Here is a 115,343-nt window from a genome sequence, read left to right as displayed (position 1 = left end):
GAAGGTCACGCAGATGAAATCTCTTGGTATGTAAATTACATAGCAGATAATGGCCTTATATATGTAATACGCAATGGTGGTAGTGATCACCAGATTGCACCTTCTAAGATTGTAAACGTGCATACTAAAAACGGAATTGTAAAAGGAGTTTTTGGCTGGCCAGCAATACATACTCGTAATAAAGCAAAAGAAGAGGCACCAAAACCTGACAATATCTTTATAGACATAGGAGCAAAAGATAAAGAGGAGGTAGAAAAAATGGGTGTACACGTAGGTTGTGTAATTACATATCCAGACACCTTCCATATTCTTAATGATGATAAATTTGTGTGTAGAGCGATAGATAACCGCGCTGGTGGTTTTATGATTGCAGAGGTAGCAAGACTTTTACGCGAGAATAAAAAGAAACTACCTTTTGGACTATACATCACAAACTCCGTACAAGAAGAGATAGGACTACGTGGAGCACAAATGATTGCAGAGCGTATAAAACCAGATGTTGCCATTGTCACAGATGTTACTCACGACACGACAACACCTATGATTGATATGAAAAAACAGGGACACGCAGAGATAGGCAAAGGCCCTGTAGTTGCATATGCTCCTGCTGTACAACAAAAACTACGTGACCGCATCACAGAAACGGCAGAGAAGAAAGAGATTCCTTTCCAGAGAGCTGCACTTTCTCGTGCTACGGGTACAGATACAGATGCTTTTGCTTATAGCGGTAGTGGTGTTGCCTCTGCTCTTATATCATTACCATTAAGATATATGCACACTACTGTAGAGATGGTACACCGTGAAGATGTAGAGAATGTAATAAAACTTATTTATGAAACGCTGCTTACTATAGAAGATGGTGAGACGTTTTCATATTTTGAATAGTTCGCTTTCGCGAAAAAACTAAAACTATACAGGCTAATTTCAATATTGAAATTAGCCTTTTTTTGTGTCTAATTATAAACCTTACTAATAGCAGATATCCGTGATATCAATATCCATAAACCTGCATTAAATAACAAAGAAAGACCTATACAAGTAGAATAATCACCACAACATTACTACATCATCACTTTGAAAATCTGAATTTCACGAAAAAACTCTAACTTTAATATCGTTAAAATTAAGACCCAAAACCTCTTTATTCTCAACAATACGGGTTAATTAAAGTGATATTCTTAATCATTACAACTATTTGCAGAGGAGTGTATAGTTTTTGTTTACTAAGAACTAACAAATAGTCTTCATCTTAACAATATCTTTACATAACGATTAACACAACAAAAATATATAGAGATTAAATTCTCCATTATTATTTTAAACCAAACATAAAACAATCGCTGTATGAAACATTATATGTTGAGCATATTTTTGATTTTGAACTCACTAGCTTTATTTGCACAAAGCACTACAGTTACCATAAATAATGATAGTGATGGACAAAAATTAATGGTTAATGGTGAGCCATTTATCATTAATGGTATGAACTGGGACTACATCCCAGTAGGCCAAACTGTCGCTACCACCTCATATCAATTCTGGAAACAGTCTGATGATGTAATAAAAGCCGCTTTAGACCCTGAAATGGAGTTGCTTAAAAATATGGGGGTAAATACAATAAGACAATACGTAGGTGTACCACCTCGATGGGTAACCTATATATATGACAACTATGGTATTTATACAATGATTAATCACCCCTTTGGCCGTTATGGACTTACCATAAACGGAACTTGGAAACCTAATACAGATTATAGTGATCCAGATGTAAGAGCAGTCTTATTAAAAGAAACAGCTCAAATGGCTAAAGACTTCAAAAATACAAGAGGCCTGCTATTATACTTGTTAGGTAATGAAAATAACTACGGTCTTTTTTGGGATGGTGCAGAAACAGAAGATATTCCTGAAGCAAATAGCCGAGTAAAGCCAAGGGCTCGAGCAATGTACAAGCTCTTTAATGAAGCTACGGTTGCTATGAAGGAAATTATAGAAGACAAGCCTATAGCACTTTGTAATGGCGATTTATTATTCTTAAATATTATTGCAGAAGAATGTCCTGATGTAGATATTTATGGAACAAATATGTATCGAGGTGTTTCTTTTGGAGATGCTTTTGAAAGAGTTAAGACTACGTACGGAAAGCCTTTACTCTTTACAGAATTTGGAGCAGACGCATTTAATGCAATCCAAAATCAAGAAGATCAAAAAGCTCAGGCTTACTATATGCTGGGTAACTGGAAAGAGATTTATGAAAATGCAGCTGGTCTAGATAAAGCGCAAAACTCAATAGGAGGTTTTACATTTCAGTTTAGTGATGGCTGGTGGAAGTACGGCCAAACTAAAAATCTAGATATACACGATAATAATGCCTCGTGGTCTAATGGAGGATACACTTATGATTTTATAGAAGGTGAAAACAATATGAATGAGGAGTGGTTTGGAATCTGTGCAAAAGGTCCTACAAACATTAACGGTCTTTACACCCTGTACCCAAGAGCCGCCTACTATTCTTTAAAAGAAGCTCATACTTTTAATCCATACGCTAGCAATAATGACAGTTCAAGTGTAGAAAATCACTTTGATGCAATACAAATAATGGATGCTGTACTAAGGGCTAGAGGTGACAAAGCAGCCTCTGGAACCGCAGGAGGTGAAAAAATTAAGATAAGCACATTAAGAGCTGAGTTTACAACATTTAATACTGGTGGTAAACGTATTACCACTCCAGAAAATGCAGACCAAAACAACCCTACTACTTTTCCAGACCAATTAGGTTTTGATAATATGGAGTCATATTATGTTGGTGTTGAAGCAAACCCTACTCCAGGCTTAAGAGCTAATGTGGAGGTGAATGTTTTAGGAAATGTAGCTGGCAATCCTATAGATGAAATCTTTTTTGAAAACAGAGGAAGGCCTACCGTTGTAAATTCTAACAATGGTGATGTAGTTCTTACAGATAATAATAGAGTGCAAATTTATCAAGCAGAATTTGACTGGAGTACCAAATATGCCGATATCAAAGGGTTTTATAGAACTGGACACTATCACTGGGGATATGAAGGTGATTTCTTTGGCCTATATCCTGAAGCAAACTATGGCCCTAACATTGACATATATAATGGCGTAGCTCCTTTTGGATTTGAATTTGAAGGTAAGAAGGATTTCAAAGGACTAAAAGCAGCATTCGGTCCAGAATTATGGTGGGGCGCAAACCCCGCAGTACTTTTAAAGTACCAAAAGCAAATAGGTAAGTACAATCTTGCTGCTATTTTTCACGAAGACATAGCAGATCCAGGAGTGGGTGTATCATCTGTAGCAATACCTCAACCTAGAACAAGAAGAGCAACTTTATATGGCCAAAGAAAATTTGGCAACTTTAGTGTTGAAGTAGGTGGTATATGGGGTGGATCCCCTCTTAATGGAAGAGACTATCAAATAGTAAAGACTGATGCAGATGGGAATACCGATGTATTTATAAACACGGTAGACGCTGGTGATAACTGGGGAGGAAAAGCAAAAGTAACCTATGCAGGAGGAAAATTTAACTGGTATGCTCAAGGGGCAGCACAAGGGCTTGTGGCATTTGGGGGTGCAGATTACACAAAGACATTTACAGGCTGGAGACTTAAAGACAGCGGAAGCGGTAATCAATATAACTTCTTAACAGGGTTTACATATCAAATAGGTAATTTTCAAATAGCACCTAACTTTTTATGGCAAGAGCCTCTTGTGGATCCAATCCCACTTGGAGCTCCAGCTCCTGCTCGCTCTAGAAACATTATAGAAGATCCATTTGTTGTGAGAGATAATAGAAAGACAACAGCCGGAGAGTTACTTTTAACCTTTGACCCAACTCCAGGAACGTGGTTTTACGAGTGGGATAATGACCGAGCAGAAGATGCGCCATTTGCAGCAAGTCTAGGCTTTGTATATCGTCACTTACCTACTACACAAGATGCAGCTATTGGATTCTTTGGCGATAGTCGTGTTCCTGTGGCGTTTGCATCTGCACCATCTGCACAAGATTTATGGGAGTTTAATGGTAGAATAGTTTCTAAAATAAGTCCAGATTTTGGAGTTATTGCAAACTTTTTTGGAGGTAATGGACAAGCAAGAGGTAGTGATGACAGAGTTATTTATCGATATGGAACAGACGTACGTGTTGTATATAACAAATTTAAATTAATGAGTGAGGTAAAAATAGACGACTGGGGTCCTTTTGATTTTCATAGAGACTTTAACCTCACTTACCCATTCCAATTTAAAGTAGACCTCTCTACTACCCTAGGGAAACCAGGATGGTTTATTTTACCTAATACTCGCTTAGGAGTACGTTACACCTGGCGATCACTAGATAATTTCTCTCCTAGATATGAGTTTATGAGCCCTATTGACTTGGGCTTGCCTAACGGTAATGAGTGGGAGATTAGAACATACTTACATATTAACATTGGTAAATAATTACAAGATGAAAAAGATACTTACTATAAAAAACATAAGTTATCTCCTCACTACATTTTTTGTAGTGCTTAACTATGGTTGCGCACCAGATGAAGATAATTTACAAGAGGCCACTTTCCCAAATAATGGAGACGTCTTTATAGATACCTTTAGTGCAGGATTAGAATATGCGGCTTTTGGAGACTCTAAAGTAACAGCTTTTGATGTCGATACAGATGTCGTCTTTGAAGGTAGTGCAGCAATGAGGTTTGATATTCCTAATACGACAGATCCAGAAGGAGGATATGCAGGTGGGATTTTTACCACAGCTATAGGTAGAGACTTAACAGACTATAATGTTCTTTCTTTTTATGCAAGAGCATCTAGAGGCGAGATTGTTGATCAAATAGGTTTTGGACTAACCTTTCAAGGAGAAGTTTATAGAACACAGGTAAATAACCTTGAGGTAGGTACAGGCTGGCAACAGTATTTCATCCCTATCCCAAATGCCGCAAAACTCACAGAAGAGAGCGGAATGTTTTGGTATGCCGAGGCCTCAAATAATGGAGAATCATACCAGTTATGGATAGACGAAGTAAAGTTTGAAAACTTAAATACTATTTTACCATTAAGTGCAGCAATTTTAGAAGGTCAAGACCAGGTTACCTCAGCCACTGTAGGCAATCAAGTAGCTATTACCGGCGGTTACAGCACCTTTAATATGCCTAATGGTATAGAACAGCGAGTTGAAAGTGCGTCTGCATATTTTGATTATAACTCTACAAACGAAACAGTTGCTACTGTAAATGACCTAGGCGTTGTAACAGTAAACGGTTCTAACGGTGTTGCCACTATCACTGCAACACTTAATGATATTAATGCTCAAGGCTCGTTAAGCATAGGTATGGAAGAACTTCCTCCTACTCCTAATGTAGACGACTCAGATGCTGCTCAAGTAACTTTTCCTGTTGGGTTTGAATCTACCTCACTGGTTTATGATATTATAGGTTTTGAGGGAGCAGCTTCTGCCGTAGAAGGAAATCCAAGTGCAACGGGCATTAACCCCACACAAACTGTTCTAAGAACTACAAAGACGGTAGGCGCTCAGTTTTTTGCAGGGACATTACTTAATCTTGACGCTCCCATAGATTTTTCAGCATCTGAGATTATAAGTATAAAAACGCTATCTCCTAAAGCAGATATCCCTGTAAGAATGGCTCTAGAAAACCAAGCTATAGGTGGCGACTCTCAAGTTGTACTAGATATTAACACCACTACTGTAAATGAATGGGAAGAGCTCCTATTTAACTTTACTGGTCAGCTAGACCCTAGTATTAATTACGATCGTATTATCTTATTTTTTGAATTTATTCCTGATTTACAAGGTGATGGATCTACATATTATTATGACGACCTTATTGTAGTAGGATCTGATCCGGTAAATGACGGTGGAGATACTGGTGGAAATGCTGGAGATAATCTCTTGTCTAATGGAGACTTTGAGAGTGGTATGGTAGATTGGTTTGGTAACGCATTTAACGTTCAAGAAGACGGTGGTAACAGCTTTAATTTTGCAAATGTGATGGTCGCTGGTAATGCCTTTGACGTAAACTTAAGTCAAGGCCTAGAGATAACACAAGGCGCAACATACACCCTAACTTTTGACGCTTCATCAGACGGTGACCGTACTTTAATTGCAGGTATAGGTCTTAATGAGGCTCCTTTTGAGGCTGTAATTGAGACAGTAAATCTCACAACTACTACACAAACATTTACACTTACCCTAGAGGCTAGCACTTTCGGGAGTTCAAACTCACGTGTGCTTTTTGATATGGGGGCAGAAACAGGTGTGGTGGTTATAGACAACGTTTCGCTTGTACTTAATTAATAGCTACTAGTGTATTTTAAAAAGAATTATACCGCTTTCGCGAAAGCGTAATAAAAAAAATAGCAATGAAAAATAATATAATAGTAATCACGGCAACCTTATGTGTGCTAGCCATCATACTCGCTTGCACAGATGATGAAGGTAGTAATGTAGGTTTATCAAATCTTACGCTTGTTTTTGAAGATGAGTTTAACGGTGAGGCAGGCGCTTCTATAAATACTGATAACTGGAATTTTGACATAGGTACTGGTAGTAATGGCTGGGGTAATAATGAGTTGCAATATTATACAGATAGACCAGAAAATGTCTCTCTAGATGGTGCTGGTAATATGATTATTACAGCGCGTAGAGAAACTTTTCAGGGTTCACCTTTTACCTCTGCACGTATTAATACAAAAGATAAAGTAGAGCAACAATATGGCCGTTTTGAAGCTCGTATTAAAATGCCTGGTGGTCGTGGTATCTGGCCTGCGTTCTGGATGCTAGGGAGTAATATTGAAACTCAAGCAGATGATGATCCAGCAACAGTGCAGTGGCCTTTTGTAGGAGAAATTGATATTACAGAAATGAGAGGGCAAGAACCTAAAATCACTTTAGGTAGCATACACGGGCCAGGGTATTCTGGTGGTAATGCAATATCTGGAAGCTACACACTGGAGGATGATAGATTTGACGCAGACTTTCACGAGTATGCTATAGAGTGGACACCTACTTATATAGATTATTTTATAGACGGTATACGTTTTAATAGAATTGCAAAGGAGGATATTCCGCAAGATGCAGACTGGGTTTTTGATGATCAGCCATTTTTTATGTTGCTTAACGTTGCTGTAGGCGGAAACTTTGTAGGTTTTCCAGTAGATACTACTCCCCTACCACAGCAAATGGTAGTAGACTATGTACGTATATACAGCACTAACGATTAAATCCTTTATAATAGGATAAATAACTAACACTTGTAGCAGCGCCACATATAAATATATGTAGTGTACTACCCACTTATAATATAATGTAAACAGCTCATATCAATCAGTTTACACAAAGTATAGATACTTAAAACGCATCCATATGACACATCAACCTATTTATATAGGAAGTACTCCTATTGCCTTTTCTCAAAAAGAAACAAAAGGAGAACTAGTAAATTTTGACAATGAAGTTTACTATAAAATCACTAATAGTGATGAGATGAGACCATTCTTTATAAGTCTGGTAAGTAACTCTAATCACTGGATGTTTATCGCTAGTAATGGAGGGCTAACGGCTGGAAGAAAAAATGCCGATAATGCATTATTTCCATATTATACAGATGACAAAATTACCGAGTCTATAGAGCATACGGGTAGTATCACAATTGTTAAGGTCATAATGAGCGATAAGACCTTGCTCTGGGAACCATTTTCAAACAAATACAAAGGGCTTTATCGTATAGAACGTAATCTATATAAAAATGAATATGGTAATAAACTCATCTTTGAAGAACACAACTTGGACCTTGAACTCTCCTATCGCTATGAGTGGAATACAAGTGACAAGTATGGATTTGTAAGAAAGTCTACTATATCTAATCAATCTCAAAAAAGCCAGGAAATATCAATTTTAGACGGCTTACAAAATATCATACCATACAGCGTAGGTGAAGAATTACAAAAAGCGAGTAGTAATCTCGTAGATGCTTATAAGCGCAATGAGTTAGTCCATAAATCTGGTATAGGAATTTATGCGCTAAGCGCTACTATAGTAGATAAGGCAGAACCTAGTGAAGCCTTAAGCAGTAATATTGTATGGTCACTGGGACTTAATAGCCCTACTTATCTAGTCTCTTCTAGACAACTAGATAATTTTAGAAATGGTGAAGATGTAGTGCTAGAAGAAGATGTAAAGGCAGAGCGTGGTGCGTATATAGCTATACAAACAGTAGCGCTAAAACCGGGCACTTCTCAAAACTGGATGATGATTGCAAATACAAACCAAAGTATAAGTAACATCACCGAGATAGAAAAGAGTATAGCATCATCTAGCAATCTCAAAGAGTTGGTTCAAGAAGATATTGACAAAGGAACAAAAGAACTTCTTAAACTAGCAAACTCTGCAGATGCTATGCAACTTACAGCAGATAAACTTAGAAACACACGTCATTTTTCTAATACGCTTTTTAATATAATGCGCGGTGGTATCGTAGATAACAACTATCAAGTAGAAAAATGGGATTTTATCTCTTACCTCTCTAAGGCAAACAAGGAAGTACATCTTAATGAGCAAAAATTACTATCTGAGTTACCAGAAACCTTTACAATATTTGAATTGCATAATCACATTGCAACTAGTAAAAACGTTCATTTACAAAGGCTATGCCTAGAGTACCTTCCACTCAAATTTAGCCGCAGGCACGGCGACCCAAGTAGGCCTTGGAACAAATTTTTAATTAACACAAAAAATGATCAAGACGGCTCTAAGGTTCTTGATTATGAAGGTAACTGGCGAGATATATTTCAAAACTGGGAAGCCCTTGCCCTATCATACCCTGCCTTTATAGAGAGTATGATCTATAAATTTTTAAATGCAACAACCTTTGATGGGTATAACCCATATAGAGTAACAAAAGGTGGTTTTGACTGGGAAACTATTGAAGAAGATGACCCTTGGTCATACATAGGTTACTGGGGAGATCATCAAATAATCTATCTTCAAAAATTTCTTGAGATCATAGAGCGCTATCAACCTGGAAAACTAGTCTCTCTTTTTAATAAAAACATCTTTGTTTATGCAAATGTGCCATATAAAATCAAAGACTATAATAGCATTCTTAAAAACCCAAAAGACACCATAGATTTTGATTTTAAATTAAACAATAAAATAACCGACAGGAAAAAACAACTAGGAGCAGATGGTTCTTTACTTCTTGATAATAGCGGTTCTATATACAACGTAAATTTTATTGAAAAAATACTTGCAACTGTTCTTGCAAAAGTAGCTAATCTTATTCCAGAGGCAGGTATCTGGCTTAATACACAACGACCAGAATGGAATGATGCAAATAATGCTCTTGTAGGTAATGGTGCATCTATGGTAACGCTTTATTATCTAAGGAGATTTCTTAGTTTTTTTAATAACGTTTTAAAAGATAGCCCAAGCACTGAGACATTAATTTCTGAAGAATTACATAAGTTCTTTATGGGCGTAACAAGTACGCTTGTAAATAATGAGAGCCTTCTTGTAGATTACTTAAGTGACCATAGCCGTAAAACCATATTAGATGGTTTAGGGAAAGCGGCGAGCATCTATAGAACACAGATTTACACGCAATCACACACAGGTATTAAAAAAGCATTAACGCTAGATGAAATAAAACACTTTATTAAAGTTACTCTCTCATACATAGATCACTCTATAGAGGCTAACGAGAGGGAAGATGGCTTATATCACGCTTATAATATTGTAGACGTAAGTCATACAGATCAAATCTCAATAAGCTATCTGGATGAAATGCTAGAAGGGCAAGTTGCTGTGTTAAGTTCTGGCTATTTACAACCTCAGCAAAGCCTTGCCGTTCTCGATAGTTTAAAGAAAAGTGCGCTATATAGAGAAGACCAGCAAAGTTATATTCTATATCCAAATAAGGAATTACCAAAGTTTTTAGCAAAAAATCATATACCCCAGCAAGATGTAAAAGAGTCTACTCTTTTACAGAAACTTCTAGATGATGGTAATCACGATATTATCGAAAAGGATCGTAATGGCAATTATCACTTTAACACCACATTTAATAATGCAAATGCACTAAGTAATGCCTTAGATAAGCTTACAACAGAGAAGTATAAAGATCTAATAGACTTAGAGCGTACACAAATATTAGCCATTTATGAAAGTGTCTTTAATCATAAAGCATTTACAGGTCGCTCAGGTACTTTCTTTGGGTATGAAGGTTTAGGCTCTATTTACTGGCATATGGTTTCAAAGCTTGCCCTTGCTAGTCAAGAGTGTGTACTTCAATCTATAAGTGCGGGCAAAGACCAAGATATCACAAGTAAACTCATTGCTCATTATTATGAGATTACAGAAGGTATAGGAGTACATAAAACACCACAACATTATGGTGCTTTCCCTACAGACCCCTACTCTCATACGCCAGGAGGAAAAGGTGCTCAACAACCTGGTATGACTGGACAGGTTAAAGAAGATATTATAAGCCGTTTTGGTGAGCTAGGAATTAATGTTACAGATGGAAAGCTGGGCTTTAATCCTGCTATTTTAAACAAAGAAGAGTTCTTAAAGCAAGAAGCCCTCTTTAACTATACAGACGTTCACGCTACTCCGCAAACTATTACTGTTTCAAATAACGAACTCTCTTTTACCTACTGTCAAGTGCCCATTATATATACCATTTCAAACGAGACACGCATTGAGGTTCATTATTCTAATGATAAAACACAAGAGTTTACATCTCTAGAGCTAGATAATAAAACAAGTACATCTATTTTTCATCGTACAGGTGAGATAGAATTTCTTAAGATATACCTACCTCAAGATGTGTTGCTATAAGAGGGATAATTACGCTTTCGCGAAAGCGTAAACCCGCCTACTAACATTAATACTAACTAACCGCTCTTTTTAAAAAGGGCTATTAAAACCATCATAAATGACTACATCAAATCAAGAAGTTTCCTTTGGTCAAAAAATAGCCTTTGGGATAGGAATGCTAGCAAACCAAATGTTTCCGGCGGCCTTAGCCATTTTTATGGTGGTACTAGTTCAAGACTTGGGTTTTCCGCCAGAATCTTGGGCGCTGCTCTTTTTCTTGCCACGCATTTTTGACGCATTTACAGATCCTATAATGGGTTTTATATCTGACAACACAAAATCAAAATGGGGCCGAAGAAGACAGTACGTATTTGCAGGGGCAATCCTTATGGGTATTTCTTTTATAATGATGTGGCAATTATATAGAGCAGATGGGCTGGACTATAATTTTACATACTTCTTAATGTGGTCACTAGCATTTTATTTGGGTCTCACGATATTTAGCGTTCCTTATGTTGCGATGGGCTATGAAATGAGTAAAGATTTTCACGAGCGCACAGATATTATGGCTACGGCCCAGTGGATAGGTCAATGGGCCTGGGTTATAGCGCCTTGGTTCTGGGTAATTATGTATGACCCGGCTTGGTTTGAATCTGCAGATGTGGCTGCTCGCGACCTGGCCATATGGGTAGGTATCGCTTGTGCTATATGTGCAATGGTTCCTGCTATTTTTATCAAAAGTAAGTCTACCCTAGATGATGACAGTTTAATCCCACTTAATATTAAAAATTTAGGTAAAAGCCTTGTAGGCCTAGCCAAAGGTTTTAAGGCTGCCTTTTCTTCAAAACCTTTTATAAAATTATGTGTGGCAACATTTTTTGTATTTAATGCTTTTAATACCGTTGCCGCTTTTTCTTTTTTTATAATAGTATATCATCTCTTTAGTGGTGATGCAGCGGCAGCAGGAATCTGGCCTACACTCTTTGGCTGTTTAGGGGCACTAGGTACTACTTTTATGGTAATTCCTATAGTAACAAAAATGTCAAAAAAACTAGGAAAGAAAAAAGCTTTCATAGTATCACAAACTATTTCTATAATAGGATATTTAATGCTGTGGTTTCTATTTGTACCAGGTAAACCGTATTTGTTTATAATAGCTCTACCGTTTTTCTCATTTGGTATAGGAGGTCTCTTTGTACTTATGATGTCTATGACGGCAGATGTTATAGATCTTGATGAGCTTAAAAATGGGATACGTAGAGAAGGTGTTTTTGGAGCAATCTACTGGTGGATGGTCAAGTTTGGCTTTGCCATTGCTGGTTTAGGTAGTGGTTACATTATGGCCTATGTAGGCTTTACCCCAGATGCTCCCACCCAGCCGGAAGGAGCAATAGAAGGTTTGCGCCTTTTCTTCTCAGGCATCCCCATTACCGGTACAATTATAGCTATCTTATTTATGTGGGGATATGATGTAGATGAGAATAAAGCGCGGGACGTAAGAGAAGCTCTCGAAAAAAGAAAACAAGATACCATAACTTAAAAACGTAGGTAATAAAAAAGACCCGTTCAAATACATTGTACGGGTCTTTTTTATTTATAACTATTATTACTTATTGTCTAAGGTAGCGACTGCCAGATTCTTGTTCTATGAGAACATCTTCACTTTCGATGATGAAAAACTGATCAACACCATCTATAAAAAACTCTGAAAATAGAACTCTTACCGTTTTGTCTTCAATAACATACCCTACGCTGTAAATAGCATCTCCAAAAGGTAAAATCCCTACTTCTTGAGAATCGAAAAACTCTATTGAAGCAAAACAAGAATTTGCTATTGGATCCTCATTCTCACAATCAAGAACACTATAAACATACCTGTTACCTATAAGCGTCGCATCAGATGTACTATTTTCATCATCACTATTGCACGAGACAAATATTAATAATGATAAAAAAAATACTAAAACTTTTTTCATAATAGTTACTTTTAATTTAAGATAGCCAAGTTTTAAAAAGGTTGCGTAAACTTATAGTTAAATAATTAAGGTATCCACTTCTTGTCAAAGTTAGGTGCTCTTTTTTCTAAAAATGCATTTCTACCCTCTACGGCCTCATCTGTCATATATGCTAGACGCGTTGCTTCACCAGCAAAAACTTGTTGGCCTACCATACCGTCGTCAGTAAGGTTCATCGCAAACTTGAGCATCTTTATAGAAATAGGTGATTTTGCAAGAATTTCTTGCGCCCACTCGTAAGCAGTATCTTCTAGCTCTGCGTGAGGTATCACGGCATTTACCATACCCATCTCATAAGCTTCTTGAGCAGAATAGTTTCTGCCTAAGAAGAAAATCTCTCTCGCTTTCTTTTGACCTACCATTTTTGCTAGATATGCACTTCCGTATCCACCGTCAAAAGAAGTTACATCGGCATCTGTTTGTTTAAAAATAGCGTGTTCCTTACTTGCAAGTGTTAGGTCACAAACTACGTGCAGGCTATGCCCACCTCCTACTGCCCACCCTGGGACAACAGCAATTACTGCCTTAGGCATAAAACGTATGAGACGTTGCACCTCAAGTATATTTAATCTATGATATCCATCTTCACCTACATACCCTTCTTTACCACGTGCTTTTTGATCTCCACCAGAGCAAAAACTATAGACACCATCTTTAGAAGATGGTCCTTCGGCAGAGAGTAGCACTACTCCTATAGATGTATCTTCATTTGCATCATAAAAGGCATCATATAATTCCTTTGTGGTATTAGGCCTAAACGCGTTGCGCACGTCTGGTCTATTAAATGCTATACGAGCAACACCGTTACTCTTTTTGTAAGTTATGTCTTTATATTCTTTGGCTGTTTGCCAGTTTGGCTTATCCATAATGTGCTATTTTTACGTAAAAATAATTCTTTATTACTAGATGATGAAAAAAGTACTACTAAGTATTGTGGTTGTTTTTGCTTTCGCGAAAGCGTATTACGCACAAGAAAACACTACGGGTTCCTACATTTTTACAGATACTAATGATTTACAGGCTACACCAGTCATAAGTCAAGGAGTAACAGGAACGTGCTGGAGTTTTAGTACATCTTCATTTTTAGAAAGCGAGATTGCTAGACTTACTGGTAAAAAGGTAGATCTTTCGGAAATGTACACAGTAAGGAATACTTACCCGGCAAAAGCTGAAAATTATGTAATGCGTCAAGGAAAGGCTCAATTTTCTGAAGGCGGACTCGCGCACGATGTCATTAATAGTGTTACGCGTTATGGACTAGTACCAAACAGTGCCTACACCGGCCTGACACATACAGATACCAAACATAACCACGCCGAAATGGTGGCCGTTATACATAGTATGCTAGACACTTATATAGATAATCCAGGAAGAAGTTTAAGCAAAAAGTGGAAAACCGCAGTAGATAAGGTGCTGGATGTTTATCTAGGTGAGAATATTACTAATTTTTCTTATGATGGAAAAACGTACACTCCTAAAGAGTTTGCGAAGGAAATGAAGATAGTGCCTAGCGATTATGTAACCTTAACTTCTTTTACTCACCAGCCATTTTACAAATCATTCATCCTTAATATTCCTGATAACTTTTCTAATGGAGCGATGTATAATCTTCCGCTAGATGAGTTTGTAAATAATATAGATCACGCATTAGATAATGGTTTTACAGTAACACTAGATTGTGATGTGAGTGAGTTATCTTTTTCTTCAAAACACGGTGTAGCTGTAATTCCAGATAATGAAAGTAATAAGAAACTCGCTGTACTAGGACCAGAGCAAGAAAAAATAATTACACAACAATACCGTCAAGATGAGTTTGAAAACTATAATACTACAGATGACCACTTGATGCATATCACAGGGAAAGCAACAGATCAAAATGGTGACGTGTATTACAAAGTAAAAAACTCGTGGGGTACAGACTCTGGAAGAACGAAGTATGATGGCTACATATATATGAGTGTGCCCTATATACGTCTCAAAGCTATCTCTGTGCTTATGCATAAAGAAGGGCTAGATAAAGCTACCTCAAAAAAAATGAGCAAAAACTAGTTATAGTTTTTGCTCATTTATATACAATAGGAAGAAAGGAATTAATCAATTATATGAATCCCATCTTCTTTTATTAAAATCTTACGATCTCTATATAGCGTCCCGATTGCTTTTTTAAAGCTCTTTTTACTAAGACCAAGTTGATTTTGAATATCTACTGGATCTGATTTATCGTGTAATGGCATAAAACCATCATTAGCCTGTAGCTCTTCATAGATATATTGCGCATTAGGCTCTATACTTTTATAACCTTCTTCTTGTAAGATAAGATCTATTTTACCGTCTGATCGCACTTTCTTAACCCAAGCGTCTAGTTTATCACCAGTTCTTATATCTTCAAAGATGTCTTCTTTATATATAAGGCCTTTGTGCTTTCCGTTTACTATGGCGTTTGCTCCTCTATCTGTAATATGTGAGATAATGATTTCTACCTTATCAAACTTCTTTACCTCTACATTATCATTAGAGAGGAACTTCATTGTTTTACTAGTCGCTGCAAGGCGATTTGTTTTCTCATCTAGATACATATAAACTATGTACCAGCTACCTACCTTCATAGGTCTTGCTTGTTGAGCAAAAGGAACAAAAAGTTCTTTTTCTAATCCCCAGTCTAAAAAGGCTCCTACATTATTTACCGCGGTACAACGTAAGTACCCAAAATTATTAAGCTCTATATAAGGCTTTAGTGTAGTTGCTACTGGTCGCTCCTCGTGATCTAAATAAACATATACATTAAGTTCATCCCAAATTTTATACTCTTCTGGCACGTACTTATTAGGTAACAAGACATCATCTCCTGCTTCATTAGAAAGAAAGAGCCCTGGCTCTGTCTCTCTGTCTATTCTCATTATGTGGTATTTTCCTATTTCTAACATATTCTTTTGTAAAATGCAAAAGTACAACTACTACAAAGAAAAAAGCGCCTTGACGTGAGTCAAAGCGCTTTCTACATACATTATAAAGTAGTCTATTTATAAACAGACTCTTTTTTGAAGTGCTTAGTAAGCATATAGTATACTACTGCACGGTATTTATTACGATTAGACTTTCCGTAAGTTTCAAGTACGCTGTCTATAGCTTTATCAAGATCTGCGCTATCTGCAAGACCTAATTTTTTAATCAAAAAGTTATTCTTTACAGTAGCAATTTCTGTTTCAGAACTTCCAGATACTGTTGATGAGTCTTTGTTATAAATTGATGGTCCACATCCTATTGTTACTTTAGTAAGGAGATCCATATCTGCGGTCATACCACATTTGTTTTTTAAATCATCTGCATATTTTGAGATGAGTTCTGCTCTTTTGCTCATAATTTTTTATAGTTACTTGTTGATTAAATTATTAATTCACTTTAAAGATAAGGAAAAAGTTAAACTCTCTTAAAAAAATTTATTTTATGAACTTAAAGTAGTCAAGAAGCACTTCATCGTTAATTTTGCGCGGTGTAAAGATTTCTAGCAGCGTAGGTTGAGATGAAGATGCATATAGCTGTTTTTTTGCTACAACACATTCCTCTTCGTTTGTTGCCTTGATATATCTAAAATTATACATCTCACAAAGCTTCTCTGCAGCTAATTGGTGTGTTGTTTCAAAAAACTCATCAAAGTTATTTGTGTTTTTATCCTCATTAGGTAAAATTCTAAAGATACCTCCACCACTATTATTAATAACTATAATTTTAAAGTCATTAGGAATATACTGATTCCATAATGCATTACTATCGTAAAAGAAACTAAGCTCTCCCGTTACTAAGGTTGTAATTTTATCACTTACCATCGCACCACCTATCGCTGTGCTCGTACTACCATCTATACCGCTCGTACCTCTATTACAATATACCTCTAGTGTTTTATTTACGTCAAAGAGTTGTGCATACCTTACCGTACTACTATTACCTAACTGCAATACAGAGTGATCTGGAATTATCTCTAATATGTGATCAAAGGCTTTAAAGTCACACCAATCCATTTGTGCAATGTACTCACTATGCAATCTATCTCTCTTTGCCCGTACAGCGAGCCAACTTTCTTGATAAGTACTTTCTTTAGGCTCGGTAAGTGCCTGCAGTTTTTCTAAAAAGAAAGAAGCACTTACCTCAAAATGCCTATTAAGACAGAAATATGTATCGTATGCTTTCTTAGTATCTACGTGCCAATGTTGCTCAGGTTGATAATTTCTTAAAAAGGCTTTTACCTTTTTTGATACCACCATCCCTCCAAAGGTGAGAAGGATCTCAGGTTGCAAGTCTTTAAATCCAGTATCGTCTAGACTCCCTATAATGTTATCTATACGTGTAAAAAAATTAGGATGTGCTACATTAGACGTAGTTTCTGTAAACACAACAACACTTGGGTCATTACCTAGTAAATCTAGCAATGCTGGAGACATTGTATCTGGATCTTGCACTCCTATAATAACAAGTTTACGAGTTGCCTTACTCCAGTCTTGAGCATAAGGCAGTAATTCTTTATTAGAAAGTTCTTTTTCTATAAGCTTAGGTGCAATTTCTATAGGTGTATCTATTACCCTCTCTGTCATCTCATATAATGGCTCATAAAATGGCACGTTAATATGTACTGGTCCAGACTGCTCTATGGCTACATTAAGCGCTTTATTGATTTCTTGATTATTATGACGCTGACTTTCCTTTATCTTTTGAGCCACCTTTGCATCTGTTACATCATCTGTAGGAACTAACTCAGAATACAAGTTTGCCGAATAAAGGATATGATTTTCAAACACATTTTTTTGTCGTATAGTCTGTCCATCTCCTATATCTATGCGCTCTATAGGTCTATCTGCACTTATTGCTATGAGCGGTATGTCACTATAAAAAGCCTCAGAGATTGCTGGATAGTAATTAAGCAAGGCGCTTCCAGATGTGCATACCAGCGCGACAGGTCTACCCGTTTGTTGAGCTATGCCCAAACCTACAAAAGCAGCACATCGCTCGTCTACTATACTATATGCCTTGATTTTAGGATTCTTTGTAAACTCTATCGTAAGTGGTGCATTACGTGAGCCCGGTGATATAATAACCGTATCAATACCTTTACTCAAGCAAAGGTGTACGATAGATTGTGCAACTGGAATTTTTGAATGAATCATTAATTACAAAAATACGACTTCTACACCGCAGTATACTAGTAGAAAAAATCAGTTTTATTGAAATTTCTATTAGAGTAGTAAACACATACAATGACTATAAAACAGTTGCAACTGTCTGCAATTTATTTACAGTTTCCTCCCACTCTAACGCCGGCTTACTGAAAGTAGTTATACCACCACCTACATATAATTGTGCGCCCTGAGCATCTACTTCCATACAGCGTAGATTCACAAATAGATGCGTATGCTTTTTTACAGCGCCGTAGGCTAGATTCTCAACATTACGACGTGTGCTTGCTCGTTTTTTTTCTGTCTTTATATTGAGCTCTCCTAAAAAACCAGTATAATATGATCTATTATAATTCTCATTTTGTAAGATAAAATCTCTGGCCTCAAGCTTAGGTAAACCACATACGGCTGGCGTAGGGTGCAGTGCTTGTATTATAGATGCAAGCTTAGTATCACTATCGTGTACTATAGCAGTAATATCTGTTTTAAGATGCAGTAATGTACCTGCCTGATGTGTGTGGGTTTCAGACACTTCTAAATTGTCTACTATATCTTTAAGATTATATACGATTGTATCTGTTACAAGCTGCTGCTCTTCTATTTCCTTTGCTCCCCAGCTTACCTCTAGAGTATCTTCTTTCTTCTGTGTGCCCGCTAGCGACATTGTATAAAGCTTTCTATTTTCGACCGAGAGAAGGGTTTCGGGTGTGGCGCCTAGCCATAATCCTACTTTAGGGTGATACCAGCAATACACAAAAGCTGTTGCGTAGCTGTCCAGCAATCTTTTAAAAATAGATATAGGTGACTCATAGTTGTGATTTATTTTTTGCTTTCGCGAAAGCACAACTTTCTTCAATCCAGTAGTTGCAATCTCATTTATACCTCTTTCTACAAGTGCAATATGTTGCTCTTTTGCTCCTTGAGCCACCTCAACCGAAGTTGCAACGATCTCCTCGTTAGATTGAGTAGTTACATACTCATCTAGACGCATCTCAAAAGACTGTGATTGCGGAATCAATATGGTTTCTGACGTAGTTGTGTCAAAAGGAGCAAACACAAATCCACTCTCACTAAAGTCTGAAACAGTATGTAACTCATCTTCTTCTTGAAGCAAAGCAGTGACCGTTTTTTCGTTTGGCTTTCTGTATACCACAAAGGGTAATGCTTCATCAAAATGATTTTGAACCTCTATAAAGAATGCGTCTTGATCCATTACTTTCTAGGCAGGGCTATCGTTGTAAGTTTACACTTTGAGATAAGGTTATCTTCTTCATCTACCACATCAATATTCCATAGCTGAGTGGTGCGACCTTTATGAATAAATGTTGCCTTTGCATACACCATTCCTTCACGTTTACTCTTTACGTGATTTGCAGAGATCTCAATACCTCTTATAGTATGTGCTTGGTCTAAAAACATAAAACTAGCCGCACTACCTACGCTCTCTGCCAGAGCAACCATTGCCCCTCCGTGTAAAACTCCATCTGGCTGGTGTACTTTAGGCGTAACAGGCATTTGTGCTACTAGAAAGTCTTCACCAAAGTCTATATACTTGATGTCTAAAGTTTCCATAAGCGTATTCTTGCAGCTCTCTGCTAGGCGAGCAAGCACTTCTTCCTTTGTATAATTCATAGAGAAATGTTAAATAAAGTTGTGAGCAGAACTATCTGTATTCAAATTTCGTTAATATTGCGGACAAATTCCCTTAATTATGATTAAAAAGACCATAGCAATTACCGTATTACTCATAACTTTTATAGCCTGTGATAAGCTAGATGAGTTAACAAAGTTTAATATAGACTACACAACAAATATTACAATACAGTCTACAAGTATACTAGACGCTCCATTTGATATTGTTACACCAGAAACTACTACAAACTCTCAACAAGAGTATGAAAATAATAATACAAATGCAGATCTTGTAGAGAGTGTGAAACTCACAAAACTCACATTAAACTTACAAACGCCAGAGTCTGGTGATTTTGATTTTCTTAATGACATAGCTATCTACATAAATGCAGATGGACTAGAAGAGCGCCTCATTGCCTCTAGTACAAGTATACCAGAAGATGGGTCTAGAACATTAGATCTAGACGTAGTAGATACAGAGCTCAAAGAATACATACAAGGTGAGACTTATACTTTGCGCACAGAGACTACTACAGATCAAACCATAGAGTCTGACCACGAGATTGAGATTTACACAAGATTTAGAGTAGATGCAAAGATTTTAGGACTATAATCTTATAACACCTATCACTTCTTAAAAATGTGTCGTACTTTTAAAGTGCGACACATTTTTTTATATATGAAAATTAAAACTCTCGAAAACAAGCGTGCAAAACTTCTCACCCTAGAGAGTTATCACTATCGTGATTTACTACCACTATCAAGTCAGGTAGACCTTAATGCATACGGAGGCTCAGATATTTCAACAGGTCCAAAGTTAAAGAAGTACATCAAAGATGCCATAACCAGACGTCAAGCAGGTACTGCGCTCCCATTTATCATTTTTGATAAGGAGCTATGTAAGTTTGCAGGCTCTACTCGTTTTGGAAATATAGATAAGGTTAACAAAGTCGTTCATATAGGGTGGACGTGGCTTGGAGAAGATTTTCGCGGAAGCGGTCTCAACCAGCATATTAAGTTTTTAATGCTGCGCTATGCTTTTGAAAAACTCTCGTATGAGCGTGTAGAGTTTCGTATAGATGAGCGTAACACACGATCAAGAAAAGCGGTCGAAAAGCTGGGCGCAACCCTAGAAGGAATTTTACGCAAAGACATTATTACAAAAAATGGCCGTAGGCGCAACTCCTGCTGCTACTCAATTTTAAGAGATGAGTGGGAAGATATTAAAAACACTCGCTTTGTAGAAGTGCTTAACCGCAGTGAAGAATAGGGTTATGAGTACGCTTTCGCGAAAGCGTAAAAACACTACGCCTCTACACCCACAAAGTCAAAACGCACCATACCATCATCATCTATACTGGTAAGTTGTACCTCGTGTAACTGGTTTACAAGTTCTGGGTTCCAAGGAGCCTTTACTTTTACATAGTTTTCTGTAAAGCCGTGTATATATCCCTCTTTATTTTCACTTTCAAAAAGTACCGTACGCTTGGTATCTAGCTGTGATTCATAAAAGGCTCGTCTCATTTTTGCCGAAAGGCCACGCAACATCTTACTGCGTTTGCTACGCACGTTTTTTGGCACCACACCATCCATTGTGGCTGCTGGCGTATTATCTCTTTCAGAATACGTGAATACGTGTAAGTATGATATATCTAGGCTGTTAAGAAAGTTATAGGTCTCAAGAAAATCTTCATCTGTCTCTCCCGGAAAACCTACAATCACATCTACACCTATACAGGCGTGAGGCATCACTTCTTTAATTTTTGCAACGCGATCTACGTACAGTTCTCGCTGGTAGCGACGTCGCATTAAACCTAATATTTTATTACTCCCGCTTTGTAGGGGTATATGGAAGTGAGGTACAAAGGTGCGTGAATTTGACACGACCTCGATGGTTTCATTTTTAAGAAGATTAGGCTCTATAGATGAGATGCGCAGTCGCTCTATACCGTCTACCCTATCAAGCTCTTGTACGAGTTCTAGAAAAGTGTGCTCGTGTTTTTTGTTACCAAATTCTCCTTTACCGTAATCACCTATATTAACACCTGTGAGTACAATCTCCTTGATATCTTGTGCAGCGATTTTAGCCGCATTGTCCAGTACATTCTGTAAAGTATCACTTCTAGAGATACCTCGTGCTAGTGGTATGGTACAATAGGTACATTTATAATCGCAACCATCTTGCACTTTTAAGAAAGCACGTGTACGATCACCTATAGAGTAAGAGCTTACATAAAAGTCTGCATCTTGTATCTCACAGGCGTGTACCTCTCCTCCATCACGGGCACGGTCTGGATTGTTAAGCAAGTCGTTTATGTAGCTTGTTACATTAAACTTCTCTGTAGCTCCTAGTACAAGATCTACTCCGTCTACCGCAGCAAGTTCTTCAGGTTTGAGTTGTGCATAGCACCCTACAGCTACTTTTACAGCATCTGGATTTGCTTTTTGAGCTTGCTTTACAATGTTTTTAAAACGCTTGTCTGCGTTTTCTGTAACACTACAGGTGTTTATCACATAAACATCTGCGGCTTCAGAAAAGTCTACCTTATCAAAACCTTCCTTGCCAAAACTGCGCGCGATGGTGCTGGTTTCAGAAAAATTAAGTTTACAACCTAAGGTATAAAAAGCGACTTTCTTTGTAGAAGACATTTGGACTATATTTGTGTACTGCTTAGCCTTAAAAAAGGTGGGCAAAGATACTCTTAATTATTTGCTTACTCAAATTGAAAAACACCCGCTCACTTTTACTCAATTATTCCTTACTTATACTTTGCATACTTAGTACTATAGGTTGTGACAAAGGTGATACGAGTGATCGTGATCATCAAGTTTTTAGATATAACGAGCAGTATCAAATTTCTACACTAGACCCTGCATTTGCTCGCAACCCTCCTATAATATGGCCGGTTAACCAGCTATTTAATGGTCTGGTACAACTAGATAATGATCTTAACGTACAACCAGATATTGCAAAGTCTTGGGAAATATCTCAAGATGCGCTTACGTATAGATTTATACTACGTGATGACGTGCGATTTCATAAACACCCTGCTTTTAACACTAAAGACAGTACACGCATAGTAACCGCTGCAGATTTTGTTTACTCCTTTAATAGACTACGTGACCCAAAAATTGCCTCACCTGGGAGCTGGGTATTGGGCAATGTGGCAAGTTACAGCGCTGTAAATGACACCACATTTACCATTACATTAAAGAAGGCCTTTCCCGCTTATCTAGGGTTACTTAGTATGCGCTACTGCTCTGTTGTTCCTAAAGAGGTTACTACACATTATGGTAACGAGTTTAGATCTCACCCCATAGGCACTGGACCATTTAAGTTCAAACGCTGGGAAGAAGGTGTAAAACTAGTCTTACGTAAAAATGAGCTCTACTATGAAAAAGATGAGGATGGCGTCCAACTCCCCTATCTTGAGGCAGTGGCTATTACATTTTTACCAGATAAGCAAAGTGAGTTTTTACAATTTGCACAAGGCAATATAGATTACCTTAATAGTTTAGATCCATCATATAAAGATGAGATTCTTACCGCTTCTGGCACTTTAAGAGCAAAGTATCAAGATCGCGTACAGTTTGAAAAAGTACCGTGGCTTAATACAGAATATATAGGCTTTTACTTAGACAGTGACACGCCAGAGGTACAATCTGCTTTACTACGCAAGGCGGTAAACTACGGTTTTGATCGTAAAAAAATGATTACGTACCTGCGCAATGGTATCGGCAAGCCGGCTGTAAATGGTTTTATACCTAAAGGGATACCTGGCTATGATCATATAAAAGGATATGAATATGATGGTACGCTTTCGCGAAAGCTAATAGCACAATACATTAAAGAAACAGGAGACACATCTCCAGAAATCACCATAGGCACAAATAGCCAGTACCTAGACATCTGTGAGTACATACAACGAGAGTTACAAAAGGTAGGTTTAAAAGTAAATATAGACGTGATGCCTCCATCTACGCTACGACAGATGAAGAGTAGCGGAGAGCTAGATGCCTTTAGAGCAAGCTGGATTGCAGATTATCCAGATGCCGAAAACTACTTAAGCTTATTTTATAGTAAGAACTTCACGCCAAATGGACCAAACTACACGCATTTTAAAAGTGCAACCTATGATAGTTTATACGAGCATAGTTTGAGCATTACAGATATAGGCCAGCGCAAAAAATTATATCGCACTATGGATTCTCTTATTATAGATAAGTCACCTATAATACCACTCTATTATGACGAGGTGGTGCGTTTTACTCAAAAAACGATTTCTGGTTTTGAACCTAATGCGCAAAACTTTCTTGTGTTGAAATATGTGAAGAAGCAAAAATTATAACCCCTCATCAATAAAAATCAATAGCCATCGCACTAAAAGACACCTATAAAACGATACTCACCCCATCTGAAGAGACACTATTTAAGGATAGAAACAGCAAGTTTTTTGGCTATGCATTTCCGGTGACATCAGAGGCCGAAGTAAAAGAGCATATAGAAAGTCTTAAAAAACAACATTACCAAGCGCGTCACTGGTGTTATGCATATGTACTAGGTAAAGAGTACGAGCAATACCGAGCAAATGATGATGGAGAACCGTCTAACAGTGCTGGAGCACCTATTTATGGACAGCTACAGTCTTATGATGTTACAAATGTGCTTGTTGTAGTCGTGCGTTATTTTGGCGGAACAAAGCTTGGTGTAGGAGGTTTAATAAATGCGTATCGCACAGGAGCTCAAAATGCACTAGAAGCTTCTCATATTGTAGAAAAAACGATAGACATCCCCTTTAAAGTACAATTTGAGTACCCACTACTTAATAAAGTAATGCGGTTAATAAATGATTACAAAGTGACTATCATTAACCAGCATATGGAAATGAATTGTGTTTTTACACTTGCCATACGTAGAAAAGAGTCTGAAAAAGTGATTAATGCTTTTAATGAAGTGTATGGAATAACACTTCTAGAAGACGAAGATTAATTACAGCTTATCAAGTATGTATTGCGGACATCTCATAGGTCTGCCAGTTTCGGTATTAATAAAGATCAATTCTGTACTTGCGATTGTTAATAAATCATCATCTTGGTTAAAAACCTCATAATCGAATGTTATTCTCACCGTCGGAGTAGCGCGCAAGCTTGTAACAATTTTTAGGGTATCATCAAAGAGCGCAGACTTCTTAAACGTAGTTTGTAAATTATAAACTGGCAACATCACTCCATTTTCTTCCATCCACTTGTAAGAGATTCCTAATTCCTCAAGCCACTCAAGCCTAGCTACTTCCAAGTATTGTGCATAGTTACTGTGATGCACAAAGCCCATTTGGTCAGTTTCAGAATATCTAACTTTTAGAAAAGTAATATGATTTTTCACAGAGTAAACGGTATTTTTTCGTAGTTTTAATCCTCAGTTCATATTGCAACAAAAATTGCGAAAAAACAACCCCTATTCAGTTTTTTTATTACTTTTTTTGTTCACATATTTGTGATGCTTTTAAAGGGTACTTTATCAACACAACGATAAACCTTTCAAAAGGCTTTCTAGACAACCGAAAACCTAATAATTTAACTAAACGAATGACTCTAACTGCGCAATCTGTATGGGATAACTGTCTCTCCTTTATAAAGGACAACATTACACCCCAAGCATATAAAACGTGGTTTGAACCGATTAAGGCGGTCAAACTCACAGATAACGCACTAAGTATTCAAGTACCTAGTAAATTCTTTTACGAGTGGCTTGAAGAACACTACGTAAAGCTCCTTAAAGTTGCTCTCAATAAAGTACTAGGTGAAAATGCCAAACTGGTCTATGTGATCAAGATGGAAAATACCTACGGAAACAATCAACCTTTTACAGAAAGAATTCCTAGTGCAAATCGTAGCACTATGAAATCACAAGAGGTAGATGCTCCGCTTAAAAATAAAAATCCAGAGCTTAAAAATCCTTTTGTAATTCCTGGAATAAGAAATTTACAAATAGAATCACAGCTCAACCCTAACTATAATTTTGAAAACTTTTTAGAAGGAGACTCAAACCGTCTTGCAAGATCTGCAGGTATGGCCGTAGCAAATAAGCCAGGGGGAACTTCTTTTAATCCGCTTTTAATATTTGGAGGAGTAGGTTTAGGTAAAACACACCTTGCTCACGCAATAGGTGTACAGATAAAAGATAAGTATCCTGCAAAAACTGTTTTATACATTTCTGCAGAGAAGTTTACACAACAATATATAGAGTCTGTAAAAAAGAATAATAGAAATGACTTCATTCACTTCTATCAAGTTATAGACGTTCTTATTGTAGATGACATTCAACTACTAAGTGGTAAGGCTGGTACACAAGATGTATTTTTCCACATTTTCAACCACCTACACCAAAACGGAAAACAGGTAATCCTTACCTCAGACAAGGCCCCTGTAGATATGCAAGATATAGAGCAACGTCTCTTATCACGTTTTAAATGGGGATTAAGTGCAGAGCTACAACACCCTAGTTTTGAAACACGCATCGCCATTATAAAGCAAAAGCTTTATCAAGATGGTGTTGAGATGCCAGAAGAGATTGTAGAGTTTCTTGCAAATAACATTAAAACTAATGTCCGTGAGCTAGAAGGTGCAATTATATCACTTATAGCACACTCATCTTTTAACAAGAAAGAGATCACTCTCGACCTTGCAAAAAAGATTGTAGACAACTATGTAAAACACACTAAGAGAGAAGTATCTATAGATTATATCCAAAAGATTGTTTCAGATTACTTCCAGATGGATGTAGAAACATTACAGTCTAAAACACGTAAAAGACATATCGTACAAGCGAGACAACTAGCAATGTTCTTTGCAAAGAAGCTTACTAAAGCTTCACTAGCAAGCATAGGTTCTCAGATAGGACAGCGCGACCACGCAACAGTTCTTCACGCTTGTAAAACGGTAGATAATCTAGCGAGTACAGATAAACAGTTTAGAAAATATGTAGAAGACCTTGGTAAAAAACTTTCGGTTTAAAACCAGAATCATAAAATAGAAAAAGCCTCAAAATATATGTTTTGAGGCTTTTTTTTATGCTTTCGCGAAAGCGTAATCACTACTATAAACTAGCGTCTAGGCAAGTCACTATCTTCATCTTTAAGTGGCAATTGTGAACTTCCCATCAAGTATGCATCTACGTGATGTGCAGCTTGTCTCCCTTCTGAGATTGCCCACACAATGAGTGATTGCCCTCTACGCATATCTCCAGCAGCAAATACGCCTGAAACACTAGTCGCATATGATGTAGCTTTTACGTTACCACGCATATCTGTATCTAAATGTAGCTGGTCTATAAGTGTCTTTTCCGGCCCTGTAAAGCCTAGTGCAAGGAAAGCCATATCGCAAGGCCACTCCTTTTCTGTTCCTGGTAATTCTTTAAGCTCACGTCTTCCATTGTCATTTGTAACCCACTCTACCTCTGAGGTTATAAGCCCCGTGAGATTACCACTGGCATCACCCACAAACTCCTTTGTAGAAATACTAAAAACTCTTTCTACACCCTCCTTGTGAGAAGAACTGGTGCGCAATCGCATAGGGTAATAAGGCCAAGGTTGCTCTGTAGGTCGCTCTATGGTAGGTCTATTAAGAATCTCAAAATTTGTAACCGTTTTTGCTCCTTGTCTAATACTAGTACCTATACAATCTGACCCCGTATCACCACCACCTATAACAATCACGTTTTTATCTGTAGCTACAATAGTTTCATCCCACTCAGTTACACCATCTTGTCGCTCATTGTTTTGTTTTAAAAAGTCCATTGCTTGATAAACCCCTTTGAGATGCGCCCCTTTTATAGGTATAGACCTTCTTAAAGTAGCCCCACCGCAAAGCACTATAGCATCATACTCATTCTGCAATTTTTCTACACTTATAGTCTGGCCTACGTAAGTATTAGTTTTAAAAGTGATACCCTCGCCCTCGAGTACGGCAAGACGTCTGTCTATCACATTTTTTTCCATCTTAAAATCTGGAATACCATATCTTAAGAGACCTCCTACTTTACTATCACGCTCAAATACGGTCACAGTGTGCCCAGCCCTATTAAGCTGCTGTGCAGCGGCTAGTCCAGAAGGGCCAGACCCTATCACTGCAACCGATTTGTGTGTACGCTTTTGCGGCGGTTGTGGGACAACCCACCCCTCATCAAAAGCTCGTTCTACTATATTTTTTTCTATATTTTCTATACTTACGGGGTCTGCATTTATACCTAGAACGCACGCCTCTTCACAAGGTGCTGGACATAAACGCCCTGTAAACTCGGGAAAATTATTTGTCGCGTGTAATATAGTTGCCGCTTCTTTCCACCTTCCTTTATAGACCGCATCATTAAAATCTGGAATGAGATTACCCAGCGGGCAACCCGAGTGACAAAACGGAATACCACAATCCATACAGCGGCCGCCTTGCTCTTTTAAATCTGCTTCTTCTAGCGGTACAGTAAACTCCTTATAATTTTTAACACGCTCTTCTGGCGCTATATATCCTTCGTCTTTGCGATCGTATTCTAAAAATCCTGTTACTTTCCCCATCTTCTAGTTTGCTAATGTTTTTTCTTCTTCTAATCTTATCAATGCCTTGCGGTACTCTTCTGGTAACACTTTCGTGAAATTTTTAATCTCTGTATCCCAGTTTTCTAACAGTCGTTGAGCCAGTGGAGAGAGCGTGGCGTTGTAATGATTTTCCACTAATTGTCTAAGCTCTTTCTTATCTTGATCTTCTTCAACTTTAAGGAAGTTAAGCCCTTCTGCGTTTGCTTTTCGCGAAAGCGTACTTGTTGTGTCATACACATAAGCAATACCGCCACTCATACCAGCGCCAAAGTTTCTTCCCACCTCGCCTAATATGACTGCAATACCTCCTGTCATATACTCACAACCGTGATCACCTATACCCTCTACGACGGCTTTTGCTCCAGAATTACGTACACAAAAACGTTCTCCAGCTTTACCATTTATATATGCCTCACCAGCGGTAGCACCATAAAATGCTACATTACCTATAATGACATTATCTTCTGGTATAATGGTCGCCTCTACCGGAACCTTCACTATTACTTTGGCCCCAGAGAGACCTTTACCTATATAATCATTTGTATTACCAGTAACTGCCAGTGTGAGTCCGTGCGTCGCAAAGGCTGCAAAACTCTGCCCTGCAGAACCCTCGAAGTTAATTTTTAAAGTGTTTTCTGGTAATCCATTCACACCGTAAATCTTAGATATCTCATTACTTAAAATAGCTCCTACTGCTCTATCTTCATTTGTAATCTTAAGATCTAGTGTGGTTTTTTCTTTTCTAAAAAGTGCCGGGTGCGCCTGTGATATAATCTTAAAATCAAGCGCTTTCTCAAGGTCGTGATCTTGCTTTTCTACATTATGCAAAGGCTGACCTTTTGAAGTGTCTACCTTATGCAATATAGGAGTAAGGTCTAAACCTAACGCCTTGTACTGCTCTATGGTGTTATTACGATCCAGCTTTTGTACTTGACCTACCATTTCATCTACCGTTTTAAACCCAAGCTTTGCCATAATCTCTCGCAACTCTTGCGCTACGAAATACATAAAGTTTACCACGTGCTCTGGTTTTCCTTTAAAGCGTTTACGTAGTTCTGGGTTTTGAGTAGCAATCCCTACCGGACAAGTGTTTAAATGGCATACACGCATCATTATACATCCAGAGGCTACTAGCGGTGCTGTTGCAAAGCCAAACTCTTCGGCTCCTAGTAAACAAGCAATTGCTACGTCTCGACCTGTTTTGAGCTGACCATCACACTCTAGTCGTACACGCCCACGTAAATCATTCATCACAAGGGTTTGTTGTGCTTCTGCTAGACCTAGTTCCCAGGGTAAACCGGTATGTTTTAATGAGGTGAGTGGTGTTGCTCCTGTACCACCGTCGTGGCCAGATATAAGTATTACATCTGCTTTTGCTTTTGCAACTCCAGCTGCTACAGTACCTACACCCACTTCAGACACTAGCTTCACATTAATGCGCGCTTCTCTATTTGCAGATTTGAGATCATAAATTAACTGCGATAAATCTTCTATAGAGTAAATGTCGTGATGTGGAGGTGGCGATATAAGCCCTACATAAGGTGTAGAATTACGTGTTTTTGCAATCTCAGGATTCACCTTAGGTCCAGGCAACTGTCCGCCCTCACCAGGTTTTGCTCCTTGCGCCATTTTTATTTGTATCTCGGCAGCGTTTGTTAGGTAGTTTGAGGTTACCCCAAAACGTCCTGAAGCCACTTGCTTTATGGCGCTGTTTTTCCAATCGCCATTTACGTCCTTATAAAAACGCTCTTGATTTTCTCCTCCCTCACCAGAGTTAGACTTACCATCTATACGGTTCATTGCTACGGCAAGTGTCTCGTGAGCTTCCTTACTAATAGAACCATATGACATTGCACCCGTTTTAAAACGCTTGACAATATCTGTCCACGGTTCTACCTCATTAATATCTATAGGATCATAATTTGTAAACTCAAATAGACCACGTATGGTCATAAGCTGTTTGGCTTGATTATTTACACGATCTGCATACTCTTTATAAATAACAGGCTTATTGCTACGCACAGATTCTTGAAGCTTTGCAATGGTAAGCGGATTAAATAAATGAGCCTCTCCATCTCTTCTCCATCTATACTCACCACCTATCTCAAGAGGAAGATCTGCTGCTATATCTTTTGTATGATATGCTGTCTTATGCCTTTTACTTATCTCCCCTTCTAACTGGTGTAGCCCTACACCTTCTATTCTCGTAACCGTGCGCGGGAAGTACTGGTTTACTACCTTCTTACTGATACCTATACACTCAAAAAGTTGTGAGCTACGGTATGAGTTAAGGGTAGAGATACCTATTTTATTCATCACCTTGAGGACTCCTTTGCCTACGGCTTTATTAAAATTTTGTATTGCTTCTTCTACATCAACATTTGCAAGCTTTAAATCTTCTGGATGGTTTTCTATAATCTCATTAACCATATACGGGTTTATGGCACTAGCACCATATCCAAATAACAAAGCAAAGTGATGCACCTCTCTAGGCTCTGCAGACTCTATAATGAGACTAAAACTGGATCTCTTTTTATTACCGCCTAGTCCATTATTTACATAAGAGCAAGCAAGTAATGCTGGTATGGGCGCAAGCTCTTGAGATGTATTTCTATCTGATAAGATAATGATGTTTGCACCTTCATCTAGCTGTTGAGAAACCTCCTGCAGCAAGTTTTCTAAAGCATCCTCCAGGCCATTGTGTCCTTTTTCTACCTTATATAAAATAGGCACAGAAACCACCTTAAAGCTCTCGTTATCTAAACTTTTGATTTTATCTAAATCTTGTTTTGAAATAACAGGGTTTTGAATTTTTAGCTTCTTACAATGCTCTCCGTTTATTTCAAAAATATTTGAGTCTGCACCCAGCGTGAGTGAGATATCCGTAATTAACTCCTCTCGTATACCATCTAAAGGTGGGTTTGTAACCTGCGCAAAGAGTTGCTTAAAGTAATTATAGATTAACTGTGGTCTCTCAGAAAGTGCCGCTATAGGAGCATCATTACCCATAGACCCTATAGGCTCTTTTGCCTTTGCAGCCATAGGCAATATAATCGTATTTATATCTTCTTGCGTGTACCCAAAGATGAGTAAGCGCTCCTTAAGTGGTGCTTCATTTAAAAATAAAGGGCACTCATTATAAGGGATATCCCTAAGGTGAATAAGGTTATCATCCAGCCACTCTTGATATGGGTGACGTGTTGCAATCTCTTCTTTTATCTCCTCATCATTTATAATACGACCTTGCGCCATATCTACCAGAAACATTTTACCTGGCTCGAGACGACCGTGCATCTGTACATTTTGTGGTTCTATCTCTACCACTCCAATTTCTGAAGACATTATCACATAACCGTCTTTTGTGACAGAGTATCGAGAAGGTCTCAATCCATTACGGTCTAAAACGGCACCTATATAATTACCATCTGTAAATGGTATAGAGGCTGGACCATCCCAAGGCTCCATAAGGCAAGAGTTAAATTCATAAAAAGCGCGCTTTGCCGGAGACATATCATCATTTTTCTCCCACGCTTCTGGCACGAGCATCATCATTACTTCTGGTAATGATCTACCCGTCATAAGTAAGAGCTCTACCACCATATCCATAGAGGCACTGTCTGACTTACCTGGTAATACAACTGGAAGTATTTTCTTTATCTCTTCTCCAAAAAGTGCACTTTCCATAAGTTCCTCACGTGCATACATTCTGGTCACATTACCCCTTAAAGTATTGATCTCCCCATTGTGACACATATACCTAAAAGGTTGTGCCAGATCCCAAGTAGGAAATGTATTAGTTGAAAATCGCTGGTGTACAAGCGCAAGCCTTGTCACCACACGAGGGTCCATAAGGTCTTTATAATATACCTTAATATGTTGCGGCATTAAAAGTCCTTTATATATAATGGTCTTAGTTGAGAAGCTAGGTAAGTAAAAGAATGAGCTTTCAGACAACTTTGAGTTGTAGATGGTATGCTCGGCGATTTTACGAGCTGTGAATAGCTTTAAGTTAAATTCAAACTCTGGTGTGGGTTTTTGTTGCGCTTTCGCGAAAGCGGAATTATCTCCCATACTCTCATAACTCACAAAAATTTGTTTTACAAAAGGCTCAGACACTTGAGCAATCTCACCCAGTATAGATTGATCTACCGGTACATCTCTCCAGCCCAAAATATTGATACCTTGATCTGTAAGGCTTTTTTCAAAAACCGAAATGCAATATGCACGTTGATTTTCTTTGCGAGGTAAGAAAACATTACTCACGGCATAAGTTCCTTCTTTTGGTAATGTAAAGTCACAAGTGGCTTGAAAATAGTCGTGAGGGATGTCTATTAATATACCTGCACCATCTCCTGTGCGACCATCTGCACTTACAGCTCCTCTGTGTTCAAGTTTTTCTAGTATCTCAAGTGCCTTATGAATAATGTCGTTAGACTTTACTCCTTTGAGGCTACATATAAATCCCGCACCGCACGCGTCGTGTTCAAACTCTCTTAAATATAATCCTTGATCTCTAAGCATAACTCCTTATTTATAGGGTAAAACCCTTTGTATTTATGCTCAAGATAAAAGTACTTATTGAAGTCTCAAAAAGTCACAATGATAATTGCGAGTATCACAATTTGCCCCCTTTAGAATTTTTAATTACACATTTTTTGTCTTGAAAAAATGCGAAATTCCAATCCTTAATATTTGTTAAAATTGCCGAAAACGTTATCGCTATTTCATTATTATTCTAAAAAATATAAATTATCATCAATCAAAAACGCTTTTTACTAGAAAAACACCAAATTAAATCAAGTAGAAAATTCAATAAAATCATAGATTATTTAAGATACCCCTAATTTTTAGGGGGTCAATTTGAAATTATCATAAAAATTTACACATAACCCCCAAAAACTAATATGTTAATATTTTTTTAAGATACTTTTAACGCCAAATCAACTGAAAATAATATTTTTATGAAATCTATTTGCACACTTTTATTACTAACCATAAGCACAACATTTATGTTTGCTCAAGAAGAAACAGAAGACAAGAAAAAGTTTACCGTAGAAGGTAGTGTCGATGTCTATTTTAGACAAAATATTTCTGGACCCAATGGTGAAGATGCTATCGCTCCAAACACATCTTTTGCAAACCGAAATGGATTTGCAATAGGTATGGCAAATGTGATAGGCGCTTTTGAAAGTGAAAACGGAAAAGTAGGTGCCGTGGCAGATCTTGTTTTTGGACCACGTGGTGAGGAGGCTGTTTTCCTCTCTGGACCTTCATCTAACATTGTAAATCAACTTTACGTATACTGGAATGTATCAGAAAAAGTAAAACTTACACTAGGTAACTTTAATACCTTTCTAGGTTATGAGGTGATATCACCTACAGCAAACTTTAACTACTCTACCTCGTATATGTTTTCTTACGGTCCTTTTTCTCACACAGGTATTAAGGCAGACTTCACCCTCTCTGAAGATTTTAGTGCGATGCTAGCAGTACTTAACCAGACAGACGCTACAGAGTTTAACTTTGATAACAATTACACACTAGGAGCTCAATTAGGATATAAGAGTACGTACCTCAACTTTTTATACGGTAAGCAAGGTGGTAGTACAGAAAGTACTTTTCAAGTAGACCTTACAACTGGGTATGACTTATCTGACGACTTTTTCTTAGGACTTAACGCAACTTATAATGATACAGATGGTGCTTCTTTTTATGGCGTAGCACTATACCCACAGTTCAAAACTTCTGACGCATTCACCTTAGGTTTACGTGGTGAGTACTTTGCAGAAGGTGAAGGTGGTGCTGGAGCAATAGGCGGTTATGACCTAGAAGGTGATGCCTCTGTAGTGGCAGTAACACTTACAGGTAGCTACAACGTAGGAGATCTTACTATAAAACCAGAATTCCGTCTAGATAGCGCTAGTGAAGACACATTTTTAGACACAGATCAAGACCCTAGCAATTCTTTATCATCTTTTGTAATTGCCGGAATATATAAATTTTAATAAACTAACTACTCATTACTAATTATGTTACAACTGTTAAACTCAATAATGCCTAACCTCTTGTTAATACAAGACACTGTGAGCCCTGAAGATTTAGAAAATGCTATCTCAGGAATAAATGGAGATCTAGGAATGCTCTGGATGCTCTTATCTGGAATACTTGTATTCTTTATGCAAGCTGGTTTTACACTCGTAGAGTCTGGAATGACCAGATCAAAAAATGCTGTAAACATTGCTATGAAAAACCTACTAGACATCTGTGTAGGTTCTTTAACCTACTGGATTGTAGGATACTCACTTATGTATGGAGATACTTCTAACGGATGGTTTTTCTGGAGTGGTCTTTTTCAAGGTGAAGGTGCAGATCTTTTCTTCCAGACTATGTTTGCCGCAACTGCTGCAACTATCGTTTCTGGAGCGATCGCTGGTAGAACAAAATACTCTACCTATATCATATTCTCTTTAATAATGACAGCAGTTATCTACCCTATTTCTGGTGGATGGCAATGGCAAGGAGAAGGCTGGTTATCTAACTTAGGCTTCATAGACTTTGCTGGATCATCTATTGTACACTCTGTAGGTGGATGGGCTGCTTTAGTAGCTGCTATACTAGTAGGACCACGTATTGGAAAATTTGTTGATGGAAAAGTGTTGGAAATTCCAGGACATAACCAAGTACTTGCAACGCTAGGGGTATTTATCCTTTGGTTAGGATGGTTTGGTTTTAATGGTGGATCACAACTCGCTTGGGGTGGTGCAGATGCCATAGGAGCTTCAAATGTGGTATTAATTACAAACCTATCTGCTGCTGCAGGTGGACTTGGTGCCCTCATCACTACGTGGATCTGGTATGGAAAACCACACCTAGCACAAACGTTAAATGGTGCCTTAGCCGGTTTAGTAAGTATCACCGCAGGATGTGGTAATATGAGTGCAGGTGGTGCAGCCTTAGCTGGACTTATTGGAGGAATCTTAGTTGTTTTTTCTATAGAATTTATTGAGAAAAAACTTAAAATAGATGACGCAGTAGGTGCTGTTTCTGTACACGGTGTTGTAGGTGTATGGGGAACTGTTGTTATTGGTCTTTGGGGTATAGATGGAGACACAGGTATAGGTCTTTTAAACGGTGGTGGCGCTAGCCAGCTAGGCGTTCAAGCACTAGGAGCTTTTGCTTATGCAGCTTGGTCAGTAGGACTATCATTTGTTATTCTATTCATACTCAAGAAAACTATCGGTTTACGTGTAAGTAAGGAGATAGAAGAGCTAGGACTAGATCTCGCAGAGCACGGTACTATTGCATACCCAGGAAAAAGAAATAGAGGTGAGTAACAAAATTCTCACTTACATTTAATACTAACTAACCTTAATCATAGAGCCTCGACTATATACAGTCGGGGCTTTTTGTTTTTATAAATTAGGGTACGCTTTCGCGAAAGCGTATTTAAAATAATTATTTTCGCCTCAAAAGTTTACAGATGTCAAAAACAAATATCCTTATGGTGTGCCTAGGTAATATATGTAGGTCTCCCCTAGCCGAAGGTATCTTACGTAACAAACTAGATAGCGAGCAATTTATAATAGACTCTGCCGGTACTGGTGACTGGCACGTAGGAAATGCTCCAGATACTAGAAGCATAAAAGTAGCTAGAGATAATGGTATAGACATCTCACAGTTAAAAGGAAGGCAAATAGCAAAGAGCGATTTTAAAAAATTTGACCATATCTATGTGATGGATCAAAACAACCTAGAAGATGTACTAGCGCTTGCCAGTACAGATGAGGAACGCCGAAAGGTTATAATGATTTTGGACACCGTTTTTCCCGGTGAGAAGGTAGATGTTCCAGATCCTTATAATGGTATGCAAGAAGATTTTGAAAGAGTTTATGAAATGCTAGACCAAGCCTGCGAAGAGATTGTAGGACAGCTGCAGTAATAAATCTTCTTTGTGAGCAGCAATAGAATATGCGCTTAAGGTTGTGCATCTAGGTAAAGCTATTTATATTGCGTCTATCACGATCAGCTCCCCAACCATATGACTGACCGTAGACTTATCTATGAGCACATTTACAACTACCGGAAAATTATATCTCATACCTACTACTCTAGGCGATACAAGTGCTCTAGAGGTGATGCCTATCTCAGTAAAGAAAGTGGTAGAGCTTATAGATACATATATAGTAGAAAACGAAAAAACGGCACGCCGCTCTATAAAGGCTATCTCGCCTAGCAAGTCACAGCCGTCACTCACGCTATTTCAACTCAATAAATACACAGACGTATCTGAGATACCTTCATACCTAGAGCCTTGTTTACAAGGTGAGTCTGTAGGTTTACTCTCTGAGGCTGGCGTTCCTGGGGTTGCGGACCCCGGTGCAGAAGTTGTGAAAATAGCCCATCAAAAAGGAATACAAGTAGTACCACTAGTAGGGCCGTCTTCTATACTTATGGCAATGATGAGTAGTGGTATGAATGGACAAAACTTTGCCTTTAACGGCTACCTTCCCATTGATCAAAAAGAGCGCAAACAAGAGCTTAAAAGACTAGAACGCCTCTCATTTGAGCACAACCAGACGCAACTCTTTATAGAGACACCGTATCGTAATAATAAAATGCTAGAAGATATTTGTGCTACAGTACACCCAGACACACAAGTTTGTATAGCCTGTGATATCACCTTACCCACAGAGTATATTATCACAAAAAGTGCTTCTTTCTGGAAATCTAATGCGCCAGACCTACATAAAAGACCTGCTATTTTTATAATACACAAAGGGTTTTAAGCTAGCTCAAGTTAATAGGCTTAGGGAAACCGCGCTGTATTTTACGCACCATAGGCTCTAGTCCATTAACTTTTATTTCCATCATTTCTTGTAGCAACCTACCTAGCTTCCCTTCTGGAAAGCCTTGTTGCCTAAACCATACGTAATAAGACTCAGGCAGGTCTACCAGGTATTTACCCTTATATTTCCCAAAAGGCATTTTGTAATGAGCAAGCTCAATGAGGTGATCTTGTTGTGACTTCATTATAGCTTGTTGTAAACGTTCTCGCCGTTTACGTATGTTGCACCCACTTCAAGATTAGGTATTGCATCTTCATCTACGGTCATAATATCTTGATCCATAATGATAAAGTCTGCAAACTTACCTGACTCAATACTTCCTTTTTCTGCTTCTTCAAAGTTTGAGTAGGCTGCCCATATAGTCATCCCTTTTAAGGTTTCTTCTCTAGACAATGCATTTTCCATCTGGTAGCCTCCTTCTGGATATTGTTTTAAATCTTTACGCGCCACTGCTGCATAAAATGTGTAGAAAGGTGACACCTGCTCTACCGGAAAATCTGTTCCTAAAATAACAAGCCCAGATTGTTTAAGTAGGTCTTTATAAGCATAAGCGCCTTTTATACGCTCTGCTCCTACTCTATCTTCTGCCCAGTACATATCACTTGTGGCGTGCGTAGGCTGTACAGATGGTAAAATTTTATCACTAAAAACGTCAAAATCTTCTGTAGACACTACTTGAGCGTGTTCTACCTTCCAGCGAGGATCTTTTTTTGAAGTAAGAACCTTATCATATGCTCGCAGTACAACCACGTTTGCACTATCACCTATGGCGTGCGTGTTCATCTGGAAGTCTGCAGCAGCTATGCGCTCTGCAAGTTCATTAATTTCATCTACTGGTGTTACCATTGCCCCAAAGTGACCTTTTTTATCACTATATGACTCTCGCATCGCAGCACCTCTAGATCCTAAAGCACCATCACCATACACCTTTACAGAACGCACATTAAGACGATCTGTTTTAATCTTACCAGAGCTTAAGTAGTGATCTAGGTTTTCTTTATTGTTAGACAACATCGCGTAGATGCGCATTTTTAAGTCTCCCTGCTGTTGCAAGCTGTCTATAAGCTCTACTATATCTTTATTAAGACCCGCGTCATTTACCGTAGTAAGCCCGTAAGAAAAACAAAGTTCTTGCGCCTCTAGTAATACTTGAGCGTTTTCGGCAACGCTGGCTTGTGGCATTACGGCATCTACAAGCGTTTGTGGGTTATCTATAAGTACTCCAGTCACTTTACCATCTACCAGCACAATCTCCCCACCACTTACCTTTGTGGTGTTATCTATTTTTGCGAGATCAAGCGCCTTCTGGTTTACAAGATATGCGTGACCATCTACACGCTCTAGTACCACTGGTGTATCTGGAAAAAGAGCATCTAGCTTATCTTTAGTAGGAAATTCTTTTACCGCCCAGTCGTTTTGATCCCAACCTCTTCCTCTTATTACGGTTGCTTCTGGATTTGCTTTAGCAAAAGCGGTTACCTTTTCTATAACCTCATCATAACTTTCCGTACCTACGAGGTCTGCAATTTGCAAGTTTTGCCCCAGTCCATAAAAGTGACAGTGCCCGTCTATAAGACCTGGTAAAACGGTTTTACCTGTAGCGTCTATAGTTTCGGCGGCTTGATATTGTGCCGTTATATCTGCTGTGCTTCCTACGGCAATAAACTTTCCATCTTTTACGGCAAAGGATTCCGCTTTCGCGAAAGCGTCATTAACCGTATACACATTTGCATTTGTGACAATAAGGTCTGCCTCTTGCTTATTATCACAAGAAATAAAAAGACTAAGAACTGATAAAGAAAATAAAAGTTTACGCATCAAAATATGGTTTAAAGCATAAAAATACAAAAGAGAAGTTATAAGTGATTACCTAAGATTATTAATTTGTAAATCTACTTGAGCATCTTGAGGAAACCTATAATTAGGGTGTAGTTGCATATCTATATCATAGGTGATATCATACAAGGCAAGCACGGCATCTACCCGATTTTTTTTACGTTTTGCCTCGCGAGATTTTAGTACGTACATATTGTATATTTTAAAACAATGAGAGAAAAATTGATAACTTAAAAGGAAGAAAAAAAATGGTGTTGAATATAACTTGAAGATCATATATGCGCTGGGTGATTTCATAAAATCAATTATAGATTTCATATATATCAAGAAGTAGACACCTATACCTAATAAACCCAAAGCCAATGATCCAAAAACAAACACGCTAGCGTATGATGATGATTTTTTCTTTATAGCGTGCTCATAAACAACGTTTACTTCCCTAAGTTGGTTCTTAAATTTTGTAGAAAACAGCTTTTTTGAACACGTACGATTAAAAGCTGGTTTTCGCTCTGTAAGATTGCAAATAGAACCTTCTTTAGGTTTTTACGCTGGTAGTTACAGAGCTCGCAGTGCCAAGTGTTATTCAAAAGAAAAAAGGTTTTGTACTAATGTACAAAACCTCTTGTTTTTTAGTTTCGATTTTTTTCTAAAAATCTATGCGTAACCTCAGCTCTGGTGCTTGTGTTACAGTAAGGTCTCCACCTGTAGCATTAAAATTACTTATGCTATAATCTGGGCAACACCCTGAAGATTCTTGTATTTGTACTGTTGCATTTATTGTCACATCAAAAACACCTTCTTGAACGATGGTAGCCACCTCTGGAAAAACATATACGACAAGCTCTCCATCTTGAAAAACGTAACCTTGGTTATATGAAAGCTCTAAGTCATTTTGTACGGTAACAGCAAATCCCTCTGGAGCTTCTCCATTTGTATCTGTGTATAATTGCTCCCCAGTTTCGGCATCAAAAAAGGTTATTACCATCGCTGGGCCTGGCGCACAGAGTACGTTTGCACAATCTAGATTATCTGAGTCGCAAGTAACTAGTGACAAACTCAATATGACAAGAACAAGTAGCTTTTTCATACCTAAGTGTTTTATAAGAATATTTTATATATGAGATCTCCATCGCTATCATCTACGCTAGTCACATTTGTAAATGATACGTCTGTATAGTTATTTACATTACAACATTCTCCCTCTATAAATGTCACATCAAATGATAAGGTAGTCTCGAAGCCATCTGGCACGGCTATACGAAGCATCACATTGTTACGACTTTCAAAAAATGTGTTAAGCGCTATTTGTGCAGTTTCAAACTCTTGAGAGATACCTGTAAAGAATACAAAATCCTCATTAGTTTCTAGATCTGTTATAACTACATCTTCAAGGCTATAAGTGCCGTTAAAAAATACATCTTCTTCTGTCTCACTATCTAAAAACTGTAAGAGTAAATTACCAGAGGCACAATCTACAAGACTACAATCTGAAAGACTAGCAGAATCTAAATCAGAACTGCAAGAAACAGTAGCTATAAACAAGGCAACAACGCCTAACATTCTTTTCATTATATAGGGTTTACATAAAGGATGCAGGTACTACAGAAAGGTTGCTTTGTGATAGGTGTTATTTTTACTAAAAATCAAACTTATAAGTAGCACCTACCATACCTTGAAGCCCTTGTACTTCATAATTAAGCCACTTCTGGTAGTTACTATCTAGTATGTTATTAACTCTAGCAAAGGCAGATAGACGATTATTAAAGCGATAACCCACGTGCGCATTTGCATCAAAATAGCTCTCTAATGTTTCTATAGAGCTAGGCGTTAATATATCTACCGGGTCTTGACTAAATACAAGATCTTGACGTTCTCCAGTAAAAAATAAGTTTACTCCGGCAAACCATTGCTCTGTAATCTGATAATCTGCAAATAATGACGCTTGTAGGTCTGGAAGGTTCCAAGCCTCTGCTTCTGTATCTGTAGTATATGAGTTAAACTGCCCGTTAAGCTTCATTTTAAAATTTGCATTTACATCAAAGTTAAGCTCTGCAAAAACACCTAATGTATTAACATCATCATAGACGATACCAAAGGAGTTTCCGTTCTCATAGCCATTTTGCCCAAAGTTGTTACCACTCTGCGAGTAAGGGTTATGCTGGTATAGCGCCTTCCCACTCTCTGATGCATAGCTAGCACGTAAGTTATAGCTTAGGGCTTCAGAGAGTTTTCCTTTCATACCTAAAAATCCATCATACTGCTTATTTGTAGGAGCTACTATAAGTGTAGGTGATATAAAAGGGTTTTCTTGAGCAAAGTCGTGGTAGTTATTCTGTATAAGACCTCCTTCAAGTCCTCCATAAGCAATAAAGTAATCGCCCGCTACTCTATAAGATGCAGCGATTTTTGGGTAAATAAAGAAGTCTGTCTCACTATTTTCTGTATCAAGAGATACAACACCTTCTACCCCTAACTTTACCTCTAAGTCATCTCTTAGAATTACTAGACTTGGGTTAATACCTGCGTTTAAAAAGCTATAGTTAATCTCTGTCCCAGTTGTACCAAAGCTATTTGCAAAAGAACCACTCAGGTAGTCTACAGACAGCTTTGTTGTAATTAACTCACCTGCTATAGGAAACTCAACCGTAGGTGCTACCACTGCTCTAAGCTCTGTACTCTCTAGGTCATCACCAAAATAACGCACCATTCCCGTGGCCTCCTTAAAGAAAGAATCTTTAAGACTTATAGAACCATTAAGACCAGCTGTGAGATATGAGTGTGTTACATCAAAATCTTCTGTAAATAAAGGACCATCTGCTGGGCCTTGCAATTCCTTAAGTTCCTCCGGTATGCCATACCAGTTATACACTTGATGCTTTGCATCTAGATCTGCACGCCAAGTAAGATCACGCTCTCTTGCTCCATAATTGAGATTGAGACGACTATCATAAAAGAAATCATCTACCACAGTACCATCTATACCTCCTTGTGAAGAGTTATGATTTAAAAATACTCCAAAATCTTCTGTACGGCTTATTTGAAAATTGCTGTAAAACTCTGCTAGTACAGATGTAAAACTCCCAAAACCTAAGGTTGCGTAGTTATCATATAACTTTTCTTTTTTTGCTTTTTTTACAACAGCCGCCTTACCTTTTGCTGGTGTAAACGTACTCGCTACAGGTACAGAAAAGATACTGTAAGTCACTTTTTTCTTTGCTGTGGTAATGGAGTCATTAAGCTGTGGTGTAGCTTTTACCTTAAAAGCGTCGCGTATGGTAGGCGTGTATGCCTTCACCACATTTACCACTTCTGTACCTATAGTAGACTCCTCTTCTTGAGCATAACTTACTTGCACAGCTAGAAGTGCTATCACAGCAACTATAAGTTTATATGATGTATGAAATGAACTATTCATAAAATGTGTTTTACTTTTTACGTTGTTAGACTAACGTGTTTAAATATATATTGTACTACTACTATTATCCTTTCTCTACAGAAGCATTTGTTCTTGCCTCTGCCTCTTTTATAATAGCAAGTTGCGTTTGCGCTTCTTCTACCGTTTCTGGATAATCTGCAAAGTTTGTAATTACACTCTCAAGTATATAAGTAGCTTGATAAGCATCACCTAGCGCATAAAAGTTTTTTGCCATAAGCACAAGACCTTTTGCTCCATACTCTTTGTAACCACTATAATCTTTTGCTAGTTTTTGAACAGCAACGTTAGACGCTTCATAGCTTGTTGCTTTATTTTTAAAATAAGCATCATAATACAAAGCCTCTGCCGCTAGAGAACCTGTTGCAATTTTTTGCACCTCTGCATAGGCTGTTTTTGCTCTTACCTCATCTCCTGTTTTTATAGAAGAACGTGCAATAATAATTTGAGCATCACTTTTTACTGTGTTGTCTATTTTTGAGTTTGCTAGCACTTTTGTAGCATAGATTACCGCTTGATTATAATCATCTCCTTCATAATATGATTTCATAAGGTTAGATTGTGCAAAAATGATGTTTTGCGGGAAGTCTGCTTCTGTTTCTAGTCTTTGTAATACTGGGATGGCTTCTACATAATTTTCGGCAGTAAGGTATACTTGTCCAAGTCTTGCTAGTGCCTGCTCTGTAAACTCACTACGCTCTTTATCTATTACAAACTTGTAGTGTGGTATGGTTTGTTGGTATTCCGCTTTCGCGAAAGCGATCTGACCCACATAAAAATGAGCTTGTAACGCGTGCTGACCATTAGGATAATTAGTAAGGTACTCCTCAAAGAGTCGTGATGCCTGGTTTATATTATTTTCTACATACTGCTTCTCTGCAGAGGCATATGCAGCATCATCTAGCTCTGCATCTTCAACATCTATAAAATCTAGCGTGCTCACCCACTGGCCGTACTCATCTACACGACCTAGGTCTATATAAATAAGCTTTGCAGTAGTCACTGCTTGTAGTGCTTCTGGCGTACCAGGATAATCTGCCGCAACCCCACGTAGTATACGCAACGCCTCATCTGAGTTGTTGTTATTATCAAGAATAAGTGCTTTTTTGAGCAGCGCTTTTGACACGTATGAGCTACCCGGCAGATCTCTTACAAGCTTATCATAAGCCGCAATGGCCTGGTCATTATTATTTTGTGAGACATACATATTACCTAGCTCGTATAAAGCGTCATCACGATAGGTAGACCTAGGGAACTTAGTTGCAAAACTTTTAAGACCCGCTATCTTGTCACTATTCTTTTTTATAAAACCGTAGCTCATAGACTTTTGAAAAGTCGCATAATCTTGATCTGTCTCATTAAGAGCAATCGCACTATTATATGCCTCTAGCGCTGGCCAGTACTTACTGCTTATAAAGCGACTATCTCCCAGACGAAGAAAGGCGTCGTTAAGTCGTGTTCTATCTTGTACATTTCCTTTTGTGTAATTTTCAAAATAGCTGGCTGCTTGCTCATAATTTTTATCAGAAAAATATGCGTAGGCAAGGTTGTAGTTTATATCACCATATTCTGGAGTACTGGCAGCATTACTGCTTCCTAAAAACTGTTTATACCCTATGATAGCTTCCTTAAAATCATTTGCAATATAATCGCTCTCTGCTTTCCAGTAGGTTGCTCTTGTAACGTATAATGGATCTTGTGGTTCTTTAAGCGACTTTGTAAAGGCTGCGCTAGCCTCTGGAAATTTTCCTTCGTTATATAAATCAAGCCCATATAAGAAGGCTACCTTCTGGTAAGCTTTCTTATTATCAAAGCTGTTATTGCTCTCAAGCAATTGCATTGCCTCCTTATAGTTTTTTGAAGTGATGTAAGAATCTATAAGTAATGACGCTAACTCGCTTTTTGCCGGAGATTTTGGATACGCCTCCATATAATCTGCTATAACAGTAGGTGTAGGCTTATATGCATTACCTATCTCATAGCTAAGCTTTGCATAATTGAGACCACTATCTTCTTTTATAGTCTCATTATAGTCCATCTCACTTGCATTTTTAAATGCGTTAAGTGCCTCTTGTTTTTTATCAAGCTTTATGTACGATTGTGCAAGGTGATAGTAAGCATTTTGTGCAACGCTGTTATTACCGTCTATGATTTTATTAAACTCATTTACGGCACTTGCATAATCTCCTTGTTTATAATAAGCATATCCTAGCTGGTAGTAATCTGTATTATTCCACTTACCGCGTTTACCTTTATACTCTTTAAGATATGGTAATGCCTCGCTGTATTTATTTTGGTTAAAGTAACTCTCACCTATTATTTTGTTAAGCTCAGACTTCTCTTTTGGGTTTGCATTTGCGAGCTGAGATTTACCTTCTGAGATGGCTTGATCAAATTTTCCTAGTTTAAAATTAAGGTCTGCTTTAAAATAGGCAAGGTCTTCATTATAAGCCCCACCACTCTCTGCTTCTACCTCATCAAAAAGTTCATTTGCCTGCTCATAGTCATCCCCCTCATATGCCATAAAACCGATATAATACTTAGCCTGTGCCCCGTATTTTTGAGAATCGCGCACACGATTTAAGTATTTTTTTGCTTCGTCAAAACGCTTACTCTTAAAATAAGCATACCCATTATTAAAGTAAAAAGTCTCCTTCTCTCCCTCTGTGAGCGTTGCCTCATCTACACGATCATACCATTTACGTGCATAAGCAAACTTGCCATTTTCAAAATAATACTGCGCTACGTCTAGAAAAGCACTATTGCGTTTTGTACTTGTAGGGTACTCTGTCACAAAAGCTAGCATCAGGTTATCTGCTCCTTGCTGGTTGAGTCTCACAGCGGCATTTGCAATATAATAAGCACAGTCACCTTTTACCGTTGTATCATCAGTTTTTGCTTTTACTTCTTCAAAAAGTGTTTGGGATGCTAGGTACTGCTTGCTATTGTATAACGACAGTGCCTTATTAAACTGAGCGAGGTCATTTGTATAAATTGCAGATTGTTGCCCTACCGCAATACTGGTGTATAAAAATAATGCAACAAGTACGTACTTGATTTTGTGCATAGTTATGAGTTGTTTTATTGATGTTATGCGGGAAGAATTACGCTTTCGCGAAAGCGTAAAAACGCCCTTTTCTAACCTGTTCAAAGTTATCTTTCTTACAGTAAGATAACGACCTAAATCTTTGTTAATTATGTGAAGTTGTAAAAAGGGTTTTTAACAATCTTGTTTAATTAATACAAATAGCCCTGAGCATCGTATACCTGAGATACTTAAAGAAATTTTTAAAAGGTCATAAAACACTTTCATCTAAATTCCGTTACTTTGAAACTCAGACCAAAACTTATGTCACAACCCGTACTTCAATTATCACACGCCGCAATTTACCAACGAGAAAACCTCATTCTCTCTGAAGTAAATGTTACCATAGAGCCAGGTGACTTTGTGTACCTCATAGGTAAAACAGGATCTGGAAAAAGTAGTTTTATGAAAACGCTTTACGGTGACCTCCCGCTCACAGAGGGCAAAGGAAACATAGTGGGCGTAGACCTTAACGGACTCAAAGAAAAAAATATTCCTTTCTTACGTCGTAAACTGGGCGTTGTTTTTCAAGATTTTAAATTGCTTAATGACCGTACGGTAATAGATAATTTAAAATTTGTGCTCAAGGCTACCGGCTGGAAAGATAAAACAGCTATGGAGGCAAAAATAGATGCCGTTCTCGATAAAGTAGGGATGAAAAGTAAAGGCTTTAAATATCCTTACCAGCTATCTGGAGGTGAGCAGCAACGTATCGCCATTGCTCGTGCTTTGCTTAATGACCCAGAACTTATTCTGGCAGATGAGCCTACAGGTAACTTAGATCCACAAACGAGTGTAGAGGTTATGGAAGTATTGCAGGAGATTAATAAAAACGGCAATACCATCCTTATGGCAACACACGACTATGCACTTTTACTTAAATACCCTTCTAAGACATTAAAATGTGACGGCAACAAGGTTTTTGAAGTTGTACAAAAGACTGTATAATCCTTTTACCAAGACAAGCTGCCGACTACCGTTTTTATAAGCGTAGGTATACATCATCTTAATATTGTATTTTCGTTTGCAAGTATGCTTTCCATTCTTATCCCGACATATAATACAGACATTACTGCACTCGTCACATCACTTCTTGATCAGACACGAGAGGCAGGAGTAGTCTATGAACTTATTTTTTGTGAGGATGCCTCAACTTCATACCAAGAACAAAATAGTGCACTCACCGCACAACCCTACGTTCAAGCACTTATAAATAAAACCAACCTAGGAAGAACAGCCACGCGGTCAAAGCTTGCCAAAAGTGCGCAGTATGACTGGCTTCTCTTTCTTGATGCAGATGTTCTTATTGATAACGATCAATTTATCAAAAACTACCTAGCAGCATTACAAAGCGGTGACTCTATCATAGTAGGTGGTACTTCATACGTAGACATACCACCAAAAAATAAAGAGCTACGCTGGAAATACGGTATAAAACGAGAGGCAAAAAATGCCGAAATACGAATGGAAAACCCGTCGTATATTATATCTCAAAATATACTTATAAAAAAAGAAGTGTTCTTTAGTCTAAACATTGTAGAGAGCAGGCGCTACGGACTTGATAATATATTCTCTTACCAGATTTATCATCAAAAAATCAACGTATTACACATAGATAATCCTATTGTACATACAGGTCTTGAAGATAATTTGTTATTTCTAGACAAGTCACTACAGGCTATTGACACACTCATACATTATGAGCGTAGCGGGAGTGTAAGCAGAGACTTCACATCACTACAACAAGCGTATCAAAAATTAAAAAAACTCCGTCTAGACTTTGTATATCCTACAATTTTTAGTCTCTTTAAATTAGGCATACAAAACAACATCGTGAGTAATAGACCTTCGTTATTCCTGTTTGACTTATTCAGGCTCAATTACTACATAAAAAGTCGCAAAAATGCCTAAATTCTCTGTGGTCATTACGGTATATAACAAAGCCTCTTTTGTAAAGGAGACCATAGAGAGTGTACTAAAGCAAAGCATTCAAGACTTTGAGATTATAGTAGTAAACGATGGCTCTAAAGATGGTAGTGATGCTGTTATAAAATCCATAGCCTCAGAAAAAATTACATATCTCCCGCTTGCAGAAAATGTAGGAGCAGGCGCTGCACGCAACATAGGTATAAAATCTGCCAGAGGATCGTTTATCGCACTGCTAGATGGTGATGATTTATGGGTTCCCTCCTACCTAGCAGAAATCACAGCTCTTATCAATGTATATCCCGAGCACTACGTATTTGCAACAGCCGTGCTTAAGGAATATAAAAACTCAACAAGACCTAACAGTTATAGCTTTGACAACCCAGATAACCAACCTTTTCTAGATCTTGATTACTTTACAAGCAGTTATAAAAACACACTTCTTACAAGCAGCTCAACAGTTTTTCACCGTTCTGTATGTGAGGATGTAAGCTATTTTAATGAAAAGATAAAAAGCGGTCAAGATACCGACTTGTGGATACGCATAGGTTTACAATACAGAATAGCCTTTAGCACGAAAGCGTGTGCAACCTATCGCTATGCGCCACAAAGCCTTTATAAAGGGACTCGCTCTGTAAAAGATAGACCAGACTATCTAGCATACTTAGAAAAAGAAAAAACAAACAAAGGACTCAAAAGATTCATAGATCTCAATAGGTACTCGCTCATCATAAGAGCGCGACTTTGGGGTCAAGAGAAAGAAGTAAATACCTATCTAGAGCATCTTGATATAAATAACCTTAATAATAAACAACGGTTTTTATTAAGTCTACCCACCTACGCCTTACGTGTTGCTTTTAAGAGTCAAAGCTTGCTTGAAAGGGCTGGACTCAAACTCTCAGCTTTTTAGGGATTTGTAATTCTCATAGTTACGTATATAGTCATCTTCATCATACTCGTGAGATGCCAGCACGAGACATACTGCTCCAGAAGAAAAGTTTTCTAACTCTCGCCAGATATTTACATCTATAAGCAAGCCTTGATTAGGCTTATTAAGTATTACACGCTCCTTTTCTTTTCCATTATCAAGCACTACTTCAAAACTCCCACTTACAGCAATGAGCAACTCCTTACACTCCTTATGAGCGTGACCCCCTCTATATGCGCCACTAGGCACATCGTGAAGATAATACACACGCTTTATAGCATAAGGTAATACCTCTTTTTCTATCACAGCTAGATTGCCTCTAGGATCTGTAATTCTTGGTATTTCTATAAGGTTTTTCATAAGCTATCTATTAATTTTTTCCAGTCTTGAGAAATGTGTTCTGCGGCTAGATGTTTTACACTTTTTTGCGCATTTTTTTGACATCTACTGGCAAGCTCGCCATCTAGCACAAATGTACGAATGGCGGTACTTAAAGCCACCTCATCATAATTTGCGACTAGCATACCGTTTATACCGTTTTGCACAATCTCTCTTGGTCCTGAGTCACAATCTACACTTATAACTGGAGTGCCTAGTGCTAGTGACTCTACGAGTACCATTGGGAAGCCTTCGTAGTGACTAGTGAGTAAGGTGCACAAAGCTCGTTCCACTACAGGTGCGGGATTAGATTGATACCCTATAAAGATGACTTTATCATTCATTCCCAGAGATTTTGAGAGTATTGCTAGCTTTTTGGCATCTGGACCATCTCCCATAATCACTAGAGGTAGTTTTAAGTTCGCTTTCGCGAAAGCGGAAATCATCAAACTAAAGTTCTTCACATCATCTACCAGTCGTCCATACCCTAAAAGATACGTCTCTGGAAGGCTTACATTGCTCTCGCTAAAAGTCATTTTTGGGATAGGGTTATACACCTGGTGAATATGTTTAAAGCCGTATCTCGCTTTAATTTTTGCAGCAATACTTTTTGAAACCCCTACAAAATGACTCTTACCATAAAACCATTGTGCGAGTATATCTGGTGCTGGAAAATATGTTTCTAATCGAGCACTTCGCACCATATAAAGTACCCTTTGGGCTTTATAAATATACTTTGTATATACCCATTCTTTTAAGGTAGAAGATCGAGACCTGCTATCTATAACAAGATCAAACTGCTCATTATGTAAGTAATTCTTTAATCTTTTGAGGTGCTTATACTTTGTTACTAGGCCGTCCTCCTCACGCTTATCTGCTCCTAGATTAAATAATGTTCCTTCATAGGGATAAGAAACTCCATCTCTTATACAGATGATATGTACCGTATGCCCAAGACCTGTGAGTACCTGTGATAAAAATGCCGTAGACCGCTCTGCTCCACCACCAGATAAGGAGATGGTAACAAGTGCAATTTTTTTATGAGTATCTTTCGGCAACAGAAGGAGTTTTTGTTTACCAAATATAATCAATGCGCATCTTACTCGTAGGCGAATACAGCCGACTTCATAATTCTCTCAAAGAAGGTCTCACCGCATTAGGTCACGAGGTTACCCTTGTGGGTTCTGGCGATGGTTTTAAAAAATTTCCCGTAGACATTACACTAGAAAGAGGTTATACTTCTGGCTGGAAAAAGAAGCTAAAACTGAGCATTCTTAAATTAACCGGCATTGATATTTCAGAAAAATCACTGCGTAACCACTTTACAAAATTAAAACCTCAACTTTCTGGTTATGACGTGGTGCAACTTATTAACGAGTCTAGTTTTAACACCACACCATCATTAGAACTTGAGATAGCTCAGTATCTCAAAGCGCATAATAAAAAACTCTTTCTCCTCTCTTGCGGCACAGATCACATAAGTGTTACCCACGCTTTTACAAACGAGCTGCCATACACAATTGCCACACCTTATAAGGAAGGTAAACTCACAAAAACATCTTTTGCCCCGGCGCTTAAGTACCTAGAACCGGCTTATAAAAAATTACACACGGCACTATATAAGCTTGTAGATGGTGTGATTGCGACAGATCTTGATTATCATTTTCCTCTTAAAAGTCATCGTTTATACAAAGGGCTCATCCCAAACCCTATTAACGTAGATAAGATAGCTAAGCAGGAGATTGCATTTAAGTCTCCCATTACCATATTTCACGGGATTAATAGAAATAACTATTACAAAAAAGGAAATGACCTTTTTGAGCAAGCGCTTGCTATTATAAGCAAGAAATACAACGAGAAGGTAAACATCATCACCACAGAAAATCTACCGTATGATGAATATATTACCGCTTATAATAAAGCACATATTGTGCTAGATCAAGTTTATGCTCACGATCAAGGTTACAATGCGCTGGAGTCTATGGCAAAAGGTAAGGTGGTCTTTACTGGTGCTGGCACGCATTTTAAAGCACAATATCAATTAGATAAAACGGTGGCAATAGATGCGACACCAGATGTAAATGAAATTGTGGCAAATCTAGAAAAGCTCATAGCGTCACCTGCGCTTCTTGAAGAGATAAGTGAGAACGCACATCACTTTATAAAAACCCATCACCACTACACAAAAGTCGCCCAGCAATATCTTAAGACCTGGCAAGCTACCTAACTAAGAGAATGTAACTCCCGCAGCTACCGAAGATGTCACAACACTTCCAGCAGCAATCACGGCATTATCACCTATTGAAACGCCTTTCCAGATGCTCACATTATTGCCTATAAAAACATTTTTACCTATCGTTACTGCGGCACTTGGTCCCGTATCGCTTCGGCGTCTGGTGGGGTCAAGACTGTGAAAATTACAATTATAAATGGAGCAATTAAGCCCTATTGCTGTATCATCTCCTATCACAATCGTTCCCTCGTTTGCTATGGCGCAAAAATTATTATTTATAGCAACGTTGTTCCCAAAAACAATCTCACTTCCCTCCTTTCTTGCCTCGATATAAGCATAGGTATTATAAAATGACGGAGAATTAATAACACCTATTTGTACGCTTTCGCGAAAGCGTATCACACCCCTCCCATTAAGTTGTGCGGGTTGATAAAGCATAGGTTTGCCGTCTACATAGGTAGTCTGTGAGAGCAACTTGTACTTCCAGATTCTAAATGATTGTAATATGTTACCTAGGCTACTCATTCGTTTTTGTAAAAAGCGGTTCCCGAAAGATAAACAGTAATACCAATAAATGCATAAAATAACTTAAACAATGTCCCATTGTAGCACCCTCTGCGCCAAAATTTTGCACAAAGTATATTCCAGAAGTATAGATGATAACAAGGGAGATTACCTCTGTAATGAGAAATAATTTGAGATTGTTTTTGGCAATAATTTGGTAGCCTATCACTAGTGAGGCAACCTTAAAAAAATCTCCTAGCAACTGCCATTTAAACAAAGAGGTCATAAGCGTAAAATCTTCAGTAAATAATAACTGAACAATAAATGAACGCAAAAAATAAATAAGCAACAACCCGAGCCCAAACAGGGGTAAGATGGTTTTATAAAACCCAAAAATCTCTTTTCTAAAAGCACTGCTTGTGTTGGCTTTTGATAATTGCGGCAAAATATATAAGGTCATTAATGTCGCTACAAACTTAAAATAGTAGTCTGACACGCGCGTCATAGCGTCCCAGTAACCAGCTCCCTCCCCTATCTCTCTGCGTATCGCGATATATACAAGCGGTAACACAATCATAGAGAATAAGGCCATAAGCGTGTAAGACCCTAACTTGCGCAAAGCGCCTGTGTCAAATTTTGAGAATGAAATATTTTTCAATACGCTACCTTCTTTTCCTAAAGCAACTAGGGTAATCACAAGAATCACCGCCGGACTGACAACAAGCGCAAATAGTGCTCCTTGTACACCATAGTATATGATGCTTAAGATGGTTATGGCAAGACCCGTCAGGTTAGAAAAGATTTGAATCTTCACCACCTTCTTATAAGCCGACTGTCCATTAATAACAGCTAGCAAAATTCCGTTAAGCGTTATAAACGGTAGCGCTATTGCTAGCCATTTAAACACGTATGTGTACTGTGCCTCATCGCCAAAAATCTGAGTATTAAAATAAGCAGCACCTACATATAAAATCACCGAGACAATTATGGTAGCGATAAAACTCACGATGACAGCAGTAGACAGTAACTTTGATAATGGATGACGCTCCTCTTCACCTGTGGCAACATACTTTACTATACCGTTAGACAAACCTAGATTACCAGCTGCTTGCGTAGTGGTCATAAAATTGCGCAAATAACCCAGCAATGCCATACCGCGTTCTCCTAGATAAATAGCGATAAGCTTTGACGTGATAAGACCTCCCAGTATTTGTAAGCCCACACTTATTGCATTAAAAGAAGTAATCTTAAGTAAAAGATTATTTGCAATGCCGCTACGTAGTTTACCTAGCATTTAAAGTCGTTTATGGCTTTTATAATCTGGGTAATCTCTGTTTTAGTAAGTGATGGACTAATAGGCAAACTCAGCACCTCACTATGCAACTGCTCGCAAACCGGTAAGGACATAGATGCAAGCTCTTGTAAAGCCTCTTGCTTATGTGGCGGCACTGGATAATGTATAATCGTTGCGATACCATTTTCCTTAAGATGTTCTTGTAATGCATCCCTCTGCACACAGCGCACTACAAATAGATGCCAGACGTGATCCTTACCCTCAGACCATTGTGGCAAAATAATAAGTTCATTATCTATCCCTTCAAGATATTGCTTTGCAATAGCAAAGCGTTTATTGTTCTGCGTGTCTAGATTTCTAAGTTTTATTCTCAAAAAAGCAGCCTGCAGTTCGTCGAGGCGGCTATTTACTCCAGTATATTGTGCGACATAACGCTCTTTAAAACCGTAGTTTCTATATTTTTCTACAACTTCGGCTAGCGCTTTGTCATTTGTGGTGATTGCTCCTGCATCACCTAGAGCGCCTAGATTTTTTGTAGGGTAAAAACTATGACCGCTCGCATCTGCCAGAGAGCCACTGCGCTTACCAGAAGTTGTAATTGCCCCGTGTGATTGTGCACAATCTGTAACGGTGAGTAGGTTGTACGCTTTCGCGAAAGCGTTAACCCTATCCATATCTGTAAGTCTGCCATACAAATGTGTAGGCATAATCACTCTTGTCTTTGAAGTGATTTTCTGTTCTAAATCATTATAATCAAAGTTGAATGTATCAAGATTTGCCTCAACAAGTACAGGTATTAATCCTGCTTGTTTGACACCTATGATGGTTGCGATATAGGTGTTACTCGCAACGAGCACCTCATCACCCTCTTGTAGTTTACCTAGTATTTTATAACCTTCTAGAATGAGTCTCAAGGCGTCAAGGCCATTTGCTGTACCTATACAAAATTGAGTGCCACAGTAAGCCGCATACTCTTTTTGAAAAGCAGTCACCTCGTTGCCCAGAATGTACCATCCCTTCTCTAAAAAAGAATCGAACTTACTCTTAAGCTCCTTTTCATAAGATGCGTTTATCGTTTTTAAGTCTAAAAATGGAATCATATCAAGACATCTTTAAGTAGTGAATGATTCTGCGCGGCAACTTTATAGAATTTATGAACGTGGGTACGTGCTCCAAAACATTCTTTCCAGTAAGATAAGCCTCTATTGAGTTTTGTGCCGCCCTCTTCGTTTGAAATACCAAAATCAAAATAGTCTTTATGTGCAAAGGTTTCCTCTATCAGTTCATAAAATAAGAAGTCTAGCGTTCCCAACTCCTGCTTATTCTCTCCCGCCGAAATATATTGAACGTGTGCCGTGGTTTTAGTCTCAAATATAGTTGCTCCTCCTACTATCGTATTATTATGGTAGACATTAAACTGTCTTATGTTTTCTGGAAAAGAAGCTTGCAGCTTTTTTATTTCCTCTAGGGTATGTGTGGGTTGTGATTGATGTTTTTGCTTTAGGTTAGGTACGAGTATTTCGTTCCAAAAGTTGTCAAAACTTACTTCCTCTTTTATAACCAGACCTGCTCTTTCTGCCTTTTTTACTCCTTCCATACGATTTGATTGTATGGATAATTTGTTCCTATAATCTATTACAGAAGCAGTATCTACCCGGTAAGAGCGGGCACTAAGCAGTTGTGCGATATACTCAAACTCATCACTAGGCATCACCGCATAAAACGTGGGAAGCTGTTTTAGATATAAAGATGTGAAGCCTTGCTGCTGCGCATACTTTAATATTTCTTGAGTAATTGCTATGACATCTTGTAGTTTTTGCTTTCGCGAAAGCAAAATACCACCATACGTTAATCCCTGATGACTGTATAGATCATTCCCGTCTGCATTTGCTGGGAGGAGTGCTACAAGTTTTTCACCTTTATAAACCAGCAGCGAGTAATCTGTAAACCTATCGTTGTGATACTCCATAAAGGACCGGTCGTGTAGAAAGGTCGCATTTTTTGCCTGTGCTACAAATTTGTTCCAGCGCTGGGCATCTGCGGGTTGATATTTTTTTACAGTATAGATGGTTTGGTTGCGAGTTTTAGGATATTGCAATAAAAGTAAAACTATTTTTAATTCTAATGTATATTGCAAGTATATTATTATGAACGTTTAATTATAGTAACCATTGCCTGTCTGAGTAACTATGACACAATCTGTCAAAAAGTATTTACCTAACCTCTTAATCATTTTGGCTTTAATTATAGCTTATATGATGAGTAATGCTATATGGTCTTTTGACTCGGCGAGTTATTATAGAGTTGATATGAAACGATTCCCTATGTATACCTTATGGTTACGAGGCTGGGAGTTTATAAGTACAAATCATTACAAAGAATTTATTGTTATAGCCCAAGTAATATTAGGAGGACTCGCTATAGGTACAATTTTTAAAACATTACAAAGGCTAATAAAATGGTCTTGGCATAGTAATTACCTATTGCTCATACCACTATTACTACCCTACTTCCCCCCATTACTTACAGCTCATAACTTAACATCAGAAGGACTGGCGTACCCACTCTATTTATGGATGATTAATTACTTTATACAATTTATAGTTAGTAATAAAAGGTCTCATCTCTTGCTCACCTTAGTGATATTTCTCGCACTTTGTTTTACTAGAGGACAATTTATTATTGTAGGCCCCATCTTTGCAGTAGTATATGCACTATATGCTAGAAACAAAAAATTTAAAAAGACGGTTGTCGCACTTCATTTCTTATTACTAGCTCTCTCGCCTATTGCTTCAAAAATAATTGATGCCTCCTATCATAAAGCTGTGCACGGCTTTTTTGTGACCACTCCTTACAGCTATGTAAATATTTCTACTTTGCCTTTATATGTTGCAAAGGCATCAGACAGCATATCTATACCAGATAAGCACGCAAAACACTTGTTTACTGCATCATATAATACTATTGACAGCTTGGGACTCACCCACCAGCAAGCTACTGGTACACTCGAAGAAAGTTATATGGTTTTTCACAATAACTTCCCTATTATATGTAATCAGAACTTTCATAAAAAGGCTCGAGATTATTTTGAACATATAGATAACACTCCGCACTATAGCTCCATCCCAGCTGAACAAACAGCAAAGACCTTAACATACACTCTCATTACAAATAACTGGAAGACTTATCTAGCTATATACTGGGAAGGAGTAAAACACGGGTTTACATCTATATATATCCTCATATTCTTACTAATAGTTTCTATATATGGCTTTATCAAGTTTATAAAAAATCCAAACAAAAAGCATACGTTTATCGTGCTCTCAGGACTTTTACTATTTTCTAACGCACTCATTGTGGGGCTGGCTTGCCACTCCATACAACGTTACCTGTTTTATAATTATGTGCTAGCGACACTTATGTGCTTGCTTCTTTTTAACCCAAAACCTAATGTAAATGAGTATAGAACTTAGTATCGTAATGCCTTGTCTCAATGAGGCAGAAACACTTGAGACTTGTATAAAAAAAGCAAATGATTTTCTACAAATTAATGACATACAAGGCGAAGTAATCATAGGTGATAATGGAAGTACAGACGGATCACAAGCTATTGCGATAGCAAATGGTGCAAAGGTCATAGATGTACCCGCAAGAGGCTATGGAAGCGCACTTAAGGGTGGAATAAAAGCAGCAAAAGGAACTTATGTAATAATGGGTGATGCAGATGATAGTTATGATTTTACTACTCTTATGCCTTACTTAATAAAACTAAGAGAAGGTTATGACCTTGTAATGGGTAACAGGTTCAAGGGAGGAATTAAAAAAGGAGCTATGCCCTTTTTACATAAGTACCTAGGTAATCCCGTGCTCTCTTTTTTAGGCAGGTTATTTTTTAAATCTAATATAGGTGATTTTCATTGTGGGCTGAGAGGTTTTAGCAAAGAAGCCTTTATCGCTATGGATTTACAGACTACTGGAATGGAATTTGCCTCAGAGATGATTGTAAAAGCAAGCCTTAAAAATATGGCCATCGCAGAAGTACCTACAATACTCTCTCCAGATGGTAGAACGAGACCGCCTCATCTTAACACCTGGAGTGATGGCTGGAGGCACTTACGGTTCTTATTACTGTACAGCCCTAGCTGGTTGTTTATGATCCCTGGAGTTTCTTTAATGATAGTAGGCTCTGTGTTAAGCACACTTTTAATCATTGGGCCTTTAGATCTAGGAGGCATCACTCTAGGCGTGCATACTTTGTTATATAGTTGTGCAGCTTTTCTCATAGGTTTTCAACTATTGCTTTTTTATGGACTCACAAAGATTTATACGGTAGAAAATGAACTCTTACCTAAATCTAAAAAATATGATTCCTTATTTGATATACTTACGCTTGAGAAAGGACTCATAGTAGGTTTTATACTCATACTGGTTGCTCTAGGCGCAACTATATATGCATACCTCAACTGGAAGTCTGTCAATTTTGGAGATATTACAGGCTATGGCACTTTGCGGGTGGTTGTACCGGCCGTGACCATTATGTTGCTTGGAGTACAGACCATTCTCTTTAGCTTCTTCTTCAGCATACTTGGTTTAAAACAATAAAGGTATTTACATATCGCTTTCGCGAAAGCGCAAAAAAAACCCCACTCTTATAGAGCGGGGTTTATTATTTATAAGAATACTAAACCCTTAAGCAATCTTGTTACGCTTACGGTCTACTTCTTTTAAGAAAATCTTACGTAGTCTTAAGTGATTAGGAGTTACCTCTACATACTCATCTTTCTGAATATATTCTAGTGCTTCCTCTAGTGAAAACTTAATTGCAGGTACAATCTTAGCCTTATCATCTGCTCCAGAAGAACGTACGTTAGACTGCTTCTTTGCTTTTGTGATATTGATATTCATATCATCCTGACGAGAGTTTTCACCTATTACTTGACCTTCATAGATATCTTCACCAGGTGATACGAAAAACTTACCACGATCTTGAAGTTTATCTATAGAGTAAGGGATAGCTGTACCGTTTTCCATAGATACAAGTGATCCAGAAATACGTCCAGGGATATCACCTTTAAAAGGCTGGTATTCTTTAAAGCGGTGTGCCATAATTGCTTCTCCTGCAGTTGCAGTAAGAAGTTGGTTACGTAATCCTATAATACCACGTGATGGGATTAAGAATTCTATAATCATACGCTCACCTTTTGCTTCCATAGAAAGCATCTCACCTTTACGCATTGTTACAAACTCTACTGCACGACCAGAAACATTTTCTGGAAGGTCAATAGTAAGCTCTTCTACCGGCTCACATTTTACACCGTCTATTTCTTTAATAATTACTTGAGGCTGTCCTATCTGTAATTCATACCCCTCGCGACGCATTGTCTCGATAAGTACAGAAAGGTGCATTACCCCACGACCATATACTAAGAACTTATCTGCACTATCTGTATCGTGTACACGTAGGGCAAGGTTCTTTTCTAGTTCTTTAGTAAGACGATCTTTAATGTGACGTGATGTTACAAACTTTCCATCTTTCCCAAAGAAAGGAGAATCGTTAATAGAGAATAACATACTCATTGTAGGCTCATCAATATCAATCGTTGCAAGACCTTCTGGGTTTTCAAAATCTGCCACAGTATCACCTATCTCAAATCCTTCAAGACCTACAATCGCACAGATATCACCTGCTTGTACAGACTCTACTTTAATACGACCTAAACCGTCAAAAGTATGAAGCTCCTTGATACGAGTTTTCTTAATAGTACCATCGCGCTTTACAAGAGATACCTGCATACCTTCTTTAAGCTCACCACGGTTAAGACGTCCTATTGCGATACGACCTGTAAAAGAAGAGAAGTCTAGAGATGTGATAAGCATCTGTGTGTTTCCTTCTTTAGTTTCTGGTACTGGTATGTGCTCCATCACCATTTCTAATAATGGCTCGATAGAGTCTGTTTCCTTCTGCCAGTCGTCAGACATCCAGTTATTTTTTGCACTTCCGTATACTGTAGGGAAGTCTAGTTGCCACTCTTCGGCACCTAGTTCAAACATAAGGTCAAAAACCTTCTCGTGTACCTCCTCTGGAGTACAGTTTTCTTTATCTACTTTATTTACAACCACACAAGGCTTAAGACCAAGGTCTATTGCCTTCTGTAATACAAAACGTGTTTGTGGCATAGGTCCTTCAAAGGCATCTACAAGTAGACACACACCATCTGCCATATTCAAAACACGCTCTACCTCTCCACCAAAATCGGCGTGACCAGGAGTATCAATGATATTAATCTTAGTACCCTTGTAGGTTACAGAAACGTTTTTTGAAGTAATAGTAATCCCGCGCTCACGCTCCAGGTCATTGTTATCTAATATAAGCTCACCTTTAGACTCATTTTCTCTAAAAAGCTCACAGTGATACATAATTTTGTCTACCAGGGTTGTTTTACCGTGGTCTACGTGGGCGATAATCGCGATATTCCTTATGTCCATAATAGGTTGTATTAATGCCGTGTTTTTGGCGGTGCAAAAATAGCTATAATTAATTAATTTATTTGCTATTACATTAATAGATATACATTAACGCAATTTCAAACGTTGTAAATCTCATTTTCATCGTTCTATAAACCACAGTTATGAAGTTATTTTGGCACTTTTGGGCGTTCCTCTACGAGGCAGGCTATACGCTCATACTCCTCGTCGCTACACAAGTGTCGTCCCTCCACTTGCTGCACTCCTGTGGGGTAACCGCTCCTATCCTTAACGCAAAAAATCAAGGCATAAAAAAACCTCTCCGTTATAGAGAGGCTTTTAAAGTATGGTGTAAAACACCTTATATGGTAGTTTGTAAATGCGCTAGCAATTAAAACATCTCACGTCCAGCAAAGTGAAAAGCGCTTTCTATAGCTGCATTCTCATCACTATCAGAACCGTGTACTGCATTTTCTCCCATAGAAGTTGCATAAAGTGCACGTATAGTACCTTCGGCAGCATCTGCAGGGTTAGTAGCTCCTATTAAAGTACGGAAATCTGCTACTGCGTTTTCTTTTTCAAGTACCGCTGCAACGATAGGTCCGCGTGTCATAAACTCTACAAGCTCTCCAAAGAATGGACGCTCATTGTGTACAGCATAAAACGTCTCAGCATCTGCCTTTGTCATTTGAGTAAGCTTCATCGCTACGATACGGAAACCACTAGCAGTGATTTTTTCTAAAATTGCTCCGATGTGTCCATTCTCAACGCCATCAGGCTTAATCATTGTAAAAGTTCTATTTGTCATATCTTTCATTTTCTGCAAAGGCTGTACGTTTATGTGCCTAAGCAATTTGTGTTGTCAAAAACCCTCACATTTGTGAGAATAACTTATTTGTTTTCGCGAAAGCGTAAATACCTTCTTGAAATCGCGTGCAAAAATACCGATTTTTAATGTTATCACAATATTAAGTTTACAACTACCTAAAATCTCAAATAATTAATCACAAGCCGAAAACAAGCACAAGAGAAATTGTATCTTCGCTATCTATGAATCCTACGCAAATCACAATCACAAAAGAGTTACTTTCTAACTCAAAAAAAATTGCCATTATACCCCACAAAAACCCAGATGGAGATGCAATGGGAAGCACACTTGCCCTTGCAGCATACCTTAATAAAAAGGGACACGAGGCTGTAGTCGTTGCTCCTAATGAGTATCCACATTTTTTAAAATGGCTTCCGGGAGATAGTGATGTATTATTTTACACCTCAAATACAGGCAATGCGAGAAAAGCTATCACAACAGCAAATCTTATTTTTACGCTAGATTTTAACCACTTCTCTCGTGCAGGCGACCTTGAGGCAGAACTAGATAAAGTAAGTGCTCCCTTTATAATGATAGACCATCACCAGCAGCCAGACACTTATGCGGCTGTAACCTATAGTGACACAAGTATGAGTAGTACCTGTGAGATGGTATATCACTTTATAAAATCACTAGGCGATGAGGATATGATTACTGCAGATATGGCTAGCTGTCTATATACAGGTATTATGACAGATACGGGATCTTTTAGATTTCCGTCTACCACAGCTACAACGCACGAGGTAATTGCTGCTCTTATTAAGAAAGGAGCAAATAATGACCAGATACATCAAAACATTTATGACACTAATAGCGAGTCTAGACTACAACTACTAGGCGTTGCACTAAGCAATCTTGTAGTCTTACGTGAGTATCGTACGGCATACATCACCATATCACAAAAGGAACTGGATGATCATAAATTTCAAAAAGGAGATACGGAGGGGTTTGTAAATTATTGTCTTTCACTAGAGGGCATTATATTTGCCGTTATATTTATAGAAAATAAAGCAGACCGTATTATTAAAATGTCACTGCGTTCTAAAGGTGATTTTTCTGTAAATGAACTAGCAAGAGCACATTACCACGGTGGAGGACATACAAATGCAGCGGGAGGTAAAAGTGATGAATCTCTTGAAGAAACCGTAACGCAGTTTAAAACATTATTACCTTCATATAAAGAACAGTTAACACAATGAGATACATATTTGTAATACTTTGTATAGCGCTACTTACCATCTCTTGTTCAGAAACTGTAGCAAGAAGGCCAGTTACTCAAAAATCTGGGTCTTATGTTAAGACAAAAACTATCACCCGTAATATAGAACGTGTTGCTCAAGAAGAGAAAGCTTTAAAAAAAGTTATTGAATCTGATAGCATAAATGATTATCAAAGTTCGGCTAGTGGTTTTTGGTATACATACGTACAAAAAGACACCTTATCAAAACCTACACCTCAGGTAGGAGACCTCGTATTATTTAATTACAATATTGCAGCCATAAATGGCAAGGTACTTGTAACTCAAGAAGAGATAGGTAATACGGTTACTCAAATAGACCAAAGCAATCAAGACCTCATTTCTGGTATAAGAGAAGGTCTTAAACTTATGAAAGAAGGAGAGACAGTAACTTTTCTTTTTCCTAGCCATAAAGCTTATGGCTATTATGGTGTTGAAAACAGAGTGCCCAGCAATACACCGGTGCGTAGTACCGTTACTTTGCTAGAAATTAAAAACCAATCAAACGATTAAGTAAATCATTAACAATGAAAAAAACAGGTATGTTATTAATTGCAGTCATTTTATCACTTTTCTCTTGCAACGACAAGTATCCAGATCTAAACGATGGTCTGTATGCAGAGATTGTAACAGATAAGGGAACCATCGTTGCAGAGCTTTATTATGAAGATGCTCCAGCTACTGTGGCAAATTTTGTTGCACTAGCAGAGGGTACACACCCTCTAGTAGATAGTGCTTATGCTGGGAAGCCTTTTTACAATGGTCTTACCTTTCATAGAATTATAAAGGACTTTATGATACAAGGTGGTGACCCACAAGGAACAGGTTCTGGCGGGCCAGGTTACAAATTCTTTGACGAGTTATCTCCAGAGCGTCGTCACGACTCTGTAGGGACACTCTCTATGGCAAACTCTGGTTACGGCACAAATGGTAGTCAGTTTTTTATCACTCATAAAGCAACACCACACCTTGATGGGTATGATGCAAATGGTGATCTTAAAAACTGTGAGAACCCACGTGTAAGCTGTCATACTGTATGGGGGCAGGTAGTAGATGGTCTTAAAGTAATAGACGCTATTGCTGATGTACCTATGACAGATCCAAGAGCCGGAAAACCAAAAGACTCTGTTTATATCCAACAAGTAAACATCATACGTAAAGGTAGCGCTGTAAAAAATTATAACGCTGCAGAGACATTTACAAAAGAGTTAGCTGCTTTTGAAGAGAGAAAAAAGGCAGAAGCCGAAGAACGTGCAAAACAATTTGCAGGTAAGAAAACCGAAATCTTTGCAAAAAGAGACAAAGCAGAAAATTTACCAAGTGGTCTTGCCATCTTCTTTGACAAAAAAGGAAGAGGTGTACAACCTAATACAGGTCAAAAAGTTAAAGTAGAATATGCTGGGTATTTTACAACGGGAGAACTTTTTGACACTAGTAGTGCAGAAATTGCAGAGAAAAATAATAAACTAGACGAGCGCCGTAAAGCTGTAGGGCAATACAATCCTTTAGAAACACTATACAGCCCTGAGGCTAGACTTATAGCTGGTTTTAAAGAAGGACTCCAGAAGATGTCTGTAGGTGACAAAGCAACATTGTTCATCCCTTACCACTTAGGATACGGAGAGCAGGGATACCCAGGAGCTATACCTCCTAAGTCTGACTTAGTTTTTGAAATAGAATTATTAGAAATTGTTAAGTAAGCGCAAATCTTACGAGCATAAAAAAAGGGAGTCATAATAATGACTCCCTTTTTTTATGAATAAATACAAGTAACTTACTAAGCTGCCGGTATATCTTTTAAAATCTCAATAACAAAATCCCAGTACTTCTGAGCACTTGAGATACTTGCTCTCTCATCTGGAGAGTGAGCTCCTTTTATAGTAGGCCCAAAAGATATCATATCCATCTCAGGATAGTTTTGACCTAAAATACCACACTCTAATCCTGCGTGACAAGCAGCTACGTGTGGAGCTTCATTATTTATTTCTTTATACTTTGCTTCAAGCACTTTTAAAATGGCACTATCCATATTAGGCGCCCACCCTGGATAATCTCCAGAAAGTGCTACATCAAAACCTGCAAGCTCAAAAGTAGCCGTAAGTGTATTTGCAAGATCATCTTTAGAGCTATCTACAGATGAGCGAGTAAGACATCCTATTTTTATACTTCCATCTTTTACGATAACTCTTGCTATGTTATTTGATGTTTCTACCAGGTCTGCTATATCTGGACTCATTCTGTACACACCATTATGTGCCGCGTAGATAGCGTTAAGGAACTGTGCTTGTGACTCAAGACTCATCACATTATCATCTAGATCTATTTGCTTGATAGAAAGCTCTAGCTCTTTTTCTAGTGAAGCATATTCACCGTGTATTGCTGCCGCCATATCTGTAAAATCTGCTTCAAAAGCAGCTTTCTGATTTTCGTCTACAGCTATGATAGCTACGCTTTCTCTTGGTATCGCGTTACGTAAACTACCGCCATCTATACTAGATATACGTATTTCAAAATTTTCTGCAGCATTATGTAAGAGACGGTTCATCATCTTATTAGCATTACCTAGTCCTTTTATAATATCCATCCCAGAGTGACCCCCATTAAGACCAGCCACTTTCACTTCATATCCTACAAGACCGTCATCTAGACCTTCTTCTGTATAGCTACGTGTAGCCGTGATATCTACACCACCTGCACAACCTACACCTATCTCATCATCTTCTTCTGTATCAAGGTTAAGTAAGATATCGCCTTTAAGAATTCCTCCCTTAAGACCCATTGCTCCTGTCATCCCAGTCTCTTCATCTATTGTAAAAAGTGCCTCTATAGCAGGGTGCTCTATGGTAGTACTTTCAAGCACAGCCATTATAGTCGCCACTCCAAGACCATTATCTGCTCCTAGTGTAGTGCCTTTTGCACGTACCCAGTCACCATCTACATACATCTCAATACCCTGATTGTCAAAATCAAACTCAGTATCATTATTTTTTTGATGCACCATATCGAGGTGCGACTGCATCACAATCATCTTTTTATCTTCGTGACCTGCAGTAGCTGGTTTTCTTATGATCACATTCCCTACTTCATCTTCTATCGTTTCTAGACCAAGCTTAGTCCCAAAATCTTTCATAAACGCAATCACACGTTCCTCCTTTTTAGAAGGTCGTGGTACGGCATTAAGATCGGCAAATTTATTCCAGAGTGCTTTTGGCTCGAGATTTCTTATTTCTTGATTATCCATTGTGTTCAAATTTTTCACAAAGATAATAGCTTGAAATAAGCTAGACCTATGATTGCTCCCTAAAAACTAAGGAAAGAAGAATGTATAAGATAATAATAAGAGGAACTCCTAAAAATTGAAAGAACACCAGTAATAATACACTTGCAAGTAAGAATAAGTAGCGCACTTTATTTTGGCCAAAAGACCAGTTTTTGAACTTCAATGCAAATAAAGGAAGTTCTGCATTGAGCATAAAACAACTTAATGCGGTAAGTACTATAAGGACGTATGGGTTTTCTAATAACGCTTTCGCGAAAGCGTACTCCTCAAACATTAATATAAGCGGCAAGCTTAGTATAAATAAGGTATTTGCAGGCGTAGGAAGTCCTATAAAAGAATTAGTCTGGCGATCGTCTACATTAAATTTTGCCAACCTATATGCCGAAGCCATCGTTATTGCAAAACCTATATACCCTAAGTGAAAGTGCTGCTCTTCAAGTGCCGCTCCCCAAGGAATGCCGCTAGCATCTTCTAGCAGTTGATACATTACGACACCAGGAACTACACCGCTAGTCACCATATCTGCAAGTGAGTCTAGTTGCAGGCCTACCTCACTAGAAGCATTAAGAATACGCGCAAAAAATCCGTCAAAAAAATCAAAGAAAATCCCAAGAGCTACAAATATTGCAGCAAGTTCAAGCCTGTCATTTACAGCAAATACGACTGCGACACAACCGCTTAAAAGGTTGCCCATTGTGATGGCATTAGGTACGTAACTCTTTATAGACATTTTATAATTTTCGGTAAAAATAGGGAAGATATCTATACTAATGTGGCTACAGGCAATATCTAGACGGTTTTATTGTTTACAATGTGTACTAAAAGTGAGATATTTGTCTCACAAATCCTGCTATTGAAAAAATCGCTTACCATACTATCTATACTTATTACAATGACTGCTGCTTCTCAAGCGGTACGTTCTTACTCAAATGAGTTTTTGAATATTGGTGTAGACGCTGCCGCTCTTGGTATGAGTAATGCTGTGGTGGCAAGTACAAGTGATGTAAATGCGGGCTACTGGAATCCTGCAGGGCTAGTGAATCTAGAAGATAACCAGATCTCATTAATGCACGCTTCTTACTTTGCAAACATTGCAAACTACGACTACATAGGCTTTGCAAAACCACTAGATGATAAAAGTGCCGTAGGTATTTCTATCATAAGGTTTGGGGTAGACGATATTTTAAACACCACTCAGCTCATAGATGATCAAGGTAATATAGATTACAATCGTATAAGCTTATTTTCTACAGCAGACTATGCCTTTACAGTCTCTTATGCACGCGCGCTGCCACTAGATGGTTTAAATCTAGGGGTGAATGCAAAGGTGGTACGTCGTGTGATAGGTGACTTTGCAAACAGCTGGGGTTTTGGCCTTGATGTAGGATTACAATTTAAGAGAGGCGACTGGGATTTTGGACTTATGGCGCGTGACATCACCACTACCGTAAATGCGTGGAGCATAGATGAAGAGCAGTTTGCTACCATAAGCGATGCCGTAGAAGGGCAAAATCAAGAACTTCCAGAAAAAACAGAAATCACCATCCCAAAACTTCAAATAGGTATGGGAAGACAGTGGATTTTTCATTACGACTACTCCTTAAGAGCAGAACTGGATATGAATTTTAGATTTACTCAAACTAATGATATCATTTCTAGCTCGTCTGTAAGTGCTACTCCTGCCCTAGGCCTTGAATTTGGTTATGCAGAGCTGGTGTATGTGCGAGCAGGTGTAGGTAATTTTCAAGAACTCACAGCAATTGATAATAATACTACGGTGGGCTTCCAGCCTAATATAGGAGTAGGTTTTAAGTACAAAGGTATTCACGTAGATTATGCACTCACAGACATAGGTGATCAGAGCGCTGCTATATATTCTAACGTATTTTCTGTAAAACTAGATTGGGAACTTTTTAGATAGTCTCTTTCTTTCTACTAGGGCGTGCCCCTATTCTTTCATCATTTCATTCTTCAAGTATAGAGACCGGGCTATACGTTCATACGCTTCGTGATGCTACGCTATCGCTCCACAACACTGCAGGGTAACCACTACTATCCCTAACGCAAGGAATTAAGCGGTGCTAACTTTCATTATTCATTGTCAAATCAGTATCACAACTGTCAAACTACTCCGCGACTAGATTATAATTTACACCTCATACCATAACTAAAAAAGCTCTCAGTATTAGATACTAAGAGCTTTTTATTATCGATTTTATATATTTCTTATCGCTTCAATGTAAAGTGCCCATTAACCGTTCTCTGTGTCCCTAGGTCATCTACCTCTGTAAACTCTACTCTAAACCAGTAGTCGTTACTAGGCATAGGCTGTCCGTTAAAGGTACCGTCCCATCCAGGGCTTGTAGGGCTCAGTTGTTTTAAGAGCTTCCCATATCTATCAAAGATGAAAATCTTAGCATTAAGATTAGGCTCTGCTCCTAGCCCTATAATATTCCACGTGTCGTGAAAGCCATCTGCATTAGGTGTAAAGAAACGTGGGTAATCTATGATTCCTATCTCAAACTCAGAGATAGAACAGTCACCACTTGCCAGTCTTCCAAAAATGGTGTGTGTTCCTGGTGTCACATTTGTAAAAGTCGTACTACTCTGAAACGGGCCATCATCTAGTGCAAACTCATACTCTGAGGTAGGGTCTACCCCCGTGATGTTTATCACCTCTACCGTGTACAGACCACTACTATTAAAAGAAGGCTCTACTACTATCGCCTCAAAGATAGGTGCGCTCGCAGCCGCATAAACAGCCTCTGCAAGATAGTCACACTCACTACCATCTACATAGGTAGCTGTGACAAGCACTTGATACGTTCCTGCAGCATCTACAGTCACCACAGGGTCTTCTGATATAAAAGTACCATCTAGCGTCCACGCATAGCTGTAGCTCACCCCAATCTGAGGATCTTCTACCGTACCATCTATTGTAAATGGTTCTAAAGTTTCTCCAGTAATCTCATCCACACAAATCTGTCCGCCCTCATTGGTAAGGTCTGTATATGGTAGTGGTTGTACAAAAATCTCAAAATCCACCACCATCGTACTCTCACAGTTACTAGCTGTATTAACCGCTCTGGCATATATAGTCTGTGGGTTACTCGTATTTACATAAGCACTAGGCGTGTCTATCGCATTAACCATCGCCTCTGCATCTGCAAGGCTGGTGTAGTAGGTTACAGAGGTTGCAGTCACACCACCGGTAATCATTGCATTCTGCTGCGTAAGGTCAAAGGTGGCCTCATCTTGGTTAGGCGCAACATTAATCCCAAGATCATCGGCACACTGTACCATATTATCTGCTGGAGATACCTCTGGACGACTTTCGACTGTAAAGATGATGCTTGTAAAGTTCACACAGCCTGTGGTGTTATCTTCAATACGCACAAACAGCTCCTCACCATCTGCCACCGTGTATGGCGAACTTAGTGCAGCAGTGTTTGCCTCTGCCTGTACCAGTAACTGGTGATAGCTTATTGTAAAATCACTTGTTACCTGTGGCGCCGCAAGAATCCCTATCTCATCTGCCAGTGTCGTAAGATCCACACTTCCCATTGTATCATCTCCATCAAATTCTTCACAGAAGGTATAATCAATAGGTCCCGCTTCTGCCAAAACAGGTAGCGGATTTACAATCACCTCAAAAGGCACAATCACATAACATAAGTTTCCGTTGCTGTCTAAGTCATCGTCGCCCGGTACATTACGTTCCACGCGTGCATAGAGTGTTTGGTTACCAGATGTGGTATTGATAAAATTGGTAACATCTGCCACTGCAAGCGTTGGGTCGTCTGGGTTCGCTTCCGCGAAAGCGAGATCTGTATACACTAAGATATCTACAGGCTCCCCTCCACCTATCTGAGCAATCACACCCGTAAGATCAAAGCTCTCAAAACCATCGGTATCTGAACCAGAGCCAGCGTCAATCACCCCATCGCCATCAGTATCAATATCTGTCGTGGCATCACATACCTCTACGGCATCTGGCATTGTGTTAGGCGTAGGTAATGGTAACACCTCAATGTCAAAAGTAGTCTGGTCGGTACATCCTGCTGCGCTAGAGACTACTGCCTGTATCGTTTGTGGGTTCTGAATGTTTGTATAAGCCGTAGGGTCTGCAATAGGCGTATCACTCGTCTGGTCTGCAAGACTTGCATAATAGGTCACAGATAGTAATGGATCACCTCCCGTAAGACTTGCCTCATTAACGGTAAGGTCAAACACATTAAAGGTATCTGCATCATCATCACAAACCATTAGGTCTAAATCATCATTTGCTGGGTTTGCCGTAGGTGGGCTTTCTACAGAGATTTCAAAAGAGCTCACTGCAGCACATATATTTGGACTACCATCATTTACTTGTAAACGTACCCAGATTACCTCAAGTGGTGTCATCTGTGTTGCGTTATAGTTGGCTGGATCTATAATCGGGTTGTTACCCGTTTCTGCATCTACCAGGGTATTGTGATACGTGATGACAAGCGTGGTTGCATCTTGTGTCCCTATGATGGCAACCTCGTTTTGAGTAAGGTCTATAATTTCCATCAGGTTATTATCATCATCACACTCGGTAAGGGTTTCAAGAGCCGCAGGAATCTCAGGGATAGGATATACCACAAGCTCAAATTCATAAATCTTAGTACAAGCTGTTGCCGTAGCAGGATTGGTATCTTGTGCTACCACATACAGTGAGGTCATCCCTGTGATGTTGTTATAAGGAACGGTAATATCTATCTGCCCTGCTCCTGTATCTGCCGTGGCATTATCTAGGGTTTCATAAAAACGTAGGGTGATATCTGTAAGCGTTGCTAATAAGTCATCATTATACTGTTGTAAGTCAAAGGCTCCAAAACCATCATTGTCTTCATCACAAGCTATCGCTTCTGGTAAAGGTTCTCCAATAACAGGTAGCGGATTCACTTGTAGGTCTACGGTAGTTTCTGCTCCACACATTCCTGCATCACTACTACTGACTAAGATAAAAAGCGTCTGCGGACTAGTTCCATCATTGATATATGCCTCTGGTGTGGCAATAGCATTTGCAATACCGGCATCGAGGTCTGCTTGCGACTCATAGTAAGTTACGGTAAGGGTTGGGTCGCCACCGGTAATACCTGCATCAAGGCTGGTAAGGTCAAAAGTGGTAATCCCATCATCATCGGTTCCTACGAGGGCACCCGCACTATCACAGGCTTCAAAAAGCCCTGGTGGGGTGATGGTAGGAATCATTGCGATGTTTAGATTAAAAGTACCTACTACAGTACAACCTGTTGTGGTGTCTTCTAGACGTACCCACAGCTGGGTAGCCGGTGCACTGGCAAGGTAGTTTACAGGATCTGCAATAGGCATATCTGCCGCACTGCCTACCATAGCTTCTGCACTGGCGAGCGTCTCGTGATACGTAAGAGTTATAGCTGCAGGGGTTTGTGTCCCGTAGATCACTGCATCGTTTTGTGTAAGATCAAACAGCGCTTGCCCGTCTCCATCATCATCACACTCAGTTAGGTCTGGGATGGTGGTAGGCAGTACCGGTGCAGGTTGCACGATAAGTTCTAACTCCACGATACGGTAACACTCAGTGCTGGTAGCTGGGTCTGTATCTGTAGCTCTTACATAGATAGTTCTTGATACCGTCTGGTAGGCTGCTGGGTTTGCAATGGCTGGTGTACCTAGCTCTGCAGCGGCAATTGTCTCGTGGAAACTAAGTCCCACAAAGGCCTCGCCATTTATAATGTCTGTTGTTACTTGGCCGGTAAGATCAAAAATAGCATCCCCATCATTATCTGGGTCGCCATCATTTGCCATTGTATCACACTCTTCTACCGGTGCTATGGTGGTAGGTGATGGTAATGGATTTACCACTAAGGTTAAGGTGATGGTCTCATAACAAGACGTCACAATATCTTCTACACGTACAAAGATGGTTTGGTTTGCCATCACCACATTCTGATACATATCTGCAAGTGCTGGCGTACCCGCATCTGCATCTGCTTGGGTGAAGTGATAGCTTACACTCCAGTCATCATTACCACCAGTAATCTCATCGTCACGACTACGTAAATCAAAGCTTGCAAACTCATCCATATCACTACCGCTTTCTATGTCATCACAAAGCTCGTATTCGGCAGGTTGGATAGGAGTTGGCAATGGGTTTACAATAAGTTCTAAAGGAGCAATATTACTACAGAAGGTCATGGTAGTGGTCATTCGTGCAGTATCGGTTAATAGGGCATATACGGTGGCGGTATTACTCGTATAAGCAGTAGGGGTTGCAATGGCAGGAGTACCAGCTTCCGCGGAAGCGAGTGAAGAAAACCACTCCTCCGTATGCGTTGCAGCGTCTAAGCCGCCTAGAATATTAGCTTCTTGTGTACTTAAATCAAATATTTGAAGCCCATCTGTATCATCATCACACAGTGCGTATGGAGTTGCATCTTGGTTAGGCATTGGGGTGTTGAGCACACGCAGGGTAAGCGGTGTAGTGCTGTAACAACCGGCATCGTTAAAAACACGGGCATACACAATTTGCTCAAAAGGCTCATTGTTGATATACATCATATTGTCAAGCTCCTGACCTACTGGTGCATTATCTGCATCTGCCTGGGTGAGGTAATAGGCGACGGTAAGGGTTGGGTCTCCACCGGTGATTTCGGCGTCTCTAGAGGAAAGCACGAAGAAGTCAAAAACTCCGTCGTTATCATCATCACACTCCTCATAATCTGCAGGGGTTACGGGTACCGGCACTGGGAAGCTACGCACACTAAGATTTACCGTTGAGTAGCAAGCCGTGGTATTATCGGTCACGCGAGCCACTACAATCTGAGGGTTGGTGGTCATTGTAAACATTGTTTTGTCTGGAATACTTGCATCACTAGCATCGGCCCCAGCCTGGTCTAAGTGGTAGGTGATGGTAAGGTTTGCATCAAAACCACCCGTAATCTCAATATCTTTTGAAGAGAGGTCTACCGTGGTAAGGCCATCTATCACACCATCATCATCACAGACTTGAAGTTCGGTAGGCGTGGTGAGTACAGGGTTCTGGTTTACGATGATCTCAAAGTTCATTGCCAGGTTGACAAAATCAAACGTCGTACAGCCTGTAGTGGCATTCTCAAGACTGTAGTAAATGGTCTGAGGGTTGCTACTGTTTGAAAAAGCAGTAGGGTTAGCAATGGCATTCATAGCCGTGTAATTCCCTACGTTCTCATAATAAGTAACTAGAATATTAGGATCACCGCCAGTAATCTGGGCATCGTTCTGGGTAAGATCAAATTGTGCAGCATTTGCGATAGGTGAACATTCTTCAAGTGAAGAGATGTTGGGTAAGAAGGTGGGGTTAGGAACAACGGTAAGACGTACGTGCTCTCCAAGACCTACACAACCATTATCTGTGTCTGCTTCAACTCGTACCCAGATATCTTGAACTCCTCCAGCACTTGTGTACGTAAGGTTGTTATTATAAGCAGATGGATCTACAATAGGATTTACTTCAGATAAAGCTTCTTGTTGTGTTTCATAGTAAGACACGATAACAACTTGCGGAGCAAAAGATGCTTCTATAGCTGCTGTTGCTGCAGAAAAATCAAACAAAGCTACCCCATCGCTATCTGTATCACACTCCATCTCATCTGCAAATAATGTACCTCCAGGTATTTGAGAAGCACTAATTATAAGATTTATGGCACCATCACGAGAACACCCATTTAAGTTTGTTACTGTTACTGTAATTGTTTCAAGAAATGGGTTACTACTATTCATATAAGCAGTAGGATCTGGAATAGAAGCTCCAGAAGAATCAAAATAAGCAAAGGTTTCGTTTGCGGCATTTGTACTTAACTCGCCTTCTGCTTGGGTTAAATTTATAATGCTTACCCCATTCATATCATCATCACACTGGCGCAGCGTCACAGGTGAAGTTAATACTGGCAAAGCATTTACTCTTAAATTTACTGGGGTGATAGAAAAACAACCTGTAAAAGCCGTATTCTCGACACGTGCAAAGATTTGATCATTGTTTGGAGAACCTATATTTTCATAAGCAAGCGGTAATGGATTTGCATTTGCAGTCGCATCAGGACCTGTTGGGTGGTAACTCACCACAAATTGCATAGGGTCAAGTCCATTTAAAACATCATCATTAAGTGTAGATAGGTCAAAGGTGGCAACACCATTTGTATCATCACCATCTGCCGCATCATCACAAATCTCATAAAGACCTGGCATTGTTGCTACAGGTAAATCTACAACGTTAATCATAAAGCTTGTAGTCGCTACACACTCAGCCAAGTTTGCATTTTCTATACGCACAAATATCTCATCTGTAGTAGAAGTGTAAACTGTGGTACCTGCAAGGGCTCCTATTCCTGCCGGACCAGAAGCATCTACAAGACTTAAGTGAAAAGTCACATCAAACTCATTAGGATCTTGCCCGTTAAGGATATCTCCTATTTGTGTGTCTAGATTAAAAGTAGCCGATCCGTCTGCATCTGTATCACATTCAAAAAGATCTGCTGGTTGCGTTGCTGTAGGTACCGTAAAAAATGTTACTAACGCCTCATCTGTCCCGGTATCACCATTAAAATCTGTTATAGTCACTTGGTAGTTACCAGAAGTCGTTACATCAAGTGTTGCTGTTGTAACTTGTGTACCCGTACCATCTAGTACTGGCATAAAACCTGCGCCCGTATCTACTGCCCAAGCATAACCAGCCGCATCTGGAGATGTCGCATCTAGCGTTACTGTCTCTCCATCACAAACCTCTTGATCTGCTCCTAAAGAAGCATTAACTATTGAGCAATCTGTAGTTCCTGCATTGTTATTATTTTGATTAGTCTGCTCGATATATATCTCGCCTTGACTATCTGGATTTCCAGATATACCTGAATAGTTGGTAACCAAGAAAACATAAATATCTCCTACTTGTGCATTTTGTATTAATACTTGCTCTACAGCTGCACCAGAAAAACTACAATCCTCAACATTAGCTTCTGTAAGATTACCACAAACATTAGTGTCGCTAAAAGGTCCCCAAACAATAAAATCAACGTCAAGCCCAGTTCCTGTAGGCGTCCCATCATCATCAATACTTGTATTTTGAGTTATTTGAAAAGCTAAATCACCAGGTTGATCAATTTGTAAAAAATACCAAGTTGGATAAGGTGTACTTCCAAGACAATCATAGAAAGGTCCATTTTCACCACTACTTGTACAATTTGGATTTGGACTACCTGGATAACAATTATCGAAAGGTTGTGCCAAATCTTCAGTACAAAAAGGTACAGCCTCTGCACACGTAGGTCCACCAGGACTAGCCTGTGCAAAAACCAATGTATTAAAAAAAGAAAATAGTATGAAAGCTAATGCTAGACGTAGGATTTTCATCATAGATATGTTTAAGAGGTGAAAAATAGCATTTTTTTGCCAAAATTCTGTTAATCAAAGGCGGTTTTGTGTATCCTAACGGAGATTAAATGCAATTGTTATAATACCTAATCTTATTAAGACACGTTAGATGATAAAGCATTTGAGAGTGATATCACCTCCATAGCTTCCTTAACATCGTGTACTCGCAGTATACGCGCTCCTTTACTTATTGCCACCGTATTAAGAACAGTCGTGCCATTAAGAGCTCCATCTGCCGTTACATCTAATGTTTTATAAATCATAGATTTACGAGAAACACCTGCTAGCACGGGCATTTCAAAAGCCTTAAACAAGTCAAGGTTATTGAGTAGTTCAAAACTTTGCGCTGTAGTTTTTGCAAAGCCAAAACCAGGGTCTATAATAAGGTCATTAATCTTATGACTTTTTGCCACTGCAACTCGCTCCGAGAAGTAGTACATCACCTCTTTAAAAAAATTATCATAAGTGGTAAGTTGCTTCATAGTTTGAGGAGTCCCACGCATATGCATCATTATATATGGCACCTGTAATACCCCTACGACAGCCATCATATCATCATCCAGCATCCCAGCACTTATATCATTTACAACAGCTGCACCTGCCTCAATTGCTTTTTTTGCTACGCTTGCGCGAAAGGTGTCTACGCTTATCACAATCTCCGGAAAAGTAGTAACTAACTGCCTTACCACCGGTATGAGCCTGCGCTCCTCCTCCTCTACCGAAATATCTGTCGCACCAGGTCTAGAACTATATGCACCTACATCTATAAACGTAGCGCCATCGCTAAGCATCACCTCAACCTGACTTATGGCAGCATATATATCACCATACTTTCCTCCATCATAAAAGCTATCTGGTGTGAGATTGAGAATACCCATTACCTTTGGTGTGGTGAGATCTATTAGCTTTCCGTTGCAGTTTATGGTCATTATAGGTTAACGTTGTTTAGATGTAGTTAGGTATTTATATACAGTAGTATCACTTATAAAGTCTCGAGGTATAGACTACCTCTAGTCTCTAGCCCCGATTGCCGTGTAAATCCCACAGCTGGCTGGTGCAACCGCCGCGAGGAATTGCAACAAAAAGCGGGATACTCCCCCAAAAGTACACCATAAATTGTGTGCTTCAAAAAGATAGTACACTTCTCTCTTTATAAGGCAAGGGGTATTTCTTATATTGAAGTTTTTAACCGAAATTTACCAAAAATCAAAAGAAACCCTATGGCCGATACGTCTGCGCAATATGATGCGGTAATCACTCAATGTAGAGATTTGTATATAAAAAAAATGAAGGATTACGGGAGTGCGTGGCGCATACTGCGCTTGCCATCTCTTACAGATCAGATTTTTATAAAAGCACAGCGCATACGTGGCTTACAGCAAAACGAGGTGCAAAAGGTAGATGAGGGACAGCAGTCTGAGTTTATAGGCATTATAAATTACTGTGCGATGGCGCTGGTAAATCTTGAGCGCGGTGTGGTAGAGCAACCCGACCTCGAGCTTGAGGAGGCTGTAAAGGCTTATGATGAGAAAATCGCGCTCACAAAACAGTTGATGATGGATAAAAATCACGACTATGGTGAGGCCTGGAGAGATATGCGTGTGAGCAGCCTTACTGATCTTATATTGCAGAAGCTGTTACGTGTAAAACAGATAGAGGATAATAAAGGTAAAACACTGGTGTCTGAGGGGATTGATGCAAATTATCAAGATATGATAAACTATGCGGTGTTTGCAATGATACACTTAGGAGAGGCTTAATATTTATTACTGACTACAGCTATATTAAAAACGACCAAAGCTTTTTTATGATGAAGGTACTTACACACATAGCACGCTTTATAGTAGGTGCTTTGTTTATTTTTTCTGGTTTTATAAAACTTAATGACCCGCTTGGGTTTTCATATAAACTTCAAGAATATTTTAGCGCAGAGGTGTTAGGGTTAGAGTCTTTATCTCCTTATGCACTGCTTATCTCCATTATACTGGTTGTAGTAGAGGTGTTACTGGGTATTGCACTGCTTGTAGGTTTTAGAAAGAAAATCACCTTGTGGCTGCTGTTTGCGATGATTGTATTTTTTACATTCCTCACGTTTTACTCGGCTTACTTTAATAAGGTGACAGATTGTGGTTGTTTTGGCGATGCGATACCGCTTGTACCTTGGGAGTCTTTTGCAAAGGATGTGATACTGCTGGTATTGATTCTTTTCTTAATGATTAACCAGAAACACATTAAACCACTCTTCTCAAAACTTATAAATGCATCGCTTGTTTTTGTATCATTTTTAGGATGTATGTTTTTTGGTATGCACGTACTTGAGCACCTACCGTGGCTAGATTTTAGAGCATATAAAGTAGGGTCTAATATTGCAGAGGGTATGGCGGTACCAGAAGGAGCACCAGAGGCGACCTTTGAGTATCAATGGACCTTTCTTGTAGATGGCAAAGAAGAGGTGATCACTACAGATGGAGGGTATCCAGAGGTAGATGGCACATACGTATCTTATGAAGTAGTACAAACAAGCGAGGGATATGAACCACCTGTGCACGACTTTACTATAGAGCGTGACGGCAGGGATTATACAACTACTTATCTTGAGAAAGAAAATCTAATCGTAATCATTGCCTATAACTTACTCAACACAGAAGCGCAAGGTTATTACAACATACGTAATATAACAGAAGAGGCTATACGCAAAGGGTATAATGTAATAGGGCTAAGCTCATCTGCCCAAGACGCTGCAGATACTTTTGTACAAGAAAACAGATTGCCTTTTAAGTTTTTCTTTACAGATGAGACGGTACTTAAAACCATTGTACGCGCAAACCCTGGTATTGTGAGTATACATAAAGGAACCATTCTTCAAAAATTGCATTACAATGATGCAGAAGACCTACGACTTGTACCTCAAGAAAATAGTAAACCAGAAATGGACTTTGCTCTTAAATATGAACTTGACAGCATTGCATATCTTGATCAGAAGTACCGCAAACTAATGTATCTACCTGAAGGTCCAGAAAAAATAGCAGAGGCTAAAAAAGCAGGTGTAGCCCCAGAAGAGTTGCAAGGCTTTTTATGGAAACAGCAGGAACTACTAGACAGCATTAATTTGCAGCGAGTAGAACGCATACTTACTACATCTGGTTATCCAGGCAAAAGTATTGTAGGAGAACCTACAAACACCGCAGCCTGGTATGTAGTACAGCATTCTAATAAAATAGACACTTATCTAGACACCATAAAAGAGGCTGGTGCAAAGGGAGAATTACCTATGCGCCTCGTTGCAATGATGGAGGATCGTTATCTCTCACAGCAAGACCTCCCACAAGTATATGGAACGCAAGGCGTAAACTATGGGTCTGGTGATTTTATGTGGCCTGTAAAAAACCCAGAAGAGGTAAATGCAATACGTGCTCAAGCAGGTTTTACACAAACTATTGAGGAGTATGCACAAGCACTCTTTGGTGAAGGCTTTGTGTATAAAGCGATTTCTCTAGAAGATGCGCTTGCCATAAAACAAGGAAAACTCACTCCTAGTGATATAAAATAACTTGGTCAAGCAACTTATATATAAACTAGGCTATGCACTTCTCACCTTATGGGGAGTTGTGACGGTTATCTTCTTTTTATTTACGGTACTACCCGGTGATCCCGCTCGTATGATGCTAGATCAAAATGAAGACCCAGAACAACTAGCAAAGGTGCGTGCAAAGTATGGTTTTGATAAGCCTGTAAGTACTCAGTATGGGTATTACCTCAATGACTTATCACCATTATCTTTTCACGCAAGTGATCATACTAACTACACGTCTCTCACTTCTGGAAAGTATAGCGCTACTCCCCTATTTACGATAGGTAACACTACTGTAGTATTAAAATATCCATACTTGCGAGAAAGCTTTCAGAAAACGGGTAAACCAGTCACTCAAGTTATTGCAGAAACGCTACCTAACACTATTGTACTGGCCGTAAGCGCCATACTTATAGCGATAGTTATTGGGATTATACTCGGCATTATTTCGGCGCAAATGATGGACACTTGGGTAGATAAAACCATACAAATTGTGAGCACCCTAGGGATGAGTGTCCCTAGTTTTTTTAGTGCTATTTTGTTTGCTTGGCTATTTGGCTATGCATTGCACTCCTTTACTAATCTTAATATGACGGGTAGTCTGTATGAGATGGATGATTTTGGCGAAGAGGTACACATACGCTGGAAAAACCTCATATTACCAGCCCTCGTTTTAGGCATACGACCACTAGCAGTTGTAATACAACTTATGCGCAACTCACTTCTTGAAGTATATAATCAAGAGTACATACGTACCGCCCGTGCAAAAGGGCTTAGCACCTACCAGATTATTAAAAACCACGCTATAAAAAATGCGCTCAACCCTGTTGTAACTGCTATTTCTGGGTGGTTTGCATCTATGCTAGCCGGTGCTGTTTTTGTAGAATATATCTTCGGGTGGAACGGACTAGGTAAAGAGATAGTAGACGCGCTCAATACGTTAGATCTCCCTATTATTATGGGAGCTGTACTAGTGATTGCAACCCTATTTGTTATCATTAATATCTTAGTAGACTTTGTATACAAATGGCTAGACCCAAAGGTAAAACTGGGATAAGACACTGCCATCTTACGAAAACGGTATCGTGAAAACTACGTTAACCGCACCCCAAACTTCAATTACGGGTGTTATATTTGTTATGATGAGTACGCTTTCGCGAAAGCGTAATAACACCCCTTATTAATCACTTTGGTAAGCTCATCTATAATCACATACAACTAACAAGCTACTACCCTAGCGCCAAAAAATATACATAATGAGAAAACACATCGTTGCCGGAAACTGGAAAATGAATAATGACCTTGCTGCCACAGCTGGTCTCATCACAGACTTAAAACGTAAAGTAAATAATGGTGATGCAGAGGTTATTATTGCTCCTACATACATTAATTTACATAGTGCCTTTGAGAGTCTAAGCGATAGTAACATCACAGTAGCCGCACAAAATATGCACCAGGCAAAAAGTGGAGCTTACACTGGTGAGATCTCTGCAGCTATGCTTAAAAGTGTGGGGGTAAATACAGTAATTTTAGGTCATAGCGAGCGTCGTGCTTATTTTAATGAAGGAGATGAGCTTCTTACAGAAAAGGTAAATGCTGCCCTTGAAAACGAGATGCGAGTGATATTTTGTTTTGGAGAAGAGCTAGAAGATCGCAAGGCTGGCAACCAAGAAAAGGTTGTAGAGAGCCAGCTTAAAAATGCACTTTTTCATCTTGATGCTTCGGCTTGGTCTAGTATCGTGCTAGCATATGAGCCAGTATGGGCAATAGGTACGGGAGAGACTGCCTCACCAGAGCAGGCACAAGATATGCACGCGTTTATAAGAAAAACAGTTGCAGAGACCTATAACGAAGAAGTAGCAGAAAATGTAACCATACTTTACGGAGGATCTGTAAAACCTGGTAATGCAAAAGAGATTTTTGGCAAGCCAGACGTAGATGGAGGCCTCATAGGTGGCGCATCGCTTAAGGCAGATGACTTTTTTGAAATTGTAAATGCTTTTGCATAAAAGCAGCCACATTTTATCATAAATATGAATACGCTAGCCATCACGGCTAGCGCATTTTTATTTTATATCAATTGGTATTAGTATTTTAGAGCTAAATCTTATTGTAATGAAAATACTTACGCTTGCTCTACTTATAATGTTAACCACCTCAAGCTGTGCCGCTCAAACTACTAGTGAGACTGCCACAAACCGTGATGGATCACTGGCTCTCTTTAAAAACAAAAAAGAAAGCAACGCCATTTATGTGACTAGAAGTGGCAATATGGGCATAGGCAAAAAGAAGCCTACAGATAAGCTCGAAGTAAACGGACGCATACACGCTCGCTCTGTAAAAGTAGATCTAAAAGAATGGGCAGATACTGTTTTTGAAGACGGGTATGATTTAGCCCGCTTACGCGAAATTGAGAACTACATAAACACAAACGGGCATCTACCAGAAATACCCTCTACCGAAGAGGTTCTTAAAAATGGGATAGAGCTAGGTGAGATGAATAGATTACTCCTCAAAAAAGTAGAAGAACTCACGCTACACCTCATACGCCAAGAGAAACAAATAGAACAAGCACTAGATAAGGTCGCAACGCTCGAAAAAGAAATAGCTACGATTAAAAAATCATAGGTATGAAGCGGCTAGTCATCATCATACTTATTGCTTTCTCTTACACCATTACGGCACAAGAGGACAGATTTTATATAAGAACTGTTTCAAATGCTATAGAAATACCTGTACAAACACAAGATTCTGTTGTTACGTATACAGGAGATGAATTGCGTTTAAAAACGCTTTTTGAAAAACACGATGTAAAGATCTTTAGAAAAGGGTTTAAATATGCCACTCGCGATAAGCTCAAGCGCACCTTCTTTGCTATTGCCGCTACACCTGCCTTTCAGCAAGAGTTAAAAATGATTGCTCCAGATATATTTGAGTTTTCTGAAAGTATTACCGCTCAAAAACTACAAATCTATGAGCCTAATGATTATGGAGTAACAAGTACTACAGGGCAAAATCTGGGCTCATCTTTATTATTTGACTACTATGACTTTATGGGAGTACCCCAAGCCTGGTATTACACAACGGGTTCCCCAGATGTGCACATTGGTATTTCTGATGGATATGTAGATCCAGAAGACCCGGAGTTTGCTGGTAAACTTACAATGGTAAAAAAAAGCAGCCTCTCTGGTGGACACGGCTTTACGATAGCAGCTATTGCAGCTGCTCAAGGTGATAATGCCTATGCTGGTGCAGGTGTTTGTTACGACTGTAGCATCAAGACTACTACTTATGGAGATTTTAAAGAATTTAATCAACTACTAGAACTTGCGAGAAGCGGCGTGAAAGTGATAAACTGCAGCTGGGGAAGTCGCACTTATTACGAGACCGCTCAAGAAGCTATTAATGAGATGCGAGATCTAGGGACCATCATTGTATCTGTGCCCCATAATGCACCTTATAGCAAAACCAACGGAACACAGTTAAGATACCCGGGAGCCTATGAACACGTACTATCTGTGGGAAGTGTGCAACATAAATATGACACGATAGAAGATGGTCTCAACATAGAAGAAAAAAATGGTAAATATTATGCCGAAAAACAACAGTATCACCTATCCCGCACAGGAGGATTTGCAAATAATGATCCAAAAGACACCTATAGACTTTACTTAAGCTCTACAAATAATCTTGACGCCACAGTAGATATTGTGGCACCGGGCAATGATATCTTTCAGTATTACAAGTTTCAAAAAAATGGAGAGATTGCTTACAACCCTTATCAAGCTACCTCACCCGCAGCACCACTAGTAACCGGCACTATAGGTCTTATGCTCTCCGTAAACAATGACCTATCTGTAGATGAGATGAGTAGCATTATAAAACTCTCTGCTACAAACATAGATCACATCACGGCAAACGAACCGCTACGTGGCCTCTATGGCGCAGGGTCTTTACACACTGGCAGAGCAGTAAATATGACACACGAGATGCTGCAACCAGACAGCTATACGCTTTTAGAAAATCAAAACTTTACAAGGTGGAATTTTAGCTTACGAGCTCCTTATAAAGTACTTATAAGAAATGAGCAATTTAGAGAAGCTGCCCGAGTAGGTTTTACTGCAAAAGAAGAGATTCTCATCGATACAGAAACCGTATTTTTGCCCGATGCAAATGGATCTATACTTCTCACCATAGACCCAGAAGCAACATACAACTTACAAAAAAACAACTAATGACTCCCATCTACCTAGGCTACACATTTACTATAGAACCACGCGACCCTGCTACAGAAATTCTCATTGCAGAGCTAGGCTACGCAGGTTTTGAAAGCTTTACAGAGACCTCTACTGGTGTAATTGCATACATACAGAAACAAGAGGCGTTTCCAGAAGGTAAGGTGCAGTTTGACCAACTACTCAATGATATACAGATCTTAAATTCACAAGAATTTAAAATCACTTATACTGCAGAAGAGATAGAGCAAGTAAACTGGAATGAGGAGTGGGAAAAGAATTTTGAACCTATAGAAGTAGATGGTAAGTGTGCCGTGAGAGCGCCCTTTCACAAAAAAACAGATGTAGCCTTTGATATCGTCATAGAGCCAAAAATGTCTTTTGGGACCGGCCATCACGAGACTACCCATATGATGATCAAGCACCTTCTTAAACTTGATGTTACAGGTAAGAAAACACTAGATATGGGATGTGGCACAGGCGTGCTTGCTATACTTGCAGAGATGCGTGGAGCACAACCTATAGATGCTATAGATATAGACAACTGGTGCTACCTTAACACTATAGAAAATGTAGAGCGTAACAACTGTAATCACATCACCACTTATGAGGGAGAAGCCTCTTTACTTAGTGACAAAAATTATGACATCATCATCGCAAATATAAATCGCAACATATTACTAAGTGACATCCCTACCTATGCTAGCTGTCTTCCCGAAGATGGAATTTTATTATTAAGTGGCTTTTATACAGAAGATATTCCACTTATTTCCGAAAAATGCAATGAACACGGACTTTATTTCGTTAGTAACTACGAGCGCAATAATTGGGTCGCTTGTAAGTTTGAGAAGCGAGGCTAGACACAGTTAGAGAGTTAATAATATTATGTTAGAATTACGCTTTCGCGAAAGCGTAAACCCACAAAATTTGTAAATTTGCAGCAAAAATCTTAATGATATGAGCAATCAAGAAAAATATCAAGAAGAACTAGACATCTTAACCGAAGAATCACCGGCACACGAGATTATACTCTATAATGATGATGTAAATACCTTTGATCACGTGATTAATACACTCATCTATGCTTGTGATCACGAAGAAAATCAAGCACACCAATGTGCACTACTGGTACATTATAAAGGGAAATGCTCTGTAAAGTCTGGCGATTACAAAGATTTAGAGCCTCGTTGTTCTAAACTTTTACAAGCGGGACTCAGTGCGGAAATTGTATAAAATCATTCCTCAGAATTAATCACAAAAACTATTGCGCTCCCGTAGCGCATTTGTTATTTTTGCGAGGCAAATTAAGCATCTTAAACGAAGATTATGAATCTACACGAATATCAAGGAAAAGAGATATTAAATAGTTTTGGCGTACGTATCCAACGCGGTTATGTAGCACAGACTCCAGATGAAGCTGTTGCAGCTGCCAAAAAACTTACAGAAGAAACCGGTACTGGATGGCACGTAATCAAAGCCCAAGTACACGCAGGTGGACGCGGTAAAGGTGGCGGTGTAAAACTCGCAAAAAGTCTTGATGAAGTAAAAACAATCGCAGACCAGATTATAGGGATGGATCTTGTAACACCTCAGACTAGTGCTGAAGGTAAGAGAGTACACCAAGTACTTGTTGCAGAGGATGTATACTACCCAGGTGATAGCGAGCCAGAAGAATATTATATGTCTGTACTTCTTAACAGAGGGACAGGTCGCAATATGATTATGTACTCTACAGAAGGTGGGATGGATATTGAGACGGTAGCAGAGGAGACTCCGCACCTTATCTTTCACGAAGAGATAGATCCTGCAACAGGATTACTTCCTTTCCAAGCACGTAAAATCGCTTTTAACCTTGGGTTAAGCGGTGCTGCTTTTAAGGATATGACAAAGTTTGTTGCTGCTCTTTATAAAGCATACACAGATTCTGACAGTTCACTTTTTGAGATCAACCCTGTTCTTAAGACAAGTGACGATAAGATTATGGCAGTAGATGCTAAGGTATCACTAGATGATAATGCATTATACCGTCGTAAAGATTATGCAGCTATGCGTGACAAGCGTGAGGAAAACCAAGTAGAGGTTGAAGCTGGTGAGAAAGGACTTAACTATGTAGACCTAGACGGAAACGTAGGGTGTATGGTAAATGGTGCTGGACTTGCAATGGCAACTATGGACCTTATTAAGCAATCTGGTGGTGAGCCTGCAAACTTCCTTGACGTAGGTGGTACTGCAGATGCTGAGCGTGTTGAGGCTGCTTTCCAATTAATACTTAAAGATCCAGCTGTAAAGGCAATCTTAGTAAACATTTTTGGAGGTATTGTACGTTGTGACCGTGTGGCACAAGGTATTATCGATGCATATAAAAATATGGGAACTATAAATGTACCTATCATTGTACGTTTACAAGGTACTAATGCAGATATCGCAAAGAAACTTATAGATGATTCTGGACTTGACGTTCAATCTGCTATCGAGTTTAAAGAAGCTGCAGATAAAGTTCAGGCTGTACTAGCTTAAGACTTACATTATATAAACGTGAGTAATCACGTTGCAAAATCCCGCTTTTATAGAGCGGGATTTTTTTGTTTTGGTAACATTGCACTATGTGTAATAAAATCTCATAATTAATACACTTTCGGTCATAATTTTTCCTTTTTCAAAATGACCTATTAAGGGTTTTAAACAATTAATTAGGGAGTATGTTTTTACGCTTTCGCGAAAGCGTTATTTGAAAATCAACACAACGTTAACGTCTGTAAATGAGGGTTAAAGAACAGTTAAGCTTCAAGTCGAGGTGTCACATATTGAAAAAATAGCCGTCTCTTTGTTATAGAATTCATCGAAAAAAACAAAAACCTATTATGAAAAAAGTAAACCTATTAGTACTTGTAGCCTTATTATCAATAAGCACAGTATTTGCAACCGAAACTGAACCAACGTCTGACGAGAAAGGGAAGACTGTAACTCAACAAGTGGCAACTCTTTTAAGCGAGCCAGGATTTGAAGTAAAAAAAGATCTTACTGCACAGGTTACCTTAATGGTAAACAAAGCAAATGAGGTAGTGGTAATAGATGTAGACACTAAAGAAGAATATGTAGCTGCTTTTATTAAGTCACGCCTTAATTATGAAAAACTAGATACACAAAAAGTGGGAGAACAATTTACAGTACCTGTACGTATCGTACCAGGTGTTTAAACCCTTTTTAATATTGTAAAGCCAGACATAGTCTGGCTTTTTTTATGGATTTAAGTTAAGAGATAAGCGTTGGTCTTTTATCACTTCTCAACTATCTTTACCATCTATGAAAAAGGCACTACTCCTACTTTTACTCGCTTACTCTTTTATTTGTGAGGCACAGCAACGATTTCCTTCACTCTCACCAGAGGCAAGTATCGAACTCATAACTATAGGCCCAGGACCGGAGCTTTATGACGCCTTTGGGCACACTTCTGTACGTGTCAAAGATGTGCCTAACAAGATAGATATGGTTTTTAATTATGGAGTTTTTGATTTTGACACGCCTAATTTTTACTTAAAATTTGCTAGAGGAAAACTACTTTACAAGCTAGCTGCCGCTCCTTATAAAAATTTTGAGTACAGCTATAAAGCGCAACAGCGCTGGATAAAATCACAAGAGCTCAACCTAAATCAGCAAGAAAAGCAAGATACCTATGAGTTTTTACTCAATAATCTAGATGAGGCTAACCGCTATTATAAATATGATTTCTTTTATGACAACTGTGCAACACGACCTTATTATGCCGTTGCATCTTCTGTAGAAGGATCTCTTGCATTACAACATACAGGTATAGATACAACGCTCACTCATAGGGATCTTATAAGACAGTATGTACCTTGGAACAGCTGGGGAAGTTTAGGTATAGATGTAGCTCTTGGGTCCTTGATAGATCGTGTTGCCACGCCAGAGGAGCATTTATTTTTACCTAACGAGCTTATGGCTTCTTTTAAAACAGCCCAAGTAACTAGTGGCAATAGTTCAAAAGCACTGGTTAAAAACTCTCAGACTATATTTGAACCTAGCTTTATACACTCTTATGGAGTCCCTTTTTATGTAAGCCCACTATTTATACTAGGACTCATTGCTTTATTTATCATTTACAAGACCTATAAAGACTTTAAAGGTAATAATGGAATAGGGTGGCTAGATTCTACTCTTCTACTTTTTACGAGTGTTACGGGTGTGCTAGTGGCTTTCTTGTGGTTTGGTACAGACCATATTGCTACCGCTTGGAATTATAATATTCTGTGGGCATTTCCTTTTCACATACTTGCAGCATTTGCCGTTAAGAAGGTGCAACCTGCAAGATGGATTTATCCTTATATGAAACTAGCAGTTATTTTAATGTGTTTACTATTTGCTCACTGGGCGATAGGAGTACAGAGTTATGCTCCCTCATTGTTGCCGCTTCTTATAGCAATAACTGTAAGGTATATTTATATATTGAGAAATATTAAGCTCACAAGAGAGGAATAAAAGAACTACTGCCCTCTAAAATTTATAACTGTACTTATAGTTTTAAGTATAATACTCAAGTCTATAAACAGGTTACGGTGTTTTATATAGTATAAATCATATTGTAACTTTTCTAAAGCGCCTTCTTCAGAGCTAGTGTAGCTACCCATTACTTGTGCCCAGCCAGTGAGCCCTGGTTTTACAATATGTCTTGTTTCATAAAAAGGAATTTCTTTAGACAATTCTTTTACAAATACTGGGCGTTCAGGTCTAGGGCCTATGACACTCATCTCCCCTTTTAATACATTAAAAAATTGCGGAATCTCATCTATCCTGCTCATTCTTAAAAACCTTCCAAATTTAGTAATGCGTTTATCCCCTTTTTGAGCCCAAGCGGCACCATCTTTTTCTGCATTAACAATCATCGTACGTAGTTTGATTATTTTAAAAGGTTTACTATTGAGACCTACACGAGTTTGTGTGTAAAAAAGTGGTCCTCTATTGCCAAGTAAATTTCCTAGCCACACTAGTGGTAACAGAGCAGTAATAAATATCAAACCTAAAAGGCCTGAAATAATATCAAACACTCTATGGAAAAGTTTATAGAATTTATTTTGATTACTCCTACTAAATGGGAAATAACGATAGAAGTCCTTATCTACGTGCTCTACAGGTACACGCTGTGTGATCTCCTCATACACCTGCATATACTCACGTATGGGAAATCCTTTTTCTAATAGAGTTATAAGTTGATCATAAAGAGGTAGCATTACTCCATCTGTATAACTACTAGCCACAATAATCTCTGAGATACCATTATCTTCTATAGTCTTAACTATACTATCTATTTCAAACCTTTTTGCATTGGTTGAGATAACCTCTTCAATAGTCATAGGTTCTGTATTTACATAACCAGCTATTTTATAATTAGGATCTGCACTTTCAAGATTTGTTATAATCTTACTAATGTTAAATGAATCTCCTACCACAATAGCTTTTTTATAAAACCTAGGAGCAGCAATAACTGTTATATAAACCCATCTCCAAACGCTTATACCAATTACCATAGCTAGAAAGAAAAATACTATCTGCAGTCTGTTTTCGGGAAGAATAGGAGTATAAAAAGGGGTTAACAAATAGAATAAAACAGTTACCGATACGGTTAAAATCACATTTTTAAGCATAGTTTGAAACTTTACTGTTTTGGGTAAAAAGTAAAGTTCAAAAACAGTCCCAAAAATAGATATATAGGCTATGAGGACGAGAATAGCTACTCGGTTATGACTATTGATCTCGAGATAATCAAATTCTAAAAATAACTGTGTAAGATAAAGTGCTCCCAGAACAGCTACTATATCAAAAATACGAAGCAACACTTTACGTTCTGAAACGTTAAAATGAATATCTGGAAAAAACGACATCTCTAGTTGGTTAGGGATGTAAATATATCATAAAATTAGGAGAGCACTTGATGCCACTTGCTTTTGACTGATTCCCAGTCATATGCAGCTGCCTTATCTCGAGCTTTTTGTGTAATCTTGATACTGTCACTAGTGTTTGAAATTGCGTTTACCACTTTCTCAGTAAACAACTTAACGTCTGACGGTGGACTAAGATAGCCGTCTTCTTTATCACTTATAAGATAAGGCATTCCTCCTACACTGGTGGATACTACGAGTAAGCCTAGAGCCATTGCCTCTACTACGCTCAGTGGCATATTATCAAAATTTGTCGTGTTTATAAATATATCGTGATGAACGCTCTCTGCTAGCCATTGTTCTTTTGATAGCTTACCTGTAAAGGTTACTGGCAACTTTCTGGTTAATGCATATGAGCGACACTCCTCCAGACTACCATCTTTATCAGGCCCCACCATAGTGAGCACAGCATCTGGATGATATGATAAAAGTTCCTCCAAAACTTTAATAGCCATTAAAGGGTTATATATTTTGGCAAAGGAGCGTACCCATAGTAATTTTGGTTTAAAGTTCTCCCTCTCCGTAAAAGGGTACTTTTCTATCTCAAGTGTATTAGGAATGTGTATGAGATTTGAGAATCCCGCTTTCGCGAAAGCGTTATATAAATAACCACTAGGCGCAACATTACAGCTGGCATCACCAAATAACTTTTTACAGATACCCGGTTTTTTTTCTAGCCGCTCTGGCAAATTACCACCGTGTAAGATGGGAATGTAAGGGATGTTGCTCTTGCTACAAAGCCTCCCTACAATCACTGCAAACCAAAAGTTAAGTGTGCTGTAGGTATCAATTAGAACGACATCTACAGTGTCCCTTACCTTGTAAAAGGTAGCAATCATATCCAGCAACCTGAGAAGTTTATTAGGCTTTTGAGATGTAATTATTACGTCATAGCCCTCCTGCTCGAGCAGCGGGCTCAAGGTTTCTATAGTAGTAAGTGTTTTACCACTAGCGGAGAGCGCGTTTCCTACGTACAGGAGTTTTCTTGTTTTCATTTACAATATTTAATAGGCATAAAGCATAAATAAAACCTGGTGCCGCAATACGCATTGAAGAGTGGTTTATAGTTAAAAACCAAAACAACAGCGCAGAAAAAAACAAATAGTTACGCCTGTTTTTGGATCTATAAACTAATGGATAAATGATTAAAATGCCAAGTATTATTAAACCTAGTATACCGTGCTCTGATAATAGTCTACTTATCTCATTGTGAGAGGCAACTCCAACAATGTTTTCATTACCTCTTAACTCTTTTACCTTTCCGGCACCAACTCCTACAAGCGGATTATTATAAAATGCAGATATCTCTGTCTCTAGTAACTCTGCTCTACCTGTTGTGATATCACTCTTAAGTCTACCCGCTGCATCTCTATTTGTATATCGTTTATTTATAAGTCCATTGGTTTGAAAGGAGCTATACAATGAAGCCCCTACTACAACACCACCTAGTAAGATGAGATAGGTTATCATCTTCCTTCTAACTTTTCCTTTGGATCCAGCAAAATAGATTATTAAAAAAGCACCACTACAAACTAAACCTGTGATAACCCCACCACGCGAAAAAGTAATTATACCCTTATAAAGCAAAAAGCCTATTAAGGCCAGATGAACGAATAACAGCACTTTATTCTTACTATTAACAATTAATTGTACTAGAGCCATAAACATACCTAAACCTAGTACGGTAGATACTTGATTAGGTCCAAAACCACCGGTAGCCGCATAATTTGCTCCGGTACTGCGTAAAGTCTCCCTCAGATCTGGAGTTCCAAGAGTTATATAAATAGACATTGCGACTATGGGTAATAGAATCCATTTTGTAAGATTAGATAGCTGGCGATACGTTATTCTTCTATCTATACAATATAATGCAGATATTCCTAAACATACGGGACCGCTTAGGTTAAAGAAAACGGCTTTCTTCACATCTGTCCCTAAGTCAAGTGTTATTGAAGCTACAAGCACGCTAGGTAATAGCAAGAATATATATATCCAGTAAACACCAGATTTTCGGCTAGCACCGCTCAAAAAGAGTCCAATTAACATAAATGAAATTACAGAATACTTACCTGCTTCATAAATAGGGACGGCATTACTCATTCTAAAAAAAACCTCTGCCCCTGCTATATAAGCCGCCCCCATAAGGGCTTCATTATTTTTATTTCCAGTCCTTAAAATCTGGATCATAAAATAAGCTACAACACCAAGAAAATAAACAATTGCAAATGGCTTTACAAAGTATACCAAAACCCCAATGATAATATGAATTATCAAAAAGACTGTATATGTTTTATTTTGAGAAATACTCACCACCCTAAGATATTAAATCGTTATAAATGGGCATTAACTTTTCTATAAAAGCGTCTTTGCTATAGGTTGTACTTACGTTTTCGCGAAAGCGGTCTCCCATTACCCCTCGTATATTATCTTTGTTTTTAATTAATTGAGTAAACACATCAGGAAGCTCTTCAATAACGTTATTAATAACAAATCCATCTTGACCTACTACCTCAGCACATTGCCCAACGTTTGTTACTACAACCGGCAAACCACAATTTGCATACTCAAGTAGAGATACCGGCAGCCCTTCTGATAAGGAAGTTAAAACCCCAATAGTGCTTTGGTTAAGTATGTGACTTATATCTTGACAGCTTCCGTACAAAAAAACATTATTAGATAGGTTGTTTGTACTAATACTATCCATCACAGATTTTGAATAATCGTCATTAAAAGACTTCCCCACAAGATGAAGCGTCCAATCTGGAAACTGCAATTGTGTTTTTGCAAAAGCATCAATAAGCGCTAAATGATTTTTTTGAGGGCGTAAATTTGCTAGACACACTATGCGCTTACCTGCTTCTCCATTAAGCAACGTCTTTTTAGATTGATTCACCGTTACAGTAGCAAAATTTTGTAAAAAGTGTACTTTATTAATCTTAAGCACTTCCTTAGACCATAGGGCAAGCTTAGAATTTACAACTATCGCTGTATTTATATAAGGTCCTAGTAGCTTGAGTACATAGGCTTTTCTATTTTCTAAAGAGTCACTCATTCCATAATGATCGTGCCAGATTACCTTGATATTATTGTTATAAATTTTTGCAAAAATTGCAAGATGTATTGAGGTGGAATGTGCGTGAATTATATTTATTTGTTTTCTCTTTAACCATTTAAAAAATCGAAAAAAAGCAATTACGTCTAGGGTCGCTTTTTTATTTAAAATAAAAAGGCCCTCTTTAACAAACAGTTCATTTTCTAGCGATCCGCCTCGTCTTGTGGCACATATATATGATTCTACACCATCCTGAGATAAAGCATTTGCAATATTTACTGCCATACGCTCTGCCCCTCCTGCATCTAGTGAGTCTATAAGTTGTAATACCCTCATTAAAGCAATTCTTTTATCTGAGCTGTAAATGTGTCCATCGTATATTGCCTAGACCAATGTGTAGCTGCATTACTCATTTTATGTAAAGATGCACTATCTTCTAGCTGTTTGATTAGTTGAGTGGTGTTTATTTTATCTGGATCTTCAACAAGTATTCCTCTGCTGCCATTATCTAGCATCCAAGGAACACAAGAAACTTGAGTAACTATAGGAATTGCACCCCAAAACATACCCTCTGCAATAACCTTAGGCCAGCCTTCACTTTTTGATAATAGTATAACAAGGTCAGATCTTTTGTAAGCTTCTTTTACAGCGCTTGCCGGTTGGTTTCCTCTCAAAATGACGTAATCAAGGAGACCATTTTCCTTCCTATACCATTTAATATCTTCCACTTGTGAACCATCGCCAAACATCTCAAGCACTATATCAAGACCAGCTTTACGTAACTTATTTATAAGTTGTACCGTTTCAAATGGTCGTTTATTACTTCCCATTGTACCTACAAAAATTGCTCTTAAAGATTTATCAAAATTTCTCTTTTTAAAAGAGTCTATCTCTTCTAGGTAATAACTTGCTGTAAAAAAAGGTGTGATATTACTGGTACTATTTTCCCACTCTCCATACACTAGTACTTGTATATTTTTAGTAAGTGTGGTACTAGATAAAATCTTTTTTTGAAGTCTGTAAGCGAGTGGTTGTTTTGACAAAGGGTCCCAATTTCCAGCATACTTGGCAGTTTTCTTCTTGTTAGGGAACAGAGCTTGTACCATACAAGCAAGTAAACACAGGTTACCCGGAGCCCGCAAGTGTATGTGATCTGCCTTACGCATAGCACTCCATAAAACGATGGCTTGATACGGCAATGTAAGTATAGATATAAGTGCGACAAAAAAGCTGTTAAATTCTAGTCTTCGGAGACTTTTAATATTGATGTCCTGTCTATCAAATGGAGCAGTGAGTAGTGCTCTTTTATAACTAGTGGGACATACAAAGGTTACTTGATCTACAGAGTCAAGCCAAATATTCATCTCTTTTATATAAGGGGCATACCCTTCATATATTCCATTTTTATCTAAGATAGGAGCGTCAGAAATAACTAAAAAATCCATTATATGTAATCTTTAGAATCTTTAGCACTTACCATCTTTGCGGGTACTCCCAATACTGTAATACCTTCTTTAACATCTGTAACTACTAAGGAGTTTGCTCCTATAACAGCCCCATCACCTACATTTATTCCTCCTGCGATAACAGCTCCAGCAGCCATATAAACACGATTACCTATTGTAGGGACACCGCGGTGTGCTCCTCGTCCACTTACACCTATGGTTACTCCTTGCGAGATATTACACTGCTTCCCTATTACGGTTTCTGGACTAATAATTATACCTGAGTAGTGACCTATATATAAGCCTTCACCTATTGTTGCTGCATAGGGTAATGTTATCCCTGTAATCACTTCAATCCATTTCTGAAAAAAAACACCAATAACCAGTAAGGGTGCTTTTACAATCTTGGGCATTGTAGATCTATAAATGGCATTAAAGAAACGATATACAAACAAAGCCCACAATCCCTGCTGTGTTAACACCAGTAATAAAGCACTGCTCTTACTGTACTCTTTATAACGTTGTATGTCCTTTTTATAACGCATTATCTAGGTTTGCTTAAAAGTAAGCTAAAAAGACCAACAGTGCGACCCAGAGCTTCTGTTAATGCTTCTTTACGTCTAGAAGTAGTAACCACATTTACAAAACGAATAAGTGTCAAAACACTACTTATCGCATACCATTTTATAATATTAATAAATCCAGGCTTAGGGTACATCACTCTCCACACATACCAGCCATTACGTGTTACCATTTTACCATAATGATATTGATTAGGCCTTCCAGAAGCGTCGTGATGATGCGCAAGGTTTGCGCCTGTATGTACATATAGCTGTCCTAGTTTTGAAATTCTGAATGTATAATCTGCATCCTCATAAAGACCATAACCTTCAAAATATTCAGAGAATTTATTCTTTTTCAAAACCTCTAGAGGAAAGCTGGAGACTCCTCCCATAAGCTGTTTTACTTCATAAATTTTTCCAGTAGGAGGCAAGAAACTAACAGACCTGCCGTGACCATATTTCGGTAGGACGCCTGGTGGAGTATTTGCATCTAGACCTAACTTTCTTCTTAATTTAAAACGCGCTCCCTCTTTCCTTCTATACCCATCATAATAGAAGTGATGTATATCTCTTGGGTTTAATGTTTCTACACGCTCCCACTGCACTTCGTTATTAATGTAACCTCCTACACCATAAGCATTAGGATATGCTTGATACACGTCAAGTATTTTCTCAAAATATGTAGGTTCAAGCACTGTATCATCATCTAGAAAGCACACCACATCCATTGTGTTACTTACTCGTTCTATACCGTAATTCCGCTGTTTAGTAAGACCTCTTTGTGCGTCTGAAACTTTGTAGTAGAATAGGTTTTTTATTCCGCTTTCGCGAAAGCGTACCTCTGTCTCATCATTAACACTTCCATCTATAATGAGGATCTCATCTGGGTAAACCGTTTGGGTTTTTACAGAATCTAGTAGCGTGGTAAGCGCTACTGGGCGCATATAGGTGCAAATTATTAGAGAGAATTTCAAATTATATAATACGTTTTAAAGAATGATATAAATTGCAAAAAAAACGATCTCTTACCAAATAATCAACATATAATTTACGATTAGACTTTTGCAAGGTTGCAAAAGAAACTTGATTATATTTTTTATGAAAAGCTAGTAGCGCTTCCTCTATATTATCTTCTACATTTAATTTACAAATATGTTGCTCCCAATTTATTATACCTTCAAGTGGCAAGTGGCAATCTGTATCTATTAAAACTGGGATACGACCACAGGCTAGGGCTTCATAAAATCTTACAGAAAAATTACCTGCTCCTCTTAGGCAAAAGGTATACGGAGCGCCGTTTAAATTTTCAAAAAACTCTTTTGAAGTTTTCTGTCTTTCGGCTTTAGATCTCGCACCTGCTCTGTATTTTGATCGATATATAAAACTGGTCTCAACACAATCAGATTTTTCTAATTTCTTTAGATATTTATAACGTTGCAAAGCAGCATAAAAGACATTTTGGAAATCTGTTTCGTCTTTAACAAAAGCTCTTAGCAAGTTTCTTTTTATAACAGACATTATAACACGAGATCGCTCTAGATAATTTTTTGAAGCAAATCCGGTAAAAGAAATTTGAGGTAAACTTGTATAGTTTATTACTTCTCCAGAGACCTCGTCTCGACCTATAGGATCATCTATAAATGCTGGTATAATTATAGTCTGCTTGTCGTTGTGACTTTTAAATCCTGCATTACGCCATACAATGACATTATCATCATTAAAGGTTTTACCATAGTCACCACCAGAGTAGACCATTATTTTCTTTTCAAATTTTAAGGCGGTGTTGTATAAATCTCTGTAATGCTTTTTATAACCTCTTTTATTTACGAAATGGTAGTTTATAGGAAATAGAAAAACATCAGCGCTTTCAGGTGTATCTACTAGACTGTAAAGCGCTAAGACATCTTTATGAGTTTTCTCAAAATAGTACAAATCAAATATTAAGGGATGCGCTATCCCTCTATTATCTGGAGTGAGAAGTGAGTTATCTGTATATATTTTAATCATAACCTAGACGCCCATTTTTCACTTTGTATCCAGGCTTTTTTAAATCTCGCTAAGTGAGACAGAGGGTTCTTAGTTTTAAAAAATCCAAATGTTTTAAAGAATTGAACAACCTTATACCCCCTTACTTGCTCTAAGGTGTAATTTTTCTTCCTGAGATACATTATTTGAGGAGAGGGCTTTGGAGTTAATGCTTCTGTGCTCCAAGGAAACTTGTGCGGACTTCTAAAACCACCTGTAGGAGCCTTGAGGTGTAGTATCTGTATGCTAGATGCATATATTACATCCTTACCCATATTACGCACCTGCATCCCATAATCTACATCTTCGCCATATCCATTTTCAAAAGCCATATCAAAGGAACAATTACTGTATATGTCCCTATGTACAATAGAGCAGCCCGACCCAAAAGATTCCCATTGTTTATAGGTTTTCATTGTCTCCTTTTCACCCTTTTGTAAACAAGCAAACGTAATACAAGTTGCTTTGGTTCTATTTATAAATGAAGTTACCTCATCAATAAAAGTTGACTCAACACGTACATCATCATCAAAAAATAATAACCAAGGAGCAGTAGCTAGTGACACTGCCATATTTCTTGCTCTACAAGCTCCCGCAGTGTCTAGTAATTTATGAACTATAGTAAAATTCCATTTTTCATCATTTATGTAATAAAGTTTTGATTCTTTATCCTCACTAGGGTTTTGCTCTATTATAATAACCTGAGATGGAGGATTTGGTTGTTTATTTAAATCTTCTAAGACGTCCTTAAGATATTCCTCCCTCCCTATCGTAGGTATAATGACATCGTATTTAAGAGGTTCATAATCTTTACAAGAATCTACATCTTGCAAAGACTCCATATCTAAGGATAATGAACGGTTTTTATAAAATTGCGCTTTCGCGAAAGCGTACAAAGGCATTTTTTTATCATAGTACAAATGACACAGTAGCAAGTGTAGCGTCCATCTTCTTTTATAATGCTGTTTTACAAAACGATACAGAAGTTCATTGCTAAAAGGTGCCACATCATTAAAAATGGGAATTTGATAATTGAGTACTCCAAGTGGCATTGTAAGCTTTCCTAGAGAATTTATCCAGTACAAATAATTGTCACTTGGCTTAATCTGATTTGCGACCTGATTAATTAATGATGCGTGAATAAGCAAAGCGGTGGTTCCCTTTTTCCAGGTTGGGTACACCACCCTATTATTTGTAGGTATAAATGGTTTATCCTCTACATAGCCAAAATCTGAATTAAGTGCATTATATGATGAGACGTAATGATTTTTGGACTTGAAAGATATTGCTTGCTCTAAAAAACGTTCTATATCGCAACCAGCCTTATATATAATAAGAAACTTATCAGGATTATTTTTGGCAATTGTGTAGATACAAGCGACAATAGCATCGTCTTTTCCTTCAGCACTCTTAACCTTACTACCATCGTGTTCTATAAAAATCATAGGCTTATGACTTTATTATAAAATGAAACATTAGTCTGAGCAATGTGATTTATATCAAATCGTTCTTCTATAGTTTCTCTTGCCGCTTCTGTAATTTTAATTCTAAGAGCATCATTTTCAAAAACTGTACTTATAGTGTCCACGTAAGCATCAATATCATCTGGATGATGCATAAAACCATCCTTACCGTGTTCTATAAGGTCTTGTGCCCACCCTATATTAGTATTAACCACCACCTTTTGCAAAGCCATAGATTCAATAGTAACCATACCAAGTGTTTCTGCAAGAGAAGGAAACACGCATATATGTGCTTTTTGTATCTCCTCTTTAACTTGATGATAAGGTATTTTACCTAAATAAGTTATGGCCTCTCTAGCTGCAGGGCTCATCATCTCTTGCATTAATTGCCAAGTAGAAGCACTACCCGTCTGTACATCATAACTATCTGCCCCTATAAAATGAAGTTTTGCAGTAGGATGCGCAATTATAATTTTATTAAACATCTCTATTAATTGGAACACCCCTTTCTTTCTAATAAGTGTCCCGATATTAAGTAAATGTTTAGATATAAATTCCTCTGGAGAACTGTTATTAAAATCTTCAAGATTAAGACCGTGACATATAACTTTCACATTAGAATACTGTAGTTTAAAAAGCTCAATACTTTTTTTTCCTGCAAAATGCGTAGGTGCTATAAATGCCTTTGCTTTTCTTACCGCTTGCTTTTCAAAAAAAGCATTTTTCCATTTTTGTGGTCTTCCCTCAATATGACAGAAATACGTATCACTTCCGTGAAAACGTATTACAAGTGGTTTTCTTAAGCTCATAAAGGCAGTGATGCCTGTCCAATCTGGAGCCTCGATAATATCGACATCACTACTATGCTTATTTATATACCGCTCTATATGCTTTCTATAAAAGTAGAAGCCTCCTATCTTATAATGCTCTTTGGCAATCAAATGGAAGGTTATCCCATCTTCGATAAAAGTGTCCGTTTTATGTTGATTATAAACAAATAAGCTGACTTTATGACCCATTTTACAAAAAGCTATAACGAGGTTTTTGATACTCGTACCCATCCCTCCAGAATTACCTAATTCTGGATGTGGATATTCTGGAGTTATAAAGGCTATATGCATTAATCAAGAATTTGATTAATCCCTTCCCAAATACGTTCACTTGCCTTCTCAGGCTGTTCTGGCTTGTTTACAATCCCAAACCATTTTTTTGTAACAGGCACTGGATTAAGACTACCATTAAGTAAGCCTTTAATTCCATCATAAATCTCTTCTTTATTCATTGCCCAAGTTACACTTGTATCATAATCTGGCATCGAGCGGAAGTGGACGTATTTATAGTTCTGCCCTATGTCACGTATTCCTTTCTTAAGTTGTGGCTGCTCGTAATTGGGGTAAATAGTAGGCTTATCGTGAGCCACAAAGTCAAACACCATACTCGAGCATATGTTTACCACAAGTTCGCAGTGATGACAAGTATTTACTAATAAAGCAAAATCTTCTTTGGTAGGCATTACCTGATTCCATTGACTCCCCATAGGTTTCCATAAAGGATCTATAGGTGTTATGACATCACTATAGTTTGCCAAAACCTCATCGTACCTACCCGAAAAGTCAATAGGAACTTTTCTATATACAATTGCTACATCTTCGCCTTCTTCTCTCAACTTGCGAACAGCAATTGCCGTGTCTTCTAGATAAAATTGATCCAGTGGTGACGTGGTTTGATCATCCCCAGAAAAACAAATGTATCGTGTCCCTTCGCTAAGGTTGTGCTCTAGACAGAATTGCTTTCGCGAAAGCAATAAATCCTTATCATAATGAGGCTCAAACTGCGGAGTCCCCGTTACAAATATCTGCTCTTCTCTCGTTTTTGGGTAATACTGTAAGAGCTGCTCCTTCATCAACTCAGACCATACAAAATAGTAATCTGTCTCTACCGTGGTCATCCCCTTAGGTAGGTTGTCCCAACTATATATCCAGCACGCTGTTTTTATCCCAAGATCCTGCGCTGCTAGTATAGGTGAGATGGCCTGTGTAGCCCGCTGTGTGGTGCAAAAAACAATATCTGGACGGTGCTCTTCTAGTTGTGCTTTAAGCTCCTGGTAGCGAACAGTAGATCGTTCGGTAGCTTGCATTTGGTTCATTATGCGTTGCCAACCCTTCGGCGTAGCACTAAACGTTTCGTGATACTTTACAAAAGCACTTTTTAAGGCTTTCTTTACACCATTCCACTGCAATGGAAAACGATAGGTAGGATAGACATTATCCTTTTCACGCTTTCGCGAAAGCGCAAGTTCTACCCTTTTTCTTGCGTGACTAAGTGTAGGCGTTTTAGGGTGAATCCTTGTGTTTTCAATCACCACTTCTTTATACCCCAGTTCCTTTTCTAACGAAAATATGGTGTTATTCCAGTATGTGATGTCAAACCCTTGCGCCTCTCCTACTTCTTTGAACTTAGTAAAAGCAAAGTTGCGCAGGCCTACACCATCTGGAAAAAGAATGAAAACTTTTTTACCCATTATTATGCTTTACGATACTTAAGCTTATCGCGTTGTACTTGCTCGATAGGCAAGATATCTGTCGCTTTATAGTCTAATGCTTGATATACTGCTCTCAAGTCTCTCGCAAGCTTACGCATACCTGCTGGCTCTAGTGAGGCACTATGATCTGTACCCTTCCAAGTACGGTCTAATGTATAATGACGTTCTACTATATTTGCTCCTAAGGTATAAGCAGCAACATCTACAGCAATACCTAGATGGTGACCAGAAAACCCAATGTGTTTTACACGATTGCCATACTTCTCTATGAGTGTTTTAATATCAAGTAAACACACATCTGGAAAGGGTACTGGATATCCAGACGTACAGTTATAAAGCACTAGGTCTTTACCTCTGTGATGCTTTTCAAAAAACTGTACTAGTTCCTCTATCTCATCTCTAGTAGTCATCCCAGTAGAGCAGTGTATCTCCCCTTTGTAATTCTCACATAACCACCCTAGCATTTCGTAATGATTATTACAAGCACTTGGTATTTTTATAAACTCAGGATGAAGCCCTGCTATTTCCTTTGCACTCGTAGTATCCCAAACCGAAGTTGCATAGGTAATGCCTAGCTCCTCGCAAAAAGTCTTAAGCTCTGCGTGCTGGTTTACATCAAATTCTAAAAACTCCCTGTGTGCCCCATACGTATCTCCATATGAATTTATAGGATTAGGGTGTGGAGCTTCATATTGCTCCTTAGTGAGCAGTTCTATATTGTGTCGCTTCTGAAATTTTACGGCGTCTACCTTACAAAAGATAGCGGCTACTTTTATCATTTCTTTTGCTATCTCCATATCACCTTTGTGATTACCACCTATCTCTGCAATGGTGTATGGAGCTTTATAATTACTCATATCTATTGTTATATTTTATAATAAAGTCACAGGCCTCGCGTATCGCTCCCTCTGCGCTATTATTTTGTAGTATTACGTCTGCGTGATTTTTGATAGGCATTGTTGCATTAGCCGGAGTAAATGACCATCCTGCTGCACAAATATTTGCCATATCATTTACATCATCACCTATGTAAGCTATGTTTGAAAAGGAAAGGTCTCTATCAGTTACGATTCTAGAAAGCAGACTATATTTATCTTTTACGCCCATAAAGACGTCATTAATTTTAAGCTTCTTCATTCTAGAAGCCACAATCTGCGAGTCTTCAGAGGTCATTACCATCACCTCAACATTGTATTGTCTCAATATCTCTAGCCCCATACCATCGCGCATATCAAACTTTTTCATAAGTTCGCCCTCTGCACCATAATAAATACAACCATCTGTAAAAACGCCGTCTACATCGAGTATAAGATGCGTGATACGATTACTTTGTTTCTTAGTTTTTAAACGAGCAGCTAGTAACTCTTCTACTATTTTCCAGTCTGTGAGGGTATCTATCTCTGTGAGGCTATCTTCGGGCATTTGCACTGTGGCGATATTACCGCTTATTCTGTTTTTGCTTTCGCGAAAAGCGCTACTTGTTGTCACATAACACGCTCCATTCTCTATAAGTAAACCTTCAAAATCTTGTCTACGTGGGCGATTAAAAACGTCATAATTTTTTGGTGTACCGTCTTCATACCAAGTAAAACGATGCGTATTTACAACCGTAAGTGCCGAATCATAATTTGCTCCCGATTGCACTTTATCTAAGCAAGCATTTATATCTACCGAAGTAGTAAACGGAGAGGTTGCTTGCAGTAAGCATAATATATCAAAAGGCTCTTCTAAACCATTTACAAACTCTAGCATTCCCATCTCTGTAGAGGCTGCATCTGTAGCGCTTTCTTCACTACGTTTTACGGTCTTTACCTTGTCTGTCCAGTGGTATTCCTTATGAACAAAAGTGATGATATCTTCATCATCTGTAAAAATATAAATTGTATCTAATTGAGATGCAATTGCCTCACCAAGCGCCCAGCAAAATAAAGGACGGCCTAGCAGCTTCTTTTTATTTTTACCTGGTATGCCCTTTGAGCCTTTGCGCAAGGGGATAAATCCAATGGATTTCATTTGTTTAAATTTTGGTGAATTTATAAAAATATTAAATACCAGTGCGCCCTTTAGTGTATTTTATCGGTAAAAAAAGTCAGATAATCGATTTAAGAGTCTATTCTCGATATAACTCTTTTTGCTATTAATTTAAAGGCTTTCCAGTATTGTAAAGTAGTTATTTTGTTCTCTTTTAACCAACTATCTAAAAACTCTCGCTCGTGAATGGATACTTTCTTTGATATGAGTTTGGCTATATAATTGTCAATTTTACTATGATAAATATTTAAATCGAAAACTTTATCAAATGTAGGTAAAGAATCATACAGCTCTAATGTTGCTGCCGTACGAAGACATTTATCACAAGATGTGCAGTTCTGCAAGTTCATTTTCTTAGCAAGTATGGAATTTGTACAAATATCTAGGTAAGCATTAGCAACATCATAATGTTGAATATAAGAAATGCGCTCTAAGCGAGTTTTTGTTTGCAGTGTAGAATGTGTATTAAAATAAGAGGTAAACAATAGTGGCAATAAAAAATTATCAAAATTACTTGTATCACCAGGTTTGAAATTACTTTGAGATACAGCATATGCAGATGCATAATGATAGTTATTTATCAGGCCTAGTGTTGCTAGACTACAAGAAATATTTAAAAAACTGTGAGCAGATTCAAATGAGCCACGTATGAAACTATGCGCATTAGTCTTGACTTTTACCAAAGGCAAACCAATTGTAGTGGCAGCTCTTTCGCTGTTTTTCAACCTATACTCATAATTTTCCTTAGCATAATTACCATTATAAATACCGTGTGAACCAGCATCAAAAAAAGTTAGATAATCTAAGCCTATATCATTGTCAAAAAAATATTTTACAGTTGCCAAACTGTCTACCCCACAAGACAGTCCCGTTGCATTGACTTGTTTATTAAGAGCAATAGCATTTTCTGTAACATCTGGTATAACTTTGAGAGTTATAGCTATCTTATTGACTTGACAAAGTCTCGGTATTAAGACATCATTTAACTGCTTACAGAGTACGTCATCCATAGTACCTTGAACCACTATGTCTTCTTGTTTTTCCAATAAAAGTGGTAGAAGCGCTACTACAAATGCATCGTACACTAATGAAATATTAGAATTAATATGCGATAATGTAAAATAAATAGAATTGCCGTCTAGTAGGCATTCTAATTTAGAATAATCTTTTTCCTGTTGTAAAGAAATGTCAGATAAAATCATACAGCTAAAGAATTATAAATAGCTAACACCTTTGCCTGGATTTCATTTCTTTCATAGGCTTTTTTAATCTCTTTATTTTCCATTAATATAGATGATGGGTTTGATAACAGCGCCATTTCTATACTATTGGCAATTGCATTTACATCTTCTGGATTACTTATAATAAATCCATTTATTGTATCCTTAATAATTTCTTCGGTGGCACCTCCGGGATTAGACTGGATAGGTATACAGTCACAAAAAATAGATTCTAACAGTGTATTAGGAAGACCATCACTTATACTATTACCTATGTAAAACTTAGATTGAAGCATTAAATCTATGACCTCTGAGTTACTTACTTTCCCAAATACTTTAACCTCATAATCTCTACCAGTATTCCTATTGAGATATTCAGTAACCTTCTTAGAAGCTCCAAATATTATGATAGATATATCAGTATGTTTTCTAGCAATGACATCTAATGCTTTTAATACATTAATACATCTTCCAAGTGCATCCTCATAACCTTTTACTATAAAAGAAGAATTTTTTACATAATATTTATCTATATGAGATTCAAAACCTCCACCTCCAGGCACAACGCCTAAAAATCTTCCAGAAAAGCCACCATTTTTTGCTATATGGTAGTCTCTTAAACAATCTGTAAAAAGGTAATCAACTCTTGCGAGCACAGCAGGCACCTCCTTGTGATAATTGGGTTTATTTCCCTTGTAAAATAAGTCACTTCCCCAGCTAGAATATATCCATTTTATGTTTACTTCCTTATTCATAATAGGTAATATGGGTAAACAAGAAGTATATAATGCAAAGCTGTGTACAACATCTGGCTTTATGTCTTGTAACGCTTTCGCGAAAGCGGTCTCAACTTTAGTGTCAAGTTTATCGCTCAGGTAGTTATAAATTTTTGGAAAATATTTTTTTATTGTTGTCCTTCCTCTTTTTATCAAAAAACCCTTTTTCCAGCCTGTTATTTGGGTCATCCAAGACATTGATGATGCATACCCTTGGTCTAAAATATCAAACCAATACACCTCGTGACCACTATCCCGGAGTTGGTCAGACCAACGACGAAAATGTATAGAATTCATTGATATTAGTAAGATCCTCATTGTTATACTATAGATTTTTTTAAGGAGTAAATGTATCGCTTAAATAATGTCAAGGATAGATTTGACTTAAGTATTTGTAACATTAAAAAAGCTCCTCTTAAAAACTTTTTATCTCTATTGTAAGATGTTACTAGTGCCAATTGATGGTGCTCTAAACTATTTTTAAACAATGCTTCATTAGGTTTTAGAGCTTCCAAATGCATTAAGCTTTTAATAATTTCTAAATTTTGAAGAGCCACATTAGTATTATCCTCTCTCATACGTGCAGACACACCTATAGTACTTCTATAAACAGCCGTAACCTCTGCTAGTTTAAATGCTGCAGTATTTGTTAAAGACATAACTAGCAAATACGATGGCCAGTCGCCATAAGGAAATTTATGAAAAAACTGTGGTAATTCTAGAACACGATACACATTGAGAAACACTGCAGTAGGTGCTATAATTTTATTTTCTAGAGAAAGCTCACTTAACGCAATAGGCCCAGTATATTTATCTATATCTATTTTATTTATTTTATCATCTATAGATTTAAAACAACTTGTACCTACTACACTAAACTCTTTATTCTTTTCTAAAAAGTCAACTTGAAGTTGAAGTTTATTATTATTAATCCAGTAGTCATCACCATCACAAATTGCAACGTATTTGCCTCTGAGCCGCTTTGAAGTATTTACAAAGTTACCCATCAAGCCTAAATTCTTTTCCTGCTTAATAAAAGTGATATTACTATTTATAGCGGCTAAACTTTCACAAATTTGTGGCGTTTTATCGCTACTTGAATCATCACTTATAATGATGTCAAATGGAAAATTAGTTTTCTGAGAAAGAATACTCTCTATAGTTTGAAGGATATAAGGTTCTTGATTATAACAAAGTACAAAAACACTTACGGTAGGTTCTTCATCTCTAAGTATATTTAGCTTTTCAAAATACATAGGCATTTTCATCTATAATGTACTTCAAGTGTGATGACATTACTTTCAGACATTTTATATTGATAAAAAGAATCTCTAGCTTTAGAAACAACCCATTCTAAGATAATGTTATTTGCTTCTTTAATCGTTATAAAATTCAAAGCTTTACCTCTGGCTTTTCTCTTTATTTTCTTAATAAAATCGTGTCTTTCTGGATGCTCTCTTACTGTTAATAAAACTCTCTTCCCTACACAGTTTTCTATATAATACAAGGCAGATTTTACTTGATCACGAGTTGTAAGAACATTGATTTTGACCTCGTCTACATTAAGGTCATATGAATCAGGAATTATGCCTGTGCCAGATGAATTATTTGCCTTTACAACACTTCCTTTTTGTACTCTGTTTAGGTATTGACCATTTATTAATTCTAAAGTTTCAGCAAAAGGATAGTTACTCTTGAAACTTCGATACATTTTAGGGTGCCATTGATGCTTGAAGTAAAGAGTGTTTTTTACGAACTCTACTGTAAGACCTGCTCTGTGCAGTCTTATATGTACATCTGTATCCTCCCCTCCCCATCCGTGATAAAATTCATCAAAACCACCTATAGACTTGAGTTTTACCGTTGGAAAAATTGAAATTCCGGTTGCTTCGTGAGTTGAGATACCCTTAACGATATATTTATGAAATGAAACTTCTCTTTTACTTTCGCTCTCCGTTAGGAAACCCACGGGAAAATAAAGGACTTTTGAACTGTGTAAATATGAGTATACTTCTTCCAAAAAATCAGGATGCCACAGCATATCTATATCACTTACCATAAAGTATTGAGAAGAACAGTCTTTTAGTACTGAATTTATAATTCTAGACTTGTTCCAAAGCTGCCCTTGTGTTTGATATAAGATAATTTGGAGTTTAGAAAATTTCGCACAGACATTTTTCAGTTCCTTTTGATAACCTACTGGGCTTCCATAATCTACCAGAATCAGCTTAACATTTTCTTCGATCTGACTGTAAACAGAACTTATAGACTTTACAACAAGTTGTAAATCTCTATTCCTGTTGGGTAAGACTACGGTTAAAAAATCTTGCATTCTGTTTTAAATATTTATGGCTTTATTGTATGTAAATTAAATTACTTAAGTGCTTTATATGTCTCTTCTAGATACTGTTTACCCCACTTTTGACAAGGCTCTAAGTGATTTCCTTCAGCCCACTCATTCCAAGCATTTATAAATAGATAATTTTCTGGCATTTTTTGCCAAGGATAATTTAAAACGATATGCTTTAACCATTTTGCATATTTCTGCGGAGTTGAATTATGTAAAGCAAAATAATTCTTTTTTCGTCTAGCGGTATTATCCCACATAGGAGTTATTCCAGGATAGACCTTTGATTTAAACTCAGTATTTATCTGTAAATCAACAAACTGTTCATAATCATAAAATAACTCATAACGATTATCTATAGTCCATTTAAATTTACGTAGTAATGCGGTAGTATACCTCTTAAACAGATTATTTTTAATACTGGAAGGTCTATTACTAAAATTAGGCTGAAAGTCATAAGAGAAATCAAATCCTTCTTCTCCAAGAAGCGACTGGTTTTTTTCTCCTAGCGCGTACCCCAAATAGATATCAGAAAAACCTGCCGCCTTAACCTCCTCTCGCCATATCGCTATTGTTTTTTTAATATCAGGAAACAAGTTAGGTCGGTATATAACAAATACTGGTTTTCCATTAGATTTTATGTAGCGATCATCTTTAAAGTATCTTATCAATTCCCTAATATGTAGTAAATCATCTTCGTGCGAATACTTTTGCTCTAAAAGAATATTCTTTTCCCCACCGTCCCAAACTCTTGTCCAGTTCTCATTTGCCCAACATAACATAAAAGGAAAATCTTCCTTAATATTTTTAAGTTTACGCTCTAATGGTGTTTCTAGTATACGTTTTCCATTAAACCAATAGTGATAATAACAAAATCCGAATATTCCATTAGCACGAGCCAGATCCTCCTGTGCAATCCTTGCCTCCTCAAGTCTTAAGTCATAAAAACCAAGATCTGCTGGTAAATGAGGTTGATAATGTCCATCAAAAAAAGGTTTTGCTTTAGAAACATTAGTCCATTCGGTAAAACCATTACCCCACCATTCATTATTTTCTTTAATGGGGTGAAATTGCGGTAAATGAATAGCGATTGCTTTAATTTCCTTTGACATTCTTGTACTTACTTATAATTTTACGGTATAACCGCTTAGGGTATTTAATCAAAAGCGGCTCTCTACCTCTTCTTAAAATTTCTCGCCTTTTTTTTAATAAAACTCTTGCGCATTCAGGCTGTTTATTATTCTTAAAAAACTCTTCTAAAAGTCGTATGGCTTGCAAAAAGCCATTCTTCATTTTAAAATAGTCTTGTGTCATTGAGTAAGGATGGATTCTATACTCTGCTAGTATCTCCCTGTTAAAACTAACCTTTTGAGAATAATAAAAATACTTCACCCAAAACACCCAGTCTTCGTGATTATCAAGAGACTCATCAAAATTTAATGCATTATCTAATAGAATATCATTTCTAAATAACGCAGTATGGCAAGGTATTGACAGCTTAGACTCCCAGTTGAGTATAACACTATTAACCAAATTATTAGGGGATACAAAAGGAGTTAAATATCTATGGACTACATCTTGATTTGTCTCATTATCAAATGGTCTGTAATCACAAATACAGATATCTGTATTATTTAAATTTACAAGTTGCTTCTCAAACTTAGTAGGCATAAGTAAGTCATCAGAGTCTAACAATTGAATGTAAGTGCCCTGAGCAATTTTAAGTCCGTAGTTGCGTGCACTGCTTAACCCGCCGTTATCTTTTTTAAAATATTTAAATCTATCATCTTTAATCACCCATTTATGGGCTACAGCGGCAGTCTCATCTGTACTACCATCATCAATGATTAAGCACTCCCAACTTTTCTCTGTTTGAAGAAAAACAGAATCAAGTGTTTCATCAAGAAACATTGCTTGATTGTAAGAAGGTATTATGATTGATATTTTAATAATTTGTATTTAAAAATTATACTATTTTCTATTGACTGGACATAGGAAAAACATACAGCACTACTGAAGATTATTTATATATCTAAAACTTTTTTGGTTTATTAAAGCAAAACTTTATAGTATAAACAAAGCGCCTTAGGGCATACCATAAATCAACAACTAGGGCTTTTTTAAGCCTCCATCCAGTAGCAATAAAACCTTTACCAGCAGAAAGGATACTTACATCTTTATGCCAAAGCTGATAATTGCCTACTAAATCATTCTTCCACCTAAAAAATTGCTGCTTTTTTGTTCTACGTATTTCATAACTAAAGATAGCAGGTGCAAACTCAATATCAAACCCTGCATTAACCACTCTTTTTGTCCACTCCTTATCTTCGAATGTAGCGACATCTTCTCTAAATGGATACTCCTCCCAAACTTTTTTACTAAAAGCAGAACCCGAGAATATTAACCCTGATTTATTAGGGTCAGTATTTGCACTTATTTTATTTATGTAATTCCTATAATCATTTGGGCTATGCAAGCAACGTACACCAGCCAGGTTATTATTTGATTCAAATCTATCCTTTATTGTTTTAAAAAAATCGTGACTTACGGGATATGAATGCGCACTAAATATTACGACTATAGAAAATTGAGCTTTACTAGCAGCAAAGTTTGCACTACCACCATAACTAAACTCTTTTATAGTTTCAAAGCGTGCATTATATCTAGCGGTTATCTCCTTACTTCTATCTGTAGATAAATTATCTACTACTATGATTTCAGAAATATCTTCACTGTATCGCTGTGTCAGGTTTTTTAATAAAAACTCCAGTGCTACTTCTTGATTTTTATTACGTATTACAACAGATATCATAAGCTATTTATTTTTTGATTTATTTAATTTGGCAATAAATCTAAAAGGCTTTGTTACAGCTTTTCCTATTCTATATTCAAGAGATTTTTTTAAATTATCCTCACTAGCTTTATGCTTTTTAATTAAATAAAAAACATAATCCATAGTGGTATCAAACTTATTTATATAAACCTCAGGGTGCTTTTTGTAAATATATTTTGTTACTGATTCTAGATGATTTGCAACTGTATTGGTTAACATTGACGCTGCAGCTTTACGATAGTAAAAAAGGAACTCTGGGACAATTTTAAATTCTGCTCCATCCTTTAAAATAGAAATCCAAAAATCCCAATCTTCAAAGCCATCTTTCATACTTTCATCATAGCCTCCTACGCGGTTCCAAGATTCCTTTCTATATAAAGATGTTGCCATTATTATATTTTCATATAATAAAGCATCTATTGTTGTACCATTGGGTTTTCTTGTATTTACTACATTATCAATAGTATCCCTAAAAAAAATACTATAACAAGAAACTACTTCTATAGCGTCATTATTTTCTATTACTGGTAAGAGCTTTTGTAAATAGTCTTGATGTATCAAATCATCTGCATCTAGTGGAAGGATAAAATCTCCACGACTTATCGCTATACCAGCATTACGAGCGCTAGATAAACCACCATTAGTTTTTTTTATATGCTTAAACCTTACATCTTTTGCACACCACTTTTGAGCTACTTCTTCTGTATTATCTGGGCTACCATCATTTACTATAATACACTCCCAAGCGTCAAAAATCTGATTTAAAACAGATTGCAAGCTGTCATTTAAAAAATGAGCCTGATTATAACAAGGTACTATTATAGAAACTTTAGGGCTATTCATTAAAATTTGTTTAGAAACTTAAGCTTCACTAGTAAACTTATAATCCTTGATTTTTTAAAACTATTAAGTGTTTTTCTCATATGTAAGGTATCATTAACATCTTGATAAAATGCTGTATACTCCTTACTTAAAACTTCAGTACGCTCATTATTTTTTAGGTCATATTTTTTTGGATCAGAACTCATTCCTCCTATGTAGAATGTAGTTATAGTGTCAGATACTTTTTTGTAAGATAACTGATATCTACATATGGCATCTATAAAAAATTTCCAGTCTGATACTATCTTAAAATCTTCTCTGTAGGTTCCCGCTTTCGCGAAAGCGGTCTTCTTTATAAAAGTAGCTGGGTGAGGTAATGTATCCTCTACAAAATAAGAAAATGACAAACGACTAGGATAGGTCTTTGTAAAGTCACCTGAGCCTTCTACCACGTGAAGGTTAAAATAAATTATATGCTCTCCTGATAAATGGGTTAAAGCGCGTTGTAAGGACTGCTCATTTATAAAATGATCACCAGCATTAAGGAATAGCAAGTACTCGCCTGAAGCTTGCTCAATTCCCTTATTCATAGCATTATAAACACCTTTATCAAGTTCACTCACCCAGTATGAGAAACTATCCTGATGTTTTTTTATATACTCAACACTTGCATCTGTAGATCCTCCATCAATAATGATATGCTCAAATTCTTGAGAAGTCTGAGTATGCACGCTCTGAACGGTTTTTTTAAGACCGTTTAGATCATTGTAATTAACTGTGATAATGGAGAGTTTGGGCATTTTAATTTAATAATAAGGTAATTCAATTATAAAATCTTGGAAACAAGCGCTTTCTTAATCTAATAATTGGAAAATACTTTATGGCTAGTATAGATAACATTAATCGTGGGTTTTTGAAAATAAAAGCTATCCAATACCGAGTATAAGCTCCCACTGTCTTTTTCTGTTCGAATTTATGGAACCACTGCCAGTTTAATAGCGTATCTATCTTATCTTTTTTAATTTTATTTTTTAAGGACCAACTCACAAGTGATTCAAAAAGTTTAGGATTATACTCTTTATATATTTCACTCTTGGTAAAAACATTTTCTGTATGAATTCCTCTTTTTGAAACTGGCTCTTCTATATTGCTTGGGTACAAATTGCACACAAGCGCCATTTTAAAGATAATATCTGAATCTTGAGTTACTCTTAGCGTTTCATTAAAATAGCCACTTTTGTCGAATACGGATTTCTTTACAGTGAGACCATTTAAATGTAAGTACCCATATTTACTTGACACAATACCATCAAAGAGTTCCTCTGGTTTCAATCTCTTAGAAAGAGTGTTAGGTTTGAAGTGTATTTTTTCAGAATCTAGTGGTTCTCTATAGAAATGAAACCCAACTGCATTATAAACCCCATCGACATTACTATCGTTAAATACGTGCTCATCACCTTTGAAACGATCTTCAAGATAAAAATCGTCTGCGTCTAAAAAAGCAATATAGTCTTGTGTAGCTTTATGTATTCCTAGATTTCTTGTGGCGCCACGACCCTTGTTTATTCCATCCTTGTGTTGATACACTTTTAAAATAGGTGTAGAGGCCTGTAACTCACTAACTATCTGCAAGGTGCTATCTGTACTACCATCATCTATTACAATCACTTCTCCAACTTGTGACTGATCAAGAGCCGATTGGATTGTTTTTTTTATAAAACGTTCTACGTTGTAGGCTGGTATTATAACTGAAATGAGCATCTCAAAAATTTATTTACTATTTACACCATAGATGATTCCTGCATTAGGACCTAGACTTCTTGAGAAAACCTGAAATTTGTTTTCTTTAAGTACTTTTTCAATAAAATGAGGACCTTTATCGTGCCACTCTAACATAATTATATCAATGTCCTTTAATAGACCAGTGTGATTTAAATCTTCTATGATTTCATATTCAGCTCCTTCACAATCCATCTTTATAACAATACTACCTAAAGAGTGACGCTCTACAATAGGCCTCAACTGCTTAGATGCATTTTCTATTTGAACCTTTCTTGTTTCATTGTTTGTTAAGTTAGACATCGTCTTGCTTAGTAAACCTCTTACTCCCGTATTACCTTTAAAATGCTTATTGTAAATAAAAGTTTCTTCTCTAGTAGATTTCCCTAAACCTATGTTTTTTATACTACTTAATTTTTCTAAGGGGTTCATCTCAAAATTCATAAGAGCCTGCTTATAGGTGTCTAAAACTGGTTCAAATGAATAAACATTTTTCACATTTTCAAGAGTTGAGAAGAATAGTGAACTAATTCCAATATTTGCTCCTATATCGATTACTGTAGCATCACAAAGAGTACTAAAATTATAGTCATTTGTTAGAAAAACTTCATCTATAATAAAAAACTCCTCTATGGTTTCTACATAAATTTTTAAGTCCAAAAATTGCACTATAAGACCCTTATCTTGAGCCTCTAGTTTAAAATTATCATACCTTGAGTTTAAACGCTCAATATAGGGTTTAGCCCCAAAGAAAAGGTTGAGATTATTTTTTACCTCATAAATCTGATGGTTCTCCCAAAGCTCCTCTCTAGTTCTTTTTCTTTCTATTCTATACCCCAGACGGTTAATAGACTTATAAATATATTTTTTTAGCATAGTTATATTGAGTCTATTCTACTTATTGAAACGTTAGGTATAATTTGTGACTTTACAGTTGTGGAGTTAATACTATCACTATTTACATCTACAATTTGAAATGGCAAGGTGTTTTCTACCCATAACAGTACGTTCTTAACCTTATCATATACATAAGCGATTATAGTATACTCTCCCATTACTAAGCGAGGGTTTTCTATTTGTATTGTAAACTTATTTGTACCTGGATATAAAATCATAGGGTTACAATTAACATCCATTCTATAATGAAGGACAAATTCTTCTAACTTGTTTACAACTGCGATATCTATGTAGGCATTTTTAGAAGTTGATAATAAAGAATTTGCACATAAATCAATAGTAAAGTTTTCGTCAAAATGGTAAACACTTTTTTGATGTAGCTTGATATCAAAATTAGGATCTAAGGCTTTTATCTCTGAGCTTCTTTTGCTTAGACTCAAATACTTCTCTACCCCTATTATAGCTGGATCACCATCATTATTTACTATTTTACCCTTATCTAAAATGAGTACTCGATTACAGAGGTTTTGTACAGCGGCCATATTGTGACTAACAAAAAGAACCGTTCTACCTCCAGACTGAGATATATCCTGCATCTTACCTATGGCCTTCTTTTGAAACTCTGCATCACCTACTGCTAGTACCTCATCAATCACAAGAATATCGGGTTCTAAAAAGGCAGCTACCGCAAAGCCTAGTCGCACACGCATACCACTAGAGTACCTCTTTACGGGTGTATCTATATACATCTTGCAACCAGAAAAATCTACTATCTCATCTATTTTAGTGCTTATCTCAACTTTTGTCATTCCCAGTATAGCACCATTAAGGTATATGTTTTCTCTACCTGTAAGCTCGGGATGCATTCCAGTTCCTACTTCTAGCAAACTGGCAATTCTACCTCTTGTTTTAATAGAGCCTGTTGTGGGGCTTGTTACTCGTGATAATATCTTAAGCAAGGTCGACTTACCTGCTCCATTTTTACCAATGATTCCTAATATTTCTCCACGCTTAACTTCAAAGTTAATATCTTTAAGTGCCCACACATAATCAGACTTAGATTGTAGAGCCCTATCATTTTCTGCACCTATCTTCAGATAGGGATCTTTTTTTCCTCTTATTTTATGCCACAATCTATTAATGTCGTGGCTTAACGTCCCAGTCCCTACAAGACCCAATCTATATTGTTTAGAAATATTTGAAGCTTTTAGAATAATATGATCCTCCATATAAGTCTATTTAAAAGGGCAAACCTCAATAAGTTGTTTTTGAATTTCTTGTATTTTTTCTAAAGAAGGTAAAGATTCCTTATGATTTTTTACGAGCATAATTAATTCTTCTTCTTTAAGAGCCACTCCCATAGGTAAAGGTTGATAAGGTTCTAAGTTTACAGACATAAAGTAATCGTGATACTTAACTCCATCTCCTAGAATTTTATCAGACAAACGTATTTGAATAGCAGGAATTTGATAAGCGTGAGACACTATGAGTCCGTGTAGTGAAGACGACAATATAAACTCACAAGACAATAGGTCTCTAGTAGTTTTTTCAATATCATTTGTCATAAAATCAATCACTAAAACATCATTGTCCTTCGCATATAAATCGAGAGTACTATTATAATCGTTTATATGAGGTACGATACCTACTTTAAATATCTTATCAACTTTAGGATTAAAATAAGATGGTAATAATAATGCTGGGTCACCATAAACTTCTGGACAAGTATAGTTGAGTTCTTGTAAACGCTTTCGCGAAAGCGGACCTCTTACTGCTAAAAAATGTGCATTAGCAACTTGAGAATCTTTGGCTATTATACCACTTCCCCACACAGTACAATGCGCTCCTATATGCTCTAAAATACTACCCACTGTCACATACAAGGGTTTCCAAAAGTTTTTTAAATAAAATCTATTAGCTCTTAGCCACTGTACTTCTTTACCAGAAATCTTTTCAACTAGATACTTCCCGATAAGGTCACCATAATTTTCCTTCTTCTTTTTTTGAATATGAACCTCACTCCACCAATACAATCTAATTTTATCTTTCATCACACTGTATCTATAAAATTACGCTCGGTACGATTAAAAATTATAAGGCCTACCAGAAAACATATCACGCCTATTAAAAGACTTATTCCCATCATAGCAAAATTGACTTGTGCCGTACCCAAGAGCAGGTTTCTATATAACTCAATAGTTTGTGCTATAGGATTATACTCTATGAGCCAATAATACTCTGGCAACTTTGCTCGCATCTCTTCTAGAGGATACATAACTCCGCTTACGTACATAAGTAGGTTTATACCAAAGGATACTAATATGGTCAAATCTCGATACTTTGTCGTAAGTGCACTTAGAATCATCCCAACCCCCAGACCTATGAGTGCCATATTAAAGACTAACAACAGACTTAATATAAAGAATGGAGAGGGTGCTATATCTACACCTTTATAGAAAATAAAATAGAGGTAAAATAAAACAAAGATCAATACCTGAATACTATACTTAAAGAGGCCAGAAATAACTCGTGAAGCCGGTACTATAAACCTAGGAAAGTATACTTTTCCAAAAAGCCCAGCATTTGCTGTAAAGGTTGTGCTACTTGTAGTAAGACACTCCTTAAAATAATTCCATAAGGTTATACCAGCAAGGTTGAATAAGAAAGCAGGAACCGCACCAGTACTCACGTTACCTATATTATTAAAAATAAGCGTAAAAACAATACTGGTAAACAATGGCTGAATCAAGAACCATAGCGGGCCAAGTATAGTCTGTTTATAAACTGTAACGATATCACGCTTAACAAAAAGCACGAGGAGATCTCTATAACTCCAAATCTCTTTAAAGTTAAGATCAATAAGTTTGCCTTTAGGCTTAATTTCATAAAGCCAACTATCTTCTGTTATCGTATTACGGCTCATAAATCTTAATTGCGCCTAGTAAACAGCTTTTTAAACCTGCTTAAGATACCCGTAGGTGCATCATCCTCGTGGTAGCCATTATTATAAGTCCCGTAACCATAGCCATAACCGTAGCCATATTTTCGTTTTTGCTGGAAATAGTTAAGTACAAAACTTATGTGTGTCACCTCTTCTCTTTGATACTTCTCATTAACAAGACCTAGCATATCCTTACGAGTATAACCTTGACGTACCATATATAGCGAAGCATCTGCATATGGCATCAGTTCAAATGCATCAGATACTAACCCTAATGGTGGCGTGTCAAATACAATATAATCATACTCTTGTTTAAGAGTATCAATAAACTCACCCATAGCATCACTTATGATAAGCTCAGAAGGGTTAGGCGGGATAGGCCCAGAAAGAATAACGTCTAGATGATTAATACCAGATTTTTGCTTTACCTCATCCAGCGTAGCATCGCCTATCAAGTAATTAACTACACCTTTATCATTTTCTAACTCAAAATCGTCAAATATTTTAGGCTTCCTTAGATCGAGTCCTACCAGTACTGTTTTCTTTTCGCTTAAAGCGAAAACCGAAGCAAGATTCATTGAAGTAAATGTCTTTCCTTCACCACTTACACTAGAAGTTACTAAAACCGTTTTTGCTCCCTCCACACCACGCTTCTTATACATAAACTGCAACCCAGATCGCAACCCTCTAAAAGCCTCTGCCATTGCAGAACGTGGATAATCTCTCACAACAAGACCAGAGGAACGCTTACTCTTCCCTATTGTGCCTAAAATAGGAATACTAGAGCGTTTCTTCACATCTTCTGGAGTTCCTACTTTTGTATCTAAAAAGAAGATAATAAGCACAAATGCAATGGGAATTACCATACCAAATA

General features: G+C 37.8%; 95 protein-coding genes (2 of these 95 only partly in view). 37 read left to right on the top strand and 58 right to left on the bottom strand.

What is annotated here, in order from left to right; genetic code table 11:
* The 6 genes from MED134_RS13815 to MED134_RS13790 form a co-directional block, all read left to right on the top strand.
* Positions 1 to 885 carry the 3' portion of a M42 family metallopeptidase gene (locus MED134_RS13815; RefSeq protein ID WP_038600322.1) on the top strand. Its footprint begins 204 nt before the window's first position, so 885 of the gene's 1,089 nt are visible here — the last part of the coding sequence; its start codon lies beyond the left edge, outside the window; it ends in the stop codon at positions 883 to 885.
* A 459-nt stretch (positions 886 to 1,344) separates the two neighbouring features.
* Positions 1,345 to 4,461: a hypothetical protein gene (locus MED134_RS13810; protein WP_038600319.1), complete on the top strand. Its 3,117-nt coding sequence runs from the start codon at positions 1,345 to 1,347 to the stop codon at positions 4,459 to 4,461.
* 7 nt (positions 4,462 to 4,468) lie between these two features.
* Positions 4,469 to 6,328, top strand: a complete 1,860-nt coding sequence (locus MED134_RS14815; RefSeq protein ID WP_052084255.1) for a carbohydrate binding domain-containing protein — start codon at positions 4,469 to 4,471, stop codon at positions 6,326 to 6,328.
* 65 nt (positions 6,329 to 6,393) lie between these two features.
* Complete coding sequence (locus MED134_RS13800; protein ID WP_038600317.1) at positions 6,394 to 7,254, top strand: family 16 glycosylhydrolase; 861 nt, start codon at positions 6,394 to 6,396, stop codon at positions 7,252 to 7,254.
* 142 nt (positions 7,255 to 7,396) lie between these two features.
* Positions 7,397 to 10,870 carry a hypothetical protein gene (locus MED134_RS13795; RefSeq protein WP_038600314.1) on the top strand — a complete coding sequence of 1,158 codons (3,474 nt, stop codon included), beginning with the start codon at positions 7,397 to 7,399 and terminating at the stop codon, positions 10,868 to 10,870.
* 97 nt (positions 10,871 to 10,967) lie between these two features.
* Positions 10,968 to 12,389, top strand: coding sequence for an MFS transporter (locus tag MED134_RS13790; RefSeq protein ID WP_038600311.1), 1,422 nt, complete (start codon positions 10,968 to 10,970; stop codon positions 12,387 to 12,389).
* Between the two features lie 70 nt (positions 12,390 to 12,459).
* Here the strand turns inward: MED134_RS13790 and MED134_RS13785 are convergent, their stop codons facing one another.
* Together MED134_RS13785 and MED134_RS13780 are read right to left on the bottom strand one after the other, a co-directional pair.
* The gene (locus MED134_RS13785; RefSeq protein WP_038600308.1) at positions 12,460 to 12,825 is read right to left on the bottom strand and encodes a hypothetical protein; all 366 of its coding nucleotides are present in this window, start codon (positions 12,823 to 12,825) and stop codon (positions 12,460 to 12,462) included.
* A gap of 65 nt (positions 12,826 to 12,890) precedes the next feature.
* A complete protein-coding gene (locus MED134_RS13780; protein WP_035328184.1) occupies positions 12,891 to 13,730 on the bottom strand; it encodes a 1,4-dihydroxy-2-naphthoyl-CoA synthase in 840 nt (279 codons plus the stop codon).
* A 43-nt stretch (positions 13,731 to 13,773) separates the two neighbouring features.
* Here MED134_RS13780 and MED134_RS13775 point away from each other — a divergent pair, with 43 nt between their 5' ends.
* Positions 13,774 to 14,913 carry a C1 family peptidase gene (locus MED134_RS13775; RefSeq protein ID WP_038600306.1) on the top strand — a complete coding sequence of 380 codons (1,140 nt, stop codon included), beginning with the start codon at positions 13,774 to 13,776 and terminating at the stop codon, positions 14,911 to 14,913.
* Between the two features lie 41 nt (positions 14,914 to 14,954).
* Here the strand turns inward: MED134_RS13775 and MED134_RS13770 are convergent, their stop codons facing one another.
* The 5 genes from MED134_RS13770 to MED134_RS13750 all read right to left on the bottom strand — a co-directional run bounded on the left by MED134_RS13770 (position 14,955) and on the right by MED134_RS13750 (position 19,661).
* Positions 14,955 to 15,788 carry a S1 RNA-binding domain-containing protein gene (locus MED134_RS13770; protein ID WP_038600303.1) on the bottom strand — a complete coding sequence of 278 codons (834 nt, stop codon included), beginning with the start codon at positions 15,786 to 15,788 and terminating at the stop codon, positions 14,955 to 14,957.
* A gap of 92 nt (positions 15,789 to 15,880) precedes the next feature.
* Positions 15,881 to 16,222, bottom strand: coding sequence for a DUF2853 family protein (locus MED134_RS13765; RefSeq protein ID WP_038600301.1), 342 nt, complete (start codon positions 16,220 to 16,222; stop codon positions 15,881 to 15,883).
* A 79-nt stretch (positions 16,223 to 16,301) separates the two neighbouring features.
* Positions 16,302 to 18,020 carry a 2-succinyl-5-enolpyruvyl-6-hydroxy-3-cyclohexene-1-carboxylic-acid synthase gene (gene menD, locus MED134_RS13760; RefSeq protein WP_038600298.1) on the bottom strand — a complete coding sequence of 573 codons (1,719 nt, stop codon included), beginning with the start codon at positions 18,018 to 18,020 and terminating at the stop codon, positions 16,302 to 16,304.
* 94 nt (positions 18,021 to 18,114) lie between these two features.
* A complete protein-coding gene (locus MED134_RS13755; protein WP_038600295.1) occupies positions 18,115 to 19,242 on the bottom strand; it encodes a chorismate-binding protein in 1,128 nt (375 codons plus the stop codon).
* Complete coding sequence (locus MED134_RS13750) at positions 19,242 to 19,661, bottom strand: PaaI family thioesterase (protein WP_038600292.1); 420 nt, start codon at positions 19,659 to 19,661, stop codon at positions 19,242 to 19,244. Before MED134_RS13750 ends, MED134_RS13755 begins: the two co-directional genes overlap by 1 nt.
* Before the next feature lie 79 nt (positions 19,662 to 19,740).
* Between MED134_RS13750 and MED134_RS13745 the strand changes: the two genes are divergently transcribed.
* Entirely contained in the window at positions 19,741 to 20,274 is a 534-nt protein-coding gene (locus MED134_RS13745; protein ID WP_038600290.1) for a hypothetical protein, read from the top strand.
* A gap of 66 nt (positions 20,275 to 20,340) precedes the next feature.
* On the top strand, positions 20,341 to 20,931 hold the full coding sequence (locus MED134_RS13740; RefSeq protein WP_038600287.1) for a GNAT family N-acetyltransferase: 591 nt from the start codon (positions 20,341 to 20,343) through the stop codon (positions 20,929 to 20,931).
* A 35-nt stretch (positions 20,932 to 20,966) separates the two neighbouring features.
* Here the strand turns inward: MED134_RS13740 and mtaB are convergent, their stop codons facing one another.
* On the bottom strand, positions 20,967 to 22,310 hold the full coding sequence (gene mtaB / locus MED134_RS13735; RefSeq protein WP_038600284.1) for a tRNA (N(6)-L-threonylcarbamoyladenosine(37)-C(2))-methylthiotransferase MtaB: 1,344 nt from the start codon (positions 22,308 to 22,310) through the stop codon (positions 20,967 to 20,969).
* 74 nt (positions 22,311 to 22,384) lie between these two features.
* On the opposite strand from mtaB, the gene MED134_RS13730 reads away from it, so the two are divergent.
* Both MED134_RS13730 and MED134_RS13725 read left to right on the top strand, forming a co-directional pair.
* Complete coding sequence (locus tag MED134_RS13730; protein ID WP_038600281.1) at positions 22,385 to 24,010, top strand: ABC transporter substrate-binding protein; 1,626 nt, start codon at positions 22,385 to 22,387, stop codon at positions 24,008 to 24,010.
* 20 nt (positions 24,011 to 24,030) lie between these two features.
* Positions 24,031 to 24,651: an IMPACT family protein gene (locus MED134_RS13725; RefSeq protein WP_038600277.1), complete on the top strand. Its 621-nt coding sequence runs from the start codon at positions 24,031 to 24,033 to the stop codon at positions 24,649 to 24,651.
* Here the strand turns inward: MED134_RS13725 and MED134_RS13720 are convergent, their stop codons facing one another.
* A complete protein-coding gene (locus MED134_RS13720) occupies positions 24,652 to 25,044 on the bottom strand; it encodes an acyl-CoA thioesterase (RefSeq protein WP_038600274.1) in 393 nt (130 codons plus the stop codon).
* A 203-nt stretch (positions 25,045 to 25,247) separates the two neighbouring features.
* Between MED134_RS13720 and dnaA the strand changes: the two genes are divergently transcribed.
* Positions 25,248 to 26,675, top strand: a complete 1,428-nt coding sequence (gene dnaA / locus MED134_RS13715) for a chromosomal replication initiator protein DnaA (RefSeq protein ID WP_035328159.1) — start codon at positions 25,248 to 25,250, stop codon at positions 26,673 to 26,675.
* Positions 26,676 to 26,764: 89 nt separating this feature from the next.
* On the opposite strand, the gene MED134_RS13710 is transcribed toward dnaA, so the two are convergent.
* Together MED134_RS13710 and gltB are read right to left on the bottom strand one after the other, a co-directional pair.
* Positions 26,765 to 28,228, bottom strand: coding sequence for a glutamate synthase subunit beta (locus MED134_RS13710; protein ID WP_038600271.1), 1,464 nt, complete (start codon positions 28,226 to 28,228; stop codon positions 26,765 to 26,767).
* A gap of 3 nt (positions 28,229 to 28,231) precedes the next feature.
* Positions 28,232 to 32,770: a glutamate synthase large subunit gene (gene gltB, locus MED134_RS13705; RefSeq protein ID WP_038600269.1), complete on the bottom strand. Its 4,539-nt coding sequence runs from the start codon at positions 32,768 to 32,770 to the stop codon at positions 28,232 to 28,234.
* 440 nt (positions 32,771 to 33,210) lie between these two features.
* Between gltB and MED134_RS13700 the strand changes: the two genes are divergently transcribed.
* The 4 genes from MED134_RS13700 to MED134_RS13685 all read left to right on the top strand — a co-directional run bounded on the left by MED134_RS13700 (position 33,211) and on the right by MED134_RS13685 (position 37,035).
* Positions 33,211 to 34,254 (top strand): porin, encoded by a 1,044-nt coding sequence (locus tag MED134_RS13700; protein ID WP_038600266.1) that lies wholly within the window; start codon positions 33,211 to 33,213, stop codon positions 34,252 to 34,254.
* Positions 34,255 to 34,278: 24 nt separating this feature from the next.
* Positions 34,279 to 35,583, top strand: coding sequence for an ammonium transporter (locus tag MED134_RS13695; protein WP_405202508.1), 1,305 nt, complete (start codon positions 34,279 to 34,281; stop codon positions 35,581 to 35,583).
* A 146-nt stretch (positions 35,584 to 35,729) separates the two neighbouring features.
* Entirely contained in the window at positions 35,730 to 36,188 is a 459-nt protein-coding gene (locus MED134_RS13690; RefSeq protein WP_237747130.1) for a low molecular weight protein-tyrosine-phosphatase, read from the top strand.
* Between the two features lie 121 nt (positions 36,189 to 36,309).
* Positions 36,310 to 37,035, top strand: coding sequence for an SAM-dependent methyltransferase (locus MED134_RS13685; protein WP_035328140.1), 726 nt, complete (start codon positions 36,310 to 36,312; stop codon positions 37,033 to 37,035).
* Between the two features lies 1 nt (position 37,036).
* On the opposite strand, the gene MED134_RS13680 is transcribed toward MED134_RS13685, so the two are convergent.
* The 7 genes from MED134_RS13680 to MED134_RS13655 all read right to left on the bottom strand — a co-directional run bounded on the left by MED134_RS13680 (position 37,037) and on the right by MED134_RS13655 (position 45,431).
* Positions 37,037 to 37,279: a DUF3820 family protein gene (locus MED134_RS13680; protein WP_035328137.1), complete on the bottom strand. Its 243-nt coding sequence runs from the start codon at positions 37,277 to 37,279 to the stop codon at positions 37,037 to 37,039.
* Positions 37,279 to 38,913, bottom strand: coding sequence for an amidohydrolase (locus MED134_RS13675; protein WP_038600247.1), 1,635 nt, complete (start codon positions 38,911 to 38,913; stop codon positions 37,279 to 37,281). Before MED134_RS13675 ends, MED134_RS13680 begins: the two co-directional genes overlap by 1 nt.
* Positions 38,914 to 38,961: 48 nt before the next feature.
* Positions 38,962 to 39,123: a hypothetical protein gene (locus MED134_RS15290; protein ID WP_158407713.1), complete on the bottom strand. Its 162-nt coding sequence runs from the start codon at positions 39,121 to 39,123 to the stop codon at positions 38,962 to 38,964.
* Between the two features lie 454 nt (positions 39,124 to 39,577).
* Positions 39,578 to 40,018 (bottom strand): hypothetical protein, encoded by a 441-nt coding sequence (locus MED134_RS13670; RefSeq protein WP_038600244.1) that lies wholly within the window; start codon positions 40,016 to 40,018, stop codon positions 39,578 to 39,580.
* A gap of 11 nt (positions 40,019 to 40,029) precedes the next feature.
* The gene (locus MED134_RS13665) at positions 40,030 to 40,500 is read right to left on the bottom strand and encodes a hypothetical protein (protein ID WP_038600241.1); all 471 of its coding nucleotides are present in this window, start codon (positions 40,498 to 40,500) and stop codon (positions 40,030 to 40,032) included.
* A gap of 67 nt (positions 40,501 to 40,567) precedes the next feature.
* Complete coding sequence (locus MED134_RS13660; RefSeq protein WP_038600238.1) at positions 40,568 to 42,346, bottom strand: TonB-dependent receptor; 1,779 nt, start codon at positions 42,344 to 42,346, stop codon at positions 40,568 to 40,570.
* A gap of 64 nt (positions 42,347 to 42,410) precedes the next feature.
* Positions 42,411 to 45,431: a tetratricopeptide repeat protein gene (locus MED134_RS13655; protein ID WP_038600235.1), complete on the bottom strand. Its 3,021-nt coding sequence runs from the start codon at positions 45,429 to 45,431 to the stop codon at positions 42,411 to 42,413.
* 282 nt (positions 45,432 to 45,713) lie between these two features.
* Here MED134_RS13655 and MED134_RS13650 point away from each other — a divergent pair, with 282 nt between their 5' ends.
* The 3 genes from MED134_RS13650 (at position 45,714) to MED134_RS13640 (ending at position 48,285) form a co-directional block, all read left to right on the top strand.
* Complete coding sequence (locus tag MED134_RS13650) at positions 45,714 to 46,397, top strand: cell division ATP-binding protein FtsE (protein WP_035329092.1); 684 nt, start codon at positions 45,714 to 45,716, stop codon at positions 46,395 to 46,397.
* A gap of 84 nt (positions 46,398 to 46,481) precedes the next feature.
* A complete protein-coding gene (locus MED134_RS13645; protein ID WP_038600232.1) occupies positions 46,482 to 47,360 on the top strand; it encodes a glycosyltransferase family 2 protein in 879 nt (292 codons plus the stop codon).
* Positions 47,353 to 48,285, top strand: a complete 933-nt coding sequence (locus MED134_RS13640) for a glycosyltransferase family 2 protein (RefSeq protein ID WP_038600214.1) — start codon at positions 47,353 to 47,355, stop codon at positions 48,283 to 48,285. Before MED134_RS13645 ends, MED134_RS13640 begins: the two co-directional genes overlap by 8 nt.
* Here MED134_RS13640 and MED134_RS13635 read toward each other — a convergent pair.
* On the bottom strand, positions 48,274 to 48,663 hold the full coding sequence (locus tag MED134_RS13635) for a sugar 3,4-ketoisomerase (RefSeq protein WP_038600211.1): 390 nt from the start codon (positions 48,661 to 48,663) through the stop codon (positions 48,274 to 48,276). The two genes, MED134_RS13640 and MED134_RS13635, sit on opposite strands and share 12 nt — an antisense overlap.
* Positions 48,660 to 49,739: a glycosyltransferase gene (locus tag MED134_RS13630; RefSeq protein WP_038601306.1), complete on the bottom strand. Its 1,080-nt coding sequence runs from the start codon at positions 49,737 to 49,739 to the stop codon at positions 48,660 to 48,662. The genes MED134_RS13635 and MED134_RS13630 overlap by 4 nt, the downstream gene beginning before the upstream one ends.
* Before the next feature lie 32 nt (positions 49,740 to 49,771).
* Between MED134_RS13630 and MED134_RS13625 the strand changes: the two genes are divergently transcribed.
* Positions 49,772 to 50,908, top strand: coding sequence for a glycosyltransferase (locus MED134_RS13625; protein WP_038600207.1), 1,137 nt, complete (start codon positions 49,772 to 49,774; stop codon positions 50,906 to 50,908).
* On the opposite strand, the gene MED134_RS15440 is transcribed toward MED134_RS13625, so the two are convergent.
* The 4 genes from MED134_RS15440 to MED134_RS13605 are packed head-to-tail and all read right to left on the bottom strand — an operon-like array spanning position 50,909 to position 54,810.
* Entirely contained in the window at positions 50,909 to 51,439 is a 531-nt protein-coding gene (locus MED134_RS15440) for a DapH/DapD/GlmU-related protein (RefSeq protein ID WP_038600204.1), read from the bottom strand. It lies immediately after the preceding gene.
* Positions 51,432 to 52,712, bottom strand: a complete 1,281-nt coding sequence (locus tag MED134_RS13615; protein ID WP_038600201.1) for an O-antigen translocase — start codon at positions 52,710 to 52,712, stop codon at positions 51,432 to 51,434. The genes MED134_RS15440 and MED134_RS13615 overlap by 8 nt, the downstream gene beginning before the upstream one ends.
* On the bottom strand, positions 52,706 to 53,812 hold the full coding sequence (locus tag MED134_RS13610) for a DegT/DnrJ/EryC1/StrS family aminotransferase (RefSeq protein WP_038600197.1): 1,107 nt from the start codon (positions 53,810 to 53,812) through the stop codon (positions 52,706 to 52,708). Before MED134_RS13610 ends, MED134_RS13615 begins: the two co-directional genes overlap by 7 nt.
* Positions 53,809 to 54,810 (bottom strand): GNAT family N-acetyltransferase, encoded by a 1,002-nt coding sequence (locus MED134_RS13605; RefSeq protein ID WP_237747129.1) that lies wholly within the window; start codon positions 54,808 to 54,810, stop codon positions 53,809 to 53,811. The genes MED134_RS13610 and MED134_RS13605 overlap by 4 nt, the downstream gene beginning before the upstream one ends.
* 91 nt (positions 54,811 to 54,901) lie before the next feature.
* Here MED134_RS13605 and MED134_RS13600 point away from each other — a divergent pair, with 91 nt between their 5' ends.
* The gene (locus MED134_RS13600; RefSeq protein WP_038600194.1) at positions 54,902 to 56,185 is read left to right on the top strand and encodes a hypothetical protein; all 1,284 of its coding nucleotides are present in this window, start codon (positions 54,902 to 54,904) and stop codon (positions 56,183 to 56,185) included.
* On the top strand, positions 56,169 to 57,314 hold the full coding sequence (locus MED134_RS13595; protein WP_038600191.1) for a glycosyltransferase family 2 protein: 1,146 nt from the start codon (positions 56,169 to 56,171) through the stop codon (positions 57,312 to 57,314). Before MED134_RS13600 ends, MED134_RS13595 begins: the two co-directional genes overlap by 17 nt.
* Positions 57,315 to 57,401: 87 nt before the next feature.
* Here MED134_RS13595 and typA read toward each other — a convergent pair whose 3' ends face one another.
* The gene (gene typA, locus MED134_RS13590; RefSeq protein WP_038600188.1) at positions 57,402 to 59,198 is read right to left on the bottom strand and encodes a translational GTPase TypA; all 1,797 of its coding nucleotides are present in this window, start codon (positions 59,196 to 59,198) and stop codon (positions 57,402 to 57,404) included.
* A gap of 370 nt (positions 59,199 to 59,568) precedes the next feature.
* On the bottom strand, positions 59,569 to 59,985 hold the full coding sequence (locus tag MED134_RS13580) for a nucleoside-diphosphate kinase (RefSeq protein WP_035329086.1): 417 nt from the start codon (positions 59,983 to 59,985) through the stop codon (positions 59,569 to 59,571).
* A gap of 242 nt (positions 59,986 to 60,227) precedes the next feature.
* Here MED134_RS13580 and MED134_RS13575 point away from each other — a divergent pair, with 242 nt between their 5' ends.
* From MED134_RS13575 to MED134_RS13565, 3 genes are read left to right on the top strand one after another with little or no spacing between them, the layout of a single operon-like run.
* Positions 60,228 to 61,244, top strand: a complete 1,017-nt coding sequence (locus MED134_RS13575) for a DHH family phosphoesterase (protein WP_038600182.1) — start codon at positions 60,228 to 60,230, stop codon at positions 61,242 to 61,244.
* Entirely contained in the window at positions 61,241 to 61,795 is a 555-nt protein-coding gene (gene gldI, locus MED134_RS13570; RefSeq protein ID WP_038600179.1) for a gliding motility-associated peptidyl-prolyl isomerase GldI, read from the top strand. The genes MED134_RS13575 and gldI overlap by 4 nt, the downstream gene beginning before the upstream one ends.
* A 14-nt stretch (positions 61,796 to 61,809) precedes the next feature.
* Complete coding sequence (locus MED134_RS13565; RefSeq protein WP_038600176.1) at positions 61,810 to 62,982, top strand: peptidylprolyl isomerase; 1,173 nt, start codon at positions 61,810 to 61,812, stop codon at positions 62,980 to 62,982.
* A 77-nt stretch (positions 62,983 to 63,059) separates the two neighbouring features.
* Here MED134_RS13565 and MED134_RS13560 read toward each other — a convergent pair whose 3' ends face one another.
* Positions 63,060 to 64,523, bottom strand: a complete 1,464-nt coding sequence (locus tag MED134_RS13560; protein ID WP_038600173.1) for an aminoacyl-histidine dipeptidase — start codon at positions 64,521 to 64,523, stop codon at positions 63,060 to 63,062.
* Positions 64,524 to 64,569: 46 nt separating this feature from the next.
* The gene (locus MED134_RS13555) at positions 64,570 to 65,292 is read right to left on the bottom strand and encodes a CDP-alcohol phosphatidyltransferase family protein (protein WP_038600170.1); all 723 of its coding nucleotides are present in this window, start codon (positions 65,290 to 65,292) and stop codon (positions 64,570 to 64,572) included.
* Positions 65,293 to 65,415: 123 nt separating this feature from the next.
* Between MED134_RS13555 and MED134_RS13550 the strand changes: the two genes are divergently transcribed.
* Positions 65,416 to 66,483: a PorV/PorQ family protein gene (locus tag MED134_RS13550; RefSeq protein ID WP_038600167.1), complete on the top strand. Its 1,068-nt coding sequence runs from the start codon at positions 65,416 to 65,418 to the stop codon at positions 66,481 to 66,483.
* A 305-nt stretch (positions 66,484 to 66,788) separates the two neighbouring features.
* Here MED134_RS13550 and MED134_RS13545 read toward each other — a convergent pair whose 3' ends face one another.
* Together MED134_RS13545 and folP are read right to left on the bottom strand one after the other, a co-directional pair.
* Entirely contained in the window at positions 66,789 to 73,955 is a 7,167-nt protein-coding gene (locus MED134_RS13545; protein WP_237747127.1) for a T9SS type B sorting domain-containing protein, read from the bottom strand.
* Positions 73,956 to 74,068: 113 nt separating this feature from the next.
* A complete protein-coding gene (gene folP / locus MED134_RS13540; protein WP_038600161.1) occupies positions 74,069 to 74,902 on the bottom strand; it encodes a dihydropteroate synthase in 834 nt (277 codons plus the stop codon).
* Between the two features lie 291 nt (positions 74,903 to 75,193).
* Here folP and MED134_RS13535 point away from each other — a divergent pair, with 291 nt between their 5' ends.
* The 11 genes from MED134_RS13535 (at position 75,194) to MED134_RS13485 (ending at position 86,276) form a co-directional block, all read left to right on the top strand.
* Positions 75,194 to 75,733 carry a DUF1599 domain-containing protein gene (locus tag MED134_RS13535; RefSeq protein ID WP_035329080.1) on the top strand — a complete coding sequence of 180 codons (540 nt, stop codon included), beginning with the start codon at positions 75,194 to 75,196 and terminating at the stop codon, positions 75,731 to 75,733.
* A gap of 47 nt (positions 75,734 to 75,780) precedes the next feature.
* Entirely contained in the window at positions 75,781 to 77,523 is a 1,743-nt protein-coding gene (locus tag MED134_RS13530) for a BT_3928 family protein (RefSeq protein ID WP_237747126.1), read from the top strand.
* A 1-nt stretch (position 77,524) separates the two neighbouring features.
* The gene (locus tag MED134_RS13525; protein WP_038600153.1) at positions 77,525 to 78,601 is read left to right on the top strand and encodes an ABC transporter permease; all 1,077 of its coding nucleotides are present in this window, start codon (positions 77,525 to 77,527) and stop codon (positions 78,599 to 78,601) included.
* 199 nt (positions 78,602 to 78,800) lie between these two features.
* Positions 78,801 to 79,553, top strand: coding sequence for a triose-phosphate isomerase (gene tpiA, locus MED134_RS13520; RefSeq protein WP_038600150.1), 753 nt, complete (start codon positions 78,801 to 78,803; stop codon positions 79,551 to 79,553).
* Between the two features lie 106 nt (positions 79,554 to 79,659).
* Positions 79,660 to 80,172 (top strand): hypothetical protein, encoded by a 513-nt coding sequence (locus MED134_RS13515; RefSeq protein ID WP_052084252.1) that lies wholly within the window; start codon positions 79,660 to 79,662, stop codon positions 80,170 to 80,172.
* Between the two features lie 2 nt (positions 80,173 to 80,174).
* The gene (locus tag MED134_RS13510; RefSeq protein ID WP_038600147.1) at positions 80,175 to 81,779 is read left to right on the top strand and encodes a S8 family peptidase; all 1,605 of its coding nucleotides are present in this window, start codon (positions 80,175 to 80,177) and stop codon (positions 81,777 to 81,779) included.
* Entirely contained in the window at positions 81,779 to 82,639 is an 861-nt protein-coding gene (prmA, locus tag MED134_RS13505) for a 50S ribosomal protein L11 methyltransferase (protein WP_038600145.1), read from the top strand. The genes MED134_RS13510 and prmA overlap by 1 nt, the downstream gene beginning before the upstream one ends.
* A gap of 97 nt (positions 82,640 to 82,736) precedes the next feature.
* Positions 82,737 to 83,012 carry an ATP-dependent Clp protease adaptor ClpS gene (locus MED134_RS13500; RefSeq protein ID WP_035328087.1) on the top strand — a complete coding sequence of 92 codons (276 nt, stop codon included), beginning with the start codon at positions 82,737 to 82,739 and terminating at the stop codon, positions 83,010 to 83,012.
* Positions 83,013 to 83,105: 93 nt separating this feature from the next.
* Positions 83,106 to 84,296, top strand: coding sequence for an ADP-forming succinate--CoA ligase subunit beta (gene sucC, locus MED134_RS13495; protein WP_035328085.1), 1,191 nt, complete (start codon positions 83,106 to 83,108; stop codon positions 84,294 to 84,296).
* A 344-nt stretch (positions 84,297 to 84,640) separates the two neighbouring features.
* Positions 84,641 to 84,976 carry a hypothetical protein gene (locus tag MED134_RS13490; RefSeq protein ID WP_038600131.1) on the top strand — a complete coding sequence of 112 codons (336 nt, stop codon included), beginning with the start codon at positions 84,641 to 84,643 and terminating at the stop codon, positions 84,974 to 84,976.
* A gap of 106 nt (positions 84,977 to 85,082) precedes the next feature.
* On the top strand, positions 85,083 to 86,276 hold the full coding sequence (locus tag MED134_RS13485; protein WP_038600128.1) for a DUF4105 domain-containing protein: 1,194 nt from the start codon (positions 85,083 to 85,085) through the stop codon (positions 86,274 to 86,276).
* Positions 86,277 to 86,281: 5 nt separating this feature from the next.
* Here MED134_RS13485 and MED134_RS13480 read toward each other — a convergent pair whose 3' ends face one another.
* From MED134_RS13480 to MED134_RS13345, 28 genes are all read right to left on the bottom strand, one after another.
* Complete coding sequence (locus MED134_RS13480; protein WP_038600126.1) at positions 86,282 to 87,676, bottom strand: sugar transferase; 1,395 nt, start codon at positions 87,674 to 87,676, stop codon at positions 86,282 to 86,284.
* 35 nt (positions 87,677 to 87,711) lie between these two features.
* A complete protein-coding gene (locus MED134_RS13475) occupies positions 87,712 to 88,728 on the bottom strand; it encodes a glycosyltransferase family 4 protein (protein WP_038600123.1) in 1,017 nt (338 codons plus the stop codon).
* On the bottom strand, positions 88,682 to 89,920 hold the full coding sequence (locus tag MED134_RS13470) for an O-antigen ligase family protein (protein WP_237747124.1): 1,239 nt from the start codon (positions 89,918 to 89,920) through the stop codon (positions 88,682 to 88,684). Before MED134_RS13470 ends, MED134_RS13475 begins: the two co-directional genes overlap by 47 nt.
* Before the next feature lie 127 nt (positions 89,921 to 90,047).
* Positions 90,048 to 91,121 carry a glycosyltransferase gene (locus MED134_RS13465; protein WP_038600120.1) on the bottom strand — a complete coding sequence of 358 codons (1,074 nt, stop codon included), beginning with the start codon at positions 91,119 to 91,121 and terminating at the stop codon, positions 90,048 to 90,050.
* Complete coding sequence (locus MED134_RS13460) at positions 91,121 to 92,230, bottom strand: glycosyltransferase (protein WP_038600117.1); 1,110 nt, start codon at positions 92,228 to 92,230, stop codon at positions 91,121 to 91,123. The genes MED134_RS13465 and MED134_RS13460 overlap by 1 nt, the downstream gene beginning before the upstream one ends.
* On the bottom strand, positions 92,230 to 92,775 hold the full coding sequence (locus tag MED134_RS13455; protein WP_038600113.1) for a serine O-acetyltransferase: 546 nt from the start codon (positions 92,773 to 92,775) through the stop codon (positions 92,230 to 92,232). The genes MED134_RS13460 and MED134_RS13455 overlap by 1 nt, the downstream gene beginning before the upstream one ends.
* On the bottom strand, positions 92,775 to 93,767 hold the full coding sequence (locus MED134_RS13450) for a glycosyltransferase family 2 protein (protein ID WP_038600111.1): 993 nt from the start codon (positions 93,765 to 93,767) through the stop codon (positions 92,775 to 92,777). Before MED134_RS13450 ends, MED134_RS13455 begins: the two co-directional genes overlap by 1 nt.
* Position 93,768: 1 nt before the next feature.
* Positions 93,769 to 94,800 (bottom strand): exostosin family protein, encoded by a 1,032-nt coding sequence (locus MED134_RS13445; RefSeq protein WP_038600109.1) that lies wholly within the window; start codon positions 94,798 to 94,800, stop codon positions 93,769 to 93,771.
* The gene (locus MED134_RS13440; protein WP_038600107.1) at positions 94,797 to 96,263 is read right to left on the bottom strand and encodes a glycosyltransferase family 2 protein; all 1,467 of its coding nucleotides are present in this window, start codon (positions 96,261 to 96,263) and stop codon (positions 94,797 to 94,799) included. The genes MED134_RS13445 and MED134_RS13440 overlap by 4 nt, the downstream gene beginning before the upstream one ends.
* Positions 96,260 to 97,402, bottom strand: a complete 1,143-nt coding sequence (locus MED134_RS13435) for a glycosyltransferase family 4 protein (protein ID WP_038600104.1) — start codon at positions 97,400 to 97,402, stop codon at positions 96,260 to 96,262. Before MED134_RS13435 ends, MED134_RS13440 begins: the two co-directional genes overlap by 4 nt.
* The gene (locus MED134_RS13430; RefSeq protein ID WP_038600101.1) at positions 97,402 to 98,802 is read right to left on the bottom strand and encodes a UDP-glycosyltransferase; all 1,401 of its coding nucleotides are present in this window, start codon (positions 98,800 to 98,802) and stop codon (positions 97,402 to 97,404) included. The genes MED134_RS13435 and MED134_RS13430 overlap by 1 nt, the downstream gene beginning before the upstream one ends.
* 2 nt (positions 98,803 to 98,804) lie before the next feature.
* Positions 98,805 to 99,680, bottom strand: a complete 876-nt coding sequence (locus MED134_RS13425) for an N-acetylneuraminate synthase family protein (RefSeq protein ID WP_038600099.1) — start codon at positions 99,678 to 99,680, stop codon at positions 98,805 to 98,807.
* The gene (locus MED134_RS13420) at positions 99,673 to 100,836 is read right to left on the bottom strand and encodes an acylneuraminate cytidylyltransferase (protein ID WP_038600096.1); all 1,164 of its coding nucleotides are present in this window, start codon (positions 100,834 to 100,836) and stop codon (positions 99,673 to 99,675) included. The genes MED134_RS13425 and MED134_RS13420 overlap by 8 nt, the downstream gene beginning before the upstream one ends.
* 89 nt (positions 100,837 to 100,925) lie before the next feature.
* Positions 100,926 to 102,056: a hypothetical protein gene (locus tag MED134_RS13415; protein ID WP_038600093.1), complete on the bottom strand. Its 1,131-nt coding sequence runs from the start codon at positions 102,054 to 102,056 to the stop codon at positions 100,926 to 100,928.
* Positions 102,053 to 103,147: a glycosyltransferase family 4 protein gene (locus MED134_RS13410; protein ID WP_052084249.1), complete on the bottom strand. Its 1,095-nt coding sequence runs from the start codon at positions 103,145 to 103,147 to the stop codon at positions 102,053 to 102,055. Before MED134_RS13410 ends, MED134_RS13415 begins: the two co-directional genes overlap by 4 nt.
* Positions 103,148 to 103,170: 23 nt before the next feature.
* On the bottom strand, positions 103,171 to 104,118 hold the full coding sequence (locus tag MED134_RS13405; RefSeq protein ID WP_052084248.1) for a glycosyltransferase family 2 protein: 948 nt from the start codon (positions 104,116 to 104,118) through the stop codon (positions 103,171 to 103,173).
* Positions 104,115 to 105,182 carry a glycosyltransferase family 2 protein gene (locus MED134_RS13400; RefSeq protein ID WP_038600089.1) on the bottom strand — a complete coding sequence of 356 codons (1,068 nt, stop codon included), beginning with the start codon at positions 105,180 to 105,182 and terminating at the stop codon, positions 104,115 to 104,117. The genes MED134_RS13405 and MED134_RS13400 overlap by 4 nt, the downstream gene beginning before the upstream one ends.
* Before the next feature lie 41 nt (positions 105,183 to 105,223).
* Positions 105,224 to 106,309, bottom strand: a complete 1,086-nt coding sequence (locus MED134_RS13395; RefSeq protein WP_038600086.1) for a glycoside hydrolase family 99-like domain-containing protein — start codon at positions 106,307 to 106,309, stop codon at positions 105,224 to 105,226.
* Complete coding sequence (locus MED134_RS14810; protein WP_262485477.1) at positions 106,293 to 107,129, bottom strand: glycosyltransferase family 2 protein; 837 nt, start codon at positions 107,127 to 107,129, stop codon at positions 106,293 to 106,295. The genes MED134_RS13395 and MED134_RS14810 overlap by 17 nt, the downstream gene beginning before the upstream one ends.
* A 100-nt stretch (positions 107,130 to 107,229) precedes the next feature.
* A complete protein-coding gene (locus MED134_RS13385; protein WP_038600083.1) occupies positions 107,230 to 108,009 on the bottom strand; it encodes a glycosyltransferase in 780 nt (259 codons plus the stop codon).
* Positions 108,010 to 108,012: 3 nt separating this feature from the next.
* Positions 108,013 to 108,873 (bottom strand): glycosyltransferase family 2 protein, encoded by an 861-nt coding sequence (locus MED134_RS13380; RefSeq protein WP_038600080.1) that lies wholly within the window; start codon positions 108,871 to 108,873, stop codon positions 108,013 to 108,015.
* Complete coding sequence (locus tag MED134_RS13375) at positions 108,873 to 109,652, bottom strand: glycosyltransferase family 2 protein (protein WP_038600077.1); 780 nt, start codon at positions 109,650 to 109,652, stop codon at positions 108,873 to 108,875. The genes MED134_RS13380 and MED134_RS13375 overlap by 1 nt, the downstream gene beginning before the upstream one ends.
* Before the next feature lie 22 nt (positions 109,653 to 109,674).
* Positions 109,675 to 110,613, bottom strand: a complete 939-nt coding sequence (locus tag MED134_RS13370) for a glycosyltransferase family 2 protein (RefSeq protein WP_052084246.1) — start codon at positions 110,611 to 110,613, stop codon at positions 109,675 to 109,677.
* Positions 110,614 to 110,622: 9 nt separating this feature from the next.
* Entirely contained in the window at positions 110,623 to 111,507 is an 885-nt protein-coding gene (locus MED134_RS13365) for an FkbM family methyltransferase (protein WP_038600074.1), read from the bottom strand.
* Positions 111,508 to 111,509: 2 nt separating this feature from the next.
* The gene (locus MED134_RS13360; protein ID WP_038600071.1) at positions 111,510 to 112,757 is read right to left on the bottom strand and encodes an ABC transporter ATP-binding protein; all 1,248 of its coding nucleotides are present in this window, start codon (positions 112,755 to 112,757) and stop codon (positions 111,510 to 111,512) included.
* Between the two features lie 6 nt (positions 112,758 to 112,763).
* On the bottom strand, positions 112,764 to 113,579 hold the full coding sequence (locus MED134_RS13355) for a polysaccharide pyruvyl transferase family protein (protein WP_038600068.1): 816 nt from the start codon (positions 113,577 to 113,579) through the stop codon (positions 112,764 to 112,766).
* A complete protein-coding gene (locus tag MED134_RS13350; protein WP_038600065.1) occupies positions 113,579 to 114,451 on the bottom strand; it encodes an ABC transporter permease in 873 nt (290 codons plus the stop codon). The genes MED134_RS13355 and MED134_RS13350 overlap by 1 nt, the downstream gene beginning before the upstream one ends.
* Before the next feature lie 5 nt (positions 114,452 to 114,456).
* Positions 114,457 to 115,343, bottom strand: the 3' portion of a protein-coding gene (locus MED134_RS13345) for a GumC family protein (protein ID WP_038600063.1). It continues 1,552 nt past the right edge of the window; only the last 887 of its 2,439 coding nucleotides appear in the window; its start codon lies beyond the right edge, outside the window; the stop codon is at positions 114,457 to 114,459.

It is taken from the genome of Dokdonia sp. MED134, from assembly GCF_000152925.2.
GTDB lineage: Bacteria > Bacteroidota > Bacteroidia > Flavobacteriales > Flavobacteriaceae > Dokdonia.
The sequence above is the reverse complement of the archived record's forward strand: the minus strand, read 5'-3'. Positions and strand labels throughout refer to the sequence as shown.

Coding starts and splice junctions, on each gene's coding strand:
- MED134_RS13770 (WP_038600303.1), bottom strand. CDS start 15,788: ATGTTAGAAATAGGAAAATACCACATAATGAGAATAGACAGAGAGACA.
- MED134_RS13785 (WP_038600308.1), bottom strand. CDS start 12,825: ATGAAAAAAGTTTTAGTATTTTTTTTATCATTATTAATATTTGTCTCG.
- dnaA (WP_035328159.1), top strand. CDS start 25,248: ATGACTCTAACTGCGCAATCTGTATGGGATAACTGTCTCTCCTTTATA.
- MED134_RS13790 (WP_038600311.1), top strand. CDS start 10,968: ATGACTACATCAAATCAAGAAGTTTCCTTTGGTCAAAAAATAGCCTTT.
- MED134_RS13480 (WP_038600126.1), bottom strand. CDS start 87,676: ATGTCGTTTTTTCCAGATATTCATTTTAACGTTTCAGAACGTAAAGTG.
- MED134_RS13560 (WP_038600173.1), bottom strand. CDS start 64,523: ATGGATAATCAAGAAATAAGAAATCTCGAGCCAAAAGCACTCTGGAAT.
- MED134_RS15440 (WP_038600204.1), bottom strand. CDS start 51,439: ATGAGTAGCCTAGGTAACATATTACAATCATTTAGAATCTGGAAGTAC.
- MED134_RS13395 (WP_038600086.1), bottom strand. CDS start 106,309: ATGTCAAAGGAAATTAAAGCAATCGCTATTCATTTACCGCAATTTCAC.
- MED134_RS13565 (WP_038600176.1), top strand. CDS start 61,810: ATGAAAAAAACAGGTATGTTATTAATTGCAGTCATTTTATCACTTTTC.
- MED134_RS13740 (WP_038600287.1), top strand. CDS start 20,341: ATGAAAATTAAAACTCTCGAAAACAAGCGTGCAAAACTTCTCACCCTA.
- MED134_RS13415 (WP_038600093.1), bottom strand. CDS start 102,056: ATGATTTTATCTGACATTTCTTTACAACAGGAAAAAGATTATTCTAAA.
- MED134_RS13755 (WP_038600295.1), bottom strand. CDS start 19,242: ATGGATCAAGACGCATTCTTTATAGAGGTTCAAAATCATTTTGATGAA.
- MED134_RS13750 (WP_038600292.1), bottom strand. CDS start 19,661: ATGAATTATACAAAGGAAGAAGTGCTTGCTCGCCTAGCAGAGAGCTGC.
- MED134_RS13625 (WP_038600207.1), top strand. CDS start 49,772: ATGCGCATCTTACTCGTAGGCGAATACAGCCGACTTCATAATTCTCTC.
- MED134_RS13510 (WP_038600147.1), top strand. CDS start 80,175: ATGAAGCGGCTAGTCATCATCATACTTATTGCTTTCTCTTACACCATT.
- MED134_RS13410 (WP_052084249.1), bottom strand. CDS start 103,147: ATGAATTCTATACATTTTCGTCGTTGGTCTGACCAACTCCGGGATAGT.
- MED134_RS13485 (WP_038600128.1), top strand. CDS start 85,083: ATGAAAAAGGCACTACTCCTACTTTTACTCGCTTACTCTTTTATTTGT.
- MED134_RS13695 (WP_405202508.1), top strand. CDS start 34,279: ATGTTACAACTGTTAAACTCAATAATGCCTAACCTCTTGTTAATACAA.
- sucC (WP_035328085.1), top strand. CDS start 83,106: ATGAATCTACACGAATATCAAGGAAAAGAGATATTAAATAGTTTTGGC.
- MED134_RS13645 (WP_038600232.1), top strand. CDS start 46,482: ATGCTTTCCATTCTTATCCCGACATATAATACAGACATTACTGCACTC.
- MED134_RS13500 (WP_035328087.1), top strand. CDS start 82,737: ATGAGCAATCAAGAAAAATATCAAGAAGAACTAGACATCTTAACCGAA.
- MED134_RS13575 (WP_038600182.1), top strand. CDS start 60,228: ATGAATCCTACGCAAATCACAATCACAAAAGAGTTACTTTCTAACTCA.
- gltB (WP_038600269.1), bottom strand. CDS start 32,770: ATGCTTAGAGATCAAGGATTATATTTAAGAGAGTTTGAACACGACGCG.
- MED134_RS13385 (WP_038600083.1), bottom strand. CDS start 108,009: ATGATATCTGTTGTAATACGTAATAAAAATCAAGAAGTAGCACTGGAG.
- mtaB (WP_038600284.1), bottom strand. CDS start 22,310: ATGTCTTCTACAAAGAAAGTCGCTTTTTATACCTTAGGTTGTAAACTT.
- MED134_RS13595 (WP_038600191.1), top strand. CDS start 56,169: ATGAGTATAGAACTTAGTATCGTAATGCCTTGTCTCAATGAGGCAGAA.
- MED134_RS13775 (WP_038600306.1), top strand. CDS start 13,774: ATGAAAAAAGTACTACTAAGTATTGTGGTTGTTTTTGCTTTCGCGAAA.
- MED134_RS13515 (WP_052084252.1), top strand. CDS start 79,660: ATGAAAATACTTACGCTTGCTCTACTTATAATGTTAACCACCTCAAGC.
- MED134_RS13530 (WP_237747126.1), top strand. CDS start 75,781: ATGATGAAGGTACTTACACACATAGCACGCTTTATAGTAGGTGCTTTG.
- tpiA (WP_038600150.1), top strand. CDS start 78,801: ATGAGAAAACACATCGTTGCCGGAAACTGGAAAATGAATAATGACCTT.
- MED134_RS13545 (WP_237747127.1), bottom strand. CDS start 73,955: ATGATGAAAATCCTACGTCTAGCATTAGCTTTCATACTATTTTCTTTT.
- MED134_RS13350 (WP_038600065.1), bottom strand. CDS start 114,451: ATGAGCCGTAATACGATAACAGAAGATAGTTGGCTTTATGAAATTAAG.
- MED134_RS13435 (WP_038600104.1), bottom strand. CDS start 97,402: ATGCATATAGCCTTTATAACTCCAGAATATCCACATCCAGAATTAGGT.
- MED134_RS13465 (WP_038600120.1), bottom strand. CDS start 91,121: ATGAGGGTATTACAACTTATAGACTCACTAGATGCAGGAGGGGCAGAG.
- MED134_RS13635 (WP_038600211.1), bottom strand. CDS start 48,663: ATGAAAAACCTTATAGAAATACCAAGAATTACAGATCCTAGAGGCAAT.
- MED134_RS13360 (WP_038600071.1), bottom strand. CDS start 112,757: ATGGAGGATCATATTATTCTAAAAGCTTCAAATATTTCTAAACAATAT.
- folP (WP_038600161.1), bottom strand. CDS start 74,902: ATGACCATAAACTGCAACGGAAAGCTAATAGATCTCACCACACCAAAG.
- MED134_RS13580 (WP_035329086.1), bottom strand. CDS start 59,985: ATGACAAATAGAACTTTTACAATGATTAAGCCTGATGGCGTTGAGAAT.
- MED134_RS13405 (WP_052084248.1), bottom strand. CDS start 104,118: ATGAAAATGCCTATGTATTTTGAAAAGCTAAATATACTTAGAGATGAA.
- MED134_RS14815 (WP_052084255.1), top strand. CDS start 4,469: ATGAAAAAGATACTTACTATAAAAAACATAAGTTATCTCCTCACTACA.
- MED134_RS13425 (WP_038600099.1), bottom strand. CDS start 99,680: ATGAGTAATTATAAAGCTCCATACACCATTGCAGAGATAGGTGGTAAT.
- MED134_RS13685 (WP_035328140.1), top strand. CDS start 36,310: ATGAGCACATTTACAACTACCGGAAAATTATATCTCATACCTACTACT.
- typA (WP_038600188.1), bottom strand. CDS start 59,198: ATGGACATAAGGAATATCGCGATTATCGCCCACGTAGACCACGGTAAA.
- MED134_RS13440 (WP_038600107.1), bottom strand. CDS start 96,263: ATGATTTTTATAGAACACGATGGTAGTAAGGTTAAGAGTGCTGAAGGA.
- gldI (WP_038600179.1), top strand. CDS start 61,241: ATGAGATACATATTTGTAATACTTTGTATAGCGCTACTTACCATCTCT.
- MED134_RS13795 (WP_038600314.1), top strand. CDS start 7,397: ATGACACATCAACCTATTTATATAGGAAGTACTCCTATTGCCTTTTCT.
- MED134_RS13675 (WP_038600247.1), bottom strand. CDS start 38,913: ATGCGTAAACTTTTATTTTCTTTATCAGTTCTTAGTCTTTTTATTTCT.
- MED134_RS13655 (WP_038600235.1), bottom strand. CDS start 45,431: ATGCACAAAATCAAGTACGTACTTGTTGCATTATTTTTATACACCAGT.
- MED134_RS13555 (WP_038600170.1), bottom strand. CDS start 65,292: ATGTCTATAAAGAGTTACGTACCTAATGCCATCACAATGGGCAACCTT.
- MED134_RS13400 (WP_038600089.1), bottom strand. CDS start 105,182: ATGCAAGATTTTTTAACCGTAGTCTTACCCAACAGGAATAGAGATTTA.
- MED134_RS13430 (WP_038600101.1), bottom strand. CDS start 98,802: ATGGGTAAAAAAGTTTTCATTCTTTTTCCAGATGGTGTAGGCCTGCGC.
- MED134_RS13475 (WP_038600123.1), bottom strand. CDS start 88,728: ATGAAAACAAGAAAACTCCTGTACGTAGGAAACGCGCTCTCCGCTAGT.
- MED134_RS13600 (WP_038600194.1), top strand. CDS start 54,902: ATGACACAATCTGTCAAAAAGTATTTACCTAACCTCTTAATCATTTTG.
- MED134_RS13670 (WP_038600244.1), bottom strand. CDS start 40,018: ATGAAAAAGCTACTTGTTCTTGTCATATTGAGTTTGTCACTAGTTACT.
- MED134_RS13420 (WP_038600096.1), bottom strand. CDS start 100,836: ATGAAATCCATTGGATTTATCCCCTTGCGCAAAGGCTCAAAGGGCATA.
- MED134_RS13455 (WP_038600113.1), bottom strand. CDS start 92,775: ATGCGTTATAAAAAGGACATACAACGTTATAAAGAGTACAGTAAGAGC.
- MED134_RS13370 (WP_052084246.1), bottom strand. CDS start 110,613: ATGCTCATTTCAGTTATAATACCAGCCTACAACGTAGAACGTTTTATA.
- menD (WP_038600298.1), bottom strand. CDS start 18,020: ATGATTCATTCAAAAATTCCAGTTGCACAATCTATCGTACACCTTTGC.
- MED134_RS13610 (WP_038600197.1), bottom strand. CDS start 53,812: ATGATTCCATTTTTAGACTTAAAAACGATAAACGCATCTTATGAAAAG.
- prmA (WP_038600145.1), top strand. CDS start 81,779: ATGACTCCCATCTACCTAGGCTACACATTTACTATAGAACCACGCGAC.
- MED134_RS13355 (WP_038600068.1), bottom strand. CDS start 113,579: ATGAAAGATAAAATTAGATTGTATTGGTGGAGTGAGGTTCATATTCAA.
- MED134_RS13660 (WP_038600238.1), bottom strand. CDS start 42,346: ATGAATAGTTCATTTCATACATCATATAAACTTATAGTTGCTGTGATA.
- MED134_RS13680 (WP_035328137.1), bottom strand. CDS start 37,279: ATGAAGTCACAACAAGATCACCTCATTGAGCTTGCTCATTACAAAATG.
- MED134_RS13745 (WP_038600290.1), top strand. CDS start 19,741: ATGATTAAAAAGACCATAGCAATTACCGTATTACTCATAACTTTTATA.
- MED134_RS13380 (WP_038600080.1), bottom strand. CDS start 108,873: ATGAATAGCCCTAAAGTTTCTATAATAGTACCTTGTTATAATCAGGCT.
- MED134_RS13810 (WP_038600319.1), top strand. CDS start 1,345: ATGAAACATTATATGTTGAGCATATTTTTGATTTTGAACTCACTAGCT.
- MED134_RS13700 (WP_038600266.1), top strand. CDS start 33,211: ATGAAATCTATTTGCACACTTTTATTACTAACCATAAGCACAACATTT.
- MED134_RS15290 (WP_158407713.1), bottom strand. CDS start 39,123: ATGTACGTACTAAAATCTCGCGAGGCAAAACGTAAAAAAAATCGGGTA.
- MED134_RS13460 (WP_038600117.1), bottom strand. CDS start 92,230: ATGGATTTTTTAGTTATTTCTGACGCTCCTATCTTAGATAAAAATGGA.
- MED134_RS13535 (WP_035329080.1), top strand. CDS start 75,194: ATGGCCGATACGTCTGCGCAATATGATGCGGTAATCACTCAATGTAGA.
- MED134_RS13445 (WP_038600109.1), bottom strand. CDS start 94,800: ATGATTAAAATATATACAGATAACTCACTTCTCACTCCAGATAATAGA.
- MED134_RS13780 (WP_035328184.1), bottom strand. CDS start 13,730: ATGGATAAGCCAAACTGGCAAACAGCCAAAGAATATAAAGACATAACT.
- MED134_RS13615 (WP_038600201.1), bottom strand. CDS start 52,712: ATGCTAGGTAAACTACGTAGCGGCATTGCAAATAATCTTTTACTTAAG.
- MED134_RS13710 (WP_038600271.1), bottom strand. CDS start 28,228: ATGGGGAAAGTAACAGGATTTTTAGAATACGATCGCAAAGACGAAGGA.
- MED134_RS13690 (WP_237747130.1), top strand. CDS start 35,730: ATGTCAAAAACAAATATCCTTATGGTGTGCCTAGGTAATATATGTAGG.
- MED134_RS13365 (WP_038600074.1), bottom strand. CDS start 111,507: ATGCTAAAAAAATATATTTATAAGTCTATTAACCGTCTGGGGTATAGA.
- MED134_RS13765 (WP_038600301.1), bottom strand. CDS start 16,222: ATGAGCAAAAGAGCAGAACTCATCTCAAAATATGCAGATGATTTAAAA.
- MED134_RS13665 (WP_038600241.1), bottom strand. CDS start 40,500: ATGAAAAGAATGTTAGGCGTTGTTGCCTTGTTTATAGCTACTGTTTCT.
- MED134_RS13375 (WP_038600077.1), bottom strand. CDS start 109,652: ATGCCCAAACTCTCCATTATCACAGTTAATTACAATGATCTAAACGGT.
- MED134_RS13490 (WP_038600131.1), top strand. CDS start 84,641: ATGAAAAAAGTAAACCTATTAGTACTTGTAGCCTTATTATCAATAAGC.
- MED134_RS13640 (WP_038600214.1), top strand. CDS start 47,353: ATGCCTAAATTCTCTGTGGTCATTACGGTATATAACAAAGCCTCTTTT.
- MED134_RS13470 (WP_237747124.1), bottom strand. CDS start 89,920: ATGATCCAGATTTTAAGGACTGGAAATAAAAATAATGAAGCCCTTATG.
- MED134_RS13650 (WP_035329092.1), top strand. CDS start 45,714: ATGTCACAACCCGTACTTCAATTATCACACGCCGCAATTTACCAACGA.
- MED134_RS13800 (WP_038600317.1), top strand. CDS start 6,394: ATGAAAAATAATATAATAGTAATCACGGCAACCTTATGTGTGCTAGCC.